This window comes from Tenacibaculum sp. M341 (assembly GCF_004337695.1).
Taxonomy (GTDB): Bacteria; Bacteroidota; Bacteroidia; order Flavobacteriales; family Flavobacteriaceae; genus Polaribacter.
Genome location: NZ_SJXJ01000009.1, coordinates 57,672 through 173,014 on the forward strand (window position 1 = coordinate 57,672; position 115,343 = coordinate 173,014).

104 protein-coding genes (1 of these 104 only partly in view) are annotated in these 115,343 nt (G+C 29.3%); 45 read left to right on the forward strand and 59 right to left on the reverse strand.

Annotated elements, in window-relative coordinates:
- Positions 1-29: 29 nt before the first annotated feature.
- Both EYW44_RS11655 and EYW44_RS11660 read right to left on the reverse strand, forming a co-directional pair.
- Entirely contained in the window at positions 30-452 is a 423-nt protein-coding gene (locus tag EYW44_RS11655) for a GNAT family N-acetyltransferase (protein WP_132723846.1), read from the reverse strand.
- Positions 449-1,216, reverse strand: a complete 768-nt coding sequence (locus EYW44_RS11660) for a CDP-alcohol phosphatidyltransferase family protein (protein ID WP_207893774.1) — start codon at positions 1,214-1,216, stop codon at positions 449-451. The genes EYW44_RS11655 and EYW44_RS11660 overlap by 4 nt, the downstream gene beginning before the upstream one ends.
- A gap of 68 nt (positions 1,217-1,284) precedes the next feature.
- Between EYW44_RS11660 and EYW44_RS11665 the strand changes: the two genes are divergently transcribed.
- From EYW44_RS11665 to EYW44_RS11675, 3 genes are all read left to right on the forward strand, one after another.
- Positions 1,285-2,262 carry a YheT family hydrolase gene (locus EYW44_RS11665; protein ID WP_132723847.1) on the forward strand — a complete coding sequence of 326 codons (978 nt, stop codon included), beginning with the start codon at positions 1,285-1,287 and terminating at the stop codon, positions 2,260-2,262.
- A gap of 73 nt (positions 2,263-2,335) precedes the next feature.
- Positions 2,336-3,400 carry a PorV/PorQ family protein gene (locus EYW44_RS11670; protein WP_243643647.1) on the forward strand — a complete coding sequence of 355 codons (1,065 nt, stop codon included), beginning with the start codon at positions 2,336-2,338 and terminating at the stop codon, positions 3,398-3,400.
- Positions 3,401-3,403: 3 nt separating this feature from the next.
- Positions 3,404-4,579, forward strand: a complete 1,176-nt coding sequence (locus EYW44_RS11675) for a lipoprotein N-acyltransferase Lnb domain-containing protein (RefSeq protein ID WP_132723848.1) — start codon at positions 3,404-3,406, stop codon at positions 4,577-4,579.
- On the opposite strand, the gene EYW44_RS11680 is transcribed toward EYW44_RS11675, so the two are convergent.
- On the reverse strand, positions 4,574-5,815 hold the full coding sequence (locus EYW44_RS11680; protein ID WP_132723849.1) for an Hsp70 family protein: 1,242 nt from the start codon (positions 5,813-5,815) through the stop codon (positions 4,574-4,576). The two genes, EYW44_RS11675 and EYW44_RS11680, sit on opposite strands and share 6 nt — an antisense overlap.
- Before the next feature lie 111 nt (positions 5,816-5,926).
- Here EYW44_RS11680 and EYW44_RS11685 point away from each other — a divergent pair, with 111 nt between their 5' ends.
- Entirely contained in the window at positions 5,927-6,781 is an 855-nt protein-coding gene (locus tag EYW44_RS11685; RefSeq protein WP_132723850.1) for a T9SS type A sorting domain-containing protein, read from the forward strand.
- A gap of 91 nt (positions 6,782-6,872) precedes the next feature.
- On the opposite strand, the gene EYW44_RS11690 is transcribed toward EYW44_RS11685, so the two are convergent.
- From EYW44_RS11690 to EYW44_RS11715, 6 genes are all read right to left on the reverse strand, one after another.
- Positions 6,873-7,613 (reverse strand): GIN domain-containing protein, encoded by a 741-nt coding sequence (locus tag EYW44_RS11690; RefSeq protein WP_132723851.1) that lies wholly within the window; start codon positions 7,611-7,613, stop codon positions 6,873-6,875.
- Between the two features lie 190 nt (positions 7,614-7,803).
- On the reverse strand, positions 7,804-10,221 hold the full coding sequence (locus EYW44_RS11695; protein WP_132723852.1) for an ABC transporter permease: 2,418 nt from the start codon (positions 10,219-10,221) through the stop codon (positions 7,804-7,806).
- A gap of 1 nt (position 10,222) precedes the next feature.
- On the reverse strand, positions 10,223-12,637 hold the full coding sequence (locus EYW44_RS11700) for an ABC transporter permease (protein ID WP_132723853.1): 2,415 nt from the start codon (positions 12,635-12,637) through the stop codon (positions 10,223-10,225).
- 7 nt (positions 12,638-12,644) lie between these two features.
- Complete coding sequence (locus EYW44_RS11705) at positions 12,645-13,346, reverse strand: ABC transporter ATP-binding protein (RefSeq protein ID WP_132723854.1); 702 nt, start codon at positions 13,344-13,346, stop codon at positions 12,645-12,647.
- Positions 13,347-13,360: 14 nt separating this feature from the next.
- Complete coding sequence (locus EYW44_RS11710; protein WP_132723855.1) at positions 13,361-13,756, reverse strand: hypothetical protein; 396 nt, start codon at positions 13,754-13,756, stop codon at positions 13,361-13,363.
- A 2-nt stretch (positions 13,757-13,758) separates the two neighbouring features.
- A complete protein-coding gene (locus EYW44_RS11715) occupies positions 13,759-15,003 on the reverse strand; it encodes an efflux RND transporter periplasmic adaptor subunit (RefSeq protein WP_132723856.1) in 1,245 nt (414 codons plus the stop codon).
- A gap of 163 nt (positions 15,004-15,166) precedes the next feature.
- On the opposite strand from EYW44_RS11715, the gene EYW44_RS11720 reads away from it, so the two are divergent.
- From EYW44_RS11720 to EYW44_RS11730, 3 genes are all read left to right on the forward strand, one after another.
- On the forward strand, positions 15,167-16,537 hold the full coding sequence (locus EYW44_RS11720) for a sigma-54-dependent transcriptional regulator (protein ID WP_132723857.1): 1,371 nt from the start codon (positions 15,167-15,169) through the stop codon (positions 16,535-16,537).
- A gap of 1 nt (position 16,538) precedes the next feature.
- The gene (locus EYW44_RS11725) at positions 16,539-17,861 is read left to right on the forward strand and encodes a sensor histidine kinase (protein WP_132723858.1); all 1,323 of its coding nucleotides are present in this window, start codon (positions 16,539-16,541) and stop codon (positions 17,859-17,861) included.
- A gap of 808 nt (positions 17,862-18,669) precedes the next feature.
- Positions 18,670-19,065, forward strand: a complete 396-nt coding sequence (locus EYW44_RS11730; protein ID WP_132723859.1) for a helix-turn-helix domain-containing protein — start codon at positions 18,670-18,672, stop codon at positions 19,063-19,065.
- A 491-nt stretch (positions 19,066-19,556) separates the two neighbouring features.
- On the opposite strand, the gene EYW44_RS11735 is transcribed toward EYW44_RS11730, so the two are convergent.
- The 11 genes from EYW44_RS11735 to EYW44_RS11785 form a co-directional block, all read right to left on the reverse strand.
- Positions 19,557-21,200 (reverse strand): ArnT family glycosyltransferase, encoded by a 1,644-nt coding sequence (locus EYW44_RS11735; RefSeq protein ID WP_132723860.1) that lies wholly within the window; start codon positions 21,198-21,200, stop codon positions 19,557-19,559.
- Positions 21,201-21,311: 111 nt separating this feature from the next.
- A complete protein-coding gene (gene fabG, locus EYW44_RS11740) occupies positions 21,312-22,058 on the reverse strand; it encodes a 3-oxoacyl-[acyl-carrier-protein] reductase (RefSeq protein WP_132723861.1) in 747 nt (248 codons plus the stop codon).
- A 97-nt stretch (positions 22,059-22,155) separates the two neighbouring features.
- Positions 22,156-25,140 carry a M16 family metallopeptidase gene (locus tag EYW44_RS11745; RefSeq protein WP_132723862.1) on the reverse strand — a complete coding sequence of 995 codons (2,985 nt, stop codon included), beginning with the start codon at positions 25,138-25,140 and terminating at the stop codon, positions 22,156-22,158.
- A gap of 164 nt (positions 25,141-25,304) precedes the next feature.
- A complete protein-coding gene (sucD, locus tag EYW44_RS11750; protein ID WP_132723863.1) occupies positions 25,305-26,180 on the reverse strand; it encodes a succinate--CoA ligase subunit alpha in 876 nt (291 codons plus the stop codon).
- Between the two features lie 67 nt (positions 26,181-26,247).
- Complete coding sequence (locus tag EYW44_RS11755) at positions 26,248-27,168, reverse strand: UDP-3-O-(3-hydroxymyristoyl)glucosamine N-acyltransferase (RefSeq protein ID WP_132723864.1); 921 nt, start codon at positions 27,166-27,168, stop codon at positions 26,248-26,250.
- A gap of 9 nt (positions 27,169-27,177) precedes the next feature.
- Entirely contained in the window at positions 27,178-27,762 is a 585-nt protein-coding gene (locus tag EYW44_RS11760; protein ID WP_132723865.1) for a hypothetical protein, read from the reverse strand.
- Positions 27,763-27,766: 4 nt separating this feature from the next.
- Positions 27,767-28,333 carry an elongation factor P gene (gene efp, locus EYW44_RS11765; protein ID WP_132723866.1) on the reverse strand — a complete coding sequence of 189 codons (567 nt, stop codon included), beginning with the start codon at positions 28,331-28,333 and terminating at the stop codon, positions 27,767-27,769.
- A gap of 10 nt (positions 28,334-28,343) precedes the next feature.
- Positions 28,344-29,129, reverse strand: a complete 786-nt coding sequence (gene lpxA, locus EYW44_RS11770) for an acyl-ACP--UDP-N-acetylglucosamine O-acyltransferase (protein ID WP_132723867.1) — start codon at positions 29,127-29,129, stop codon at positions 28,344-28,346.
- A gap of 13 nt (positions 29,130-29,142) precedes the next feature.
- On the reverse strand, positions 29,143-30,534 hold the full coding sequence (locus tag EYW44_RS11775; protein WP_132723868.1) for a bifunctional UDP-3-O-[3-hydroxymyristoyl] N-acetylglucosamine deacetylase/3-hydroxyacyl-ACP dehydratase: 1,392 nt from the start codon (positions 30,532-30,534) through the stop codon (positions 29,143-29,145).
- Positions 30,527-31,567: a UDP-3-O-(3-hydroxymyristoyl)glucosamine N-acyltransferase gene (gene lpxD / locus EYW44_RS11780; protein WP_132723869.1), complete on the reverse strand. Its 1,041-nt coding sequence runs from the start codon at positions 31,565-31,567 to the stop codon at positions 30,527-30,529. The genes EYW44_RS11775 and lpxD overlap by 8 nt, the downstream gene beginning before the upstream one ends.
- Positions 31,568-31,612: 45 nt before the next feature.
- Positions 31,613-32,863: an HD domain-containing protein gene (locus EYW44_RS11785; RefSeq protein WP_132723870.1), complete on the reverse strand. Its 1,251-nt coding sequence runs from the start codon at positions 32,861-32,863 to the stop codon at positions 31,613-31,615.
- A gap of 137 nt (positions 32,864-33,000) precedes the next feature.
- On the opposite strand from EYW44_RS11785, the gene EYW44_RS11790 reads away from it, so the two are divergent.
- The 3 genes from EYW44_RS11790 to EYW44_RS11800 are packed head-to-tail and all read left to right on the forward strand — an operon-like array spanning position 33,001 to position 36,166.
- Positions 33,001-34,539 carry a bifunctional response regulator/alkaline phosphatase family protein gene (locus EYW44_RS11790; RefSeq protein WP_132723871.1) on the forward strand — a complete coding sequence of 513 codons (1,539 nt, stop codon included), beginning with the start codon at positions 33,001-33,003 and terminating at the stop codon, positions 34,537-34,539.
- A 17-nt stretch (positions 34,540-34,556) separates the two neighbouring features.
- Positions 34,557-34,970 (forward strand): tRNA (adenosine(37)-N6)-threonylcarbamoyltransferase complex ATPase subunit type 1 TsaE, encoded by a 414-nt coding sequence (tsaE, locus tag EYW44_RS11795; RefSeq protein WP_132723872.1) that lies wholly within the window; start codon positions 34,557-34,559, stop codon positions 34,968-34,970.
- Positions 34,970-36,166, forward strand: coding sequence for an alanine dehydrogenase (locus tag EYW44_RS11800; protein WP_132723873.1), 1,197 nt, complete (start codon positions 34,970-34,972; stop codon positions 36,164-36,166). The genes tsaE and EYW44_RS11800 overlap by 1 nt, the downstream gene beginning before the upstream one ends.
- Here EYW44_RS11800 and EYW44_RS11805 read toward each other — a convergent pair.
- Together EYW44_RS11805 and EYW44_RS11810 are read right to left on the reverse strand one after the other, a co-directional pair.
- Positions 36,156-37,664: a HAMP domain-containing sensor histidine kinase gene (locus EYW44_RS11805; RefSeq protein WP_132723874.1), complete on the reverse strand. Its 1,509-nt coding sequence runs from the start codon at positions 37,662-37,664 to the stop codon at positions 36,156-36,158. The two genes, EYW44_RS11800 and EYW44_RS11805, sit on opposite strands and share 11 nt — an antisense overlap.
- The gene (locus EYW44_RS11810) at positions 37,636-38,364 is read right to left on the reverse strand and encodes a response regulator transcription factor (RefSeq protein WP_132723875.1); all 729 of its coding nucleotides are present in this window, start codon (positions 38,362-38,364) and stop codon (positions 37,636-37,638) included. The genes EYW44_RS11805 and EYW44_RS11810 overlap by 29 nt, the downstream gene beginning before the upstream one ends.
- A 162-nt stretch (positions 38,365-38,526) precedes the next feature.
- On the opposite strand from EYW44_RS11810, the gene EYW44_RS11815 reads away from it, so the two are divergent.
- Genes EYW44_RS11815 through EYW44_RS11830 form a run of 4 tightly spaced genes read left to right on the forward strand, consistent with a single transcriptional unit; the run spans position 38,527 to position 42,992 of the window.
- A complete protein-coding gene (locus EYW44_RS11815; protein WP_132723876.1) occupies positions 38,527-40,170 on the forward strand; it encodes an AMP-binding protein in 1,644 nt (547 codons plus the stop codon).
- 5 nt (positions 40,171-40,175) lie between these two features.
- The gene (locus tag EYW44_RS11820; protein WP_207893775.1) at positions 40,176-41,489 is read left to right on the forward strand and encodes a hypothetical protein; all 1,314 of its coding nucleotides are present in this window, start codon (positions 40,176-40,178) and stop codon (positions 41,487-41,489) included.
- A gap of 19 nt (positions 41,490-41,508) precedes the next feature.
- Positions 41,509-42,267: an enoyl-CoA hydratase-related protein gene (locus tag EYW44_RS11825; protein WP_132723878.1), complete on the forward strand. Its 759-nt coding sequence runs from the start codon at positions 41,509-41,511 to the stop codon at positions 42,265-42,267.
- An 11-nt stretch (positions 42,268-42,278) separates the two neighbouring features.
- Positions 42,279-42,992 (forward strand): DUF6733 family protein, encoded by a 714-nt coding sequence (locus EYW44_RS11830; protein ID WP_132723879.1) that lies wholly within the window; start codon positions 42,279-42,281, stop codon positions 42,990-42,992.
- A gap of 130 nt (positions 42,993-43,122) precedes the next feature.
- Here the strand turns inward: EYW44_RS11830 and EYW44_RS11835 are convergent, their stop codons facing one another.
- Entirely contained in the window at positions 43,123-44,424 is a 1,302-nt protein-coding gene (locus tag EYW44_RS11835; protein WP_132723880.1) for an MFS transporter, read from the reverse strand.
- 85 nt (positions 44,425-44,509) lie between these two features.
- Positions 44,510-45,343 carry a M48 family metallopeptidase gene (locus tag EYW44_RS11840; protein ID WP_132723881.1) on the reverse strand — a complete coding sequence of 278 codons (834 nt, stop codon included), beginning with the start codon at positions 45,341-45,343 and terminating at the stop codon, positions 44,510-44,512.
- Between the two features lie 123 nt (positions 45,344-45,466).
- On the opposite strand from EYW44_RS11840, the gene EYW44_RS11845 reads away from it, so the two are divergent.
- The gene (locus EYW44_RS11845; protein ID WP_132723882.1) at positions 45,467-46,342 is read left to right on the forward strand and encodes an alpha/beta fold hydrolase; all 876 of its coding nucleotides are present in this window, start codon (positions 45,467-45,469) and stop codon (positions 46,340-46,342) included.
- The gene (gene msrB / locus EYW44_RS11850; RefSeq protein ID WP_132723883.1) at positions 46,339-46,818 is read left to right on the forward strand and encodes a peptide-methionine (R)-S-oxide reductase MsrB; all 480 of its coding nucleotides are present in this window, start codon (positions 46,339-46,341) and stop codon (positions 46,816-46,818) included. Before EYW44_RS11845 ends, msrB begins: the two co-directional genes overlap by 4 nt.
- 91 nt (positions 46,819-46,909) lie before the next feature.
- On the opposite strand, the gene secA is transcribed toward msrB, so the two are convergent.
- The 4 genes from secA to EYW44_RS11870 all read right to left on the reverse strand — a co-directional run bounded on the left by secA (position 46,910) and on the right by EYW44_RS11870 (position 51,747).
- Positions 46,910-50,254: a preprotein translocase subunit SecA gene (secA, locus tag EYW44_RS11855; protein ID WP_132723884.1), complete on the reverse strand. Its 3,345-nt coding sequence runs from the start codon at positions 50,252-50,254 to the stop codon at positions 46,910-46,912.
- Positions 50,255-50,371: 117 nt separating this feature from the next.
- Complete coding sequence (locus EYW44_RS11860) at positions 50,372-50,593, reverse strand: DUF2795 domain-containing protein (RefSeq protein WP_100924424.1); 222 nt, start codon at positions 50,591-50,593, stop codon at positions 50,372-50,374.
- Positions 50,594-50,692: 99 nt separating this feature from the next.
- A complete protein-coding gene (locus EYW44_RS11865; protein WP_132723885.1) occupies positions 50,693-51,265 on the reverse strand; it encodes a cob(I)yrinic acid a,c-diamide adenosyltransferase in 573 nt (190 codons plus the stop codon).
- A gap of 80 nt (positions 51,266-51,345) precedes the next feature.
- A complete protein-coding gene (locus EYW44_RS11870) occupies positions 51,346-51,747 on the reverse strand; it encodes an acyl-CoA thioesterase (protein ID WP_373681063.1) in 402 nt (133 codons plus the stop codon).
- Positions 51,748-51,929: 182 nt separating this feature from the next.
- Between EYW44_RS11870 and dnaA the strand changes: the two genes are divergently transcribed.
- From dnaA to EYW44_RS11885, 3 genes are read left to right on the forward strand one after another with little or no spacing between them, the layout of a single operon-like run.
- Positions 51,930-53,354, forward strand: a complete 1,425-nt coding sequence (gene dnaA / locus EYW44_RS11875) for a chromosomal replication initiator protein DnaA (protein WP_132723887.1) — start codon at positions 51,930-51,932, stop codon at positions 53,352-53,354.
- Positions 53,355-53,367: 13 nt separating this feature from the next.
- Positions 53,368-53,835 (forward strand): low molecular weight protein-tyrosine-phosphatase, encoded by a 468-nt coding sequence (locus EYW44_RS11880; RefSeq protein WP_243643650.1) that lies wholly within the window; start codon positions 53,368-53,370, stop codon positions 53,833-53,835.
- The gene (locus EYW44_RS11885; protein WP_132723888.1) at positions 53,825-54,529 is read left to right on the forward strand and encodes an SAM-dependent methyltransferase; all 705 of its coding nucleotides are present in this window, start codon (positions 53,825-53,827) and stop codon (positions 54,527-54,529) included. Before EYW44_RS11880 ends, EYW44_RS11885 begins: the two co-directional genes overlap by 11 nt.
- 71 nt (positions 54,530-54,600) lie before the next feature.
- On the opposite strand, the gene EYW44_RS11890 is transcribed toward EYW44_RS11885, so the two are convergent.
- From EYW44_RS11890 to EYW44_RS11905, 4 genes are read right to left on the reverse strand one after another with little or no spacing between them, the layout of a single operon-like run.
- On the reverse strand, positions 54,601-55,467 hold the full coding sequence (locus EYW44_RS11890) for a DMT family transporter (protein WP_132723889.1): 867 nt from the start codon (positions 55,465-55,467) through the stop codon (positions 54,601-54,603).
- A complete protein-coding gene (locus tag EYW44_RS11895; protein WP_132723890.1) occupies positions 55,467-56,075 on the reverse strand; it encodes an HAD family hydrolase in 609 nt (202 codons plus the stop codon). The genes EYW44_RS11890 and EYW44_RS11895 overlap by 1 nt, the downstream gene beginning before the upstream one ends.
- Positions 56,068-57,111 carry a bifunctional diaminohydroxyphosphoribosylaminopyrimidine deaminase/5-amino-6-(5-phosphoribosylamino)uracil reductase RibD gene (gene ribD, locus EYW44_RS11900; protein ID WP_367180319.1) on the reverse strand — a complete coding sequence of 348 codons (1,044 nt, stop codon included), beginning with the start codon at positions 57,109-57,111 and terminating at the stop codon, positions 56,068-56,070. Before ribD ends, EYW44_RS11895 begins: the two co-directional genes overlap by 8 nt.
- A 6-nt stretch (positions 57,112-57,117) precedes the next feature.
- Positions 57,118-57,582, reverse strand: a complete 465-nt coding sequence (locus EYW44_RS11905; RefSeq protein WP_132723891.1) for an LEA type 2 family protein — start codon at positions 57,580-57,582, stop codon at positions 57,118-57,120.
- 51 nt (positions 57,583-57,633) lie between these two features.
- Between EYW44_RS11905 and prmC the strand changes: the two genes are divergently transcribed.
- Both prmC and EYW44_RS11915 read left to right on the forward strand, forming a co-directional pair.
- Positions 57,634-58,482: a peptide chain release factor N(5)-glutamine methyltransferase gene (gene prmC, locus EYW44_RS11910; protein WP_132723892.1), complete on the forward strand. Its 849-nt coding sequence runs from the start codon at positions 57,634-57,636 to the stop codon at positions 58,480-58,482.
- A 12-nt stretch (positions 58,483-58,494) separates the two neighbouring features.
- Positions 58,495-59,439 carry a pentapeptide repeat-containing protein gene (locus tag EYW44_RS11915; protein WP_132723893.1) on the forward strand — a complete coding sequence of 315 codons (945 nt, stop codon included), beginning with the start codon at positions 58,495-58,497 and terminating at the stop codon, positions 59,437-59,439.
- Here EYW44_RS11915 and EYW44_RS11920 read toward each other — a convergent pair.
- The 8 genes from EYW44_RS11920 to EYW44_RS11955 form a co-directional block, all read right to left on the reverse strand.
- Positions 59,426-61,123 (reverse strand): hypothetical protein, encoded by a 1,698-nt coding sequence (locus tag EYW44_RS11920; RefSeq protein ID WP_132723894.1) that lies wholly within the window; start codon positions 61,121-61,123, stop codon positions 59,426-59,428. The genes EYW44_RS11915 and EYW44_RS11920 overlap by 14 nt on opposite strands.
- Before the next feature lie 312 nt (positions 61,124-61,435).
- Positions 61,436-62,392: an expansin EXLX1 family cellulose-binding protein gene (locus EYW44_RS11925; RefSeq protein WP_132723895.1), complete on the reverse strand. Its 957-nt coding sequence runs from the start codon at positions 62,390-62,392 to the stop codon at positions 61,436-61,438.
- A gap of 53 nt (positions 62,393-62,445) precedes the next feature.
- Positions 62,446-64,506, reverse strand: a complete 2,061-nt coding sequence (locus tag EYW44_RS11930) for a hypothetical protein (RefSeq protein WP_132723896.1) — start codon at positions 64,504-64,506, stop codon at positions 62,446-62,448.
- Between the two features lie 323 nt (positions 64,507-64,829).
- Positions 64,830-65,783, reverse strand: a complete 954-nt coding sequence (locus EYW44_RS11935) for an AAA family ATPase (RefSeq protein ID WP_132723897.1) — start codon at positions 65,781-65,783, stop codon at positions 64,830-64,832.
- On the reverse strand, positions 65,783-67,159 hold the full coding sequence (locus EYW44_RS11940) for a peptidylprolyl isomerase (RefSeq protein WP_243643651.1): 1,377 nt from the start codon (positions 67,157-67,159) through the stop codon (positions 65,783-65,785). The genes EYW44_RS11935 and EYW44_RS11940 overlap by 1 nt, the downstream gene beginning before the upstream one ends.
- Entirely contained in the window at positions 67,122-67,994 is an 873-nt protein-coding gene (locus tag EYW44_RS11945) for a hypothetical protein (RefSeq protein WP_132723898.1), read from the reverse strand. Before EYW44_RS11945 ends, EYW44_RS11940 begins: the two co-directional genes overlap by 38 nt.
- An 18-nt stretch (positions 67,995-68,012) precedes the next feature.
- Positions 68,013-69,614 (reverse strand): peptidylprolyl isomerase, encoded by a 1,602-nt coding sequence (locus EYW44_RS11950; protein WP_132723899.1) that lies wholly within the window; start codon positions 69,612-69,614, stop codon positions 68,013-68,015.
- Between the two features lie 24 nt (positions 69,615-69,638).
- The gene (locus tag EYW44_RS11955; RefSeq protein ID WP_132723900.1) at positions 69,639-69,920 is read right to left on the reverse strand and encodes a DUF493 family protein; all 282 of its coding nucleotides are present in this window, start codon (positions 69,918-69,920) and stop codon (positions 69,639-69,641) included.
- Between the two features lie 113 nt (positions 69,921-70,033).
- On the opposite strand from EYW44_RS11955, the gene EYW44_RS11960 reads away from it, so the two are divergent.
- The 5 genes from EYW44_RS11960 to EYW44_RS11980 all read left to right on the forward strand — a co-directional run bounded on the left by EYW44_RS11960 (position 70,034) and on the right by EYW44_RS11980 (position 74,731).
- A complete protein-coding gene (locus EYW44_RS11960) occupies positions 70,034-70,564 on the forward strand; it encodes an AAA family ATPase (protein WP_132723901.1) in 531 nt (176 codons plus the stop codon).
- Positions 70,565-70,570: 6 nt separating this feature from the next.
- Complete coding sequence (locus EYW44_RS11965; protein WP_132724004.1) at positions 70,571-72,451, forward strand: RecQ family ATP-dependent DNA helicase; 1,881 nt, start codon at positions 70,571-70,573, stop codon at positions 72,449-72,451.
- A complete protein-coding gene (fmt, locus tag EYW44_RS11970) occupies positions 72,452-73,396 on the forward strand; it encodes a methionyl-tRNA formyltransferase (RefSeq protein WP_207893776.1) in 945 nt (314 codons plus the stop codon). It abuts the gene before it with no gap.
- A 184-nt stretch (positions 73,397-73,580) separates the two neighbouring features.
- Entirely contained in the window at positions 73,581-73,853 is a 273-nt protein-coding gene (locus EYW44_RS11975; protein ID WP_132723902.1) for an HU family DNA-binding protein, read from the forward strand.
- A gap of 110 nt (positions 73,854-73,963) precedes the next feature.
- Positions 73,964-74,731 carry a pentapeptide repeat-containing protein gene (locus EYW44_RS11980; RefSeq protein WP_132723903.1) on the forward strand — a complete coding sequence of 256 codons (768 nt, stop codon included), beginning with the start codon at positions 73,964-73,966 and terminating at the stop codon, positions 74,729-74,731.
- Positions 74,732-74,811: 80 nt separating this feature from the next.
- Here EYW44_RS11980 and EYW44_RS11985 read toward each other — a convergent pair whose 3' ends face one another.
- Entirely contained in the window at positions 74,812-75,330 is a 519-nt protein-coding gene (locus EYW44_RS11985) for an NAD(P)H-dependent oxidoreductase (RefSeq protein ID WP_132723904.1), read from the reverse strand.
- A gap of 101 nt (positions 75,331-75,431) precedes the next feature.
- Here EYW44_RS11985 and EYW44_RS11990 point away from each other — a divergent pair, with 101 nt between their 5' ends.
- Positions 75,432-75,809, forward strand: a complete 378-nt coding sequence (locus EYW44_RS11990) for a winged helix-turn-helix transcriptional regulator (RefSeq protein ID WP_132723905.1) — start codon at positions 75,432-75,434, stop codon at positions 75,807-75,809.
- Positions 75,810-75,823: 14 nt separating this feature from the next.
- Here EYW44_RS11990 and EYW44_RS11995 read toward each other — a convergent pair whose 3' ends face one another.
- From EYW44_RS11995 to typA, 3 genes are all read right to left on the reverse strand, one after another.
- Complete coding sequence (locus EYW44_RS11995) at positions 75,824-76,990, reverse strand: THUMP domain-containing class I SAM-dependent RNA methyltransferase (protein ID WP_132723906.1); 1,167 nt, start codon at positions 76,988-76,990, stop codon at positions 75,824-75,826.
- Positions 76,991-77,230: 240 nt separating this feature from the next.
- Entirely contained in the window at positions 77,231-78,577 is a 1,347-nt protein-coding gene (locus tag EYW44_RS12000) for a fasciclin domain-containing protein (RefSeq protein ID WP_165872212.1), read from the reverse strand.
- Between the two features lie 276 nt (positions 78,578-78,853).
- Positions 78,854-80,623, reverse strand: a complete 1,770-nt coding sequence (typA, locus tag EYW44_RS12005) for a translational GTPase TypA (protein WP_132723908.1) — start codon at positions 80,621-80,623, stop codon at positions 78,854-78,856.
- Between the two features lie 305 nt (positions 80,624-80,928).
- Here typA and EYW44_RS12010 point away from each other — a divergent pair, with 305 nt between their 5' ends.
- Genes EYW44_RS12010 through EYW44_RS12025 form a run of 4 tightly spaced genes read left to right on the forward strand, consistent with a single transcriptional unit; the run spans position 80,929 to position 86,013 of the window.
- A complete protein-coding gene (locus EYW44_RS12010) occupies positions 80,929-81,609 on the forward strand; it encodes a TetR/AcrR family transcriptional regulator (RefSeq protein ID WP_132723909.1) in 681 nt (226 codons plus the stop codon).
- Positions 81,599-83,251, forward strand: a complete 1,653-nt coding sequence (locus tag EYW44_RS12015; RefSeq protein WP_132723910.1) for a peptidase domain-containing ABC transporter — start codon at positions 81,599-81,601, stop codon at positions 83,249-83,251. Before EYW44_RS12010 ends, EYW44_RS12015 begins: the two co-directional genes overlap by 11 nt.
- 3 nt (positions 83,252-83,254) lie before the next feature.
- Positions 83,255-84,616, forward strand: a complete 1,362-nt coding sequence (locus EYW44_RS12020; RefSeq protein ID WP_132723911.1) for an HlyD family secretion protein — start codon at positions 83,255-83,257, stop codon at positions 84,614-84,616.
- On the forward strand, positions 84,616-86,013 hold the full coding sequence (locus tag EYW44_RS12025; RefSeq protein ID WP_132723912.1) for a TolC family protein: 1,398 nt from the start codon (positions 84,616-84,618) through the stop codon (positions 86,011-86,013). Before EYW44_RS12020 ends, EYW44_RS12025 begins: the two co-directional genes overlap by 1 nt.
- Before the next feature lie 51 nt (positions 86,014-86,064).
- Here the strand turns inward: EYW44_RS12025 and EYW44_RS12030 are convergent, their stop codons facing one another.
- The 8 genes from EYW44_RS12030 to hemA form a co-directional block, all read right to left on the reverse strand.
- Positions 86,065-86,793, reverse strand: a complete 729-nt coding sequence (locus EYW44_RS12030) for an EI24 domain-containing protein (protein WP_132723913.1) — start codon at positions 86,791-86,793, stop codon at positions 86,065-86,067.
- 78 nt (positions 86,794-86,871) lie between these two features.
- The gene (locus EYW44_RS12035; RefSeq protein WP_132723914.1) at positions 86,872-87,471 is read right to left on the reverse strand and encodes a TlpA family protein disulfide reductase; all 600 of its coding nucleotides are present in this window, start codon (positions 87,469-87,471) and stop codon (positions 86,872-86,874) included.
- A gap of 27 nt (positions 87,472-87,498) precedes the next feature.
- Positions 87,499-88,527 carry a uroporphyrinogen decarboxylase gene (gene hemE, locus EYW44_RS12040; RefSeq protein WP_132723915.1) on the reverse strand — a complete coding sequence of 343 codons (1,029 nt, stop codon included), beginning with the start codon at positions 88,525-88,527 and terminating at the stop codon, positions 87,499-87,501.
- A 1-nt stretch (position 88,528) separates the two neighbouring features.
- Complete coding sequence (locus tag EYW44_RS12045; RefSeq protein WP_165872213.1) at positions 88,529-88,924, reverse strand: protease complex subunit PrcB family protein; 396 nt, start codon at positions 88,922-88,924, stop codon at positions 88,529-88,531.
- A gap of 81 nt (positions 88,925-89,005) precedes the next feature.
- Positions 89,006-90,295 (reverse strand): glutamate-1-semialdehyde 2,1-aminomutase, encoded by a 1,290-nt coding sequence (gene hemL, locus EYW44_RS12050; RefSeq protein ID WP_132723917.1) that lies wholly within the window; start codon positions 90,293-90,295, stop codon positions 89,006-89,008.
- A 74-nt stretch (positions 90,296-90,369) separates the two neighbouring features.
- Positions 90,370-91,350, reverse strand: a complete 981-nt coding sequence (gene hemB / locus EYW44_RS12055; RefSeq protein ID WP_132723918.1) for a porphobilinogen synthase — start codon at positions 91,348-91,350, stop codon at positions 90,370-90,372.
- Between the two features lie 82 nt (positions 91,351-91,432).
- Positions 91,433-93,022, reverse strand: coding sequence for a hydroxymethylbilane synthase (hemC, locus tag EYW44_RS12060; RefSeq protein ID WP_132723919.1), 1,590 nt, complete (start codon positions 93,020-93,022; stop codon positions 91,433-91,435).
- The gene (gene hemA / locus EYW44_RS12065; RefSeq protein WP_132723920.1) at positions 93,006-94,274 is read right to left on the reverse strand and encodes a glutamyl-tRNA reductase; all 1,269 of its coding nucleotides are present in this window, start codon (positions 94,272-94,274) and stop codon (positions 93,006-93,008) included. The genes hemC and hemA overlap by 17 nt, the downstream gene beginning before the upstream one ends.
- A gap of 207 nt (positions 94,275-94,481) precedes the next feature.
- On the opposite strand from hemA, the gene EYW44_RS12070 reads away from it, so the two are divergent.
- From EYW44_RS12070 to EYW44_RS22210, 8 genes are all read left to right on the forward strand, one after another.
- Positions 94,482-95,372 (forward strand): helix-turn-helix transcriptional regulator, encoded by an 891-nt coding sequence (locus EYW44_RS12070; RefSeq protein WP_132723921.1) that lies wholly within the window; start codon positions 94,482-94,484, stop codon positions 95,370-95,372.
- A 30-nt stretch (positions 95,373-95,402) separates the two neighbouring features.
- Complete coding sequence (locus tag EYW44_RS12075) at positions 95,403-96,251, forward strand: alpha/beta hydrolase family protein (protein ID WP_165872214.1); 849 nt, start codon at positions 95,403-95,405, stop codon at positions 96,249-96,251.
- Positions 96,252-96,761 carry a TrmH family RNA methyltransferase gene (locus tag EYW44_RS12080; protein ID WP_132723923.1) on the forward strand — a complete coding sequence of 170 codons (510 nt, stop codon included), beginning with the start codon at positions 96,252-96,254 and terminating at the stop codon, positions 96,759-96,761.
- A 100-nt stretch (positions 96,762-96,861) separates the two neighbouring features.
- Complete coding sequence (locus EYW44_RS12085; protein WP_132723924.1) at positions 96,862-97,479, forward strand: hypothetical protein; 618 nt, start codon at positions 96,862-96,864, stop codon at positions 97,477-97,479.
- Positions 97,476-98,495 (forward strand): ferrochelatase, encoded by a 1,020-nt coding sequence (gene hemH / locus EYW44_RS12090; protein WP_132723925.1) that lies wholly within the window; start codon positions 97,476-97,478, stop codon positions 98,493-98,495. Before EYW44_RS12085 ends, hemH begins: the two co-directional genes overlap by 4 nt.
- Positions 98,496-99,257, forward strand: a complete 762-nt coding sequence (locus EYW44_RS12095) for an adenosylcobinamide-GDP ribazoletransferase (protein WP_132723926.1) — start codon at positions 98,496-98,498, stop codon at positions 99,255-99,257.
- A complete protein-coding gene (gene cobC / locus EYW44_RS12100; RefSeq protein WP_132723927.1) occupies positions 99,242-99,766 on the forward strand; it encodes an alpha-ribazole phosphatase in 525 nt (174 codons plus the stop codon). Before EYW44_RS12095 ends, cobC begins: the two co-directional genes overlap by 16 nt.
- Positions 99,767-100,087: 321 nt before the next feature.
- Positions 100,088-100,249 (forward strand): hypothetical protein, encoded by a 162-nt coding sequence (locus EYW44_RS22210; RefSeq protein WP_165872215.1) that lies wholly within the window; start codon positions 100,088-100,090, stop codon positions 100,247-100,249.
- Positions 100,250-100,334: 85 nt separating this feature from the next.
- On the opposite strand, the gene EYW44_RS12105 is transcribed toward EYW44_RS22210, so the two are convergent.
- Positions 100,335-100,700, reverse strand: coding sequence for a cupin domain-containing protein (locus EYW44_RS12105; RefSeq protein WP_132723928.1), 366 nt, complete (start codon positions 100,698-100,700; stop codon positions 100,335-100,337).
- A gap of 172 nt (positions 100,701-100,872) precedes the next feature.
- Here EYW44_RS12105 and yidC point away from each other — a divergent pair, with 172 nt between their 5' ends.
- Both yidC and EYW44_RS12115 read left to right on the forward strand, forming a co-directional pair.
- On the forward strand, positions 100,873-102,753 hold the full coding sequence (gene yidC, locus EYW44_RS12110) for a membrane protein insertase YidC (RefSeq protein ID WP_132723929.1): 1,881 nt from the start codon (positions 100,873-100,875) through the stop codon (positions 102,751-102,753).
- 154 nt (positions 102,754-102,907) lie between these two features.
- Positions 102,908-105,352 carry a TonB-dependent receptor domain-containing protein gene (locus EYW44_RS12115; protein WP_132723930.1) on the forward strand — a complete coding sequence of 815 codons (2,445 nt, stop codon included), beginning with the start codon at positions 102,908-102,910 and terminating at the stop codon, positions 105,350-105,352.
- Positions 105,353-105,419: 67 nt separating this feature from the next.
- Here the strand turns inward: EYW44_RS12115 and EYW44_RS12120 are convergent, their stop codons facing one another.
- The 6 genes from EYW44_RS12120 to EYW44_RS12145 form a co-directional block, all read right to left on the reverse strand.
- Complete coding sequence (locus tag EYW44_RS12120) at positions 105,420-106,037, reverse strand: O-methyltransferase (RefSeq protein ID WP_132723931.1); 618 nt, start codon at positions 106,035-106,037, stop codon at positions 105,420-105,422.
- Positions 106,038-106,145: 108 nt separating this feature from the next.
- Positions 106,146-107,729 (reverse strand): GMC family oxidoreductase, encoded by a 1,584-nt coding sequence (locus tag EYW44_RS12125; RefSeq protein ID WP_132723932.1) that lies wholly within the window; start codon positions 107,727-107,729, stop codon positions 106,146-106,148.
- 74 nt (positions 107,730-107,803) lie between these two features.
- Entirely contained in the window at positions 107,804-109,261 is a 1,458-nt protein-coding gene (locus tag EYW44_RS22610; RefSeq protein ID WP_243643652.1) for a nuclear transport factor 2 family protein, read from the reverse strand.
- 16 nt (positions 109,262-109,277) lie between these two features.
- Positions 109,278-110,267 (reverse strand): hypothetical protein, encoded by a 990-nt coding sequence (locus tag EYW44_RS12135; protein ID WP_132723933.1) that lies wholly within the window; start codon positions 110,265-110,267, stop codon positions 109,278-109,280.
- A 138-nt stretch (positions 110,268-110,405) separates the two neighbouring features.
- A complete protein-coding gene (locus tag EYW44_RS12140) occupies positions 110,406-111,290 on the reverse strand; it encodes a helix-turn-helix domain-containing protein (RefSeq protein WP_132723934.1) in 885 nt (294 codons plus the stop codon).
- A 173-nt stretch (positions 111,291-111,463) separates the two neighbouring features.
- A complete protein-coding gene (locus tag EYW44_RS12145) occupies positions 111,464-111,814 on the reverse strand; it encodes a 4Fe-4S dicluster domain-containing protein (RefSeq protein WP_132723935.1) in 351 nt (116 codons plus the stop codon).
- Positions 111,815-111,886: 72 nt separating this feature from the next.
- Here EYW44_RS12145 and EYW44_RS12150 point away from each other — a divergent pair, with 72 nt between their 5' ends.
- The 4 genes from EYW44_RS12150 to EYW44_RS12165 all read left to right on the forward strand — a co-directional run.
- The gene (locus tag EYW44_RS12150; protein WP_132723936.1) at positions 111,887-112,948 is read left to right on the forward strand and encodes an acyl-CoA reductase; all 1,062 of its coding nucleotides are present in this window, start codon (positions 111,887-111,889) and stop codon (positions 112,946-112,948) included.
- A gap of 47 nt (positions 112,949-112,995) precedes the next feature.
- Entirely contained in the window at positions 112,996-114,060 is a 1,065-nt protein-coding gene (gene serC, locus EYW44_RS12155) for a 3-phosphoserine/phosphohydroxythreonine transaminase (protein WP_132723937.1), read from the forward strand.
- 66 nt (positions 114,061-114,126) lie between these two features.
- Positions 114,127-115,074 carry an NAD(P)-dependent oxidoreductase gene (locus EYW44_RS12160; RefSeq protein ID WP_132723938.1) on the forward strand — a complete coding sequence of 316 codons (948 nt, stop codon included), beginning with the start codon at positions 114,127-114,129 and terminating at the stop codon, positions 115,072-115,074.
- A 2-nt stretch (positions 115,075-115,076) separates the two neighbouring features.
- Positions 115,077-115,343, forward strand: the start of a protein-coding gene (locus EYW44_RS12165) for a DUF1015 domain-containing protein (RefSeq protein WP_132723939.1). Its footprint extends 975 nt past the window's final position; 267 of the gene's 1,242 nt are visible here — the first part of the coding sequence; its start codon is at positions 115,077-115,079; its stop codon lies off the right edge, out of view.

Sequence of the window (115,343 nt, forward strand, 5' to 3'; positions counted from 1 at the left end):
CAGTCGAAACCTTAATCTTTGTAATATCCCTACAATGATTTCTTTAAAAAAGTATAACTCTGATTACTTTTAGGATAGTTGTCTATTTTTCCATACACTTCGTAACCATTTTTTATGTAAAATTCTTCAGCTTGAAAAGAAAAAGTATCTAACATCGCTAAAATTGCGCCTAATTCTTTGGCTTTAATTTCAGCTTCTTTTAAAAGATCGCTTCCCACACCTTTACCTCTGTAGGCTTCATGCACCCAAAGTGTTGAAATTTTAAAACCTGCATAATAACCAATATCACCAAAAATTCCGCCGATAACTTCGTTATGATCATTTTTGGCTACCAAACGTATTTTTTCATGCACAAAAGATAAAATTCGATCTGTTTGACTGTCATTATATGTGTTAATACCGTCAATCACTACTTCTCCTTCTTCTCTACTCTCGCATTCAACTATTTTCATGCTTCTTTTTTCACATTTAAATTATTAATTACAGACAATACAACGTACAATGTTATAATTAATGGTAACGCAACAAATTGTAAAAGGATTAAAAGAACTAAAGAAGAAATTAAAAATAAATATTTGATAATGTTCTTTTTAAAAGCATATGTTTTAAATTTTAATGAAAACAATGGCAATTCAGAAATCATTAAAAATGATAAGATAATTGTAATTGCAATTAGCAAATATTTATTGTGAATAACATCTTGAATGATAGGATTCGTTGAATACTGAGCTATTAATGGTAAGGAAAGTACAAATAAGTTCATTGCTGGAGTTGGTAAACCTATAAAACTATCTGACTGTCTGTCGTCAATATTAAACTTTGCCAATCTATAACAAGCAAAAAGCGTTAATACAATTCCAAATAACTCATAAGAAATCCAGTTATCTAAACTAAAACCTAAATCTAAAGCAGCTTCCCAGGTAGAAACACCTAATTCATTATAAGTATTGCTATGAATCATAAACTGCATCATTACAATTCCTGGTACTACTCCACTAGTTACCATATCGGCCAAACTATCCAATTGTTTTCCTAATTCCCCTTGAACTTGTAACAATCTGGCAGCAAAACCGTCTAAGAAATCGAGCGCTATTCCTGCAACTACTAAAATAGCAGTAGCATAAAAATCGCCTTTTACTGCAAAAATAGTTGCTACAGTACCGCAAAAAAGGTTACCTAATGTTATTATATTTGGAATGTGCTTTTTTATGTTCATATATTTATTTTTTACGAAAATATGAATATTGATTGTTTTTTTATGATTAAGATTAAATAGTTTTTAAAATGCCAATACTCGAAACTCAATTAAATACCTCTTTTCCTTTTAAAAATGCTCATGTAAACACTATTTACAAGTATTTTTTAACCAAAGATGCACCTGAATACACCAGAAAAAGAATTGATACCTGGGATAATGACTTTATAGATTTAGATTTTTTAATGTCAGATTCTTACACGTTAGTTTTACTTATTCATGGCTTAGAAGGTAGTTCACAATCTAGCTACATGCTTTCTAATGCAAGTTATTTACATAATTTAGGATATGATGTAGCTTGTATGAATTTAAGAAGTTGTAGCGGTGAGGATAATAATCTTTTACAAACCTATCATAGTGGAAAAACAGATGATGTAGATTTTATTATCAACTATTTAACAGAGAATTATGATTATCAAAATATTGTCATTTGTGGATTTAGTTTAGGAGGAAATTTAACTTTAAAATATTTAGGAGAATACGCTGATGAAATTCCAAATACTGTAAAAGGTGGTATTGCTGTTTCTGTGCCTATTGATTTAACGTCTTCTCAAATAGAGCTGACAAAGCTTAAAAACATTATGTACAAACATGAGTTTTTGAGAACATTACGAGCAAAAGTGATGGTAAAGGCTAGTAAATTTCCTGAATACAATCCTGATAAAAAGCAATTGATGAAAGCAACTACATTTAGGCATTTTGAAGAAATTTACACAGCGCCTATTTTTGGATTTGAGAATCCAGAGGATTATTATGAAAAAGCTAGTAGTAAACCTTACTTAAACAAAATACAGCATAAAACATTGTTAATAAACGCTAAAGACGATACTTTTTTATCTGATGAATGTTATCCGTATGATATTGCTGAAAACTCTGAACACTTTTATTTAATGACTCCAGATTATGGTGGTCATGTAGGCTTTGTTTCTTCTTTTAAAAATGAAGATCGTTGGATAGAAAAACAAATTGTTAATTTTATTCAAAATCAGCTAAATATATTTTCTTAAAAGACAATAACTCTAAAAAACTACGGTTATTTCATAAGGAATCATGATATTTGTTGTCACTGAAACATAGAGTTTGAAAACGAAATTTATATACTTTTTTTTATTACTATCTGTAATTGCACACGGTCAGTTTAGAAACTATTCAAATGAATTTTTAAATATAGGTGTAGATGCTGCTGCTTTAGGTATGAGTAAAGCTGTTGTTGCTTCTTCTAATGATGTTAATTCCTCGTATTGGAATCCGGCTGGATTGGTAAATGTAGAAGATTATCAAGGTTCATTAATGCACGCTTCTTATTTTTCTGGTATTGCCACGTACAATTTTGCTGGTTTTGCAATGCCAATTGATAACGAAAGTGCTGTAGGATTATCTTTAATTCGTTTTGGAGTAGATGATATTTTAAATACAACTGAGCTTATTGATAGCCAAGGAAATATTGATTTTAACCGAATTAGTCTGTTCTCTGCTGCTGATTATGCTTTCAATGTTAGTTATGCTAAAAAAATGTTGCTAGATGGCTTCAGTATTGGTGGAAATGCAAAAATTATCAGACGTATTATTGGTGATTTTGCTACTTCTTGGGGATTTGGTTTTGATTTAGGTGTACAATTTGAGCGAAATGGCTGGAAATTTGGAGCTATGGCTAGAGATATTACTACTACTTTTAATACTTGGGCTATTAATGAAGATGAATTTGCTAAAATTAGCAATGCAATTCCAGGTCAAAATCAAGAATTACCAGAAACAACAGAAATTACAAAGCCAAAATTACAAGTTGGTGTAGCTAAAGAATTTAAAATTGGTAGAGATTTTAATTTATTAACTGAGTTAGACTTAAATATGCGTTTTGCTGAAACGAATGATATTATATCAACATCTTTTGTAAGTGTAGATCCTGCTTTTGGATTTCAGCTTGATTATGACAATATTGTGTATTTGAGACTTGGTGCTGGAAATTTTCAAAACGTTACAGAATTTGACAACAGTACATCGCTTTCTGTACAACCAAATTTTGGTTTAGGCTTTGTGTATAAAGGTATTCATGTTGATTACGCTTTAACAAATATTGGTAGTGTTGGAAACGCTTTGTTTTCTAATATTTTTTCAATTAAATTTGATTATAGTTTTTATAGATAAATCATGAAAACCAAACTACTTAGCCTCTTATTTTTAACCGTCTTTTTTTTAGGTTTTACGCAACATAAAACATTATCACCAAAAGCAGAAATTAGTATTGTTACTTCTGGTCCGGGTGAATTATTATATGAAAAATTTGGACATACAGCAATTAGAGTAAAAGATCCGTCAACAAATACTGACATACTGTATAATTATGGAATGTTTGATTTTGGCGCTCCTAATTTCTACTCTAATTTTACCAGAGGATACATGATGTATAAGTTAGTAAAGTATCCTTTTCATTACTCTTTAAGAAACTCTAATCAAGATGAGCGTTGGGTAAAACAGCAAGTCTTAAATTTAAATCAGGAAGAAAAGAATGCTTTTTATTCTTTTTTAGAAACCAATGCTTTACCTAAAAACGCTGGATACTTATACGATCCATTTTTTGATAATTGTGCGACAAGACCAAGAGATATTATTCAGGATATAATTAAAGAGAATTTAATTTCAGATAAGGATGTAATAATTGAAAAAACATTACGCTCTTTAATGAATGAAAAAATCAATACAAATACTTGGGGTAGTTTTGGAATAAACTTAGCTTTAGGAAGCCGTCTTGATGAAAAAATAACATTAAATGAAAGTACCTATTTACCAGCTTATCTTTTTGATTTAATTGCTACAGCTAAAATTAAAAGAGGTGAAAAAACTGTTCCACTAATCAAAAGAACGGATGAATTATTAAAATTTGAGACAAAAACAGCTAAACCCGATGAAATTAGTCCTTTTTTAGTCTTTTCTATCTTTTTAGTACTTACGTTATTAATTACTTTTAGAGATTTTAAGAAGAAAAAAAGAACTAAGTTTTTAGACTTTTTTATCTTTTTTTCATCAGGAATTGTAGGTGTTTTAATCATATTTTTATGGTTTTTCACAAACCATTCTACGGCACCTTATAATTATAATTTTTTGTGGGCTTTTGCTCCAAATTTTATTCTTTCATTTAGCTTATTTAAGAACCGATTGAAAAAATGGTTTACATTTTATATGGCTTTTTTATTGATACTTTTCTTATTAATGATTGTTATCTGGATAATTCAAATTCAAGTTTTCACATATCCTATGATTCCTTTGTTAGGAGCTGTGTTGGTTAGATACTTGTTTTTATATTCTTTTAATAAAAAAGCATTATAACCAATCTTTCTTTGCTTTATGTAATAATCCTAAAGCTACAGAATTCATTGAGTTTTTTTCAATAAAACTAGCTTTGTGAAACGTTTCTTTGAATAGTTGTTTAATCATAGGCATTTTACTAGTACCTCCAGTTAAAATAAGATAGTTTATATCTTCACTATTTACATTGGCTAACTGACAACATTCAAGAGCATTGTTTAAAATTTTACTAACTGTACTTTCAATAGCTTCTTCCAATTCGTTTTTAGAAACTAATAAATCTTTGTTAGCAATGTATTTACTATTAAATGCTAACGAATCAGTACCTGATAGAGCTATTTTACTATTTTCTATTTCACCTAACAGTCCGTGAGCGTCTTTATTTTGAATTAAAGATTGAAGTTGTTCTACTTTCTCTTTAAACTTGGCCTTCCCTACCATTTTTTTGACCAACATTTCAGTTTTGAATGTATATAAAGAAGTGGTTATTTTATTCCAATCTGCAGCATATCTATACGGAGTATCTGATAATGTTAAGCCTTTAAGTTTATCAACCGTTTTGTAACCTAACTCACTAAAAAAAACATTTAAGGCAAACTGACTATCAATATCTGTTCCTCCAAGAGATATTCCTGAAGTAGCTAAAATTTTGAAGTCTTTTTTAGTATCATCTACCCCTACAATAGTAAAATCGCAAGTTCCTCCACCTAAATCTGCTACAATTGCCAAAGAGTTTTTAGCTAGCTTATTTTGATGATAATAAGCAGCTGCAATAGGTTCTTCTAAAAATGAATAATTTTTATAACCAACATGCTTTAAAATAGATTCTAATTGAGAAATACCGGAAGCCCCACCTTTCTCATTTTCTGAAAGACGAACTGGTTTACCTACCACCACATAATCAGTCTCTTTTTGAGTGAATTCTTCTGTTTTGTTTTTTACAAACTTTAAATAATTCACAATAATATCATGAAAAAGAATATTAGCTCCAGGTCTTAAACTAGTTCCTAATTCAAAGAAAGGAGTTCCTAAAATTCTTTTAAAACTCTTCATATACCTTCCATAACCATTGTTGGTATAGGTACTCGTAGCAATACTTCCATATAAAGGTGTGTGTAAAGAATCAAAAGGAAAAAACACACTACTTGGTAACGATTTGCTATGCTCTTCTAAGGGAACCATAATGTTTTCCCCTTCATAAAATATTGTACTAATTGTATTGGAAGTTCCAAAATCTAATCCACAAACACTATCCATAAGCTAAAAATAAAAAAGGAGCGCAATTTACATCAATAAAACCTTTCTAATGAGAAAAAATATATCTATTTTGGATTTAATTATTAGTATCAACCAATAATCTATATTAACATGAAAAAGACTTTACTTTTTACAGTAACATTGTTGCTGTTTACAAAACTTTCTTACTCTCAAATTGAATTAAAAAGTACTATTGAATCAAGTATTTTTATTAATTTCTTTAAATTAGAAAATGGTGAAACCAAATATTATGGTTTTGATCCAGAAAATTTTATTCTTAATGTATATAATTTAGATCATTCTATTTATACTAATATTAATATTGACAAAGATGCCTTAAATCGATATAACGATGATGGAGGTTCTTTTATAGCAGCTGTTAGTCAAAAAATATTTGATGGTGATGATGGTATCGAATTTGTTCTATATTCAGAAACATATGAATCTGGTACATCAGAAATTAATGAAAAAACTTTTATTATTGATGATAACGGAAGTATCTTATTTGAGAAAGACGATCAATTTCCGCAAGTAAATAACAAAGACAACGAGACATTACAAACTCCAAACTGGATTCAAAAAACAGAATCTGGTTGGTTCATGATTTTGACTGAAAAAAATGATTCTAGCTTAACTACAGATGATTTATTTAAAAAATACATTTATGCTTTACCAGGAACATCAACCTTAAGTAATAAACAAGTTACTAAAACAGATATCAGCTTAAAAGCTTATCCAAACCCAAGTTTAAATTATATAAATTTAGATTATAAGTTACCATATGGAATTACTTCTGGAAAAATTTTAATTCACAACTTAAATGGTGTACAGGAAAGAGAATTAAAAATCGATAATCATGTATCATCATTAAAAATTTCAAATCAAGATTTGGCTTCTGGAATTTATACTTACACTGTAGTTGCAGGAAGTTATAAATCAAAGCCTTTAAAAATAATTATTAAATAAAAAACAATTAAATTAATCTTAGATACTAATAAAACAAAACAGCAGCTCATTTTAAATGGGCTGCTGTTTTTATTAAGCTTTTAATTCTAAACTAATCGATTCTTCTAATTGTAGATTCTCCGATAATAATTCCGTTTTTTACTTCAGCATCACCTTTGTATAATACAGTTGCTTCACCGTAAGATGTTACTTTTATTCTTTCTGAAGCGTTTAATTTAAAAGTTCCATCACCATAAGCGGTAATTTTACTTTCATTAGATTCAACATTATCAACCAATACTTTACTAGCACCGTAAGCTGTAATCTTTTGTTTTCTAACGTTTCCACTTTTAATATTTAATAAACCATCTCCATACATTGTTAAACGTAAATCATCAACGGTAACTTCATTGATCTCTACTTCCGATTTTCCATATACGCGTATTTTACATCTATTTCTATCAATAGGACTTTCTAGAGTTACTTTTTCTTCTCCTCTTAAAGAAAAAGTTTCTACATCTGTATACGTGATAATCACTTTAGCTACTTTATTCTTGTATAAAGGTATTTTTCTTTTACGATTGTTATATACTACTTTTTTATTCTTCGTATACGTTTTAGCTCCTTCTAAATATACTTGTAATGTATTGTTTTTTAACTCATATTTAAATTTCTCTTCAGGAACAGCAATATCTTCTATTTCTATACTTGCTTGCATTCCTTTTTTAAGTACAGCTTCAATATGTGGACTCACAATAATTTTATTAAAGTTGTTACTTAAATCTATTTTCTTCTGTGCATTTATACCTAATGTAAAACACAATAGGATTGCTACTATTAATTTTAATTTCATCTTTTAATTTTTAAGTCAGTTTTTAAATTGAACGAGAATAATTATTCACACTAAAGACTCATCAATTTTTAATTTGTGACGATTTCTACTAAAAATTAGTGAATCATTTGGTTGATTTTTTGAAAATTAGAAACTAAAAGATTATTTAATTCCTCCAGCTTCTAATTTCTAACTGCTAGTTTTCAATTCATTATTCAAACTTCAAATATTTTATTAAATCTACTTTGGTTGCATTGTAAGCTTTTAAACCAACAACTAAAAACACAAGGACCACTAATATTACAGGTGTTATTAAATATGGCCATGTAGGCATGCTTATTTTGTAAACAAAATTGTCTAACCAGTTTTGCATAAAAAAGTAAGCTATAGGTACTAAAAACAATGAAGCAAATACTATTATTTTTAAGAAACTCTTTATCAATTGATACATTATTTCTTTGACAGAAGCGCCTAATGTTTTACGAATGGCAACCTCTTTTAAACGTTGTTGAATAGTTAAGGTAGCTAAAGCAAATAAGCCTAATAAAGAGATAACTACCACTACAATTGATAAGATTAAAAACATTACTTGCTGTTTTTTATACTTATCGTAGGTTTTTGCAAACTTTTTATCTAAAAACTCGTAAGAAAACGGATATTTGGTATCTAAATTTTCTCTCCAAAACTCTTCTATAGTAGCTATAGATTCTTCAATATTTTGAGTTTTTAGTTTAAACTGAATTGCAGGCATCCAATTTTTAGCAAAAGAGAATGCATCCCAACTAACTAAAAACATTGGAGAAATTTCAGTATCAAAACCATCAAAATGGTAATCTTTAATCATACCTATAATTTCTAAATCTGCTTCTTCATCTTCTTGCCAACCTATTCTAATTTTTTTACCAATAGGATTATCATATACTCCCATACTTTTAGCTATGGTTTCATTAATAATGACACTGTTAATAGTATCTGAGACAAACTTTTCAGAAAAAGTTCTTCCTTTTAGTAATTTTAACCCTGCAAAATCTACATAATTTAAATCTACTATGTTAGAAGCGCTATTGAAGCTAATATCCTTTTCAGGAAAACGGAAATTTGTACCATTTACAAAACCATCACCAGGAACAAACATACTTGTAGTAATGTCTACAATATTTGGATTCCCTGATAATTCTTTCTTTATTAACTTATACTTATCATACTCATCATCAATATTATAAATTGAAACAGCTAATATTTGCTCTTGTGTAAAGCCTAAATCTTTCTGCATCATATACTCTATTTGTGAATTAATTACAAAAATGCTAATGATAAAAAAACCAGAGATTAAAAACTGAAGTCCTAACATTATATTTCTAGCTAAGTTTCCTCTTTTTGTTTTGGAAATATTACCTTTTAAAACTTCTACAGCTTTAAAATTGGCCAAATAAACCGCTGGAATACTACCTACAAAAAACGATATAACAATAGTTACTAAAAATAGTAATCCAATAGATGAGAAACTTAGTATTGTGATTTCTTTATTGATAAATTGATTAAAATAAGGTAAAATCAATTCAACTATAATTAAAGCTAGCATAAATGAGACTAAACCTTGTAAAACAATTTCAAAGACATACTGAAAAATCAATTGTTTTTTTGAAGATCCTAATGTTTTCTTCACTCCTACCTCTTTAGATCTTTGTGTAGCCGTAGCAATAGATAAATTAATGAAGTTTACACAAGAAATTACAATCAGTAATATTGATAAACCTAATAACACCATTAATAACTGGTAATTACCCGTTCCACTAGGGCCAGCTCTACCAGCTGTGTTATGTAAATACATGGTATCTAAATTATCTAATAAAACTTCATTAACACCATAACGATCTCTATAATTATTAAAATCTATTCCTTCATCTTTTGCTTGAGGTTTATAAAACTTTTCTACTAAAATATTATCCATTTTTGCTTTAACAGCAGTGATATCGGAATTCTCTTTTAGTTTACAGAACAATTCGTTATTATGATTTCCCCAATGAACTTCAAAAGGCTCACTAAACTGTATTAACAGCTCTGGTTCGTAATGAGAGTTTTTTTCTATTTGATAGACACAAGCAACAGTGTAATTTTTTGAATCTATTTCAACAATATTACCTGTAGCCGACATTCCTTTAAAAATTCTTTTAGCTAACCTTTCTGACAGCGCAATCTGCTGTCTGTTTTCTTCAAACTTAGCTGTAGAACCTTCAATTATTTTAAAAGGGAAAAATTTGAAAAATCCTGGATCTGTATATATTCCTTTTTTTGAAAACTCTGAATGATCTTCGAATTTTATAACTCGCTCACTGTATCTATGATTAATCATTACAGCATCTTCCACCTCTGGAATCTCATTTTTATAAGTAATATACTGTCCTGGATTGGCTACAAACCATATTCCATTTGTTTTATGTTTAATGTTTACCCTATAAACATTATCTTTATTAGGGTTCCATTGATTGTAACTTTTTTCTTCCTTTAAGTATAACAACACGATTAATAAACCGGCTAAACCTAAGGTAAGTCCTGAGATATTGATTAAAATGTTTAACCAATTTTTTTTCTGATTTCTGAAAAATATTTTAAACCACGTTTGTAACATATTATTCAAATTTTAAATATTTTATTAAATCTATTTTAGAAGCTTTATAAGCCTTGTAACCAACAACTAAGAATACTAATAATGTTAATGTAATTGGAGTTAACACATATGGTAATAATGGCATTTCAATTCTGTAAGCAAAATTGTTTAACCAATCTTGTATAAAGTAGTAAGCTAATGGTATTAAAATGACAGATGCAAACAATACTATTTTTACAAATGTTTTGATTAATAAATACATAATTTCTTTTACTGAGGCACCTAATGTTTTACGAATTGCTACTTCTTTTAAGCGTTGTTGAATTGTTAATGTAGCCAAGGCAAATAAGCCCAATAAAGAAATAATAATAACAACCGTTGTTAGTATTAGAAATAGAGTCTGTTGTTTTTGATACTTTTTATACGTTCTAGCAAATCTTTTATTAACAAAACTTGCACTAAAAGGATAGTCTTGTTCAATATTATTTTTCCAATACTTTTCTATATAATTTAAGGTTTCTTTTACGTTGTTTGGTTTTATTTTCAATTGAATTCTCCAAAAATTCAATTTCATCCAATCAAAACTATTCCAATGAGTATAAAATGTAGGCGGTATTTTATTGTCTAGTCCAAGAGTATGATGATCTTTTACCATACCTATAACGTGCATGTTTTTACCATCATTATCTTCTGAACCAAAACCCAAATTTATAATTTTCCCTATTGGATCATTATATAAGTTTAGAGATTTGGCCAAGGTTTCGTTTATTAAAATATTTTTAATAGTATCTGAAGCTATTTTTTCTTTTATTACTCTACCTTTTAAAATAGGTATTTCCATAACATCTAAATAATTAAAATCTATAGCATTAGAATTTGATTGTATAGAAATATCTTTATGATTAACATTTGTTGAATTAGCACTTCCTCCACCAATAATGAAAGAGTTACTAGTTACTGCTGTTATATTTGGATGTTTTATTAATTGTTCTTTAGCCAAAAGATATTTTTTGTATCTATCACCATAACTATTCATTGAAACCATTAGTACTTGATCTCCATTAAAGCCTAAATCTTTATTCATCATGTAATTAACTTGTTTGCCAATTATTACTGAACCTGTAATAAAGAAACCTGAAATTATAAATTGAAATCCTAACATTATGTTTCTAGCCAAAACACTTTGTTTACTTCTTGAAATATTACCTTTTAAAACATCTATAGCTCTAAACTTTGTTACATAAATAGCTGCTATACTTCCTATTAAAAGAGAGATACATAAAACTATTAACAAAAGTTTACATAATACATTAAAATTAAAAAGTGTTATCTTCTTATACATGAAACTATTAAATGAAGGCAGTATCAATTCAACTAAAACAAGTGAAAAGATGAATGATAAAATTCCTTGAAATAATACTTCAGATGAATACTGGAATAATAAAGTAGTTTTAGATAATCCTAGCGTTTTCTTTACTCCTACTTCTTTAGCTCTTTGTGTAGAAGAAGCTATAGAAAGATTGATAAAGTTTACTGATGAAATTATAATTAGCAATACTGATAGCGTAAGAAAGCTAAGTATTAATTTATAATTGCCTTTACCTTCAGGACCGCCATCGTCTGAAATAGTATGTAAACGTATGTTTTCTAATTGCTCTAAATGAACTTTGGTTCCGTGTTTTTCTTCAAATAGTTCAGGAGTAATTCCGTCTGCTTTTGCATTTGGTAATACTGAGTATTTATACCAAACATCGTCCGCTTTTTTGGTCACTGAAGCTACATCCGCATCATTAACTAGTTTAATAAATAAAGAACTAGAAAAATTACCCCAATCTGCCCTTGGAGGTCTTTCATATTGAAACACTATTTTTGGCATAAAAAAATGTTTTCCTTTAATTTTATAAACTGTGGTAACAAGAAAATCTCTGTTTAGAAAACTTATGGTTTTACCAACTCCCGATTTTTTGTTAAACAAGATTTTAGCTTGATTTTCAGATAATGCTATATGATTTCTAGCTTTTTTAAATTCATCAACGCTTCCTTCTATAATTTCAAAGTCAAAAAAGTTAAAAAAGTTAGATGAACCTTGTAACAAATGATCTGTAAATACTTTTTTTTCATTTATTTTAATTAAAGTGCTTTCATACCAGCTGTCAGACAAGTAACAATCTTTTACTTCAGGTATTTCTTCAATATAAATATTTCCTTCAGCCGTTGTACTAGTAGACCATACTTCTCCATGAGACATTTTGTGTACTACTCTAAAAACATCTTTTTTATTTGAATTATAAATATTATAATTCTGCTCATCATTTAAATAAAGTAAAACAATAAGTAAACCAGCAAAACCTAGTGTTAAGCCTAGTACATTTATTACTATGTTTAACCAGTTTTTCTTACTGTTTCTATAAAATATTTTTGCCCAAATTTTTAACATAACAATTTTATTCTACAAGTAAATCTACTTCGTGTTCTCTTACTTTTTCTGAAACAACTTCTCCATCTTTTAATGTAATTACTCTTGAAGAAAATTGGGCATCGTATGATGAGTGTGTAACCATTACAATTGTTGCTCCTGTAGCATGTAACTCTGTTAATAGTTCCATTACATCATTTCCGCTTTTACTATCTAAATTCCCAGTAGGTTCATCTGCTAAAATTAATTTTGGATTGGTAACTAAAGCTCTTGCGACTGCTACACGTTGCTGTTGCCCACCTGATAATTGTAACGGATAGTGTTTTGCTCTGTGTGCAATACCAATACGCTCTAAAATTTCAGTAACTCTTTTCTTTCTTTCAGATGCTTTTACTTTGTTATAGATTAATGGCAATTCTACATTTTCAAAAACAGTTAATTCATCTATTAAGTTGAAGTTTTGAAATACAAAACCAATATTTTCTTTTCGTAAGCTAGCTCTTTCTTTTTCATTGAATTTCCCCACTTCAGTTGTATCAAAAATATAACTTCCGTTATCTGGAGCATCTAACATTCCTATAATGTTTAATAATGTAGATTTTCCACAACCAGAGGCTCCCATAATAGATAGAAACTCTCCTTCTTTTACCTCTAAACTTAATTTATTTAATGCTGTAGTTTCTACTTCTTCTGTTCTATATACTTTTACTAAATCTGTTAATTTTATCATTTTGAATGTGTTTTTTATTTTTTAAATACGTAATTAAATTCTCCTGAGGCTTTGTTTCCTCTTGTTATTAATTTATATACGCCTGTTTCTTCTATTAATATGTTTAATGTGTCACTATCTTCACCTATATTTTTGGTTGATGAAGTCCACAAATTGTTACTGTTATCATCTTTTAAATGAAACTCAACAGTTCCTTCTTTTAAGTTAGTTTCAAAATTCAAATGTAATTTGTCACCTTTTGCTAGCTCAAAATTCTGATAAGTATCTCCTGAGAAGTCTTCAAAAGAAGATTTAAATGAATCTTTCCCTGTTTCTACTTCCCAATTCTTGACTGTAATATTATCGTAAGAGATACTTTTTGCGCAGGAAGATATTAAAATGGTTAAAAGTATTATGTTTATTATTTTCATTTTTATTGAATATTTATTTTTTCTACATCTATAAATTCATCGTAACTAGAGGTAATAATTTGATCGCCTTCTTTTAAGCCTTCTAAAACTTCATAATAAAAAGGGTTTTCTCTACCTATTTTTATGTTTCTCTTTTCTGCTTCCCCTTTAGAGTTTAATACAAAAGCCCAAGCTCCATTTGTACTCTGATAAAATTGTCCTTTTGTAATTAATAAAGCCTTACTGTTGTTTGATAAGAAAAGTTTACTTTTTAGAGTCATACCTCTTTTCACTTCTTTAATTAAAGAATCGTTTTTGAATTGTAATTCAACTGTAAATCTTCCTTTTATTACTTCTGGATGAATTTTTGACAACTTAATGTCTTCATTTTTTCCGTTAATACTTACATTACCTTTAATGCCTTCTTCTAATTTAGAAATGTAGTATTCATCTACTTTAGAAACTAGTTTGTAACCGTTTAACACATCTATTTTTCCTACAGATTGTCCTTGAGTATAACTTTCTCCTAAGTTTGAGTTAAATGAAGACAATAAACCTGTTACTGGTGCTTTTACTGTAAAGTTTTCTTTGTTTTTTCTTAATAAATCCAAGCTTTTTTCCATGTTAGCAATAGAAGCATTTATTCTTGATAATTGTACTTTTCTACTTTTTTGCTCTTCATCTACACTCTTTTTTATCACATTGTTTCTCTCTTTTTGAAAAGAAAACTCTTGAGATGTTTTAAGAAAATTATTTTTAGCAACTACACCTTTACTATATAAGGTAGTATCTAATTTGTATTGACGCTCTGCATTTTTAAAATCATTTTCAATTTGTAATAATTGTTGATCTAAGTTTAATTGTTGATTTTTAATACTAACTCTAATATTTCTTAAGTTGTTAATTTGTTCAATAATTGCAGTTTCTTGTGTTAAGTAGTTTAACTCGGCATTCGGATTGTACACTTTTAATAAAGGATCTCCTTCAGTAACCATTTGACCACTTTCAACATAAATTTCAGAAATAGATCCACCTTGAATAACATTAACTAATACAGAAGTTTTAGGCTCAACGGTACTACTTAATAAAACCATATCTTCGAAATCACCTTTGGTAACTTCTTTAATTACAATGTCTTTTTTGTTTAAATTTACCTGCTTTTTATGTGTTAGATTCATAAAAAGTATTCCAAATAATAAAAGGAAAGGGATGCTAAGTAATAACATTTTCTTTGTCTTTTTGTTTTTAGGTTTGATTTGCTTATCCATCTTAGTTTTATTTCATTTGCTTAATACTATTCCATTAATGTGCCATGAAAAAATAAAATTTAAAACACTAATTATCAGGAATTTATATTTGAAAGCATTTTTTATGATGTTCAAAAACGAACATATTTTTGTTCATATTCAAACAATTGAGTAACTATGTAGCATGAGAAAAAAAGAAGCTACTATTTTAATTGTTGATGATGATGATGATATTTTATTTTCGGCAAGAATTAGTTTGAAAAAATATTTTAATAAAATTATTACCACTAACAATCCTAAGAAAATAGGAAATCATTTAACTGAAACTACAGTAGATGTTGTATTACTAGATATGAATTATCGTATTGGTTTTGAAGATGGTAAAGAAGGATTGTATTGGTTAAAGCACATTAAAGAAGTTAGTCCTGAAACTACTGTTATTTTAATGACAGCTTTTGGTAGTGTTAATTTAGCGGTAGAAGCTATTAAACAAGGAGCTAGCGATTTTGTTTTAAAACCTTGGAAAACTGAAAAGTTGTATAGTGTTGTAAATGCAGGTGTAGAACTTGCTCGTTCTAAACGAAAAACAACTCAACTAGAAACTGTTCAAAAGCAGAAAAATGAAGATTTTCATAAACAAACTGAACATATAATTGGTAATTCACCAGCAATGCAATCTGCTGTAAAATTGGCTTATAAAGTAGCGCCAACAGATGCTAACATACTGATTTTAGGAGAAAACGGTACTGGTAAATATGTGTTTGCTAAAGAAATTCATTTACAATCTGATAGAAAAAACCATCCTTTTATTCATGTTGATTTAGGTTCTTTAAATGAAAATTTGTTTGAAAGTGAGTTATTTGGATATGTAAAAGGAGCTTTTACAGGAGCTCAAAAAGATACTATTGGTAGATTTGAATTGGCCAAAGGCGGTACTATTTTTTTAGATGAAATAGGAAATTTACCCTTACACTTACAATCGAAATTATTAACTGTTATTCAAAATAGAAAAGTAACTCGATTAGGTGAAGGTACTGAAAAACCTATAGATGTAAGAATAATTTGTGCTACTAATGCTCCTATTCATAAAATGGTAGATGAAGAAAAATTCAGACAAGATTTATTATTCAGAATTAATACAATAGAACTTAATTTACCTCCATTACGTGAACGCAAAGAAGATATCATATTATTGGCCGATCATTTTTTAAAAAAACTAACAAAAAAATATAGAAAAGAAATAGAAGGTTTTACTAAAGATGCTAAAGCAGCTATGAATAATTATCATTGGCCTGGTAATATTAGAGAGATTGAACATATTGTTGAGAGAGCGGTAATTATTTCTGATGTTGACAAAATAGATACTACAGATTTACATTTTTCAACAAAAAAAATAGAAGCAAGTTTAGATACGAACTTAAATATTGAAGAAACAGAAAAATTACTGATTCAGAAAGCTTTACAAAAACATCAAGGAAACATTTCAAGGGCTGCAAAGGATTTAGGTTTAACAAGAGCTGCTTTATATAGAAGATTAGAAAAACATAACATATAAAATGGGAAAACCTCAATTATTACAAATAGTAATACGCATTACGTGTATGATTATTAATGGTATTATAGTTTTTTATTTTTTTAAAGAAAATTATGTAGTTAGCGCTAGTGGTTTTTTCTTACTACTAATATTACAGTTGTTTTTATGTATTGATTATATCAAAAAATTGTTTGCTGATATTGAAAAATCAATGGATTGTCTTTTATATGAAGATTATTCAAATACTATTTCTAAAGAAAAAAGAAAAAACCCATTACACAATAAAACCGCTTTATTATTAGAAAAACATCGTAAACTCAGTTTACAAAAAACATCAGAACAAATTATATTTACCAATATAATTGAAAGTTTAAGCATTGGTTTACTAATTCTTAGAAAAGATTCTAATGAAAACATAGAAGTGTTTCAAATTAATAAAGCATTTGTTGAGTTTTTACAGATTCCAAAATTTCATGATTGGAATTTATTGAAAACAAAAATTGGTGCTTTAAAAAATTATATTGATAATTGGAATAAAGTGAAGCAAACAGTTTCACTTACTGTTAATAATGATAAAGAAACATTCTTTTTAAAAACCTCAGTTACAAAAACTAATGAATATAATTACATTATTTTATCATTAGAAACTATTCAACAATTAATTGATAAAAAAGAAAAAGAAGCCTGGTATAAGTTAATGAATGTAATGTCTCATGAAATTATCAATACCATTACTCCTATTAGTAGTTTAGCTGAAAATTTAGATTCATTACTTACAGATGATAGTATTGATGATGAAACAGTTGAAGAACTTTCTGAAGGATTGCAAATAATTAAAAGAAGATCATATCATTTAACTTCTTTTGTTGATACTTATAGAAAATTAGCAGAACTTCCTTTGCCTAATAAAAAAATAGTGAATTTAACTTCAATTGTAAAAAACACTATTTCTTTATTTGATAGAGAATTTAAAAGTAAAGGTATTTTAATATCATATAATACTACCGATAAATTTGCAATTAATGCTGATAAAGAACAAATAGAACAAGTTATTATCAATTTAATTTCAAATTGTATTTATGCTGTAGAGAATATTTCAAATCCAAAAATAAATATTTCAGTTGCTTCTGATAAAATAAGAACTTATTTAAAGGTAACAGATAATGGAATTGGAATTGCTGATGAAATTAAAGACAATATTTTTATTCCATATTTTACAACTCGAAAAAATGGTTCAGGAATTGGCTTAACCTTAACTAAAAGTATTGTAGAAGCTCATAATGGAATTATTCAGTTTGAATCTCAAAAAGGGGAAACTTGTTTTACAATTACTTTTAAAAATTAATGTTACAAATGTGAACAAATGTATTAAAAACGCATAACTACATTTGTAAATACTTTTATTTAACAAATGTAAATTGTTTATTAAAGCATATTTTCGCTACAACAAAGTCATTTAAGTGATAATTGTGATATTACATACTTACTTATGGCGTTTATATACGATAAATATCTTCGAAAAGTCTTATAAACCTATTATTTATTGATTTTCAGCTATTAATAGTCTTTTAAGTCAAGTTACAATTGTATACATCTTATAACTAGCAATAGTTGCTGCAACAAGTATCTTAGAGAACTAATTAAGTGTTACAATCTTCATTAAGTTAAATAAATAGCTTAAAATTTAGCTATTATCCTTCTAAAGAAGTAAATATAGTCCTATATAATGGCTAATCTTAGCTAAATACAATGAAATAAAGTGTTGTTTACAATTGTATTCGACTCTAATAGTATAAAATATCTACCTTTTATAGTCTATTAAGCATTTAAAGGATTAATTGACTGTACAAGTTATTTATGATCATATAATCCTATAATTTATAGTTATTATTTAAGTTTTACAGTTATAAACACCTTTTATTAGCTATGAATTTGCTCTAAAAAACGTTATAGATAAAATTGATACAAAACACATAACTACTTGTTTTACAGTTTTCTAAACAACTTCACTTTAATGATAAATAGAACAAAAAAGACTTCTATAAAGTGCTATTATGCTCCTAAAAACTGAAATAACTTTGTTACAATTGTAAAATTTATTATATTTACAATATTAAACATTACTACTGTTTACATTTGTAAATAACTGTATTATGATTGACCGTATTAAAACCATTATTGAATATTATAACCTATCATCTTCTACTTTTGCAGAGAAAATAGATGTTCCAAGATCTAGTATTTCACATTTATTATCTGGTAGAAATAAACCAAGTTTAGACTTTATCATGAAAGTTGATAAAGCATTTGACGATGTAAATTTAGATTGGCTCTTGTATGGTAAAGGATCATTTAATAAGAAATCAGAAGTTAATAATACTTCCCTTTTTAATACAATAGAAAATGAAATAATTGAAAAACAAGAAGTTATTAAAGAGACAGATATTATAGAAACAAAAGAAAAAATTATAAATATCAATAAATCAAAATCAATAGTTAAAGTTATACTACTATTTGATGATGGTAGTTTCAAAGCATTTAACCAGTAATTTATTTTTTAAGTTACTATTTAAATAATCCCTAATTATTAAAAAAGTCTGTATGTGTGCATGCAGACTTTTTAATTATAAGTATATCTGATATTATAAACATAAAAACATCATATTTTCTTATTAAACTACAATCACTGAGAATTAATTATACTGTATAATCGTACAGAAAATTTCAAATACACGATTCTCAGCGATTACGAAAATCTCAATATTTTATTATTTTCTTTAGCAAATATGAATTTTGTACTTTTTATATTCATTTTTGAAGCTTGTTCAGTGATTTGAAACTTTAATTTCAACTATAGAATACTATTTTTTCAATATTCCCTTAATTTGAAATCAAGAAAAAGGATATATTTTTTCTTTTTTTTCGAAGAATTTTTCAGCAAATTTTTAAAAATAAAATCAGAATTGAGTTAAAACAAAAAATGATGTAATCTAATATTAGACTACATCATCCAAAAACAAAATTTAGTGTTATAATTTGATCAGATCAATTTTACTAAAAACACTTTTCTCAATGTTTTATCTCTAGTGTTCTTATTTACAAAACTACCTTTTAATTTGGTTACTCTATAAAAATCAAAATCTTTTACAATACTAAAATCTATGTGATGCTTTTTTAAATAACTAATATCATTTTCATTGACATAAAATAGTTTTCCTGAAAAATTTAATAACTCATTTTTATCAACTCTAATAACAGGTTTTTCTAAATAAAATTCTGTTTCAAATTTATGAGCATTACTCAAAAAATGAATTGGTTCATTTTTAAAATTTACATTAGCATACTTTGCTGCATTCACACCTCCTTGATAATTAAACAATGTTGGATAAAAATGTGTTAGCATAAAAGCATATAAAAAGCTAAATGAAATTGCTGCATAATAAAATAACTTTTTAATAGTATCAAAATCTGATTTTATCACTAACCTTATCGATAGTAATACTAAAATTAAAACCACTAATATTAACCAGTTAAAATCTGGAACCATTATTAAACTAATAACAGGGACTACAATTATAGACAATGCAATTACAAACCATAATATAATTTTGTATGCTTTATGAAATTTTAAATATTCATTATTCAATCGAATTATAAAATCGGCCGTTATGATTGACATAAAAGGAAATACAATATTGGTATAATGTGCTAACTGAAATTTACTCAATGAAAAAATACCGACTGTAGCTAAAGTTGCAAAAAGTGTATAAAACTCTTCTTCTTTTTTTACTTTTTTTATGTTTCTCTTAATCTTTAAAAATGTTGCTAAGTAAAAAATTATTCCCCATGGCAAAAATGCCCAAAGAATTGTATGAATAAAAAAGAAAATATCTCCATTTCCCTTTATAGGACCTGTATTAAAAAATCGTCCAAATTGGCTATCCCACAAGAAAAATCGTATTCCAGAAACATTTGTTTTTCCAAAAACTGTTTTTTCTGGGTGTAAGTCAAACTGCTGATATAGAGAATATAACTCGGGAATAATAAAAATAAATATTAATACAATTGATAGAAGCCACATCGGATTTGCTATTTCTTTCCATTTTCTTTTTACAATGAAATGTCCTCCAATTCCTGCGACAATTGGTATCAATGCAAAAATTCCTTTAGTCATTACTGCTAAACCACAAAAAAAAGATCCTAAAATTATATACGATATTTTTTTTGATTGTATGTATTTAAAGAAGTAGTACAAACCAGCTACAATAAATCCTGTTAAAAAAGGTTCAGCTCGAACATCAAAATTTGAAATTACACTATGTAATGAAGTTGATAAAATTATAGAAGCTAAAATAGCTGTCTTTTTGTCATAAGCTTCTTTTGCAAATTTATAAGTAATCCAAACTCCAAAAAAGAAAATTAATACTCCTGGTAATTTGTATGAAAAATTTGAAACACCAAATATTTTAAACGAAATAGCTGTTAACCAAAAAGGTAAGTGAGGTTTGTCTAGCCAATCTTTTCCTAAAGAATACAAATTAATAAAATCATTATTTAAGTACATTTCTTTAGAAATGGAAGCATACAAAGCTGCATCTGGTGGCATTAATGTTAATGGTAAACCTATAATAGTAACAATTATTATTAAAATAATTACTGCTGAAAATGGAGTTATTTTTTTCATATATAATGGATCATTATGTTTTTTATACCAAAAAACTCATACACTTTAAGTATATGAGTTTATGAATGTTATAAGTAATATTGTATTATAAACACAATTATTATTTTATGATTAAGTTAGCATTCCGCCATCTACTGATAAAGTTTGGCCAGTAATGTAAGCACTCATATCTGAAGCTAAAAATACACAAGCATTAGCAATATCTTCAGGAGTTCCTCCTCTCTTTAATGGAATTTCATTTCTCCAACCTTCTACTACTTTCTCATCTAATTTAGCTGTCATTTCAGTTTCAATAAATCCTGGAGCAACTACGTTACTACGAATATTACGAGAACCTAACTCTAAAGCAACTGACTTTGAAAAACCTAAAATACCTGCTTTTGAAGCAGCGTAATTAGCTTGTCCAGCATTTCCTTTTAAACCAACTACAGAACTCATATTAATAATTGAACCTTTACGTTGTTTCATCATTGGACGAATAACCGCCTTAGTTAAATTAAAAACAGACTTTAAATTTACTTCAATTACTTTATCAAAATCGTCTTCAGAAATACGCATTAAAAGGTTGTCTTTAGTGATACCTGCGTTATTTACTAAAACATCTATAGTTTCAAACTCTTCTAAAACATTTTTTGCTAATTCTTGAGCAGCATCAAACTCAGCTGCATTTGATTGATATCCTTTAGCTTTAACTCCTAATGCTTTTAACTCTTCTTCAAGAGCATTTGCTGCATCAACAGAAGAGTTATATGTAAATGCTACATTAGCACCTTGTTTAGCAAACTCTATAGCTATTCCTCTACCAATACCTCTAGTAGCACCAGTAACAATAGCTGTTTTATTTTCTAAAAGTTTCATTTATTTAGTTGTTATTATATCGGCTTCAAATATAAAAATAAAATCCCGCTAAAGAAGCATCTTAACAGGATTTTGATTTATATATGTAAATTTTGAATTACATTTTTATTTTCTTTGACTTCTCGTAATTAAATAAATGATCAACATCTAACTCTTTAACTTTTCCTAGCTTAGATAATGATTCTAAATCGATATCTTTTTTATTAGCTAGTACCATAATATTATAGTCTTGCCCTTTAATATTAGTTTCAAAAAAGTTTTTTAGATCTTTCATTGTTAGATTCTTGATAGCATTATAAATTTCTTCTCTGTTATCATTATCTAACCCTCTTCTCTTTAAAGATTCATATGTCCAAAAAATACTTGTATCATTAATTCTTTGAGTTTCAATTTGCTTTAACGCAGCTTTTTTTGCTGCATCAAATTGCTTTTTTGCTTCAGGCATATCATTCATTAAATCCATCATGGCATTTACTGCATCAGGCAATTTGTTTGCTTGAGTACCTATATAGGCATAGGTAAAATCAGGATCATCTTTTTTAGCGGCATTACCATAAGCTGAAAATGCTGAATAAGCTAACGATTTTGACTCTCTTATTTCCTGAAATACTATAGAAGATAAACCACTACCAAAATATGAATTAAACACGTTAGAAACAGCCATTTTCTCAGGATTAAACTTCTCTCCTTTTGCTAAAAATAGCATCTCAGCCTGTACCATATCGTAATTCACGAAATATACATTATCACCTGTTTTAGCAAATTCATATGACTTTTTTTCCTTTGGATAATCTTTTAAATCTGCTATAATATTATGACTTTTTTCTAATGATGATTTCGCTTCATTTAAATCATTTCCATAGTATAAAACTCTATGTTTATAATTCTTTAAATCTTTAACGATGCTAACCAATTCTTCTGGATCAAAACCATTTAACTCATCAATTGTATAAATATCTCTTAAACGTGATTTTTCTCCGTACTGACCGTAACTCCACAAACCATTCCACATAATTTGTCCCTTACTAAGTTTATTATCACTACGTTGTTTAGCTATTTTATCTACATATTTATTGTACGTTTCTTGGTCTGCTTTTGCATTGTTCCATAAATCTTCTAGTAAAGCTAATCCTTTATCTAAATTTTCTTGTAAACCTGATAAATAAACATAAGATCGTTCTCCTCCTGCACTTACACCATAATCAATACCTATTTTATAGAACTCTTTTTTAAGTTCTTCAGGAGAATATTTATCTGTTCCTAAGTATTCTAAATAACCAACTGCAATTGGAAGTTTCTTATTATGATCTTTCCCCATATCAAAAACAATATCTAACTCAGCTAAGTCATTATCATTATTTTTAACATACTCAACTTCAAGTCCATTAGAAATTTTACTTTTCTGAATTACTTTTTTATAATCAATGAATTTTGGAGATATTTTTGGAGATTCAGTACTTGTTACATTAGCCACAAAATCAGAAACTTTCTCTCTATTTAATTTATTAGGAGTAATTTTAGGTTTTGGTACTTTCACTAAATCACCTACTTTTCCTTGTCTTTTGTTTACAACAACATAATTTTCCTTGTAAAAATTATTCGCGAATTTAACTAGATCATTCTTTTTTATCTTTCTTAATTCATCTAAGAATTTTACTTTATCTCCCCAATCTTGGAAGTGAATAAATGCAGAAACGTATTGATCTGCAACTGACCTAGCATTAGCATTTTGCTTTACTTCATTTAATTCAAAATTCTTAACAACTGCATCAATAATCCAATCTTCAAATTCTCCTTTTTTAACTTTTTCAATTTCACCAAGTACTAATTTTGTAGCTTCTTCTAAAGTCTGATTATTTTTTGGTGTAACATAAAATTGGTGAAAACCATAATCATTCATAAATTGAGTAGAACTACCTGCATTTTGAACTTTTTGTTTTTGATTTAAATTTAAATCAATTAAACCTGCGGTACTATTATTTAAAATATAGTCGATTATAGTAAGAAATTTTTCATCTTCAGAACCAATTCCTTGACTACGAAAAGCAATACTAGCTCTGGCTGTTTCAGGTCCTGTAACATTTCTTACAATAGGTTTATCAATTGCTACTTCTTTAGCTCTTTCCGGATACGTAACTTCCTTTGGTTTCATGTCTCCAAAAGCTTCACTTACTTTTTGAATTGTTTCTTCAAACTGTAAATCACCAACCAAAATTATAGCCATGTTGTTTGGTACATAATACTTATCAAAATATGCATGAATAGCTTCCATTGACGGATTTTTCAAATGCTCAGAAACACCAATGGTTGGTTGTTGACCATATGGATGATTTGGAAATAAAGCATCCATTAAAGCATATCTTGATCTTCTAAAATCATTATCCTGTGCTCTATTATATTCCTCATAAACAGCTTCTAACTCTGTATGGAATAACCTTAAAACTAACTCACCAAAACGCTCTCTTTCAATTTTTAACCATTTGCTTAATTCATTAGCAGGTATTTTATTAGTATAAACAGTTTCCTCATGCCATGTCCAAGCATTAGTCCCTTGAGCACCTAAACTGTTTATAGCATTATCATATTCATTAGCAATAGCTAATTTTGAAGCCTCATGAGAAACTTTATCAATCTCTTCATAAATTTTCAATTTCTTTTCAGGATCTTTTTCTGCTTTATGCTTTTCATATAAATCAGAAATTTTCTTTAATTCTACTTTTTCCTTTTCAAAATCTACTGATCCAATTTTACTTGTTCCTTTAAACAACATGTGTTCTAAATAATGAGCCAAACCAGTATTATCTGAAGGGTCATAAACTGAACCTGCTCTCACAGGAATATAAGTTTGAATTTTAGGTTCTTTAAAATTTTGAGCTAAATATACCTTAAGTCCATTTTCTAAAGTATACAATCTCAAGCCAGTAGGATCATTTGTGTAACTTACATAATCATATCCTTTGTTGTCTTTTTTCTTTTCTATTTTAACCTCTTTATTTTCAGAGGTATTGTTTTTTGTCTCTTTGCAGCTAATACTAAAAATAGTAAACAGTGAAACAATGATAATTTTGTTTAAACATCTCATTATATAGCATTTATAAATAGTTTGTAAAACAAAAATATCTTATTTTTTGACATATCAAAACATGCAAGTGTTATTTTGTGTTATTATATGTTAATGCAAAAAGCCAGACACTTGACAGTATCTGGCTTTTTTGAAAATATGCTTATTTAATTTTTAGCTATAAATTAAGCTAAAACTTTAGCTACCATTTCTCCGATTTTAGCAGGAGATTCTACAACGTGAACTCCGTTTTCAGCTAAAATTTTCATTTTTGCTTGTGCAGTATCGTCAGCACCACCAACAATAGCACCAGCGTGTCCCATTGTTCTACCAGCAGGAGCAGTTTGTCCAGCGATAAAACCAACAACAGGCTTACGGTTACCATCAGCTTTAATCCAACGTGCAGCTTCAGCTTCTAATTGACCACCGATTTCACCAATCATTACGATTGCTTCAGTTTCTTCGTCATTCATTAATAATTCAACAGCTTCTTTAGTAGTAGTTCCAATAATTGGATCTCCACCAATACCGATTGCTGTAGTGATACCATAACCTTGTTTTACAACTTGATCAGCAGCTTCATATGTTAATGTACCTGATTTAGAAACAATACCTACTTTTCCTTTTTTGAAGATAAAACCTGGCATAATACCAACTTTAGCTTCATCTGGAGTAATTACTCCTGGACAGTTAGGACCAACTAACGTACAATCTTCTTTTGAATCAATATATGATTTTACTTTTACCATATCAGCAGTAGGAATACCTTCTGTGATACAAATAATTACTTTAATTCCAGCTTCTGCAGATTCCATAATTGCATCAGCAGCAAATGCTGGTGGTACAAAAATAATTGAAGTATCAGCTCCTGCTTGCTTTACAGCCTCATCTACTGTATTAAATACTGGCTTTCCTAAGTGCTCTTGACCACCTTTACCTGGTGTTACACCTCCAACAATGTTAGTTCCATAATCAATCATTTGACCAGCATGGAAAGTTCCTTCACTTCCTGTAAAACCTTGTACAATAATTTTTGAATCTTTATTTACTAAAACGCTCATTGGTTTATTTTTTATTTAAGTCAAGCAAAAATAGTTTTTTAATTGAGTATTACCAATTAAATTATTGTTACTTTTTTTCGTTACTTGTTTGATTTTTTAAATATATAACTTCTCTCATCGTTTGTCTATACTTTTTCTGCGGAGTTCCAAAGTATACACCTTTTTTAAGTGATTTCATTACACCTGTTTGTGCCATTAACACTGTTCCTTTTTCAATGTGTAATCCACTTACAACACCTACTTGTCCCCAAATGGTTACTTCATCTTCTATTACCGTACAACCAGCAATACCAGTTTGAGCAGCTATTAAACACTTTTTACCTATTACAGTGTCATGCCCAACATGTACTTGATTATCAATTTTAGTACCTTCACCAATAGTAGTATCTCCAGTTACTCCTCTATCTATAGTACAAGAAGCTCCTAAGTCTACATTATTTTCAATCACAACTCTACCACCAGATACTAAAGGATCAAAACCTTCTGGTCTGTTTTTGTAGTAAAAAGCATTGCTACCTAACACTGTATTAGAATAGATAATCACATTATCGCCTATTATACAGTTGTTATTAATAGATACATTTGAATGTATAATACAGTTTTTACCAATCTGTACGTTTTCTCCAATGAAAACATTTGGTTGTATAACTGTATTTTCTCCTATAACTGCTGAAGAAGCGATACTTTCTTTAGAAGCTATAAAAGGATTAAAATGTTTTGTAATTTTATTGAAATCTCGAAAAGGATCATCTGATATCAATAAAGCTTTTCCTTCAGGACAATCAACTTCTTTATTAATTAATATGGTAGTCGCTTTAGATTCTAAAGCTTTATCATAATATTTAGGATGATCAACAAAAACAATTTCACCTTCTTGCACAACATGTATTTCATTAATACCTGTTATTGGAAAATTTTCTTCTCCTACAAATTCTACAGATAATAGCTCTGCTATTTGTTTTAAAGTTTGTGTCTTTTCGAACTTCACTTGCTGTTGTTAGTTTTTCTTTGATGATTTAAATGAATCATGACTTTTTATGAAAGAATCTTTAAACCTTTCAAATCGATTGGTCAATGTCCACGACATAATCATAAACAAATCACTTTCAGACTCTATTAAAGAAATTAAATAGCTTATTTGAATATTTTCTACTTCACCTTTAAACACGTACTGCTTAACAGGATAACCGTTAATTGTTTTAGTCTTTAATGGGGTAATTTCTAAATTTTCAATACTCTCTTTAAAACTTTCTATTTGGTAATAGTCATAATTCTCTAAAGGTGACTTTTCCTCTTTGTAAATTTCATATTCTTTAAACGAAGTCATTACTTCGTCTATTGGCTCATCTATAACAATTGTATAAGCTTCTTTAAAAACATTGGCATAAGCAAGAGAAGCGTCGTCATTTAAGCTTTTCATCTCCTTCATGTACCTTGGTACTCTTAAAGAATATAAAGAATCTACAGTTATAGTTTTAAAATCTTTAGCTGTTAGATTATCTTTTTTTTGACTTATACTTTCAATATTACATGATGTTAAAGCACCACATACAAGCATAAATACAATAGCAATTTTTTTCATCTTATTAAGCTTTTATACGCTCAGAATAAGCTCCTTTTTCTGTATCGATTTTAATTTTGTCTCCTTCATTAATAAATAAAGGTACATTTACTCTAGCACCAGTTTCAACTGTAGCAGGCTTAGTTGCATTAGTTGCAGTATTTCCTTTTACACCAGGCTCTGTATGAGTAACCTCTAAAATTACATGAGAAGGCATCTCTACAGATAAAGGTAAACTATCTTCAGTGTTAATTAAAATAGTTACTACTTCTCCTTCTTTCATAAATTCAGCACCATCTACTACTTTCTTTTGTAAAGTAATCTGATTGTAATCTTCAGTATTCATGAAGTGTAAATCTTCTCCTTCTGCATATAAATATTGAAATTTGTGAGTTTCTACACGAACGTCTTCAATCTTGTGTCCTGCTGAAAATGTGTTATCAATTACTTTTCCAGAAGTAACACTTTTTAATTTTGTTCTTACAAAAGCAGGACCTTTACCTGGTTTTACGTGTAAAAATTCAATAATTTTAAAAATATCGTGATTGTACTTAATACATAATCCTTTCTTAATATCTGAAGTTGTTGCCATGTTATTTTGATTAATTTGTTTTGTAATATCCTTTCATAATACCTCTGTGAGAATCTTTTATAAACTGAATAATTTCATCTCTTTCAGAAGTTGCTTGCATTTCTGCTTCAATAATTTCTATTGCTTGTGAATTATTGTAGTTTTTCTGAAATAAAATTCTATAAATATCTTGAATTTCTCTAATTTTTTCTGTCGTAAATCCTCTTCTACGCAATCCAATAGAATTGATTCCTACATAAGAAAGTGGTTCCCTTGCTGCTTTTACAAAAGGTGGAACATCTTTTCTTACTAAAGATCCTCCTGTTACAAAAGCATGATTTCCTACAGAAGCAAATTGATGTACAGCTACCATTCCAGCCAATACAACATTATCTCCAACTGTAACATGTCCCGCTAACGTAGAATTGTTAGAAAAAATACAATTATTACCTACGATACAGTCGTGTGCAATATGACAATATGCCATTACCAAACAATTATCACCAATAACTGTTTTCATTCTATCAGATGTACCACGGTTAATAGTTACACATTCTCTAATGGTTACATTGTCACCTATAATAACAGTAGTTTCCTCGTCATTAAACTTTAAATCCTGAGGAATTGCGGAAATTACTGCTCCAGGAAAAATTCTACAATTTTTTCCAATACGAGCACCTTCCATTATAGTTACATTAGAACCAATCCAGGTACCAGAACCTATCTCTACATTCGCATGAATCGTTGAAAACGGTTCAATTACTACATTTCTAGCAATTTTTGCTTGGGGGTGTACATACGCTAACGGTTGATTCATACCTCTATCCTATTTATTTTACTTTACTAATTTGTGCCATTAACTCTGCTTCTGCTACCAGTTTCCCATTTGCATAAGCATAAGCTTGCATGTGAGCAATTCCTCTTCTTATAGGAGTTATTAACTCACTTTTAAATATTAAAGTATCGCCTGGTAATACTTTTTGCTTGAATTTAACTTTATCAATTTTCATGAAATAAGTTAAATAGTTTTCTGGATCAGGAACCGATTTTAAAACCAATACACCACCAGCTTGAGCCATTGCTTCAACTTGTAATACACCTGGCATTACTGGTGCTCCAGGAAAATGTCCAACAAAGAAATCTTCATTCATTGTTACATTTTTCATTCCCACTACATGTTTATCTGATAACTCTAAAATTCTATCAACTAATAAAAATGGTGGTCTGTGCGGTAAAACATCCATAATTTCATGGATATCCATAATTGGAGGTTGATTTAAATCGTACGTTGGTACGTTATTTCTCTTCTCCTGCTTTATAATTTTAGCTAATTTTTTAGCAAAAGTTGTGTTTACTAAATGTCCTGGTTTGTTAGCTATAACTTTACCTCTAATTTTAGTACCAACCAATGCTAAATCACCTATAACATCTAATAATTTATGTCGGGCTGCTTCATTAGCCCAACGCAATTCTAAATTGTCTAAAATTCCGTTAGATTTAATCTTAATATCGTCTTTGTTAAACGCTTTTTTAAGTTTTTCAGTAGTAGTGTCAGATAATTCCTTATCTACATAAACAATAGCATTGTTTAAATCTCCTCCTTTAATTAAATCATGCTCTAATAACGTTTCAATCTCATGTAAGAAACTAAACGTTCTTGCTGATGATATTTCTTCTTTAAAGTCTGAAATAGTATCTAAAGTTGCATTTTGTGTTCCTAATACTTTCGTACCAAAATCAACCATAGTGGTTACTTGGTACTCATCTGAAGGCATTAAAATAATTTCACTTCCAGTATTTTCGTCTTTGTAAGTGATAATTTGTTTTACAACATACTCTTCTACTTCTGCATCTTGTTCAATTACCTTAGCTTCTTCTAAAGCTTCGATAAAATATTTAGATGAACCATCCATAATTGGAGGTTCAGATGCGTTTATCTCAATTAATAAATTATCTATTCCTAAACCTACAGCTGCTGCTAAAACATGTTCTGATGTATTTATTTGTACACCATTTTTTTCCATGTTAGTACCTCTTTGGGTATTGGTAACATAATCTGCTTTAGCTTCAATAACAGGAGCACCTTCTAAATCTACACGTTTAAAAGCAAATCCAAAATTCGTTGGTGCTGGTTTAAAAGTCATGACTACCTCGTTTCCTGTGTGCAATCCTACACCAGATAAGGTAATTTCATTTTCTATAGTTCTTTGTTTATTACTCATCTTTATTATTTTGAGCTTTAAAGTTTTTTTCTAGTTTATGTAAGGTTGATATTGTTTTAGGTAAGTTTTTAAAATGAACATACGATTTATTAAAATCGTTATATCCAAATGCTGGTGAGCCTTGTACAACGTCATTATCTTTAAGATTTCGTCCAATACCAGATTGAGCTTGTATTCTTACTTTATCTCCTATTGTTAAATGACCTACAATTCCTACTTGACCACCAATCATACAATACTTTCCTACTTTAGTAGAACCAGCAACACCTGTTTGAGAAGCAATTACAGTATGCTCTCCTATTTCAACATTGTGCGCTATTTGTATTTGATTGTCTAACTTAACTCCTTTTCTAATGATTGTTGATCCTAAAGTGGCTCTATCTATTGTTGAGTTCGATCCGATATCTACATTATCCTCAATTATCACATTTCCTATTTGAGGAACTGCTTTATATTCACCATTTTCATCTGGAGCAAAACCAAATCCATCAGATCCTATGATACAACCAGAATGAATTTTACAGTTTGATCCTATAACAGACTCAGAATAAATTTTTACTCCTGCAAAAATAGTAGTATTATCACCAATCACTACATTATCACCAATGTAAGAACTTGGATAAATTTTTACGTTATTTCCTATTTTTACATTGTTTCCTATGTAAGAAAATGCTCCAATATATTCATCTGTTCCAATAACTACAGAATCAGATATAAAAACAGGAGCTTCTCTTCCTACTTTATTGTTTTTTACTTGATTGTAGTATTCTAATAAAGTGCTGAAAGATTTATAAGCATCATCAACTTTTATTAATGTTGGTTTTATTTCCTTTTCTGGAGTAAAATCTTTATTAACTATAATAATTGATGCTTCTGTTGTATATATATATTGCTGATATTTAGGGTTTGCGAGGAACGATAATGATTCATTTTCGCCTTCTTCTATCTTAGATAATTTAGAAACAATCTCTTCTGGATTACCTTCTACTTCTCCGTTTAAAATATCGGCTATTTGTTTTGCTGTAAATTTCATTAGTTGCAAAAGTAATTATTTTTTGTGGAATGAATATTCAGATTCCTAATTCACCTCAAAATTCTTTGGATAACAGCAAAAGTATTTAACAACAGGCTTTGATAATGTTCTTAAATTCAAATGATCAGAAGCTTTAACAATGTCTTTTACTTTACCTTTTTTAGTTAAAATTTTAATAGGATATTTTTTACTATAGGTTTGATTAGAAACTTTATCAAAAATTATAAAATCATCTACATACTCTTGTTTAACTCCTAACTTTTGAACTAACTTATTTTTTAATTTGTCTTCAAACTTTTGAGTAAACTCTTTTTCACGCAGCTCTATTCTAAGTAATTTTCTATGAATTATCATTTTAGAAAGCCTTGACAACACATAATCTTCATGATTACACCAGCTTTTAATTGCAGATAACACATCATAGTCATCTAACATTGAAAACTTTTCCAAAGTTTCATCAGTAAACTTTTCTTTGTCAATACTATTAGATAAAAAATATTGTAATGTATCGTTACCTGGAATTTTTACTCCATCTTTTGCTAAAGATTTAGCTCTTTGTAAAATTCTTACCAATAAAGTTTCTGCTGATAATGAAGTTTTGTGCAAGTAAACCTGCCAGTACATTAATCTTCTAGCTATTAAAAAGTTTTCTACTGAATAAATTCCTTTTTCTTCAATAACTAATTCATTATCTCTAACATTCATCATTGCAATTAATCGATCTGATGAAATATTTCCTTCAACAACTCCTGTATAAAAGCTATCTCTTTTTAAATAATCTAATCGATCAATATCTAACTGACTTGATATTAATTGATGAAAAAATTTTCTGGAATAGTTTCCTTCAAATATTTCAATTGCTAAACTCAATGCTCCATCAAACTCTTCATTTAATTTCTTCATGAACAGTAATGATATTTCCTCATGTGCTATACCATCTACAATACTGTGTTCTAAGGCATGTGAAAAAGCTCCATGCCCCATGTCATGTAACAAAATGGCTATACAAAGTGCCGTTTCTTCTTCTTCAGAAATATCAATATGTTTAGAGCGCAAAGCTTGAACAGCTTTTTGCATTAAATGCATACAACCTATTGCATGGTGAAATCTAGTATGATTTGCTCCTGGATATACCAAATTGGTCATTCCCATTTGTGATATTCTTCGTAATCGTTGAAAATAGCGATGCTCGATAATATCAAAAATCAAAGAATTAGGAATAGATACCAGACCGTAAATAGGATCATTTAATATTTTTAGCTTATTCGTTTTTGTTTTGCCCAAAATAATGTACATTGATGTTTCAACAAATGTAAACTCATTTTTGTAACTATACCAAACGAAGTATAACTTAATTAACGTATTTTTAAGTTTTTTTAAACAACAAAAAAGAAATTAAACGTTAATCATCCTATAAAAACTATTTAACAACTATGGATATTCTCTGGGTAGATGATGAAATTGACTTATTAAAGCCACACATACTTTTTCTTGAACAAAAAAGCTATACAGTAAAAACATGTACCAATGGTGCTGATGCTGTTGAATTAGTTAATGACACTAATTTTGATATTGTTTTTTTAGATGAAAATATGCCCGGTATTACTGGTTTAGAAACACTTAACTTAATTAAACAACAAAAACCTAACCTGCCTGTTGTAATGATTACTAAGAGTGAAGAAGAACTAATTATGGAAGAAGCTATTGGATCAAAAATAGCTGATTACTTAATTAAACCTGTAAATCCTAATCAAATACTACTTAGTTTAAAGAAAAACTTAGATCATTCTCGTTTAGTATCTGAAAAGACTACTTTAAATTATCAACAAGAATTTCGTAAAATTTCTATGGATTTGGCCATGGTAAATTCTTATGAAGAATGGGTAGAATTATATAAAAGACTAGTTCACTGGGAACTTGAACTTGAAAATATTGATGATCCTGGAATGTTAGGAATTCTTGAGAGTCAAAAATCTGAAGCAAACACTCATTTCTTTAAATTCATAAAAAACAATTATCAAGATTGGTTAACAAGTAGTGAAAAACCTACGATGTCTCATACTTTATTTAAAGACTTTGTGGTACCAAACATTGATAAAGAAAATGGAACTTTATTAGTGGTTATTGATAATTTAAGATATGACCAATTTAGAACTCTTGAACCTTATATAAACACATATTTCAAAAAAGAAACGGAACATTCTTACTTTAGTATTTTACCTACAGCTACTCAATATGCTAGAAATGCTATTTTCTCTGGTTTAATGCCTTCTGAAATGGAAAAACAGCATCGTGATTATTGGAAAAATGATACGGATGAAGGTGGAAAAAATTTATTTGAAAATGAGTTTTTATCGGCACAGATAAAAAGACTAAGCTTAGATATTAAACATGAGTATTATAAGATTACTTCTTTAAAAAACGGTAAAGATTTGGCCGAAAACTACAATAGTACTAAACAAAACGACTTAACTGTTGTTGTTTACAATTTTGTAGACATGCTTTCTCATGCTAAAACAGAAATGGAAGTAATAAAAGAACTAGTTGGTGATGATAAAGCATATAGATCATTAACTGTTAGTTGGTTTAAAAATTCGCCTTTATTATCAATTATTCAAAAAGCTAAAGAATTAGGTCAAACATTAATTATAACTACTGATCACGGAACTATTAACTGTAGTAACCCAACAAAAGTGATTGGTGATAAAAATATTAGTGCCAACTTAAGGTACAAAACAGGTAGAAGTTTAAGTTATGAAGATAAAGACGTATATGCGGTAAAAAATCCGAAAGATATATTTTTACCTAGTGTAGCTATTAATAGTCCTTTTATTTTTGCTAAAGAAGATTTATTCTTTGCTTATCCTAATAATTTTAATCATTTTGTAAAGTATTACAGAAATACTTACCAGCATGGAGGTGTATCATTAGAAGAAATTATTATACCTTGCGCTATATATAAATCTAAGTAAGATTAAGTTTTTATTTAATGAATGTTGATTATTCTATAGATGAATTAAATGATATAGCTAAAAAAGTATTAGCTAAATCAAAACATAAAATTTTATTATTCAACGGAGAAATGGGAGTTGGTAAAACAACGCTTATCAAGGAGCTTTGTAAAGTTTTGGGAAGTACAGAAATAGCTAGTTCTCCTACTTTTTCTTTAGTTAATGAATATGAAACAAATAAAGGTGAAATAATTTATCATTTTGACTTTTATAGAATTGAAGATGAAGAAGAAGCATTAGATATTGGTGTTGAAGATTATTTTTACTCTAATAATTGGTGTTTAATTGAATGGTCAGAAAATATTAAAAATTTAGTACCTTTAAATGCTGTTAATATTCAAATAACAGCAATCAACAATAATCTAAGAAATATACAACTGACAGAAAATTAATGAGTTCAATATCTCCATTCACCAAAGAGCAACTAATCCCCCAACCAGAAACTCTTGAAATTCAAAAGCAAAAGGGACAATTATTTATTGGTTTACCAAAAGAAACACACTTTGAAGAAAAACGAATAAGTTTAACTCCTGATGCAGTTGCTGCATTAGTTGCACATGGGCACAGAGTTGTGGTGGAAACAACGGCTGGTGAAGGTGCTAATTACTCTGATAAAGAATATTCTGAAGCTGGAGCTAAGATTTCTTATGATGTAAAAGAAGTATTTTCTTGTAATCTTATCGTGAAGGTAGAACCGCCTTCTTTAGATCAGATTAAATTGATGAATCCGCAAGCTTATTTAGTTTCTGCTCTTCAACTAAAAACACAAAACAAAGAATATTTTAAAGCTTTAGCTAAAAAACGAATTACAGCTATTGCTTATGATTATATGAAAGATGAAGATGGTGTTTTCCCTATCTTAAAATCTTTAAGTGAAATAGCCGGTACTGCATCTATGCATATTGCTGCCGAATTAATGGCTACAGCAAACGGTGGAAATGGTCTTTTATTAGGAAACATAAGTGGAGTTCCTCCCACTGATGTTGTTATTATTGGTGCTGGTACTGTTGGTAAGTTTGCTGCAAAAGCTGCTATGGGACTTGGCGCTAGAATTAAAGTTTTTGATAACTCTATTACTAAACTACGTAGGCTACAAGAAGCCGTTCCTGGTCCAATTTATACATCAACTGTTCAACCGAAATCATTGTTAAAGGCTTTAATGAGATGCGATATTGCTATTGGGGCTATCAGAGGTAAAGATCGTTCTCCTATTATAGCTACAGAAGCAATGATAGAAAAAATGAAAGAAGGAGCAGTTATTGTAGATGTATGTATTGATAGAGGTGGTTGTTTTGAAACTTCTAAAGTAACTACACATAGCAAACCTACTTTTAGAGCTCACGATGTCATTCATTATTGCGTGCCTAATATACCTTCAAGATACTCTAGAACAGCCTCGGTGTCTATTAGTAACATTCTTTCTCCATATTTATTAAATATTGCTGAAGAAGGTGGTTTAGAAAATGCAGCTCGTTATGATAAAAACTTACGAAATGGCATGTACTTTTACAAAGGTGTACTTACTAATAGAACAGTAGCTGATTGGTTTGATTTACCATTTACAGACATAAACTTACTTATTTTTTAATAAAATCACTTGTAGGTAAATAAAACTCAAAAACAAATCCTTTCTCATTGCTTTCACAATAGATTTTTATATCAATATTGTGCAAGTCTGTTATTTTTTTAACTATAGCCAAACCAAGTCCTACTCCATTTTTATTGGAGGAAACACCTGTTTGAAAATATTTACTAAAAATAAATTTTTGTTCTTGTAAACTAATACCAGGACCTGTGTCTTTTATTTTAATGATTATTTTATCTTTTGCTTGATTTTTTTCAATGTAAAAAAATACTTTACCTTCTCTTGGAGTATATTTTATTGCATTTTCCAATAAATTTTGAATAACTCTTTCAATTAAATTTTTATCAGCAAAAACAAACTGTTCACAATTAGTATTGTAGAAAACATACATCTCAATTTTTTTATTTTCAGTAATTATTGAATACCGTTTTGTTATTTCTAGAATCAATTCGGTGATGCAGAACTCTGTTTTATTCAAATGCATCTGATTGGCATCTAAATTAGAGTAATCAAACAGTCTATTTACTAGATTAGATAATGATATAGCGCTATCTTCAATAATATTTAAAAACTCTTTTCGGTTTTTTTCAGTAATCTCTTGCTCTGCATCTTTTAAGGTCTCAGCGTAGCCTCTAATAATAGTCAACGGACTTCTTAAATCGTGAGAAACATTGGCTATGAGTTCTTTTTTAAACTTATTAATCGATTGAATTTCGTTGATATTCATTGAAATGGTATTTGCCATTTCATTAAAAGTTGTTGCCAAAATAGATAAGTTAGATTCTTTAGCATTAGGTATTCTACTATCTAAATCTCCTTCTTTAAATCTATTTACATAGTAAATAATCGTTAGTAAATTTTTAGAAATAACAATAATGAATATCCAACCTATTACTACAGATAATAGCATTGTTATAAATATAGTTACAAATGTTAGCTTAGAGAAATAACCTTTAAAAATTGATTTACATACATTTTCATAACTCTCACTTGCTAAAATCACATAAATATACCCACATTTGTCCTTTATTTTAAAAGGAGCTGCTGAAAAAATCTTTTGATCACCTGTTTTAGGATCATCTCCCTGAATAAAAATTTCATTATTAGCTATAAACTTTTTTACAGGAGCTAAATCAACCTTTTTCTTAGGTTCTGATTTATTTGAATGATCCAATACTAGTGAGTGCATTACTCCTCCTCTATCATTTAACAAATACACTTCAATAGCTCTATTTACAGCCATCATGTCATGCATAATATCATCAAAAAGAACCGTATTTATTTCTCCATCTTCTAAAAAAGGAGAACTCTTTTTAAACTTCTCTTCAATTAAATGAGCTGCTACATTAGCATTCAATCTCTGTGTGGTTTGACTGTAAAACTTTTCTAACAGAAAAAAAGTAACAAAAATGTATAAAACACTAATGGTTAAAATGATTATCAAAAATAAAGCACCAATTTTTATGATGAATTTATTGGATAAAAGATGGGATTTCTTCATTTAGGTACATACTTAATTCTTCATTAAATTTATAGCCTATTCCCCACTGTGTTAAAATAAATTTTGGATTTGCAACATCTGCTTCTATTTTAGTTCTGAGTCTGTTTATATGTGAATTTACGGTACGAGAATACCCTTTAAAATCGTACCCCCAAACAAACTGTAATAAATTTGTTCTGGAATATATTTTACCTGGATTAGAAGCAAGTAATATTAATAATTCAAATTCTTTAGGTGATAAATTAATACTACTTGAATGAGCTGTAACCAAACGCTTATCTACGTTAATAGACAAACCTTCATATTTTAAAACTTTATGTTGTTTCTTTTGTGGCTGAATAGTACTCCTTCGTATTACTGCCTTTACACGAGCTATCAATTCTCTAATACCAAAAGGTTTAGTTATGTAATCATCAGCTCCTAACTCTAAACTCAATACTTTATCTATTTCGTCAGATTTTCCTGTAAGCATTATTATGGGTGTTTGTTTTGTTGCCCTAATATTTTTGCATACTTCTATTCCATCAAGTTTAGGCATGGTAATATCTAAAATAATCAAAGCATAATTGTTTTTAAGAGCCAATTGTAAACCTGACTCTCCATCATATGCTTTATCAACTTCATATCCTATAGAGGCAATATTTAATTCTAATAATTTAGACAACTTTTCATCGTCATCTATTATTAATATTTTTTTCATCGGTGGTTAATTATTCGGAGTGAAACAAAGTTATAAAAAATTAAATGTTACATATAAATGACTCTTCTGTGACATTTCTGCAACATTTAAAAAAGTTCTTTACATCATAAAATTGAAACTGCAGTTATACCAATTTTAGTATTAAACCTTAAGAAATAAATCATGAAAAAATCAATTTTAAATGAAAATCCTGATTATATCGAGTTTGATAATCAAGATGTAGGCTCCTTAAAACATAAGGTAAACCTAAATTCAATTGCCAATTTATCTAAAGAAGATCAAGATTTGTTTATCGAATACGGAATTGCACAAGAGTTACAAACACCCCATAAAAATATTATTCATGCATTCGAGTATTGGGCTACAAAAACACCTAATAATGTTGCCGCTGTTTACAAAGGTAGTTCTATAACGTACAAACAACTTGATGATGAAGCTACTATTTTAGCACTTGTTTTAAAACAAAAAGGCATAGTTGCTGGAGATGCTGTAGGCTTGTATGTACAAAGATCTTTAGAGATGCTAGTTGGTATTTTAGCCACTTTAAAACTAAGAGCTATATATGTACCTCAAGACCCTAGAATTGTTCCTAAAACAATGCTTAAAGATATTTCTAATCTAAGTAATCTAAAACTAGTTTTATCTCAATCAAGACATGAAGATAAACTAACTTTTTTAAATGAAGATTCTTTAATTTTTATTGATGATGAACTTAAAAAAGATATTTACAAAAACCTATACGGAAACATTAAACTGATCAATCATGTAAATGATGATGAAAATAAAACTTGTTTTATTTTGTTTACCTCAGGCACTACTGGTACTCCTAATGGTGTAGAAGTTACACATAAGAATTTGTGTAATATTTTATACAATCCTCCGGGTAATTTAGGAATAACTAGTGGTGTTAAAGTAGCACAGATTTTAAATGTTTCCTTTGACATGGCTGCATGGGAAATTCTTGGATGTCTTGGAAATGGTGGTACACTACTTATCCGTGGAAAAGACATTGAAGAAACAGCAAAGCTTGCTGATGTTATTATTGCAACACCTTCTATACTCACAACTATCGATCCGAAAAAATGTAATAACATCAAAACCGTTGCAGTAGCTGGTGAACCTTGTCCTACTATTTTAGCAAATACATGGGCACAAAAAGGTTCTTTTTACAATTGCTGCGGCCCTACAGAAACTACTATTGTAAATACCATGAAAAAATGTGATACAAACAGTTTCGAGCTTTCTATTGGTAAACCTACTCCTAATAACACTGTATATGTATTAAATGAAGATCAAAAACCAGTGGCAATTGGTGAAGTTGGTATTATGTGGGCTGGCGGAGATTGTGTAACAAATGGTTATATAAACAATACTGAATTGAATAGTAAACGTTATGCTGATGATATTTTTTTAAAAAATAACAGTAAAATGTTTAATACTGGTGATTTAGGAAAATGGAACAAAAACGGAGAACTGATACACTATGGTCGTATAGACGATCAGGTAAAAATTAAAGGCTTTAGAGTTGAATTAGATGCTATTAGTAAGATTATTGAATGTTTTAAAGAAGTTAAAAGGGCTGTAACATTAAAACATAAAAATCATTTAGTCTCTTTTATTGGTTTAACTTCTGATGTAAATATTGAATCTCAAAAAGATGATTTCATTGAACAAATCAAAAAAGCAATTGAAGATCAGTTACCTTATTATTATGTTCCTAGCGATTTTAAATTTCTAAAAGAATTACCTAAAACTTCCAGAGGAAAAATAGATAAGCGTTTATTAAGAGTTTCATATACAAAATAACACTTATGGAAAATATTATTTTACCTCCTAAGAAAAGTTTGTTGTATAGATTAGGTAAACATCCTTTATTAATACCTTACAAGAGGTTGTTTATTCTTATTACCCTTATAAATACTTACATTTTATACAAAGGTATTTATTCTTGGAACTGGTTTCAACTTGATAATTTGGCTATTCTTGAAGTATCTAGAGTGATACTTTTCAATTTTACACTTGCTATTTTAATACGGCAACAATATGTAATTAATTTTTTATTTAAAGTTGCCACAAGCGTTCCTAAAAATTGGCCTTTGTTTATCCGAAGAATTTGTGCTAAAGTGTATCATTTTGGTGGACTACATAGTTCTAGTGCTTCTATGGGAACTATTTGGTACTTCATTTTTGTTTGGATGCTTTATTATACTTTTTATAATACTGAAGGATTTATTAATAGTGCAATTATTATAATAACAACCATTATTGTATGCTTATTAAGCATTATAATTATAATGGCATTACCAAAAATGAGAGCTAAATTTCATAATCATTTTGAATTTACACATAGAATTGGTGGATGGACAGTGTTAGCATTATTCTGGGTTCAGATGTTTCTTTTTTTGAATTTACAAGATCCTTCTATTCAAGTATGGGAAAATTTAGATTTCTGGATTTTGATAGCCATTACAGTGAGTGTTATTTTACCATGGTTACGTTTAAAGAAAGTAGATATTGAAATTGTAAGTCCGTCAAATCATGTAGCCTTAACTACTTTTGATTATGGTGTTACTCCTTTTGCAGGTTCTTCAACAGCTTTAAGTAGAAATCCTTTATTAGAATGGCATTCTTTTGCCAATGTACCTTCACCAGATAAAAGTGGGTTTAGATTAACTATTTCTAGAGCTGGAGATTGGACAGGCAGATTCATTACTGATAAACCTCAAAAAATATGGGTTAAAGGAATTCCTACAGCTGGAGTTGGTAATGTAGATAAACTTTTTAACAAAGTTATTTGGGTAGCTACCGGAAGTGGTATTGGTCCGTGTTTACCTCATTTACTCTTAAATGAAACTCCATCTGTCCTTATTTGGTCTACTAGATCTCCGGAAAAAACATATGGTGAAGATTTAGTAAATGAAATTAAAAAAGTACAACCTAACGCTATTATTTGGAATACTGATGAAAAAGGTAAGCCAGATTTAGTTAAACTCACTTACAAAGTTTGTAAAGAGTTTAATGCAGAAGCTATTATTTGTATCTCTAATCAAAGTTTAACTCAAAAAGTCGTACATAACATGGAATACCTTGGTATACCTGCGTATGGGGCTATTTGGGACTCATAAAAATCAATTTATTTTTATTATGAATGTACTATTTGAAAAAATAGATAGGATCGTTATTGCCAAATTAAACCGTCCTAAGGCATTAAATGCTTTAAATTCTGAATTAATGCACGAGTTGATTGCTGGATTACAAAAGTATGATTCATCTTCAGAAATAAGGTGTTTTGTTATCACTGGAAATGATAAAGCCTTCTGTGCTGGGGCAGACATTAAAGAAATGGCTGAGAAAGATTTTTCTCAGATGTTTCATGAAGATTACTTCAGTTATTGGGAAATCTTTTCAAGAATAAAAACTCCAATCATAGCTGCTGTAAATGGTTATGCTTTTGGTGGTGGCTGTGAACTAGCAATGATGTGTGATATTATTTATGCATCAGATACTGCTTCATTTGGTCAACCAGAAATAAAACTTGGTGTCATACCTGGTATTGGTGGTACACAACGTCTAACAAAATTAATTGGTAAATCTAAAGCTATGGAAATAGTTTTATCTGGCAGAACAATGACTGCTGAAGAAGCTGAAAAAACAGGGTTAATTTCTAAAATCTTACCAACAAACAACTTTTTAGATCATGTTTTATCAGAAGCCACATTAGTTTCAAATTATTCAAAAACAGCTTTAATAGCAGCCAAAGAAGCAGTCAATCAATCACTAGAAAGTAGTCTAAAAGATGGAATTGTATTCGAACGTAAAGTATTCCATTCGCTCTTTCATACCAAAAACCAACAAGAAGGTATGAACGCATTTTTAGAAAAAAGAATTCCAAAATTTAATTAAAGAAACAAATCATGAAAAAATCAATTTTATTATTAATTATAGTATCAATATCATTCATTTCTTACGCACAAGAAGAAAAAAACAAAGAATCTAAAACAACATTTGCAATGATGCCTATTCACAATAGTGGAGCTGGGTTTAACAATGTATTTTTAGGTACCTATGAACTTAAACCAAGAACGAACTTAACTTTTTACAGTGTTTTTTGGGTAAACCCTTCATTTGGAAATCAAGGTAAAGACTTGTTTTTAGAAACAGGTGTAGGTTTAGGATTTGCCTCTAAAAACGGAAAATTATATGTAAACCCTAGTATTGGATTTGGTCATGGTAAATTACTTTCTAATACAGCAGGAACAAAAATTGCTGAAAGTTTTATTCCAAGCGTACTTGCTTTTTACAACTCAGGAAAATTTGAATTTGAAACGTATCATGCTTATTACATGAGTATGAGAGGTGAAGGAAATTCTCAAGATTTAATGTTGAATTGGGTAATTCCTGGTTATAAAGTGAGCAAACATTTTTCTTTTGGAGCATTTTATGAACACTTAGGACAAGCAAGAGTTGATAATGGAGATACTAAAACATTGTATCAATTTTTAGGAGGATATGTAAAAGCTACCTTAAATAACGGTGTTTGGTTTCGTTTTGCAGCCGGACCAAATGTTTCTAATGATATGCTAAATGCTGATGAATTCTATAAGATTCAGGCTTTTATTCCATTATAAACCTATAATTGGGGGAATTCATTAGAGAAAATCAACTTTAATGAATTTAAATAGAGGTTGTCTATTTTTAGACAACCTCTTATTTTTTCTATATTTTATAATAGTATGTAATATTTGTATACTGTTACTATTAAGAAACATACTTTGTTTTCTTTATAGTAGATAACATTATAAAAGCTAATAAAAAGAAAATAGCTAAACACAACACACTCCACTGCATTGATTCTGTGATTGCAAACAGTAAACCATAAATTAAAGTCCCTAATACAATGGCTATTTTTTCAGTAACATCAAAAAAGCTAAAATAAGTGGCATGATCTTCTGTTTCAGGTAATAATTTAGAATAAGTAGAGCGTGCCAATGATTGAATTGCTCCTAAAACCAAACCTAAAACACCACCTAAAGCATAAAAATAAATTAAAATATTATCCAAATCTTTATGTAACATAAAAGCACCAAAGCAAATAATCATCCAAATAACAATGGTAATTCTTAACGCAGTTATGTTTCCATATTTTTCTGAAATTCTCGAAAAAATAAAAGCGCCACCAATTGCTAATAGTTGTATTACTAATATAGTCCCTATTAAATGGGTACTTTTTAGTTTTAATTCAGAAGTACCAAATAGCGTAGCAGTTAAAATAATAGTTTGTACTCCTACACTCAGCAGGAAAAATGTAATTAAAAACCTTTTTAAAGCAGGATGATGATCTATTACTTCTTGTAGTACTTTTTTCAATTCTTGAAAACCTTTCCATAAATAGCCTTCTTCTAACTGATCTTTTGGTATTTTTTTGTCTTTAGGCAATCTTCTAAAAGTTATTTGTGCAAAACCTAACCACCAAATTCCTACAATTACAAATGAAATACGAGAAGCCATTCCTTTTGTAATTCCAAAATTATCAGGAAATAAAATCAGTACTAAGCATATTAACAATAATAAAATAGAACCAATATATCCATTAATAAAACCTTTAGCACTTACCCTATCTTGATCTTCAGGGTGGGCTACTTCAGGTAAATAAGCATTATAAAAAACAATACTTCCCCAAAAACCTATGCTTGCTAAAATACTAGCTACAATTCCTATCCAAGTTGTTTCACACCCGGAAAAAAAATACAAACTCATTACAGATAAACTTCCTAATAAGCAAAAGAACTTCATAAAACTCTTTTTATTTCCCCTATAATCTGCAATTCCAGATAAAATAGGTGATATAAATGCCACTATTAAAAATGAAAAAGACAAAGCATAGGTATATAATGAATTTGGGTGTTCCCATTCAATCCCCATAAATTCAATAATTTTACTTTCTGTTATTGCGTCATAATACATAGGAAAAATAGCTGTACTAATTACTAATGAATATACCGAATTAGCCCAGTCATAAAATGCCCATGCATTGATTAATTTTTTATCTCCTATTTTCATTTTTAAATATACTTAATTAAAAAAACCGTTCTTTAAAAATAAAGAACGGTTTGCAATATACTTAAAAAGTAATGTATTTTTTTGCTTATTTTTTTAGCATTGCTGCAGCTTGTTGGTTATACTGATTTGCATATCGCTTAGCTATAGGCAAATACTTTCTTAGTTCAACAATACGAGATTGGTTTGAAGGGTGGGTACTTAAAAACTCAGGAGGAGCTTGTCTACCAGATTTTTTAGCATTTTCACTCATACGTACCCAAACATTAACTGCTTCTTCTCCTCTATATCCTGCCATAATCATAAATACTAAACCTAAATGATCAGCCTCTGTTTCGTGAGTTCTACTAAACTTTAACATTCCTAATTGAGAACCAACACCATAAGCCATGTTCCATAATTGAGCATTCTTATTGTTCATGGTACCTACTGCTAATGCAACACCTCCTAATTGTTGTATTTGAGATGAAGACATACGCTCTTGACCATGTTTTGCAAAAGCATGCGCAACTTCATGTCCCATTACAGCTGCAATACCATCTGTATTTGCACAAATAGGCATTATACCTGTGTAGAAAACTACTTTACCTCCTGGCATACACCAAGCATTAATAGTCTCATCATTGATTAAATTGAATTCCCATTTGTAAGAATTTGCTTCACTAGTCATTCCGTTAGCTCTCATGAATCGATCCACAGCTGCTGCAACATTCTTTCCTATCGTTTGTAATTCTCTTGCTTGTGATGTGTTTTTAACAATTTTGCTATTATTTTCTTTTAGAAAACCGCTGTACTGTTGAAAACTCATAGGTAAAACCTGTGCATCACTTACAAAATTGATACGCTTTCTTCCTGTGATTGGCACTGTGCTACATTGTACAAATAACAATGCAATACCAAACATTATGATAAATCTATTCATTAATACTGTTTTTATGTTTGCAAATACTAATAGATATGACTCAAATTTGGGGTATAAAGTCACTTTTTAATGGTAATTTAAATATACAAATTCTATCTTTACAATGAAAATTTTTAAACAACTATGATTCAAGCAAATCAAGAAAAGCTTTTACCTGCAAGTATTTCAATTCCTAATAAAATCCAAAATCTAGCTAAAACAATTCAATTTTTCTCTGGTAATTTAGTTACAAAATTTTCTGCTAAATTATTTTCTACTCCAGTTAAATTTCCAACTCCTGAACGTGAGAAAATGATGTGGAAAAGTGCTCAAAAAAGTAGACTAATGGTTCCAAGTATCAACAAAGAAATTGAGATACTTACTTATGGATTTTCAAAGAAAAAAGTATTATTAGTTCATGGTTGGTGTGGAAGAAGTACACAATTATTTATGGTTGCTGATAAGTTATTAGAAAATGGGTATATGATTATTTCTTTTGATGCTCCTTCTCATGGGAATTCAGAAGGAAAATCGGCCTTAATGCCTGATTTTATAGATGCTATTAAGGAAATTGATGAAAAGTTGGGACCTTTTGATGCTGCGGTTGGTCATTCTTTAGGAGGAATGAGTCTTTATAGTGCTATTGCCGAAGGTGTTAAGGTAAAATCTATGGTTAGTATAGGCTCTGGTGATAAAATTTCTGACATAATTAAAAATTTTATCAAAAACTTGAGTTTAAAACCTAAAGTGGCTACAAAATTAAAGAAGTTTTACGATCAAAAACATGAAATGGATATTGACAGTTATGCTAGTTCTGCAAAAGCAAAAGAAGTTGATATTCCTGCTTTAGTGGTTCACGATTCTTTAGACGGTGATGTTCCTGTAAGTTGTGCTTACAATATTCGTCAAAGTTTAAAACAAGGTTCTATTTTTATTACAAGTGGTTTAGGTCATACTAAAATATTACGTGATAAAAATACAACTGCAAGAATTGTAGATTTTATAAAACATAACGAATGAAAAATTTAATTACATGCTGTACTATTTTCTTTTTACTGATATCGTGTCAATCGATTGCTCAAAAAGATAAAAAAATATCAAAGTATAAAATTGAGAAGACAGAAGAAGAATGGAAAAAAGCATTAACTCCTATGCAATTTTATGTTTTAAGAAAAGCTGGTACTGAAAGACCTAATACAAGTGAGTTTAACACTTTTAAAGGAAAAGGGACTTATGCTTGTGTAGCTTGTGACACTCCTCTATATAATTCTGATAGAAAATATAACTCAGGTTCAGGATGGCCTTCTTTTGATAAGGCTATTGAAAAAAATATAGAAACTGATACCGATTACAAAATTGGATATGCTAGAACTGAACTTAAATGTAATACTTGTGGAGGTCATTTAGGACATCGTTTTAATGATGGACCAAGACAAACAACTGGTATGAGAGATTGTATTAATGGAGTGGCTTTAAAATTTGTACCTAAAAAATAATAAACGCTAATTTATATTTTTACATATAAAAAAACTCAGAAGATAAACTTCTGAGTTTTTTTTGTTTTATAGTGAATTCTGTAAAGAAATTTTATACTAATACCCAAGTACCTTTTTCTAATAAAGGAATAGCTTGTTTAAATTTTACTGTTTTTTCTTCACCAGACATTACATTCTTAATAGTAACTTTTTCGTTACGACCAATCTTTGGTTGTTCTCTAACAATAGTTTCAACTACTTGCTGCTCTTGAGTTTGTTGTTGACGAGCATTATTAAAAGCTTGTTGTGTAGAGTTTTGTACTTCGTCTTTTCTTAAATCTAACTTTTCTTTCTTCTCTTCTCTTGCTTCAGAAATTTGAGATTGATCTTCTGTTGGTAACTTTCCTTTAAATAAGAAAGAAAGTACCTCTTTATTTACTTTATCAATTGTTTCTTGGAATAATTTAAAAGCTTCAAACTTATAAATTAACAACGGATCTTTTTGCTCGTAAGTTGCATTTTGAACTGTTTGCTTCAACTCGTCCATTTTACGTAAATGATCTTTCCAATTTTCATCAATGATTGCTAAAGTGATATTCTTCTCAAAATCATTTACTAAAGATTGTCCTTCACTTTCATATGCTTCTTTTAAGTTTGTTACTACACGAATTGTTTTAGCTCCATCTGTAAAAGGTACAACTATACGCTCATAACGATCTCCTTCGTTTTCAAAAACACCTTTAATCACCGGATATGCAATAGCTGCATTTCTTTCAGCATCATTTTTATAGTGTTCAGAAACGATTTTATATAAATCATCTATTAACGATTGTTCGTCTTTACTCTTAAATTCTTCTTCAGAAAAAGGAGAAGTCATTGAAGAAAAACGAATTAATTCAAATTCGAAATTTTGAAAATCGTTATTAATTTTATTTTGTTTTACAACTACATCACAAGTATCATAAATCATATTTGCAATGTCTATTTGTAATCTTTTACCATCTAATGCATGACGACGACGCTTGTATACGAATTCACGTTGTGCATTCATAATATCATCGTACTCTAATAAACGCTTACGAATACCAAAGTTATTTTCTTCTACTTTCTTCTGAGCACGCTCAATAGTTCTTGTGATTAATTTATCTTGAATTACTTCACCTTCTTTTAACCCTAATCGGTCCATCATTTTAGCGATTCTTTCAGAACCAAATAAACGCATTAAGTTATCATCTAACGCTACGTAAAATTGAGAAGAACCAACATCTCCTTGACGACCAGCACGACCTCTTAACTGACGGTCAACACGACGAGAATCATGTCTTTCTGTACCAATAATAGCTAAACCACCTGCAGCTTTAACTTCATCAGAAAGTTTAATATCGGTACCACGACCAGCCATGTTTGTTGCAATAGTTACTTGTCCTGGTTTCCCAGCTTCTGCTACAACATCTGCTTCTTTCTTGTGTAATTTTGCATTTAATATATTGTGAGATATTTTACGCATTTTAAGCATTCTACCTAACAATTCAGAAATTTCTACAGAAGTTGTACCTACTAACACTGGTCTTCCTTCAGCAACTAATCTTGAAACTTCTTCAATTACTGCGTTATATTTTTCTCTTGTTGTTTTATACAACATATCTTCTCTATCATCACGAGCAATTGGCTTGTTTGTTGGAATTTCAACAACATCCAATTTATAAATTTCGAAGAATTCTCCTGCTTCTGTGATTGCTGTACCTGTCATACCAGATAACTTACGGTACATTCTGAAGTAATTTTGTAATGTTACTGTAGCAAAAGTTTGAGTAGCATCTTCAATTTTTACATTTTCTTTTGCTTCAATCGCTTGGTGTAATCCATCAGAGTAACGACGACCGTCCATAATACGACCTGTTTGCTCATCTACAATCATTACTTTATTATCAACAACTACATAAGCAACATCTTTTTCAAATAATGTATATGCTTTTAAAAGTTGGTTCATAGTGTGAATTCTTTCACTCTTCACACTAAATTCACGATATAATTCTTCTTTTTGCTCTGCCTTAACTTCTGGAGTATTACCACTACCATCTATTTCGGCAATTTTTATACTGATATCTGGTAATACAAAAAATGTATTATTTTGAGTTCTTTCTGATAAATGAGCAACACCTTTATCGGTTAAATTGATCTGATTGTTTTTTTCTTCAATAGTAAACCACAATTCAGCATCAACCTCTGGCATTAACTTATTATTATCTTGCATATAGAAGTTCTCAGTTTTTTGTAAAATCTGCTTCACTCCTTCTTGAGATAAAAACTTAATAAGTGCCTTATTTTTAGGTAAACCTCTATATACTCTTAATAATTGGAAACCACCTTCTTTGGTATCACCTTCTTTGATTAATTTTTTAGCTTCAGCTAAAACACCTACTAAATATTTACTTTGTAAACCTACAATGTCAGCTACTAAAGGTTTTAATTCATTAAATTCATGAATATCTCCTTTAGGAATTGGTCCTGATATAATAAGTGGTGTACGAGCATCATCAATTAAAACAGAATCAACTTCATCAATAATTGCATAGTTAGGTGCTCTTTGAACTAAATCTTCTTTTGATGAAGCCATATTATCACGTAAATAATCGAATCCAAATTCGTTATTTGTTCCGTAAGTAATATCTGCATTATATGCTTTTCTTCTTGATTCAGAATTTGGTTGATGATCATCGATACAAGCAGTAGATAAACCATGGAATTCAAAAACTGGAGCCATCCATGCACGGTCACGTTTTGCTAAATAATCATTTACTGTTACAACATGAACTCCTTTACCAGATAAAGCATTTAAATAAACAGGCAATGTAGAAACCAACGTTTTACCTTCCCCTGTCATCATCTCAGCAATTTTACCTTGGTGTAAAACAGATCCACCAATTAACTGAACGTCATAATGAACCATATCCCAAGTAACTTCTTTTCCTGAAGCATCCCAAGAGTTTGCCCAAAATGCTTTTTCTCCTTCTAAAGTGACATGCTCTTTAGTAGCAGATAATTCTCTATCAAAAGGAGTTGCTGACACCTCTATTTCTTCTTTATTTGCAAAACGTTTTGCTGTTTCTTTTACAACAGCAAACGCTTCAGGCATAATATCTTCTAACACTTTTTCAGAAGCAGCATAAGACTCATCTTTTAGCTTATCTATTTGAGCATATATTTCTTCCTGACGATCAATATCTGCTGTTTTAACTTCTTCTTCTAACTCACTAATTTGAGTTTCAAAAGTATTTGTAGCTTCTTTTATTTTAGACTTAAATTCTATTGTTTTTGCCCTAAGCTCATCGTGTGATAAACTAGCTAATTGTGGTTCAAAAGTCTTTACTTTTTCTACAATAGGCTGCAGTAACTTCAAGTCTTTCTGCTGTTTATCTCCTACAAATAATTTTATAATAGAGTTTAAAATGCTCATTATTTATATGTTTTTATCTAGTATTTTTTACTAGTATATAGTTAGTTTATGTAAATGCTTAAAAGTAAGCAAAAAAAAAGCCTCTGATTTTGAGACTTTTAATTTTATTTTTTTTATTTAATATTCATCTTCGTTCCAAAGATAATCCTCCTCTGTTGGATAATCTGGCCAAATTTCAATGATAGAATCATATATCTCTCCTTCATCTTCTATATCTTGTAAGTTTTCTACCACTTCTAGAGGAGCACCAGTACGAATTGCATAATCAATTAATTCGTCTTTAGTGGCAGGCCATGGTGCATCTGCTAAATAAGATGCTAATTCAAGTGTCCAATACATTTCTAAATCTGTTTTTAGTTTTCTGCAAAAATAAAATTTTAACTTAAAAAGTCAAGTTTTTTTGTTAAAATCTGTAATTAATAAAATAAAGAACTTTTCTTATAGCTTATTAGGTATCCATTTTACCTCATTTGCCTGCAAGTCTTTGGTCAACTTTCGTGCCAATACAAAAAGGTAGTCAGAAAGTCTGTTTAAATACATTAATATATTATTATCTATGTCTTCTTCATCATTTAACGCAGCACACAAGCGCTCTGCCCTTCTACATACACAACGTGTTATGTGACAAAATGACACTGTTTGATGACCTCCTGGCAAAATAAAGTGAGTCATTGGTGGTAACTCATCATTCATTTGATCCATTTGTGCTTCTAAATATTCAATATATTCAGAATTGATTTTCGGAATATTTAAACGTTCTTTTCCGTTTTTTAATATTTCCTTTTCTTTTGGAGTTGCTAACATTGCTCCTAGTGTAAATAATTCGTCTTGAATTTTTACTAGAGCTTCTTTGGTGTTGTTATCAATCTCTTGATCTCTGATAAGACCTATGTATGAGTTTAACTCATCTACTGTACCATAACATTCAATCCGTAAATGATGTTTGGGTACTCTAGAACCTCCATACAAAGCTGTGGTTCCTTTATCACCAGTTTTAGTGTAAATTTTCATGTATGCTTTTTGTGTTTTAGTTGTTGATTGTTTACATACGTTTTAGAGGAAACTAAATATAGTTTAAGAAAAATTAAATTTTATAATATTTCTGGAATTTTTTCTAAAATATATTCAGGACATCGCATTGGCTTTTTTGTATCCATATTAATGAATGCTAAAACAGTATTTCCAAGACATATTATTTCGTTATGTTGATTGATTATTTCATAATCAAATTCTATTTTGACACTAGGCTTTTTTTTAAGATAAGTTACAATTGTTAAGTCATCATCATACAATGCTGATTTCTTAAACTTGCTGTTTAAAGATATCACAGGAAGCATTATTCCAGTTTTTTCCATATTTTTGTATGTAATTCCTAGGGAACGGAGCCATTCTGTTCGACCAATTTCAAAATATTGCGCATAATTTCCGTGATACACTACCCCCATTTGGTCGGTTTCGGAGTATCGAACTTTTACTTTAGTATAAAATTTTATCAAGGCTGATTTTTTACGTTTAAAATTTAATCTTACGTAAAAAAAAAATAATAATCAACAGCATTTTGATTTTTTTTTACTGAAATTTATTCACACTTTTGTTGACCCGTAAGAGAGATATATAACTTTGTTTTTTTGCAAGAAAAAAATTGTAAAAAAGATTAATTTTCTGAATAGCTTAAATGAATAAAACTGCTGATTTTGTATGGTCGAATTGTTTATCTTTTATTAAAGATAATATTAAGTTGCAAGCTTATAAAACTTGGTTTGAACCTATCAAACCTATAAAGTTATCGGGTGAAGCTTTAACAATTCAAGTACCTAGTAAGTTTTTCTATGAATGGTTAGAAGAGCATTACATTAAATTACTAAGAGTTGCATTGGTTAGAGAGTTGGGAGAACACGCTAAATTAATTTACGATGTTCGCATGGAGAATACTTACAGTAGTAATAGTCCACAGACAGTTAAAATACCAAGTTCAAACAGAAACCCATTAAAACCACAAAAGGTATCAGTTCCTATTGAATCAAAAAGAGAGCTGAAGAATCCTTTTATTATTCCAGGTTTACAAAAGGTAAAAATTGAATCACAATTAAACCCTAATTACAACTTTGATAATTTTATTGAAGGAGACTCAAACAGATTAGCAAGATCTGCAAGTATTGCTGTTGCTAATAAACCAGGAGGTACTTCTTTCAATCCATTATTAATATATGGTGGAGTTGGTTTAGGTAAAACACACTTAGCGCATGCTATTGGTGTTGATATTAAAGATAAATACCCAGATAAGACTGTATTGTATATTTCATCTGAAAAATTCACACAACAGTTTATTGATTCTGTAAAATCAAATACTAGAAATGATTTTATTCATTTCTATCAAATGATTGATGTGTTAATTATTGATGATGTTCAATTTTTATCAGGTAAAGCAGGTACTCAAGACGTATTTTTCCATATATTCAACCATTTACACCAAAATGGTAAACAGGTTATTTTAACTTCTGATAAAGCTCCTGTTGATATGCAAGATATTGAACAACGTTTACTATCTAGATTTAAATGGGGATTGTCTGCAGAACTACAAAGTCCTGATTATGAAACTCGTATTTCTATTTTACAAAACAAACTTTTCAGAGATGGTGTAGAAATGCCAGAAGATATTGTTGAGTATATCGCTAAAAATGTAAAATCTAACGTAAGAGAATTAGAAGGTGTTGTAATTTCAATGATTGCACAAGCTTCTTTCAACAGAAAAGAGTTTACATTAGAGTTGGCTAGACAAATTGTAGATAAGTTTGTAAAGAATACTAAAAAGGAAGTTTCTATTGATTATATCCAAAAAGTAGTATCTAAGTATTTTGATATGGATGTTGCTACATTACAATCAAAAACAAGAAAGAGACATGTAGTACAAGCTCGTCAATTAGCTATGTATTTTGCTAAAAGAATGACTAAATCTTCTTTAGCTAGTATTGGTAGCCAAATTGGAAAGAGAGATCATGCTACTGTATTACACGCTTGTAAAACGGTTGATAATCTTACTGAAACTGACAAACAATTTAGAAAGTACGTAGAAGACTTAACTAAGAAATTAACATTTTAAATAAATAGATTTTATGAAAATACTCATGGTTTGCTTGGGGAATATATGCCGTTCGCCGCTTGCCGAAGGTATTTTAAAATCAAAAGTTGATTCTAATAAAATTATTGTGGAATCTGCTGGTACTTCCGGTCATCATTCTGGTGAAAAACCAGACAGGAGATCTATTGATATTGCTGATAAAAATGATATCGATATTAGTGCACAGCGTTCTCGTAAATTCGTAGCTTCTGATTTTAATTCTTATGATTTAATTTACGCTATGGATGAAAGTAATTACAATAATATAGTAGCACTTTCTAAAAATGAAGAGGATATTAAGAAAGTAAAAATGATTTTAAATGAATCTCACCCAAACAGTAACTTTAACGTTCCTGATCCATATTATGGTGGTGATGATGGTTTTAAAAATGTATTTGATATGTTAGATGAAGCATGTAATGTAATTGCTTCTAAAATTAATGATGACGACTATGCTAGGTAAACTTTACTTAATTCCTACTACATTAGGAGATACTGAACCTCTAGAGGTAATGCCAATTTCTGTAAAAAAAGTAATTGAAAAGTTAGATTATTTTATTGTTGAGAATGAAAAAACAGCAAGACGATACATCAAAAAAATTACACCTACCAAAGCGCAATCATCTTTAAATTTTATGATGATTGATAAATATTCTCACGAACTTGAAACTAGAAATTACTTAGATATTTGTAATGAAGGGGTTTCTGTTGGTATTTTATCAGAAGCTGGTGTTCCTGGCATTGCAGATCCTGGAGCAACTGTGGTTAAACAAGCACATGAAAAAGGTATTCAAGTTATACCCTTGGTAGGTCCATCTTCTATTTTGTTAGCAATGATGGCTTCAGGTATGAATGGACAAAACTTTTCTTTTAATGGATATTTACCCATTGATAAAGCAGATAGAAAAAAGAAAATAAAAGAATTAGAAAGACTTTCTAGAGATAAGGATCAAACGCAAATTTTCATTGAAACACCTTACAGAAATGAAAAAATGTTAGATCAATTAAAATCATCATTAAGTCCTAACACTTATTTATGTGTTGCTTGTGATATTTCTTTACCTACAGAGTATATTAAAACATTAACTATAAATGAGTGGAAATCTGAAAAACCAGATTTACACAAACGTCCTGCTATTTTTATTATTCAGGCATAAATTATATTTTAGATAAAATAAAAGGATTAAGTTTTTGACTTAATCCTTTTTTTATGAGGTAATTTTTCTAATTATAATGTTATTAATAGAATACTAATTACAGCAACTCCAATGCCTAACCAGTTTCTATTTTCTAATTTCTCTTTAAAGAATAGCAATCCAAAAATAGTTGTTAACAATACAATACTTACATTATTAATAGTAAATAATATAGAACTCTCAACACCTTCTGTTTTTAGTGCTCTGATTAAAAAATCAATTGAAAAGAAATTAGGAATACCTAAAACAATTCCTGCAACAATGTTTCTCCACGAGAATGAAATATTCTTAGTAAAAACTTGTACTAACATAAATACTATTCCTAGTATAAATGCAATTCCAAAAATTGATGATGAAAAAACAGAAACATGACTATCTTTAACATAATTAATTTCTGTAAACTTTAATAGCGTATCTATGGCTCCTGAGCCAAAAAATAAAATGACTGGATATAATAAATATGAAATTTTAAACTCTTTATTACCATCCGTTTTTTTAACTGAAGTTAAATATACAGCTACTAAAGCTAATAGAATACCTAATACTTTTACAATATTTATCGATTCATTGTATAAAACTATTCCAAATGTAATTGGAATAACCACAGACATTCTACCAGACACAGACGCTACTGACAATCCGTTTTTCTGTGATGTTAACGCCATTACGTTAAAAATTGTTATAAATAAAAATCCCAAAGCAATAGCTCCATAAAACCATGGCTGAGAAGGAATTTCTTGTATTGGTACTTTTACATCTGAATACAAATTACCAATACCAAAAGCTACTGCATAATTAAATATAATTGCTTGAAAAGTATCTACTTTAAATATTTCAAAATACTTAAAGATTACATATAAACTACTAGAAATAAGTATACTTAAAACTAAGTAAATCATTAATTAAAATTTTGTTGTTGAAATAATTGCGCTACGTCTTCTGTGGCTGGGTTAATATTCCACGTTTTAATACCTAATTTATTTGCTGAAATGGTATTCTCTTCAGTATCATCAATAAAATAAGTTTCTTCAGCTTTTAAACCATTTTCTTGCAATACAAATTCATAAATATTTGCATTAGGCTTTCTCAAGTTAATTTCATGAGATAAATAAAACTTTTCAAAACAATCTTTAAACTCATTATACAACTCTTCTCCCCAATGTTCTTGAATCCAACTGATGTGTAAATCGTTCGTATTACTTAATAAGAATAATCTATATTTATTAGAGGCTACAATTTCTTTTAAAAAATCTAATCTATGTAATGGAAAATCTAATAAAATGGCATTCCAAGCATCTATTAAATTTTGTTTGTCGATGCCAAACTCTTCATGAAAAAAATTAACAAAATCATCCGTTGACATCAAGCCCATTTCATAGTTATAATAAACCTGCATCATCTTTTCATTAATCTCTTTCACTCCTAGTTTTTCTAAAGCTTTATAAGTAGCCTGTTTGTCTAAATTGATGAATACATCACCATAATCGAAAACGATATTTTTAATCATTTATATAAGTTCTTAAAATGTCTGACTGAATTTTTTGTTCAAAAGTAGGTACTAAATTTAATATAGGAGCTTTTATTCCTTCTAAAAAAGAATTTTCACCAGTAAAAACTCTTGCTTCATCCCACAAATTAGCATTAATAAATGTTTGAAGAGTTTGAGTACCTCCTTCAATGATAATTGATTGAATTTTATTTTTTTGTAATACTTCACAAATTTGACTAGCTACATCTTTCGTAAAATCAATTGTTTCATAAAGTAAATTATCTTCATTTGGCTTATTCTCTCCTGTAATAACAATTGTTTTAACTTCTTTATTAAAAATATTTAAATGATGTTGAAGCTTTAATTTTTTATCAATAACAATTCTTACAGGATTATTACCATACCACGATCTTACATTTAAAAGTGGATTATCATCTATAGCTGTATTTGTTCCTACTAAAATTGCGTGTTCTTCACTTCTCCATTTATGAACTAATTGCTTGGAAAATTCATTAGAAATCCAAATTGGTCTATTCTCTAACTTTTCTTTTGGAGCTATAAAATTATCTTGCGTTTGTGCCCATTTTAAAATAATGTAAGGTCTTTTTTTATTTTGAACAGTAAAAAAACGTTTGTGCTGTTGTTTACACTCTTCTTCTAAAACACCAATAGTAACATTACAGCCATTACTTTCAAGAATATTAATTCCTTTACCAGCTACCAAACTATTTGTATCTACGGTACCTATTACTACATTAGGAATTCCGTTGTCAACAATCATATTGGCACAAGGTGGTGTTTTTCCAAAATGAGAACACGGCTCTAACGTAACATATATCGTTGCTTCTTTTAGTAAAGAAGTATCTTTTACTGATTTTACTGCATTTACTTCAGCATGCGGACCTCCATATTCACTTGTAAACCCCTCTCCTATTATTTTGTTGTTATGAACAATTACAGCTCCAACTGATGGGTTGGGTCTTGCTGTTCCAATGCCTCTTTCTGCAAGCTCAATACACCTACGCATGTATTTATTATGAATTGTAGATTCCAATTATTTTTAAAATTTAATTTTTAATTCTTGAGTAGTATCTACGCTATATGTGCTAGAAAAACCTAAAACTTTATACTTTATGTCTCCTTTAAATTGCACTTTAATATTATTATTTAATACAGAGTTTAAAAGCCCTCCTAAGATTCCACCTTTTTTATTATCGAAAACTTTTTTTGAAGGAATTACTACACTTAACGGAATGCTAAACTCATTTTGAGCCGGAACTTTGAATTCTTCAGAAGACACTTGAGCCACTTCTTCTCCATTAACAATCACTTTAATTTCATCTGTTGAAAGTTTTCCTCCTATATCATTTTCATTTTTAAAATAGGCACCAGCCTTCAAACGAATAGTGTCATTTTTAAACGATACAAATTTAATATCATCTACTTTAATAAAGGTTGGTTTTTTTCTAACTGAACATGCCGATAGTAAAAAAAATATACCCGCTAAATAAATTAAATTCTTCATTTGTTTTCTATAAATTTGATATTTCAAAAGTAGTATTTTTACAACGAAAACATGAATATAAAAGACTTCAGAATACATTTTAACAGTAAATTATCTGATCTATATCCTAAAACAGAAATTGATGCCTTCTTTTTTAGAGTTGTTGAACATGAATTAGGACTCTCTTTGATGGATGTGTTTACTAAGAATGAATTAGAAATTTCTGAAGAGAAACTACAGAATTTACATCTTATTTTAAGCAAATTACAGCAAGAAGAACCAATACAATACATATTAGGTGAAACTTCTTTTTATGGTTTTACTTTTAAAGTAAATTCTAATGTATTAATTCCAAGACCAGAAACTGAAGAATTAGTAGAATGGATTATTAATTCTGTCAACAATTCAAACAACAAGGTCTCTATATTAGATATTGGAACTGGATCAGGGTGTATTGCCATCTCTTTAGAGAAATCCATTCCTTCTTCAAATGTTTATGCTATAGATATCTCTGAAAAAGCTATAGAAATGGCAAAAAATAATGCTATTTTAAACAATGCTTTTGTTACTTTTATACAGAATGATATTTTAAACGAATACAAGCTAGAAAAGTCTTTTGATGTTATTGTTTCTAATCCTCCATATGTAAGAGAACTGGAAAAAAAAGAAATAAAAAACAATGTATTAAATAATGAGCCACATTTAGCGTTATTTGTAGAAGATAATAATCCTTTAATTTTTTACAGTAGGATTGCTGACGTAGCTAAAGACCAATTAAATGAAAATGGTTTGTTGTTTTTTGAGATCAATCAATACTTAGGAAAGGAAACTAAAGAAATGCTACTAGAAAAAGGATTTAAAAACATTGAATTAAAAAAAGATTTGTTTGGTAATGACCGTATGATTAAAGCAACTCTTTAAACAAAATTATTTATGGAAGATATTAATAACAGTGAGTTAGAAGCGTTACGTAAAGAAAATGAAGAATTAAAAAGTATTGTAGATAAAGCTACTTCTAAAAAGAAACGAAAGGAAGAACGAAAAAAGAATACACTTACCTGGACATGGAAATTATTTGTAGGAAATTCTTTGAATAAGAATTTTAATGATTGGTTTTCTGAATACCATTCTGAAAAGAAAGTATCACCAAATACATCTGCAAATTTATTAACTTCTTTAGTTAGAAGGTTTTTACGAGTACGTTTATTAAGTGTTATTTTATTACTTTTTTCTGTAGTACCTTCATTAATATCTATATATGTTTTAGTAAAACAAAATCATTTAATTGAAACGCAAAATGCTTTAGTAGAAGGATCTAGAAAAAGTTCTTATAGTTTCCAATTAGCTGGAATTTATGATGCTATTAGCAGAAATGGTAGTAATATTAATAGGAACATTAAATCAAGAATTATAGCTCTTTCACATAGTTTAACTCCTTATCATATTTTAGAAGATAATGGTGAATTATCTGAAAAATTATATAGTCCAGAAAGATCTCAACTTTTATTATTCTTAGTAAATGCTGGAATTCCAAGTAGTAAATTGGATGAAATATATGCTTCTGCAGATTTTTCGCATTGCTATTTTAAAAACACAAACTTATCTGGTAGGTATTTATCAGGAATCAATTTATCGCATTCTACTTTTGAAAATGCTGAGTTACATAAAGCAAACTTAAATGAAGCTAACTTAACTGATGCTAATTTTATAAAAGCTCAGTTTTCTAATGGACAAGCGGTGAATGCTATTTTTGTTGGATCGGATTTAACGAATGCAAGAATCGTTAAAACCAATCTAACAGGTGCTGATTTTAGTAATACAGATACTGATAACGCTAATTTTGATAGATCTACATTAAAAGATTCTAAAGGTTTGTAAGCTTACATTTTGTATTGTTTTCTAACTCTTTTAAAAACATAGATAAGGTAACATCTTTTGGTAAATCTAATTTTAGTTTAGTTCTGTATCGTGCTGTTTTAACAGTATTAATACTTACGTTTAATAAACTAGCGGATTGTTTTATAGTTAAACCTTGTTTTACAAGTAAACAGTGAATTATATTCGTTTTTGATAACGAAGGATAGGTTTCTTTTAAATACGTCATTAAACTATGTTCTTTAAACTTAATTTCACTTAGTTCATCTACTTGTTCTATAGAGTTTTTGATTATTGAATCTACAATAGATTGTGTTTCTTTCTGCTCTATTTTTTCTCTTATACTTTGTAATTCTTTTAAATTATTTTCTTGCTTTAATAAATGTATAGATAAATTCTCCTCGTTAGATTTAACTACCTTATTTAAAAAAGTAATTCTATTTTGAAGCTGAAGTCTAACTCGTGAAAACCTTACTTTGTATGCATACATCAAAAAAACTAAGAAACTGATAGAAAGAATTAGTACAACTATAAAATACTGTTGATCGTTCAACTTTTGTACATTTTGTTGATTGCTTTGTTTTATTTTGATATTCTCATTCTCTACTTTATAGTAATTAGCAAAAACTTTTTTCTCCATATTTCGTAAACTATCAGTTATTAAATCTCTTTTGCTGTAATAGTATAATGAAGAATCGCTTTGTGCTATTCCTTTATGATATTCTGCTAATTTCTTATAAAGCTCAGGCTGTTCTGTTAAAGGTGAGTCTGTTATTGCTTTTTTAGTTGCATATATGGCTTTATTATATTTCTGTTGCTTCCCATAGGCTAGCCCTAAAAACTCATAATAAGTAGCTTCACCATGTGGCCAATACTTTAACATCAAAGCTTGATTTATTTTTAGCGAATCAATAGTTTTTTGATAATCATTTTTTAGATAATAGTTATAAGCTTTATAAATTTTGGTATAAGCATAAAAAGCACTGTCATTATTTTTAATTGATAAATCAGAAATCTCATTTAATAATATATCACTCGATTTATGATCTCCTTTAAACTGATATGCTAATGCTAAAGTTGATTTTGTTCTTACACGACAGAAATAATCTTTACATTTTACTTCTTTTAATAGCTTATTCATTTCTTTTAAAGCCAAATCGTACTGCTCCATATAAATATAACAATTAGCAATACTTGAAATAATTTCATAGGTATCATCTACAGTATCAAAACTTTTTAATTCCAGTACTTTTGTATAGTAGTTCAACGCCAATTGAGGAAATTGAAAGTTATAGAGTAAACTAGAACTTAGTTTTTTATAAAATCTACAAGAGAGAGTATCATTCTTGTACTTTTTTTCTGAAGCCTCAAACTTCTTAGCATGGTATAATGTGCTATCTAAACTTTTATAATCCCATATAATTTCAGAATATGCTTTTACGATGCCTTTATGATATTTTTTTTCTTCAGATTGTTTAAGAAAATCTTTAAACAGTAAATAATCATCATAGCTGCCTATAGTTTTAGGCATTAAACTATCTACTACTTCTTCAAGCTTAAAATTATGCTGTGAATAAGTAATATTGGCTAAGAATAAAATAATTAAGAGAATACATTTTTTAAGTTCATATAAAGTTTTTACTTTTTTGAGGGGAATTGATAGCCCTTTTAATAATAAGGTACACATAATAAAGAAATAATAGGAGGTGGTTATACATTGTTTTATTTACTTTTTAATAATTTGAAGGGTAAAATTCAATGATACATTATGGTAAAATTGAACAAAGTAATATTTAAACGTAAAACCAATTTACACTAATATTCTTTTAGTTTATACTTATCTAATTATAAGAAGAGTAAATAAACGCTGCAAAAAACAATAAAAACTAGTACACAACAAGTTACAAATGTTAAAAATAAAAATACAATGTTAACACCAACAAAAATACAGCCTAATAGTAGGCTGTATATAAATAAAAACACAGATTAAATCTCAATTTTATTTCTTTATTAAGACTTGCGTTTTATCCCCATTTAAAAACTTTACATAATATTTACCTGAAGGAATAGCTTCTAAATCAATGTTTTTAGAATAACCTGACTTAATTTTAGTATTTCCTTTAAGTAATACCCATTTTACAGGCTTTTCTTTATTTAAGTGTACAATATTATTACTTGGGTTAGGAAAAATGGCTTTGCTTAATTGCTCATTATCTTCATTTGTAAAAGAGCTTCTAACAGTTACTCTTCCTCCAAACTGTTTTCCTGTGTAGAAAACTTTGTTTTCATCTCCTGAAATATTCACTTTATTTAATACAATAACTTGATTTTTTACAGAAGTTACTCTAAACTGTACAGGATTCACCTTTACACCAGCAGGCTCTAAGAAAAAATTATACGGTTGTCTAACCATCGTTTTCCACTTATTATTATTTGCTAAGTATTCTACTTTTTTAACACCACTTTTAGTATCATAAATCTGTACTCCTGTCCAATAAACTGTAGATCCACTCTTAAATCTAAGTTTCATTTTTTGTTTTTTATTAGGATTGTCTACAAATCTCCATTTAATAGCTTCGGCACCATTAATAGGATTCCCTATTTTAGCAAACGCTTCTTGAGTTAAATCTAAGTGTACAGGTAATCTCTTTCTTTGTCCATTAACATTTACTGTAACTTTCTTTTTAGGGCATTCAGGACAACGATCTACTACCTGAAGTACAACTTTACCTTTAGGTCCAATTACTTCAACATATGCACCACAAGCATTTGAATTCTTATAATCAACATCGTTAATTGCACAGTGCATTTTATCTCCTTTTTTCACTAGAATAGAACAATTTCCTCCTGCACCTCCATCTACTCCTCCATAAAAGGTTGCAGCTCCTCCTGTTCTATATTGTGCATAACTCGAATAACTCAGAAACGTAATTAATATTAGTAGTAAGTTTTTCATAATAAATAGTTATTAAATTAAGAGGAGATTTTAATAATCTCCCCTCTATATTTTTATTTTTTGATAAATCTTTTAAACAAACGTCCGTTTACATAAACAGTATATAATTGTCCTGATGTTAGAGAAGAAACATCTAAACTTACACTATTACTTTTTGATGAATTATTTAAAGTTAAAGAAGCTTCTTGTGATAAACCTTTCTTAACTACTATTAATCCATTAATATGTGTTCCCTCTAACGTAATAATATCAGCTGCTGGATTAGGAAATAAATTATCTTTAGAAATTTCTTTAGATGAATTTTCTACAATTATTGCTGATTTAGCTGCTAATGAACTTCTACTTGATGATCTAGTATAATTTACAGCTTGAATTGTTTTTCTTGCTTTAGCATAATATTTAGATACACTACCAATTCTTAATTTTGGATCAACATTTCTAGCACCAGTTTTACTTACTGGCATTAAGTTTTCTCTACTATTATTATAGTTTTTTACAAAATAAATGTTATTACCCGAACCTGATTTGTTAAATCTGGTAAAAGGTGATTTTGCTACTCCAACTAATGGACTGTTTCCACCGACACCATAAAAAATAGAATTTTTCAAAACAACTCTGTTTGCAGATGGAGCATTCCAACCCGCTATTTCAGATCCTATTTTAGTATCTAACTCTTTACCATTAGATCTATTATTATAAAAAATACAACCATCAATAGTACTATTACCTTTCACTGTTTGTAACCATAAAGCAGATTTATCAAAGTTTGAATATTTATCTTTATAAAACTTAGTATTAGCAAAAGTTACATTCTTAAAATCGAAATTATTAATCATTCTAACATTAGCTTGTCCTACTTCATTTCCATCAAACACAGTATTTGTCATTTTCATCTTTGCTGTTCCTGATCCTGCATGAAAAACCATAGTAGATAATACTCCTCCTCTATCTTGAAACCTATTAAAAGGCTCGCCTTTAAACTTATAGTAACCGTTATTTTTAAAAATACAGTTATCTATGTTTAATGTTAAAGCTGGTTTTGGTTTTCCTGCTACAGGCAGTCCAAAAACTTCCACTGTAGTTACTTTAGTGTTCGCCATGTTTCCTACAAAAGAAGTACCATGAATTTGTACCGTTTTAATTGTTCTATCAACTCTAAGCGCTCCACCACCTTCTTTTACATAAAATTTTCTAGTACCATATGCTCTTGAATCTTTATAACCTGTAGAAATATTACCTTCAAACAAGCTATTTACTATAGTTAAACTATTAATACTAGTACCTCCAATTGCTCCACCAGTAAAGCCTTCATTACCTCTAAAATAACAATTGAAAATTTCTCCATTACTAAAATTCTCTAAACGAATAGCACCGCCTCCGTAATTCTCTCCACCTCCATCACCAGGAGTATCCATTCCTTTAGAATAAACCACTTTATTATCTAAAAAACTACAATCATGGGCTCTAACAGAAGCTTTACCTTTAACCAATATGGCGCCACCACCACTACCTTCTCTATCTCTAAATTCAGTAGCAGAGACTAAGTTTTTACTAAATCTTGCATTTTTAAAAGTTGCACCTTGAATAATTAACCTAACATTATTCTCTAATTTGAAAACAGTGGTTCTATTCTGACCATCAAATGTAATTCCATCAGCAAAAATTACAACAGTTCTATCATGAAAATTTCCTCCACCTTTAAATTGTCGTGGTAACGTAATTAGAGAGTTAATTTTTATAACACCTTTGTTTTTAAATGTTATCGCTCCTCCATTCCCTAAACAATTACTACAATCTTTATTAGGAGCAGTTAATAAACGTTTGATAGCATTTTGAAGCGAAGCTTGATTACGATCTACAGCAATCCTATCAACATTTACTAAATCAGCTCCTGTAATCTTTCTAGGGATTACTGCTGGTTTACTCGGATTACTACCAAATGCAGTCCATAAACGATTTGCTGCATTAATTTCTTTAGCACCAAAGTCATCTATTGACTTTGTTCTATCTTTTTCATTAATCGATTTTTCTTTTTCATAATTACTAGCTCCTATACTAAGAGCACTAGTAAAAAGTAACATTAAAATAGCACTTTTAAAATTGACTTTTTTCATGATTAAATAATTTTGATTAATTAAGTTTTCAGTTTCAAAACTATATCATAGTAAAAGTCTAACATTACAGATTAAGTGTACATAAAGTAGTCATTTGTAGTGCAAAAAGTATACATCAGTATAAGTAAATAAAAACCAAACATTTAAATACTATAACATTTCTTTAATTCATGATAATGTATACCTAATGTACACTCATATTTTTATATATTAATCAGACAATAATAAACTAGACAAAATTTTTAGAGTGGCATACTTTATAAAAACAAAAAACCGAGTACATTTTGTACTCGGTTTTTTATAAAATTGTATGTTTAATTACTTTAAAACAAAGATGTAATTATTTCTTTTAGAGTAATACCTTCAGCTTCTGCTTTATAATTTTTCACTATTCTATGAGATAAAATAGGAATTGCTATCGCTTGAACATCTTCAATATCTGGTGAATATTTTCCATTTACAGCAGCATGCGCTTTTGCTGCTAAAATTAAGTTTTGTGAAGCCCTTGGTCCAGCTCCCCAATCAATATATTTTTTAACTAAATCAGCAGCATATTCTGAATTTGGCCTAGTTTTACTAACTAAAGATACAGCATACTCAATAACATTATCGTTAACAGGTATTTTACGTATTAATTTTTGAATTTCTACGATTTCCTCTGCACTGAATAATGAATTTACTTTATTTTCAATATTACTTGTAGTACTTTTTACAACTTGTACTTCTTCCTCAAAACTTGGGTAATCTAAATAAATAGAAAACATAAATCTATCTAACTGAGCTTCTGGTAAAGGATAAGTTCCTTCTTGTTCAATTGGGTTTTGAGTTGCTAATACAAAAAAAGGTAAATCAAGTTTATAATGATTTCCTGCAATTGTTACCGATCTTTCTTGCATTGCTTCTAATAAAGCTGCTTGAGTTTTTGGCGGAGTTCTGTTAATTTCATCAGCCAAAATAATGTTTGAAAAAATCGGACCTTTAATAAATTTAAATTTACGTGTCTCGTCTAAGATTTCACTACCTAGTATATCAGAAGGCATTAAATCGGGGGTGAATTGTATTCTATTAAACTTTAAACCTAAAGCATTAGAAATTGTATTTACTAACAAGGTTTTAGCCAATCCAGGAACTCCAACTAATAAGGAATGTCCACCACAAAAAATAGACAATAGAGTAAAATTAACGGCCTCTTGTTGACCGATAATTACTTTACCTATTTCTTGTTGTAATTGAGAATACTTTTTTACTAAGTTGTTAACTGCTGTAACGTCTGACATTATTGATTTTCTTTTTTCCAATTCGCTTTGAAAGAACATTTCTTATGGTCGTCTCCAAGCTTAATGTATGTTTCTTGTATTTTTTCTTTCGACCATTTTGCAACTGTTTCTTCTTTCTTTTTTGCTAAAGCTAATTGTTGAATTCTTACGTAATCTGACACTAAATCAGCAGTGTGAGTATTTGTTCTGTTTCTCATTATGATTAACTTGTACATTTTCTCTCCTCCTCTAGTTTCATCATAAAACACATCAGAGTATTCTCCTTTTTGTAATTCGTTAATTCTACCGTATAAAGCAGGATCCATTCTTGTTAAATCAAAAGCACTTTCTCCTGTGTATGGATTTACAATAATACCTCCGTTATTTTTTGTGTCTTTATCTTCTGAATGTTTTTTTACGGCTTCATTAAACGTAATTTTTCCGTCAATTAAGTCTTTCTTTAAATTTTCTAACTCTTCTTTTGTTTCTTTTAATTTTTCGTCAGTAATTTCTGGCTGAATTAAAACATGAGAAACCTCACGAGCTTGACCTTTAATTTTATTTAATAAGATAATATGATATCCAAAATCTGTTTTAAATGGTTCAGATATTTGTCCCTCATCTAAAGAAAAGGCAACTTCCTTAAACTCTTTAATGAAAGGCGTGTCTTTAGTAATTGGTCCTAAGAAACCACCATTTTGAGCTACAGAAGGATCATCCGAATTTATAATTGCTTTTAACTTAAAACTTGCTCCACCTTCAACTTCTTCCTTGATTTTATTTAGTTTTGCTACTACATTTTCGTTCTCTTCTTTAGTAGACTCTGCGTGCATTACTATTTGAGCTAATTCAACTTCTGCAGGAAACTCAGGTAATTCATTTTTTTCCTTTAATCCGTTAAAATACAAACGAACTTCTTCTGGAGTTACATCAACACTTTCTGTTATTTTTTGCTGCTCTCTTTCAATTAAAAGATTTTCTTTTTGAACTTTAAAAAGTTCTTTCTTTAAATCTTCCATATCATTGAAACCATACACTTCTAATATTTTATCTTTAGATCCGTACTCTCTTTCGAAAAATTGAATTGTTTGATTTACTTTTCCATCAACTTCAGCCTGACTAACAGTAACACTGTCAATGACTGCATGGTGAGCTAGTAATTTTTGTTGCATTAACTCCTCTAACATTTCACAATCAGAAATAGTAACCTTTCCTTCGCTACGTTCTTTTATTTCTAATTTGAATTTATCAATATCAGAGTCTAATACTATGTTTTTTCCTACTACTACTGCTACTCCATCAATTTTGTTTTCTTGGGCTATACCTGAAATAGATAATAATCCAAAAACTATAGACAAACTAATATTCTTTAAATTCATTGTTTTTAATTGCATCATTAATCAACGTTTTTTCGATCTCTTTTACTAATTCTATTTTACGTTTATGTAATATAAGTTGTTTAATATTGTTTTTGATATAACTTAAAGGAGCTACATCATTTCTTTTTAAAACATTATTCACAGCGACCAAATATACTCCTAAAGAATCTTCTTTTTGAATGAATTTTGATTTTTTTAACAATTTTTCTTTAGAATAATACCTGAATGGAGGAATTTTTAATAAAAACTTATCATATGTAACCCAAGTAGAATCTCTTAAACTGTAATCTTTAAAGTTTATGGTTAAATATTCTAAAGCTTCTAAATCTTCTTCTTCATCAGATTTAAATTTTTCAATAGCTTCTTTTTTATCTAAAAAATCTTTGCCAAAATAAATAAACTTCATTTGAAGTAACTCTTCATTCAATCTAAAATTATCTTTATTCTTGGTGTAGTAATCTTTAATTTCTTGTTCTGAAATTAGAGTATCCAATTGTTGATTTATTAGGTTCTCTTTATAACCATTAATGTATAAGCTTTCTTTGTAGTTTTTTACTAATAAATCTATTCTGTTGCTATTTACCAAAGAAATATTCTTTTCAGCTTTTAGCAGTAAAAGTTGCTTTTTTGCCCAAGAATTAATGAAGCTTTTAACCAAAATAATACTATCCTTTCTTGGTATTTTTTTTGGAACGACATCTTTTAAATCTGATAAATATAAATGAACATCACCTACAGAAGCTATAATAGGCTCATCTCTTACTACTGTATCTTTCTTTTTTAAAAAACTAATTTTATCACAAGAAACGAATAGTAAAACAAATACAGTTATGTAGGTGATGTTATATTTCACGAAAACTATTTGATTTGTTTAGTTAGCGTAGTCTTTTTTTAGTTTTTTAAGTACTTTTTTACGAACTTTAATTTTATTGGCAGCTCTTAAATCATCAATCCACTTATTCTCTATATGATTTTGATAATCGCTAACTACTTTTCCTTTGATGTCTGCTAATAAAGCGCCATCATACTTTGCTTTATTATTATTGAAATAAGATTCTAATGCTTCTTTATCGTTTTGAGATTTATCCCAAACCTTCATTTTCATTAAATCAAATAATAATAAACCGTCTTTATATTCTTGTAATGTGTTTTTATAATCTGGATACAACTCAGGTAAATGATCTTTGTAATAATTTAAAACTTTTTCATTTTTAAATTTTTCCCATAAAGCATCAATTCCTAAATAGTTTTTATTTTCTATAAATTTAACAAAAGAAGCTAATTTAACAGATGTTCCATCAATAGAAAGTACTTCTAACTCATTTTGCTTTTTAGTGTAACCACCTTGCTTTGTTTGCTTTACAATAGAACGATTTTTTTGATTTTCAGTAACATTATACTTCTTTTTTAAATCGTCTATTAATTTTTGAGTTGATAAGTTTTCTCTATTGGTAGTTCTTATTCTTCTTTGAAGCTCTTCTTTCATTTCTTCAAAAGGCTTTACAGGATGCTTTTTTATCAACTTAACCATATGCCATCCAAATCTAGTTTTAAAAGGCTCAGAATATTCTCCCTCTTTGTTTAATGAAAAAACAGCATTTTCAAAAGGCAATACCATTCTTCCCGATCCAAATTTAGGTAACCTACCTCCATTTGCACCAGATGCTCTATCTTCTGAATATTCTTTAGCAACATCTTCAAAACTTATTTTACCTGCTTTTAATTGAGCGTATAAAGAATCTATTTTTTGCTTTGCTTTAGTTTCATCTCCTCTTATTAAAACATGAGATGCTTCTACTTCTCCTCTAGACTTTCTTTTATCTGTAACTTTTAAAATATGATATCCAAATCTAGTTTTAAAAGGAGCTGATACTTTGCCTATTTCTGTTGTGTAAGCTGCTTCTTCAAACTGATATACCATTCTAAAAGCAGAAAAATAACCTAAATCTCCTCCATTAACTTTTGCTGAAGGATCATCAGAAAACTCTTTCGCTAATTTATCAAATGCTTCTCCTGCTTCTATTCTTTTTTTGATATCGTTTAACTTTTGCTTCATAGCAACCGTATCCGATTCTTTCTTTTTAAAAGCTATTAAAATATGACCTGCTCTAACTTCTTCGTTAGTTCTTTCATAAGCTTGCTTTAGTAATTGAGCTTTGAAATCTTTATCATATAAATAAGGAGCCATTAATTGATTCTTATATGAATTTAATTCAGTTAAATAAGTTTTGTTTGTATCTAACTTTAATTGATAAGCTTCAATTAATTTAAGTTTATAATTAATGAATAGCTCTAAATTTTTATCTATTTCTTTTTCTTCATCTTTAATTTGGTCTAAGTTTTTTTCATAGACTCTTTTAAATTCTGAAGCGTATACAGGTTCTTTGTTAATAGTTAACAGCACTTCATCTTCTTGAGCAAAGCCTACTAAGCTTAGTCCTAAAAAAATAATTAAAAATAATTTGCTTTTCATCGATTTACTTGTCTTTGATTTGATTTATAATGAGATTATACCTTCAATTTGTTCTGCGTTTTTATAGTATGAAATTACTTCATCTGCGCTTTTCACATTTAAATGTATAGAAACACTTGTGTATTTACCTGATCTCGATTTTCTAGTGTTAATTACCGCTCCACCTTCAGTAAACAAATCTTGAACTTGCTTTATTTGATCTTTAGTGGTTGGGACTATAAATTTATACAAATAAGTTGAAGGAAACTCAGTTGTTTCTTCTAATTTTTGTTTTAAGTTCGTATAAAACGCTTCTCTATCTTGCATACATTGCTTTTTAACGTAAATAAGTAGCTACTTATTCTCTCTAATTTTAAAAAATTGAACACAAAATTACGTTATTTATTATATATAACCATCGAATCTAGTATTTTTGCCCTATGCAAGAGAAAATTGTTTTTATAGGAGGTCCAGGTACAGGAAAAACATCTGTTTTAAAATTTTTAGAGCAAAAAGGGTTTCATTGTATGCCCGAAATTTCAAGAGAAGTTACCAGAGAAGCACAAAAGCAAGGGATAGAGCAATTATTTTTAACTGACCCTATATTGTTTAGTCGCAAACTTTTAGAAGGAAGAGAAAAACAATTTTTAGATGCTGAACAATCAAAAAAGAATATTGTTTTTTTTGATAGAGGAATTCCAAGTGTACATGCGTACATGAGATATTTTAAAACTGAATTTCCTAATGTTTTTTTAGAAAAAAGTAATTCTTATAAATACACAAAGGTTTTTCAATTTTTACCTTGGAAAGAAATTTACACATCTGATAACGAACGTTACGAAACTTTTGAACAAGCTGAAATTATTAGTACTTTTTTATATGATGCTTATTCTGAATTAGGATATGAAATAATTAATGTTCCTTTTCTAGATGTTGAAAAGCGTTGCGAGTTTATATTGAATTCCCTTTAAAATTTGATGAAGCCTGAAGATATTTTATTAAAATACTGGGGATACACATCTTTTAGGTCTAAGCAATTAGATATTATTAATAGTTTGCTATCAGGTAATGATACTGTAGCGTTGTTACCAACTGGTGGAGGAAAATCAATTTGTTTTCAAGTTCCTGCTTTAATAATGAAAGGGGTTTGTGTCGTAATTTCTCCTTTAGTTGCCTTAATCGAAGATCAAGTAAAACAATTAAACGACAGGAATATAAAAGCGCTACATATTCCTTCAGGAACACCTCAAAATGAAATTATTACTTTATTTGATAACGTCAAATATAGTTCGTGCAAATTTTTATACTTATCTCCAGAAAGGGTACAATCAAAATTTATTCAACAAAAATTAAAAGAATTAGATATTTCTTTTTTTGTAATAGATGAAGCACATTGTATTTCTGAATGGGGACATGATTTTCGCCCTTCCTACACACAATTAGATATTTTAAAAGAAATTAATCCCAAAAATATCATTGCGTTAACAGCCACAGCGACTAACAAAGTTTTACAAGATATTTGCAATAATTTAAATCTTGAAAAACCACAATTATTCAAAAAAACATTTTCAAGAGATAATTTAGCATACCAAGTATTTTATACTGATGATAAGCTTTATAAATTACGCTTAATCTTCAAGAAAAATCATGCTCCTGCTATTGTTTATGTGAATACAAGAGCCAAAACCAAAGAGATTTCTAATTATTTAAATGCCAATGGTTTTAAAAGCGGATTTTATCATGGTGGTTTATCTACTATTGAAAAGAAGCAAGCATATAATAATTGGATGGATGAAACGAATCCGGTTATGGTTGCTACCAATGCATTTGGAATGGGAATTGATAAATCAAATGTAAAAATTGTAGTACATTATAACATTCCTAATTCTATAGAAAATTACACACAAGAATCTGGTAGAGCTGGAAGAAATGGTCAAAAATCTTTTGCTGTTACCCTTACCAACAAAGGGGATATTCAGTTAGCAGATGATATGCACAAAAGAAATCAGCCTACACTTGAGGAAATAAAATTCATACATCAAAAATTATATCAACATTTTCAAATAGCTAAAGGAGAGTTTATTGAAAGCGGATTCTCTTTTGATTTACTCGAATTTTGTCATAAATATAATGTAAAAGCCAATAAAACCTACGATGTATTACAGCTTTTGAGTAATTATGGAATTATTGAATTAAACAATCAAAGTTTACAAAAATCTACCATACAGTTTATAGCTTCTCATTCAGAGATTATAAATTACAAGAGAAATCATAAAAGTCAAACACTCTTCATTGATACCTTATTGAGAATTTACGAAGGTGTATTTGAAAAATCAGCAAAAATAAATGAGTTTAATATTGCTAAAAAACTAAACATTACTTCTCAAAAAGTAATTTATTACTTAGAAAAACTTGATGAACTAGAGATTATAAAGTATGCAAAGTTTAGTAAAAATAGTGAGCTCTTTTTCCTACAGCCTAGAGAGGATGACATTACAATTCATCGAATTTCTAAGAGTATTAAAAGCTATTTAAAATATAAAAACGAAAAATTTTATAGTTTACTTCAGTTTTTAAAAAATGACACGGTTTGTAGGAGTGTTCAACTTTTAGAATATTTTGATCAAAAAGATGCAAAAAAATGTGGCATTTGCGATGTATGCCTTCAGAATAAATACAATAAAGTTAATATTGCTGACTATATCATTAAATTATTACAACAACACAAAGAACTTTCTTCGAGAGAAATATGTGAACAAATACCTTATGAAGAAAAGGACATTTTAATACATTTGCGTAAACTGCTATCTGAAGAAGAAATATTAATGACAAACTATAACACTTATTATCTAAAATAAATGAAAGACATTCGAATTGTTTTTATGGGAACTCCAGATTTTGCAGTAACCATTTTAAAAAAACTTGTTGAACAAAAATATAATGTAGTAGGTGTAATTACTGCACCAGATAAGCCTGCAGGAAGGGGACGAAAATTAAATGAATCTGCAGTAAAAAAATACGCAGTTTCACAAAACCTTCCCATATTACAACCTACTAACTTAAAGAATCCTTCTTTTTTAGAAGAATTAGAAGCTTTACAGGCAAACTTGCAAATAGTTGTTGCATTTAGAATGTTACCAACTGTCGTGTGGAAAATGCCTGAATACGGAACTTTTAACCTACACGCTTCTTTATTACCTGAATATAGAGGAGCTGCACCTATTAACTGGGCTATTATTAATGGAGAAACTAAAACAGGTGTTACTACTTTCTTTATTGATGAGAAAATAGATACCGGTGAAATTATTTTACAAAAAGAGATAGCTATTGAAGATGATGAGATTGTAGGTGAGTTGCATGATAAATTAATGTACTTAGGTGCAGATTTAGTTACTGAAACTGTCGATTTGATTGCGGCAGGAGATGTTACAACTCAAAAGCAACCTGAATTAGAAGAAAAATCGGCTCCTAAATTATTTCCTCATAACTGCAAAATTGATTGGACTAAATCTGTTAATGATATTTATAATCACATAAGAGGTTTAAATCCATATCCTGCTGCATGGACTACAATTATAAATGGAGATGAAGAAATAGCTGCAAAAGTATATAAGGTACGTAAAGAGATTACAACACATGAATATAAGACTGGAAGTATTATTACTTCTAAAAAAGATTTAAAAATAGCTACTATAGATGGTTTTCTTCATATAGACGAAATTAAACTTTCTGGAAAGAAAAAGTTAGATGCTACTAGTTTGTTAAACGGATTTAAGTTTGATGAAGAGGCTAAAGTTCTGTAGCCCTTTATTAGCGTGGTATAGGGGGATTTAACCCTATTTTTCTTCACGTTATTAACAAAAACTAGCAACTTATCAACAAATTGCTTGTTTTTTGGTAATGAAACTTGCTCAATACCGCATTAAATCTATATTTGTTAAGCATTCTATGCAAATAATTTATTAATTAATTTTAAAATCTATAATTATGAACAAGTCTGAGTTAATCGACGCAATGGCTGCTGACGCAGGAATTTCTAAAGCTGCTGCTAAAGCTGCATTAGATTCTTTAACTAGTAACGTAACTAATGCTCTTAAAAAAGGAGATAAAGTTGCTTTAGTAGGTTGGGGAACTTGGTCAGTATCTCAAAGAGCTGCGAGAAACGGAAGAAACCCTCAAACTGGTAAAGAAATTACTATTGCTGCTAAAAACGTAGTAAAGTTTAAGGCTGGTGCTGGTTTAAGCGAGTCTGTAAACTAAGACATCACCAAATCTCTATATAAAACACCCTAATTTAATAGGGTGTTTTTTTTTACTGTAACATTTAAAAAAAAGATCAGTCTTTATAATAAATCAGTAAAAACATTACCATGAAAAATATATTCACACTTTTAGCACTTGTAATTTTAACTGCCAATAACTACGCTCAAAAAACAATTGAAGCAGCTGAAATTTTAAAAGACATTAAAGCTGGTAAAAACATCAATATAAGTAATGCAACTATTAAAGGTGTATTAGATATGACTTATATGGATGATGTATTGCCTACTCTTCCTAAGAGAAAACGATGGTGGAATAAAGGAGGTTCAAATACAGTTGAAAAGAAAATTGATAGTAAAATATCGTTTGTAAATTGTTCTTTTGAAAGTGATGTACTAGCTTACATTCCTGATGAAGATAGCGGATATACCTTTGTTTCTAACTTTAACAGCGATGTTATTTTCAAGAATTGTACGTTTGAAGAAAAAGCAATGTTTAAATATTCAGAATTTAAAAGCGATGCAGATTTTAGAGGTTGTAAATTCTTAGAAGACAATACTTTTAAATATGCTGTATTTAATCAAAATATTTCTTTTGAAAATACTAAGTTTGCTGAACCAGCTACGTTTAAATATGCTGTATTTAAAACGTTTGTGAGTTTTTCTAATTCAATTTTTGAAGAATCTGCTACTTTTAAATACACTGAATTTAAAAACGGAGTTTCTTTAAACAATGTAAAATTTAAGGAAGATTTAAACATTAAATACACTAAAGTAAATGGTGATTTTGATATTCAAAACATGACTGTTAGTTATGATATAGATTCAAAATATACCGAGATTAACGGTAAAAGTTTTAATAAATATTATCAAAAATAAACTTGGTAAACGAAATACAAAAAGAGGTTTAGTTGTAAAAGCTAAACCTCTTTTTGTATTAATAAATATTACTATTCAACTTATCCTTTAAACTTAGCAATATATTTTTCTGCATCTGAACTTAAACCTGATGGACTTGGTTCAAACATTGCACCATGAAAAACATGAAAATTAGTAATTTCGGCACCACAAAACTTAAATGTTAAGGTAAAATCATTCAATAATTCTTTTATTGAAATTCCTTTAGGCGCTGTATAATTTTCCTCTCCTCCACCAGTTGATATTGCAAATCCTATTTTTTTTCCTTGTATTTTATCTCCTTCAGGACCAAAAGACCATCCGTAAGTAAAAACTTGATCTATATATTTTTTTAATGCAAACGGTGTACTAAACCAATGCAATGGAAACTGAAAGATGATTTCATCATAACTTTCTATTAATGCTTGTTCACTTTTAACATCGTAATTTAAATCTGGATATTTAGTATATAAAGAATGAACATCAAAGGTATCTGAATGTTTTTCAAGTTCGTTTATCCAATTTTTATTTACCACAGATGCTGACAAATCTTGGTGCGTTACAATTACTAATTTCTTCATGATTAAATATTATTTTCATCAAATTTATTAAATTTGCTATACAAAGTATAGTCAATTACTAATAATAAGCACTATACTTTTGTATAGTAAACTTTAATTATATGGAATTAATTCGCAATTATCCCGAGGTAAAAAAATGCTCAAAAAGCTATGTTTTAGCTATTAATGACACACTAAATGTATTAAGTGGCAAATGGAAAATGCCCATCATTGGTTCACTTTTATATGGGAATAAAAGATTTAAAGATATTCAAAACTCTATTGATAAAATAACCCCTAGAATGTTATCAAAAGAGCTAAAAGATTTAGAAATAAATGGAGTTATTCAAAGAAAAGTTCATAATAACAGACCTGTTTTAATTGAATATGAACTTACTGAATCGGGAAAAAATATAACATTTGTATTAGATTCAATGGTAAAATGGGGTTTAAATCATCGAAAGATTGTATTAGATATCGACTTAAAATGTACGGAATAAAAAAAGGTAAGCTATTACAACTTACCTTCTTTCTTTATTTTTTTACTTCCTTCATAAAGTTCGTATTTCACAAATCTACAATCTAAATCTCCATTCTTTAAAGGAATTCTCTTAGATGTTTTTAAACCTACAAACTTTAAAGCATTCATATCAGAAGTAATAACCCAAGCAGTAGAATTAGGGTAACCATGTTTTAAGGTATCCCCTATTTTTCTGTAGAATTCTTCTGTATTGATATTTAAACGCTCTCCGTACGGTGGATTGAATAGTATAGTTGTTTTACCAAATACTTCTTTTTTAGAATTAAAGAAATTTACATGATGTACTCCTATAAACTCCTCTAAATTTGCATTGATAATATTTTGTTTGGCTTTATTTACTGCTGAAGGAGCTTTATCAAATCCCATTATTTTAAAATGAGAATTTCGTATTTTCTTTAATAAAGACTCTTCTATAGTATCATATAAATTTTCATCAAAATCTTTCCAATTTTCAAAAGCAAAATGTTTTCTATTAATATTTGCCGGAATGTTACATGCAACCATCGCAGCTTCTATCAGTAAAGTACCTGATCCACACATAGGATCTATAAAGTTTTCTTCACCTTTATAACCCGATAACAATACCAAACCTGCTGCTAAAACTTCATTGATAGGAGCAATATTCGTTGCACTTCTATACCCTCTTTTATGTAAAGAATCTCCCGAACTATCTAAAGAAATAGTAAGCCATTCTTTATGAATATGAACATGGACTTTAATATCTGGCTTTTTGATATCTACATTCGGACGCTTTTTAAATTTATGCACAAAATAATCAGCAATCGCATCTTTAGATTTTAAAGAGATATAATGAGAATTAGAAGTGAAGTTTTTAGAATACACAACAGCATCAATAGCAAAAGTACCATCAACATCAATAATACGTTCCCATTTTATACGCTGAATAGCCTCATATAAATCTTCTTCATCAAAAACCTTACTTCTTTTGATTGGTTTTAAAATTCTTATTGCTGTTCTTAGTGCAATATTTGCCTTATACATAAAACCTTTATCTCCTTTGAAGTATACACTTCTAATGGCTTCTTTTACTTCCATAGCACCTAGTTTCCTAAGCTCATCAGCCAAAACACCTTCTAAACCTGCTATGGTAGTAGCTACCATTTTAAAATCTTTATCCATGCTGCAAAAATACACTTTATACTAATAGCCACCTATATCATTATTCAGTTAAATACATTGCTTATTATAAAGACATCTAAAAATTAAAAAAGACATGACTTTTTTAGTCATGTCCTTTTATTTAATAAATAAAACGAAGGGTTTTATTATCGTATTTCTGAGTAACAAAAAATACTATTTTAAAAATAAGAAAAGGATGATGAGCCCTTTCAAACATCATCCCAATCTTACTTAGTATAATTAAGGTAACAACACCTTGTCTACAGCATGAATAACGCCGTTAGATCCTTGTACATCTGTTATAACAATATTAACTGTTTGCATGCTTGATGTTTGGATTTGAGCTCCAGAAGTTAAGTCAATCGTAATTGTTCCTCCTAAAGTTGTTACATCTCCGTTTGCTAATTGATCTGCTTGAACATTAGCTGAACCAACTACGTGATATTTTAAAACTGCATCTAAAGTTCCAATTGGAATGTCAGCAATTGTATTCCAGCTTGGATCAGAATCTAATAAAGCTTGAAAAGCATCGTTTGTTGGTGCAAAAATTGTATAAGGTCCATCTCCTGTTAATAAAGCAACAAAATCAGTAGTATGTCTTGAATCTGTTAAAGCAGCCACTAAAGATGAAAAAGCTGAATTGTTTGAAGCAATAGTTACAACATTTGGTGGTAACATTACTTTATCAATAGTATGTACAACACCATTACTTCCTAAAATATTTACATCAATAGGAGCAGAATCACCGTTGAACTGAACTCCACCTGTAACTTCAACTTGTAAAGATAAAGGCTCATCATTAGGTCCTTTTGCTAAAGTATTTACATATGTATCTGTTAAATCAGTAGATAATACTTTTTGATCTAATACGTGAAATAATAAAACCTGTGTTAAAGTTTCAACAGGAATATCATCTAAACTATTCCAGTCTGAATTTGAATCTAATAAAGCTTGAAAAGCATCATTTGTTGGTGCAAATACTGTGAATGGACCATCAGCTTGTAAAGCAGAAACTAAATCTGCCTTTTTTAAAGCAGCTACTAAAGTGCTTAAATTATCAGTACCAATAGCTAAATCAGTAATATCTTTAGGTAAATCGTCCATTAATAATACTTCATCAATAACATGTACCACTCCATTAGAAGCTTTTACATCAGCTGTAGTTACAGTTGCTGTTACATAAGAAGTAGATTCTATTTTAACTCCATTGGTTAAATCTACTGTTAATTTTCCTCCTCCTAAAGTAGTTATTTCTTGATTATCGCTTAAATCTGTAGATAAAGCTTGAGAAGTTACTACATGGTACTTTAAAACAGCCTCTAATGTAGCAACAGGAATATCATCTAAACTATTCCAAGCAGCTTTAGAATCTAATAATTTCTGGAAAGCAGTATTAGACGGAGCGAACACTGTAAAAGGTCCATCAGCTTGTAAAGCAGTTACTAAATCAGCTTTCTGTAAAGCTGACACTAATGTAGATAAATCAGCATTTTTAGAAGCTAATGTAGGTATATCATCTACTTTTACAATTGTATCTTCATCGTCGTCACAAGATGTTAGTAAAGCACAACTAACAAACAAAGTCATGATAAATGTTTTTGTTATTTTTTTGAATAGCATGTTGATGGTTTTTAGATTAATATCTTAATTTTAATAGTCTCTTTGATTCACTTTAAATTGTTTATTTTTTTAAAGCAAAAATTAAACAAAATTATTTTTTAGCTAAAAAAACGCTTTGTTAAGCGATACTCAAATATATCAATTTTGTTTAAATAAAAAACGGTTTTGTTTAACAAAAATTATTCAAGACACTAAAAAGCCCCTAAAAAGGGGCTTTTTTAACATATTATTAAGAAAAATTGTTTATCTAAAGTTAATTTTTCTTATTCTTAAACTTTCTGGAGTTACTTCTAAATACTCATCATCTTTAATGTATTCCATACACTCTTCTAATGACATATCAATCTTAGGAGCAATCTTAACACCATCATCAGAACCAGAAGCTCTTACGTTTGTTAATTTTTTACCTTTAATTAAGTTAACTGCCATATCTTCTTGCTTCGCGTTTTCACCAACAACCTGCCCTTTATAAATTTCTTGGTTAGGATCTATAAAAAACTTACCTCTATCTTGTAAACGATCAATTGCATACGCAGTAGCTTTTCCATTTTCAGAAGAAATGATAGCACCATTTACAACATCAGAGAACTGACCTTTATATTCATCATATCCTCTTAATCTGTGGTTAATGATAGCCTCACCTTGAGTTGCAGTTAATAATTTATTACGTAATCCAATTAAACCACGAGAAGGAATATCAAACTCTAAATGTTGTAAATCTCCTTTTGGCTCCATTACTAATAAATCACCCTTACGCATCGTTACCAAGTTGATTGCTTTAGAAGCTAACTCTTCTGGAACATCAATAACTAATGTTTCATAAGGCTCACATTTCTTACCATCAACTTCTTTTAAAATTACTTGAGGTCTACCTACTTGTAATTCATATCCTTCACGACGCATTGTTTCAATTAAAACAGATAAGTGAAGAATTCCTCTACCAAATACATTAAACTTATCCTCTGTATCTGTATCTTCAATTCTTAATGCTAAGTTCTTTTCTGTTTCTTTATATAATCTATCTCTTAAGTGACGAGAAGTTACATATTTACCTTCCTTACCATAGAAAGGAGAGTTGTTAATTGTAAATAACATACTCATTGTAGGCTTGTCTACTTCAATTCTTGGTAAAGCTTCTGGTGCTTCTAAATCTGCAATAGTATCACCAATCTCAAAATCATCAATACCTGTTACCGCACAAATATCACCACTTCTTACCTTATCCGTCTCAGCTTTACCCATTCCTTCAAAAACGTGTAATTCTTTAATACGAACTTTTTTAGTAGTACCATCAGCTTTACATAACATGTACTCTTTATTCTTTTCTAAATCACCTCTGTAAACTCTACCAATAGCAATTCTTCCTTTAAAAGAAGAATAATCTAATGAAGTAATTTGCATTTGAGGACTACCTTCTCTATATGGTGCTTCTGGAATAGTTTCCAATACAGCATCTAATAACGGAATGATATTTTCTGTTTCTTGTTGCCAATCAGTACTCATCCAACCATTTTTTGCAGATCCATAAATGGTTGTAAAATCTAATTGCTCTTCTGTAGCCTCTAAAGCAAACATTAGATCAAATACCTTTTCGTGAACTAAATCAGGAGTACAGTTTTCTTTATCTACTTTATTAACAACTACTATAGGTGTTAATCCTAATTCTAAAGCTTTCCCTAAAACAAAACGTGTTTGAGGCATAGGACCTTCAAAAGCATCAACCAATAATAAAACACCATCAGCCATTTTTAGTACACGCTCTACCTCTCCACCAAAATCGGCGTGACCAGGGGTATCAATTACGTTTACTTTAACACCTTTATAATTTATTGATACGTTTTTAGATAAGATGGTAATACCTCTTTCTCTTTCTAAGTCATTATTATCTAGTAATAAATCGGTACGCTCTTTTCTTTCGTCTAAAATTTTAGCCTGATCTATAATTTTATCTACCAACGTAGTTTTTCCATGATCTACGTGTGCGATAATCGCGATGTTTCTTATTGATTGCATTTTGCTACATTAAATTTGCCGCAAAAGTAGTATTTCGTATTGAATTGCCCTAATAATGAAACACATATTTCAGCACAAAATATTAGTTATTTTTTGCATCCTTTATAATTGCTAAAGTTTTCTTCTGAAATCTTTTCTCATTATAATTCATAAAAACGACTTAAAACAAAAACACACAACCCGCTACTTAACAGTTAATTAAACACAAAAAAGAGTTTTGTTAATATTTTAAAACAAAAGATTAAACATTTTTTAACATCTTTTTAATAGTAATACTATTAAATTTGCGAAAATTACAATTAAAAATGGATAAACTACTTTCAAATGTTAAAATAGAGGTTCCTGAAGGATTGTTTATAAAGAATCCTGAATCTTCTGAATTAGGGAAAAAAATAGTCGAACATAGCATTATACTTATCGATGAAATAGGCTTTGAAAACTTTAATTTTAAAAAGCTTGGAAAACTTATATCCTCCAACGAAAGCTCTATTTATCGTTATTTTGAAAGTAAACACAAACTATTAATTTACTTAAGTTCTTGGTATTGGAGATGGTTAGAATACCAACTTGTTATTGAAACTTTTAGTATTAGAAACTTAGAAGAAAAATTAGTAAAAGCCATTGAAGTAGTTACTAGAAAAACAAAAGAGGATAAAAACTTTTCTCATATTAATGAAGTGCTACTTAATCAAATTATTATAAATGAAAACTCTAAATCGTACTTAACCAAAAGTGTCGATTCTGAAAATAAAGAAGGATATTTTTCGCCTTACAAACGTGTGGTAAGACGATTAGCTGAAATAATTACTGAATACAATTCTAATTACGAATATCCTTTGAGTTTAGCTAGTTCAATTACCGAAGGTGCTTTACATCAACAGTACATGAAACAGCATTTTACTTCTATCACAAATTGTAATGAAGAAGTAACTCCAACCAAATTTTACACACACCTAATATTAAACGCGCTTTCAAATGAAAAATGAAACATTATCCCCTTGGAAAAGATTTTTAGGTTTACTTAAATTAGAACGAAAAGACATATTTCAAATATCATATTTTGCTATTTTCGAAGGTATTGTGTCTCTTTCTTTACCTTTAGGAATTCAAGCAATTATCAACTTAATTCAAGGTGCACAAGTTTCTGTATCCTGGATTGTTTTAGTTGTTTTAGTAACACTTGGAGTTGTTTTTACAGGAGTTTTAAAATTAATGCAATTACGTATTATTGAAACCATACAGCAAAGAATTTTTACAAGAGCTTCTTTTGAACTTAGTTATCGATTCCCAAAAATAAAAATGAGGGAACTACGAAAGTATTATTTACCAGAATTGGCCAACAGATTTTTTGATACATTAACAATTCAAAAAGGATTATCAAAAGTTTTAATTGATGTACCTTCTGCTTTCTTGCAGATCATATTTGCATTAATTTTACTTTCTTTTTATCATCCATTCTTCATTCTATTTGGTGTATTATTGGTGTTTTTAATCTATGCTGTATTTAAACTTACTGCTTCAAGAGGTTTAGAAACTAGTTTAGATGAGTCTAAAAACAAATATAAAGTAGCACATTGGTTACAAGAAATAGCTAGATCAGTGATTAGTTTTAAACTATCTGGTAAAACAAGTTTGGCACTAGATAAAAATGATTTACTTGTTGAAAAATACCTAAACTCAAGAGAAAGTCACTTTAAAATATTAGTTATACAATTTATTCAAATGATTAGTTTTAAAGTATTAGTTACTGCCGGATTACTTTTAATTGGTGGATTCTTAGTACTGGATCAAAAAATGAATATTGGTCAGTTTGTAGCCGCTGAAATCATTGTACTACTAGTGATTAACTCTGTTGAAAAGCTGATTTTAGGTCTTGAATCTTTTTACGATGTTTTAACATCTATTGAAAAATTAGGTCAGGTGGTTGATAAATGTATTGAAAGTCAATCTGGAGAAATTATTGAAGGTGATTTAGAGATTGAATTAAATGAAGTTACTTATGAAGTTAGTAACAGAAACTTCCCTATTCTTGAAAACATTTCTTTTGATATTCATAAAAACGATCGAATTTTAGTTCAAGGTGAAAGTGGCTCTGGTAAATCAAGTTTATTACAACTAATATCTGGGGTTATTGAACCAACTTCCGGACATATTTATACCAATAGCATATCATTAGGAAGCTTACAAATTAATGATTACCGTTCAAAATTAGGGTTGTCCTTATCTGAAGAATCTCCTTTTGAAGGAACTATAAGAGAAAATGTAACTTTTGGTAATACTGAAATTAAGGATGAAGAAATTTACAATATTTTTAAAATCGTTGGATTATCTGATTTCTTGAAACAACAAGCAAACGGTTTAAACACAATTATTAAACCTGAAGGAAAACAAATAGCCTATACACTTTCTAAAAAGATAATTTTAGCTCGTGCTATTCTAAAAAAACCACAACTTTTAATCTTAGAAGATCCTTTAGATCAATTCAAAAATGAAGAGACACAAAAAATAATCGACTTTATATCTGCACCAGAAAGACCATGGAGTTTGATTGTAGTAAGTAGTAATGATTTATGGAAAAATAAGTGTAATAAACGTCTACTATTAGAAAAAGGACAATTAAAAAAGTAAACTATGTTAAACATTTCGAATAATTCTATTTCAAAAAACATTGATTTAACAAAGTATAAATCGGGTAAAGAAATATTTACTAAAGAATATCATAAAAAATTTAGACGATTCTTATTGGTGTTTATCATCATTTTATTCATCATCATGTTTTTACCTTGGACACAAAATATCTCAGGTAAAGGAAGTGTTACTACGCTCAAACCCAATCATAGACCACAAACAATTCAATCTCAAATACCAGGTAGAATTGAAGAATGGTTTGTACAAGAAGGTGATTTTGTAAAAAAAGGAGATACGATTTTAAGAATTTCTGAAATTAAAAGCGAATACTTTGACGACCAATTAACCAAAAGAACTCAAAATCAACTTGATGTTAAAAATCAATCAGTAAATGCTTATAAAAACAAAATCAACGCACTTAAAAATCAATACAGCGCTTTACAGCGTGAACGTTCTTTAAAGCTAAAACAAGCAGATAACAAGCTTTTACAATCTAAACTTAAGGTTAAAAGTGATAGTATTGATTTAGAAGCAATGAAAACCAATACTGATATTGCTAAAATACAATATGAACGAGCTGTAACTTTACAAAAAGAAGGTTTAAAAGCAGTTAAAGACGTTGAAGAGAAAAAAGTAAAGTTTCAAGAAATGAGTGCAAAATTAATTTCTGTAAACAACAAACTTTTAGCTTCTCAAAACAATGTAATTAATGCACAGTTAAACATAGCTACTTTAAAGGCTACTTATGATGACAAGCTTGCTAAAACACAAAGTAATTTGTTTACAGCTGAATCCGCTGCTTTAGATACTGAAGCACAAGTATCAAAGTTAGAAATTAATGTAGCTAATTATACGCGAAGAAATAATTTACTATTTATCACTGCTCCACAAGATGGATTCATTAACAGAGCTATAAAAGCTGGTATTGGTGAAACTTTTAAAGAAGGAGAACAACTGGTAGGTATTATGCCTGCGGATTATGAGTTAGCGGTTGAAATGTTTGTACGTCCTATTGATTTACCTTTAATTCATAAAGGAGAAGACGTACGTGTTCAATTTGACGGATGGCCTGCAATTGTTTTTAGTGGATGGCCTAACGTTTCTTATGGTACCTATGGAGCTAAAGTAGTTGCTATAGAAAACTTTATTAGTAATAATGGAATGTATCGTGTTTTATTAGCACCTGATATAGATACAGTACCTTGGCCTACTGGTATTAGAGTTGGTTCTGGAGCTAGAACTATTGCTTTACTTGATAATGTTCCTATTTGGTTTGAATTATGGAGACAGATTAATAGCTTCCCTCCTAACTTTTATCAACCAAATGAAACAACACAAAATAAAACGACTAAAAAGAAAAAATAATGAAGAAGGTATTATTACTAAGTGTATTTCTATCCTTTTTTATATTAAATTCTCAAGAAAGTATAGATAATACGCTAACTCTTTCTGAGTATTTAGCATATGTCAAAAAGTTTCATCCTATTGTAAAACAAGCTCAGCTAAAAACTACAGAAGGAGAGATTAAGTTATTAAAAGCAAGAGGTGCTTTTGATCCAAAACTTGAAGTTGATTATGATAAAAAAGAGTTTAAAAAGACAGAATACTTTAACAAACTAAATGCTACGTTTAAAATACCTACTTGGTATGGCGTTGAATTTAAAGGAAATTATCAAAAGAATTCTGGTACATATTTAAATCCTGAGTTAACCGTTCCTGATGATGGTTTATACAGTGCTGGTGTGTCTGTTTCATTAGCTAAAGGTTTATGGATTAATAAAAGAATGGCTGCCTTAAAACAAGCTAAATTATACACTAAGCAGTTGCAAGCTAGTCAGCAATTATTAATTAATGATATTATGTTTGATGCCATTTACATTTATTTAGATTGGCTGAAAAACTATCAAATTAAACGAACCTACGAAAGGTATTTAGTTAATGCTCAAGAACGATTAGATAACGTAAAAAAGAGCTTTTTTGCGGGAGATAAACCTGCTGTGGATACATTGGAGGCTAATATTAATTTAAAAAGTAGAAAATTAGATTTAGAAAAATCTAGAATAAAGTATGTAAAATCTAGATTAGAATTAGCAAACTATCTTTGGTTAGAAGGTAATATTCCTCTGGAATTACAAGAAAGTGTTCTTCCAGATACTGAAACAATTATAAAAATTGAAGAACTATTAGATGTAAAGGATATGAATATTGATAGAGCTATGGTAGAAAATCATCCTAAAATTCAATCTTTACAGTTTAAAAAGCAAGCTTTATTAGTTAATAAGCGTCTTAAAGTAAATAATTTGTTACCTCAAATTGATGCAGAATACAATTTTTTATCAGCTAAAACTAAAGATTTAATTGATTTTAATACCAATGATTACAAAATGGGTATCAATGTTAAAATACCTATTTTTTTAAGGAAAGAACGTTCAGAATTAAGACTGGCTAAATTAAAATTAAGAGATATTGATTTTTCTATCTCATCTAATAAAGTGAATTTAGAAAATAAAATTAAAGCTACAGTTAATGAGGTTGAATCTTACAAAAGGCAAAATAAAATGCTGAATGATTTAGTGTTTGACTATCAAACCTTAGTCAAGGCAGAAGAAAGAAAATTTACTTTAGGTGAAGGTTCGTTATTTAGAATAAATTACAGAGAAGTAAAACTGATTGAAACTAAAATAAAAACTTCAGATTCAGAATTTAAAACCATGAAGTCCATTGCTAATTACTTTAGACTTTCGCAAGGTTTTGTAAACTGATCAAAAAATAAAAGGTTACTGTATTTTTCAGTAACCTTTTTTATTCTCAATTTATTTAATCTTTTTTATTGTTTCAGTAGTTGCAGCTGTAACTGATAAAGGAAGTACAATTATTACTCCAACTATAGGAATAAGTAGCAAAAGCATAAAAACAATACCATTTCCTATCGCTATTCCCCTATTCTGCTGTACAAACTTCACACTGTCTTTATACTTATAATGACGCTCTAGCGTATAATCTATATTACCAAAACCGGCATAATAAGCTTGCATAAGAAATAAAATAACAGATGAAAAAATACCTATAAGAGGAACAAATCCTAAAAGAATAATAGGAATAGTAAAGAATAATTCTCTAGAAAAGTTTCTTGTACTAATTTTAATTCCTCTTGATAATTGCTCAGAAAAAGTTGTTTGTCTATGTGTATGCTTGCTTCCTAAAAAATGTTTTTCTATTTTTTCAGAAACAGGACTCATAAACGGTGCTGCTAAAGCCATTACAATATGTTTGTATAAAATAAAACCTATAGCTAAAATTAGAATAGCACTAATAAAAACACTAACAGTTTGAAATGTTTCTTTTCCAAAATCCCATTTCCAAATACTAGCAATACTATTTCCTATATTATCAGAAAAAGAATAAGCTGCCCCACCAATGATTAGACCAACTACCAAACTAATCAACATTGGTATGGTAAAATATTTCCATAATTTAAGTTGTGATATTATTGATAAGGCTTTGAAATAGGCTTTAATTCCAGCAATTATATTTGGTATCATATTTTTTCTTTTTTTGTAAATAAAAAAACTTCTTTCAAAATTATGAAAGAAGTTTTTTATTTAAAATATTTTTTTCAATTATTCTACAACTTGACTGATAAAAGTTTCTAATTCTTTAGTATTTGAATCATTTACTTGATCCCAAGTCATTGTTTTAGATGGTGTAGCAGCTCCTCTTTTAACATCTACAAACTTTTTAGTTTTGTCAATTAAGTAAGCTGTTGGATAATCTAATTTGTGAACAAAACCACTAATATCAAGATTACCTTTTTCTACTTTATCCTTATCTGATGCAGGTACTAATACGATTCTTTTGTCTAACTTTTCTTGGAATCTAGCAAGTTTATCTTTCTTGTCCCAAAAAATCATTACAAAATCAACTTTATCATGGTACTTTTCTACCATTTTATTTAAAGCTGGTACTTGACCAAAACAAGGTGCAGACCATGTAGCTGCAGCTATTAAAACAATTGGTTTCTTTATTTCTTTAGTACTTATAACTTCATCATTTACATTCGTAAAATCATAGTTTAATAAATAACTATTCTTAATACACTTATCAATTAACTCTTCTGAAGTTTTACTAGTACAACTATTTACCGCCTGATTATAGTATACTCTTTGAGCGAATACGCTTGATGTTAATACTACCAACAATAATGTTATTACTCTTTTCATGGGAATTATTATTTCGTTACTTTTTATTTATTCTGATTTATATTCCTTAACAGCATCTATAAATGCTTTTGCATTTTCAACTGGGATATTCGGTAGAATACCGTGCCCTAAGTTAACAATATATTTGTCCTTTCCAAAATTGTTGATCATTTCTGTGACCATTTTTTTAATTTCAGATGGTGGAGATAATAATCTAGAAGGGTCAAAATTCCCTTGTAAAGTCATATTTCCTCCTGTTAAATATCTTGCATTTCTTGCAGAACAAGTCCAGTCGATACCTAAAGCAGATGCACCCGATTTTGACATTTCATTTAATGCAAACCAACAACCTTTACCAAAGGCTATAACTGGGGCATCGTCTTTTAACGCTTCAATTATTTCATTAATGTATTGCCATGAAAACTCTTGATAATCTGTTGGGGATAGCATGCCTCCCCACGAATCAAATATTTGAACGGCATTTACACCTGCAACCACTTTAGCTTTTAAATATGCAATGGTGGTCTCTGTTATCTTCTTAAGCAATTGGTGTGCCAAAACTGGTTGTGTAAAACAAAATTCTTTTGCTTTATCGAAATTTTTAGAGCCTTGACCTTGCACCATATAACATAAAATTGTCCATGGAGACCCCGCAAAACCTATTAAAGGTATTTCGTTATTTAATTTCTCTTTAGTAGCCTTAATTGCATCCATAACATACCCTAATTCTTCATGAACATCAGGTATAATTACATTATCTAAGCTTTTTTTATCTCTAATTGGGTTTGGTAAGTACGGTCCAAAATTGGGTTTCATTTCCACTTCAACATTCATTGCTTGTGGAATTACCAATATATCTGAAAATAATATGGCAGCATCCATTCCAAACCTTCTAATTGGTTGTACTGTAATTTCTGAAGCTAATTCAGGAGTTCTACAACGCGTGAAAAAGTCATACTTTTCACGAATTTCCATAAACTCTGGTAAATACCTACCAGCTTGGCGCATCATCCAAACAGGAGGTCTATCAACAGTTTCTCCTTTTAAAGCTCTTAAAAATAAATCGTTTTTTATCATATTATTTCTCAACAAAAACTATGGTTTTGTCTGTTTTATTTATTGTAACTATATGTATTGGCTGTGTAATTGCCATTCCAACCATGTCTGTAGGTTTAGGTCCATTTTGTTTAATTACAATTTCTAAAGCATTACTCTTTTGTAAAACTTCATTAATCTTAATCGTAAAACCTGTACTATTCCTTACACTATCAATGGCAACAATTACACTTTTTTTTGAAAAATCTATATTTGTTTGAAATGCTTCTGAAATTTTATTTACAGCATCTAACTTTAAAAGAAAACTTTTCCATTCTTCAACCGACTGAATAACAATATTTTCTTTCGTGAAACCTTCTTCTCCTGCACCAGTTAATACACCTTCATACAAGTTTACGATTGTTTGTTGTGTTTCCATATTATTATTAACCACCTTTTGTGAACACGAAAAATAAAAAAAGAGTGATAAAGTTATACTTAAAAATTTCATAATTTGTTTTTACATTTCTGAGACTGCTTTTAGCGCATTATCGATAGCCTTTTTAGCTTTATTTATATCTTTTTTACTTAAAGCACTCGATAAAAACCATGCTTCAAACTGAGATGGAGGTAAAAATATTCCGTTTTTAATCATTTCCCAGAAAAATACAGCAAACTTTTTAGTATCTGAAGTTTGTGCTTCTTCAAAATTAGTAACTTTTTTATTAGTAAAGAAAGGATTTAACATTGAACCAAATCTATTAACCGTAACATCTACTCCATATTTTTTTGCTGATGCTAAAATACTTTCTTCTAACTCTGCTCCTATTTTTTCAAACCCTTCATAAGGATTTTGTTTTTTTAATGTAGATAAAGTAGCAATACCACCAACCATAGCAATAGGGTTACCACTTAAAGTACCTGCTTGATACATTCCTCCTAATGGAGCTACATTTTCCATAATTTCATTTCTAGCTCCATAAGCTCCTACAGGAAAACCACCTCCAATTACTTTACCTAAACAAGTAATATCAGCTTCTACTCCTAACACTTCTTGAGCTCCACCAAACATAGAGCGAAAACCAGTCATTACTTCATCAGCAATTAACACTGCTCCATTTTTATGCGCTAACTCTTTTAAATCTTTTAAGAAATTATTTTGAGGTATTACAACTCCCATATTCCCTCCTACAGGCTCAATTATTACACCTGCAATATCATCGTGCTTTTCAAAATGAGCTTTTACGCTTTCTAAATCATTATAATTTGCAATAAGAGTATTCTTTACAGCTCCTTCTGGTACTCCTTTACTTCCAGGTAAACTTAAGGTTGCTAAACCAGAACCTGCAGCTACTAATAAAGAATCTTGATGCCCATGATAACATCCTGAAAATTTAATAATCTTATCTTTTCCTGTGTAAGCTCTTGCTAAACGAATTCCACTTAAAACAGCTTCAGTTCCTGAATTTACAAAACGAACTTTGTCCATTCCTGGAAAAGCATCACAAACTATTTTAGCTAACTTAATTTCATTGGCTGTAGAAGCTCCAAAAGAATATCCGTTTTTTAATGCTTTGGTGATAGACTTTTGCACTTTTTTATGACGATGACCTAAAATCATTGGTCCATAAGACAATACAAAATCGACGTATGAATTACCATCAACATCAATAATCTTGCTTCCTTTAGCCTTATCTATAAATAATGGATTTCCTCCAACTGAAGCAAAAGCTCTAACTGGTGAGTTTACGGCTCCTACTAAATTAACTAATCCTTTTTTGTAAAGTTTTTGTGATTTTTTAAACTTCATAAGTATGTTTTTCTATCATTAAAAATCAATTGAAACAATCTAAGAATATTCAATTGCTTTTCATTTTAATAATGTTAATTTTTCAATAATAACTTTGCTGCTTCTTTAGCAAAATAGGTTAAAATAATATCTGCTCCTGCCCTTTTAATACTCAATAAACTCTCCATCATTACTTTTTCACCATCTAACCATCCTTTTTCAGAAGCTGCTTTTAACATGGCATATTCTCCACTAACATTATAAGCTGTAATTGGCACATCATAATTATCTTTTAATAATTTGATGATATCTAAATAAGCCAAAGCTGGTTTAACCATAATCATATCAGCTCCTTCTTGAATATCAAGATCTGCTTCAATTAAAGCTTCACTAGTATTTGCAGGATTCATCTGATATGTTTTTTTGTCTCCAAATTTTGGAGCAGAATCTAATGCATCTCTAAAAGGTCCGTAAAAAGCACTGGCATATTTTGCAGTATAAGACATAATTGATACCTGAGTATACCCAGCTTCATCTAATACATTTCTAATATATCCTACACGACCGTCCATCATATCAGACGGACCTAAAATATCTGCTCCAGCCTCAGCTTGAGCTAATGCCATTTTACCTAAAACCTCTAACGTTTCATCGTTTAAAATTTCTCCATTCTCAACAATACCATCATGACCATCACTTGAATAAGGATCCATGGCAATATCTGTCATTAAAGCTATTTCTGGAAACTGAGATTTAATTGTAGCTAATGCTTGATTGTATAAACTGTCTTTATTATGACCTTCTGTTGCGTATTTATCTTTTTTATCGTCTCCTAATGAAGGAAATACACAATATCCTTTAATACCTAAATCAACGCATTCTTGGATTTCTTCTAACAATAAATCAAGAGAATACCTGAAAATACCAGGCATTGAAACTATTTCTTCTTTTTTTTGTGATCCTTCAATCAGAAATAAAGGATATATAAAATCGTTTACAGACAAAGTTGTTTCCTCTATCATGGCTCTAATAGCTGCCGATCTTCGGTTTCTCCTAGGTCTTCTTATATTTAACATAAGTATACTTAAAAAGTTGTGTAATTTTAAAGTAGAAATCACACAACTTTTATAAAACTTCTACTTTAAAAATAGTTTAATATTATTCTTCTATAAAGTGATTTTTAACTAAGTCTAATACACTTTCTACTGTTGGCATTTTAGCTATTTTGACTTCTTTAAAATGTTTTTTAGCCTCATTTGCCGTTGTTTCTCCAATACAAAAAGCTACTTTATCTTCTGTAACATTCTGTTGCATGTAACTTTCTACTGTTGAAGGACTGTAAAACAAAACTCCGTTTACAGATTCATCTATTTTATTTGGACTAAGCATTGTTTTGTATGCTTCAACCTCATTTACTTTAATGTTTTGTACTCCTAACTTTTTAGGTAAAGTTTCTAAACGTACATCACTACAGAAATAAGTAACTTCTTTGTTTTGCAATTCATCAACTAAATAATCAGCTAATTTTTCGGCATTTTTTGCTGAAAACGCAACAGGTCCTATTTTCTGTTCTATTAATTTTTTAGTTCTTCTACCAACACAATAAATATTTTTAAAGTTTAATTCGTCCTTGGTAAAATTATTTAAAATAGACTCTACACCGTTTTTACTAGTAATAATTACATTTTCTATTTCATCCTTTACTATTCTCGGAGAAATACGGTTGAATCTAATTTTTATGAAGTCGCTGTCTTCTACTTTAAAAGAAGTTGGAACAGTTTTTTTCTGATTTTCAGATAATTTTTTAGTAGAATAGATTGAAAACTTCTTTTGCAAGCCTTCATCTTCCATCATTAAAATCTTTCCTCCTCTATCAATAATATAAGTAGCACAATCTTTAGCTACATATTTGTGTCGTCCTACAGGAACTTTTTTACTAACTTCTATCTTCTTTTTTCCATCTCTACTTAGTAAAACTCCTTTAAAGACTAACTCCTTGTCTACTTCATTAATATATGCTAATGCACCAATTGGAGCTGTACACCCACCTTCTAAACGATTTAAAAACTCTCTTTCAATAGTTGTACAAGTTTGGGTATCAACATCATTTAATTGATTGGCAGCATCTATAGCAAAATCATCGTCTTCTAATGCAGTAATCATAATTGCACCTTGAGCTGGAGCAGGAATCATCCAAGAAAGATTGATAGCTCCTTTAGGTCTTTTTCCAATTCTTTCTAAACCTGCAGCAGCAAAAATAGCACCATTCCATTCGTTTGTATCTAACTTTTCTAGTCTTGTGTTTACATTTCCACGTAAATCTACAACTTCATGAGTAGGATATCTATTTAACCATTGAGCCTTTCTACGTAAACTACCCGTAGCAATAACTCCTTCAGGTTGCGCCATGAATTCTTCCGAATCCTTTAACACTAAAATGTCATTGTAATTTGCTCTTTTTAAAACAGCAGCTTGTACAATTCCTTTTGGTAGTACTGTAGGTACATCTTTCATAGAATGCACAGCAATATCAATTTCTTTATTTAACATTGCTACATCTAAATTCTTTGTAAAGATTCCAGTAATACCTAATTCGTATAAAGGTTTATCAAGAATGATGTCTCCTGTAGATTTTATAGGAACTATAACAGTTTTATATTCTAGCTCTTCTAATTGTTTTTGAACTTTTTTAGCTTGCCATAATGCTAATTCGCTTTCGCGTGTTCCTATTCTAATGATTTTTTGCATCTATAGTTTCTAAATTTGTGCCAAACACTTTAGCCATTACCTGTATACTTTGGTTTACAGAAGTTTCTTCTTGCTTTAAGTGTTTTACAAACTGGGTAGTTATTTTTTGAATAAATCTTGATGTAATAGCTTCAGCCTGATCTACATCAAAGTTATCTATTTTCTTTTTATGAAAGTTTATTTCGTTTTGTTGAATAGTTTCCAACGACTTTTTTAAAGCATTGATTGCTGGAGTAAAACGACGATGATTCAACCATTCTTTAAACTCTTCTTTATGTTCCTCGATAATACCTTCTGCTACAGGAACCTCTTTTTTACGAATTGTTAAAGTTTCATCAGTTACCTTTGATAATTCATCAACATTTACCAAAGTAACATTACTTAAAGCTTTCACTTCTTCAGAAACATTCGCAGGAACAGATAAGTCTAAAATTAATAATTCTTTATCTGTTTGTATATGCTCTAACGTAATTACAGGCATAGAAGCACCTGTAGAAACTACTAAAATATCGGTATCAGATATCTCTTTTGTTAGATTGTTATAACTAGCCTTACTAATAAAAGGGTGTTCTTTTACAAATTCTTCAACCTTTTCTTCAGTTCTATTGATTAATGTTACAGATTTATTTTGAGTGTATTCGGCTAAGTTTTTACACGTATGTTTTCCCATTTTACCTAATCCGAATACTAAAATGTTTTTCGAATTGTAATCTGGAAGGTTTTTAATTAAATATTGAACTGCTGCATAAGAAACAGAAGTAGTACCAGAACTTAATTTTGTTTCGTTCTTTACTCTCTTACTTGCTTGCATTACATTATTTAGTAATCTTTCTAAATAAGCATTAGTAGTGCCTATTTCTTTAGCTAACTTAAATGCTTGGCGTAATTGACCAACAATTTCATAATCACCTAAAATCTGACTATCTAAACCAGTTCCCATTCTAAACAAATGGTGAATAGCTTCTTGATTTTTGTGTACATACGATACTTTAGCAAACTCTTCTACAGAGCCCATTGAGTATTTACACAACATGCTTATTAACTGGAAAGGATGATCAGCAAAACCTATTATTTCAGTTCTGTTACAGGTAGACAATACAAAAACACCATCGAAATCGTTTTGCTTAACTTCTTCTAAAAGTGCTATTTGATTCTCTTTTGATAATGAAAACTTACCTCTTGTGTGTGCGTCAGCTTTAACGTAACTGATTCCTATATTATAAAAATTCTTAGCTTTAATATCTGTCAACATTAAATAGTAATCAAAAAATCGACACAAAAATAGAAACTTACTTCATATAAAAATATCGCTAGAAGAACTTTTAATGTCGTTTTTTGTTTTTTGAGATTTTTTATTCCTAAAAACCCTGATTTTATGTACTTTTGTAGTAAAACAAGCTTTTACAAACCCTTTTATATAGAATAATTCTAAATAAAAAGATTGTAATTTTAAAAACATATATCGTTGAAAAATATCGCTGAAGGTTCATTTAAAGAAACAAACTTAGAAAATGGTTTTTGGTTACTTGAATTCAGTAACGAAGAAACAGAAGCACAACGTTTTGAACGTGACATAGATAACTCTTTTATTCAAATGCATTTTTGTTTACGAGGAAATGCTAAATTTCATTTTAATAATGGAAGTTATACATTTGATGTACTAGATAAACGCTCTATATTATTATACAATCCTCAGCAAAAACTTCCTCTAAATTTAGAAATACGACCAAAAACTACTTTAATCTCATTATTAATATCGATTGAAAAATTTCATTCATTATTTTCTAAAGAAGCTAATTATATACCGTTTTTGAGCGAGGAAAACATCAATAGAAAGTATTATGATGATAGCGATATTAGATCAACTGTATTAGTAGTATTGCAACAAATTATAAATGCCAATATCAATAGTTCAATTAGAAACCTATACATAAAAGGTAAAATTTACGAATTATTAAGTTTACATTTTCAAAAAGACGAAGCTAGTAATGGGGAATATTGTCCTTTTTTAGTAGATGAAAGAGATGTTATTAAAATTAGGAAAGCTAAAGATATTGTAATTGCTAGAATGTCAGAGCCACCTTCTCTTCAAGAATTAGCTAATGAAATTGGTTTAAATCTAAAAAAATTAAAAGAAGGATTTAAACAAGTATATGGTAATACTGTTTATAGTTTCTTATTCGATTACAAAATGGATTTTGCCCGTAAACTACTTGAAAAAAATCAATTAAACGTAAATGAAATTGGATTACAAGTTGGTTATAGTACTTCTAGTCATTTTATTGCTGCATTTAAAAAGAAATATGGCACCACTCCCAAACAATATGTTATTGGTTTTAATAAAAAATAAAGTATTAAGTCAAACTAACAATTTAGTATATTGAAAAACATTGAAATACATTCTATTAAAACCGACTTGCCTTATAGTATTATTAGCAAAAAATATAATTCGGCACAAAATGATAGTATAGTGTTTATTTGTTCTGCTACCGGTGTTTTACAAGGATATTACTCTAAATTTGCTTCATTTTTAAGTGAACACGGTTTTACTGTTTATACTTTTGATTATGGTGGTATTGGACTTTCTAAGAAACAAAGCTTGAAAAATTTCGATACAACTCTTACAAACTGGGCAACAAACGATATAGAAAATGTAATTAAATATATTAAGTCTTTACATCCAAATAAAAAAATCAACTGCTTATGTCATAGTATTGGTGGACAATTAATTGGATTAGTACCTTCAAACAAAATAATACACAATTTAGTTTTAGTTACTTCTCAAAATATTAATCATCGATTTTGGAAAGGATTTTCAAAGATCCAAACTTTTCTAAATTACCATTTATTAATTCCTACAGTTACTTACCTATATGGCTACCTACCTAGTAAGCGTATAATGAAAATGGAAAATTTACCAAAGTCAATGGCTTTTGAATTTGCTAAATGGGGTCGAAGTAAAAATCATGTATTCAGTTTAAAAGGAAAAAAAAGTCTTTTTCATCATCAAATTACAGGAAATATAACGTCATATAGTACAGAAAACGATAATTTTGCACCTAAGGAAGCTGTGGATTGGATGGCTAAGAAATATGAAAACGGAAACAATGTTAGAAAGCACTTAATCGCTAAAAATTACAATGTAAAAAGCATTGGACACTTTGGCTTTTTTAAGTCTAAATTTAAAGATTCAATCTGGCTAGAATTTTTATCAGATTTACAACAATAAATGAAACAATTAAACCACGAAGAAATAGCAAATAATCAGCAAAAGTTTCCAATTACAATTGTTTGTGATGCTATTCGTACTCCTGAAAATATTGGAATGTGTTTTCGTATAGCCGAAAGCTTTGGAGTTTCTAAAATATACTTACACGAGAGTTCGCCTACTATTGAAAATAGAATTGTTAAGAGAACTGCACGTAATACGTTTGCACAAATTGAGTCAGAAAAATATGAAGATTTTTCTGAATTAATCACAAGTTTAAAAAATGATGGTAACAGTGTTATTGGTATTGAAATTACTGATAAGAGTATAGATATTCAGAATTTTGATTTCAAAAATCATGAAAAAATCGTTTTACTTTTGGGAAGCGAACGTCATGGGATTAAAAATATAGATTTACTAGACGCAACTGTTTCTATACCAATGTATGGTAGGAATTCCAGCATGAATGTAGTGCACAGTTTAGCCATTACTTTATATGAAGTAACGAATCAGTTAGAAGTTAGAAGTTAGAAGTTAGAAGTTAGAAGTTAGAAGTTAGAAGTTAGAAGTTAGAAGTTAGAAGTTAGAAGTTAGAAGTTAGAAGTTAGAAGAAAAATAGATTATTTAAATAATGAAAAGACTTTTATACATTATCATTTTATTATTTATTCCTTTAACAATGCAATCGCAAGATTCTATTAAAGGTAAACTATTTACTTCTCATATTTTTAAAAAGCAATTTCCTTTAATACTGGTATATGTAGATGGGTTTATTCATAGAAAAGTAATTGATGATGATGGCTTTTTTGAACTAAAAATTGAAAAAGAACAAGATGAATATCTTATCTATTTTGAAATAAACGACAGTATTGTTAAAACATACAATTATAAGCATGAATGGACTAAAAGAAAAAGATCAAAATCCATAGCCTTTGAAAAAGAATGTGAAATTATTTCAAAAAGTGCTACAAAAGATATTGAAAATGACACACAAAAATTATATGTATTTCAAGTAGAAAAATTATCTAAAAAAGATTTAGAAATTCAAATGAAATACAATTTCACCTATGTTTTAGTTAGCAAAGATGAGATTCATAATTTTGATTGCTATAAAAGATATAACGATAGAATTTTTAAATGTCTTGTATTAAGTAAAGACGTTTCAAAAGATATTTTAAATAAAAACACAATAGGAATAGATGAGGCTTCAATAAACGGACCTTGTCTTAATATAAAAACTAAAAAATGAAAGGAGTTTTATTAGTAAACTTAGGATCTCCAGACAGTACAGATCCAAAGGATGTTAAAAAATATTTAGGCGAGTTTTTAATGGATGAACGTGTAATTGATGTTCCTTATTGGTTTCGTTCATTTTTAGTAAAAGGAATTATTTTAAATACACGTCCGAAAAAGTCTGCAGCCGCATATAAAAAAATATGGTGGAAAGAAGGTTCACCATTAATTGTTTTATCTGAAAGACTTCAAGATAAAGTACAAGCTAAAACAGAACTACCTGTAGCATTAGCCATGAGGTATGGATCAATGTCTATAAAACAAGGATTACAAGAGTTGTATGACAAAGGTGTAAAAGATGTATTGTTAATTCCATTGTATCCTCAATTTGCAATGGCAACAACAGAAACTATTGTTGTTTTAGCTGAAGAGTTAAGAAAAGAGTTTTTTGCTGACATGAAGATTACTGATGTTCCTGCTTTTTATAATAAACCAGAATACATCAAAGCGTTATCTAACAGTATAAAAGATTATTTAGCTGATAAAGAGTATGATCATATCTTATTCTCTTATCATGGTGTACCAGAACGTCATATCCGTAAATCAGATGTTACTAAATCACATTGTAAAATAGATGGGAGTTGTTGTAACAAGCCTTCTAAAGCTCATGAGTTTTGCTATAGACATCAATGTTTAGAAACTACTAAAAATGTAATCAAAGAGTTAGATTTAGATGAAAACATGGTTTCTACCTCTTTTCAATCTCGTTTAGGTGTTGATCCATGGTTGCAACCATATACTGACAGAACTATTGTAAAGAAAGCTGAAAAGGAAGGCGTTAAAAAATTAGCTATTGTAACTCCTGCTTTTGTTTCTGATTGTTTAGAAACTTTAGAAGAGATTGCAATGGAAGGTAAAGAAGAGTTTTTAGAAGCTGGTGGTGAAGAGTTCCACACGGTTCCTTGTATAAATGATAATGAAGAGTGGGTGAATGTATTGGCTAAATGGATTAATGAGTTTTCTAATAACTAAATGAAGCAACAATTTCATTACTTTTTAACTGCTGTATTGTTTTTCACAAGAATACCTTACCCGAAATGGGTGAATCATTCTTCTGAAGCACTACTTAAGAGTAATCGTTTTCTTCCATTAATTGGTATTATCGTAGGAAGTATTGCTGCTTCTATTTTTTATACAGCTTCTTTTATTTTTCCTAAGGAAATAGCAGTTATTTTAAGTATGATATCATCTATATGGATTACAGGAGCTTTACATGAAGATGGTTTTGCAGATGTTTGCGATGGATTTGGAGGCGGATGGACTAAAGACAAAATTCTATCTATCATGAAAGATTCTGTCTTAGGAGCTTTTGGTGTTATCGGATTAATTATAATATTAGGTTTGAAGTTTTACTGTCTTAATTTTTTTGATAGTAAAACCTTACCCTTAATTATTATATCTGCACATGCCATTAGCAGATACAATACAACATTACTTCTTTTTTCTCATAGTTATGTGAGAGGTGAAGCTACTTCAAAAGTTAAAATCAACAACAATAAACTAAGTTTAACATCATTAATAATAGCTTTTGTAATTGGTATTACTCCCCTATTCTTTTTTAAGTCGCCAATTATTCTGTTATCTTTAATTCCATTATTTATTACTTACTTATATCTTAGTAATTATTATAAGAAATGGATTGGTGGTTATACAGGTGATTGTGCTGGAGCATTACAACAAGTTTCTGAAATTGTTTTTTACTTATCTCTAATAGGAATATGGAAATTGTTTTAATAAGACATACCACTCCAAACATAAAAAAAGGAATCTGCTATGGTCAATCGGATATTGATGTAGCAGATTCTTTTATAGATGAAGCTGAAAAGATTCTAAAAAAAACTACTGATTTAGAATATGACATCCTCTATTCAAGTCCTTTAAAAAGATGTAAAAAATTAGCACAAAAAATTAATTCTTCAATAATTACTGACGATCGTTTAAAGGAATTAAATTTCGGTGATTGGGAATTGAAAAGTTGGAACGACATTTATAAAGAAGATTTAAATAATTGGATGGATAATTTTGTTGAAATACCAACCAAAAACGGAGAATCTTATATTGATTTACATAAAAGAAGTACTGACTTTATAAATGAAATTAGTAAACTACCTTACAAACGTGTTATTGTAGTAACACATGCAGGAGTAATTAGAAGTTTTTGGTCTTACATCCATAACATTCCATTAAAAAATTCCTTTGAACTAAAAGTCAACTATGGTGAAATACTTACTGTAACCATATAAAATTCATCAAACCGCAGCTACTTAAAGGAAAATCTCTACTGCTTTAATAAACGATTTGATTTACATACCAACGAATATGAAATATATTGATACAGGTATGAAATCACTATTTCCTGTTTCGTAAATATATTACACATTTGTGTAAAGGAGTTAAGCTTCCTTTTAAAATTAATCAACCAAGTAAATACTAAATTAGTTTATAAGAAGGGAGATTTTGAAGGAAATACAATTTAGTAATTGAGTTACCAATATAAATCTGTAAACTAATTTAATCATAAGGCGGACCTCCGTCCGTCTTATGATACTTAAAACAAGATTAAAATGAAAAAATCTATTCTTAACCTCGGAAAAGCTTTAAGTAAAAAACAACAAGAATCTATTAAAGGCGGAATTGGACTGTGTAGTGATATCAGTGTTTGCCCAAATATAAACGACAGGTATTGTATCGTAATTGGTATAGGAAACTGTTTAGTTCTTGGATAATATTATAAAAATAGGGTAAATACCATACCTACATTACATGTAAAAAACTCATTATTTTTACTCGGTATTTACCCTTTACCTGTTTTTACTCCTCTCTCTTCACTAAATCAATAGAAAATGCTGGTAAGCATATAGCTATGTATTCACACTCATTTTCAAAAGGATTTGAATATTGCACTCTTACACCTTTCTCAATTTTTATTGATTGTCCTGCTTCAAGAATAATTGTTTCACCATCAACAATAAATTGCTTTTTACCTTTTATAATATATGTGTACTCTTCAAATTCTGGAGTTTGAAAAGGTTCACTCCAACCAGAAGGAGCAACCATATGTGCAATACTAATATTTGAATTTTTATCAGTTGCGTTACCAAAATGTTCTTCAATTAATTTTCCATCAGTAGTAGGAACCACAAAAGGATTCTTTTGAATTAAATATTTTTTTTTCATGATTTTAAATCTATATCAACAAATTTATAAAATGGAATACCATTTGTGCTATAAGATTTGTATAAATTAATTATAACTAAACAACTAAAAAGAGATGTAGTTTTGCTACATTTGTCGCGCTTTTCTCAGACAAATTTTGAGAAAATGACAAGTTGACACTTAAAATATATCAATGGAAGAAAAAAAATTTGATTTCAACTCTTTTATAGGAATGCTTTTATTAGGTGGTATTCTACTATGGTGGATGAACACTGGTAATAAAGATGTTGAACAAGAACAATCTAACGAAACAAAAACCGAACAAGTTAGTACTAATCAAACAGAACAAGCAATTACAACTGATGTTGCTGTTAATGATTCACTAAAGCAAATTCAACTTAAAAGCCAACTTGGTGCTTTCTCATATGGTGCCATGAATGGTAAAGAAGGAGAAACAACTATAGAAAATGAGTTAATCAAATTAACTATTAGCAATAAAGGTGGAGAAATTACGAATGTATTAGTAAAAAACTACCAAACTTATGATTCTTTACCATTACATATTGTTAAAGACAAAAATGCATCTTTCAATATTAATTTTGGTACTACTGATAATAGAATTTTAAATACTAAAGATTTATTATTTATTCCTTCTAAAACTAAAAATGGAGAGAATACAGTATTATCTATGAAATTAAAGGTTTCTGAAAGCCAATATTTAGAATACCGTTATGAAATTAAGCCAAATGATTACAAAATTGATTTTGCTGTTCGTTCTCAAGGTTTAGGAACTGTTATTAATAGCAGTCAAAAAATCAGTTTAAATTGGGATTTAAAAGCACTTCGTAAAGAGAAAAGTATGCGTACAGAAAATATGTACACATATTACTACTACAAAGAAGATGGTGATGTTGAATATTTACAAATGAAAGATGATGATATTGTAAATAATGTTGAATGGGTGGCATACAAACAACACTTCTTTTCAGCTGCTCTATTAACAGACACTCCTTTTAACGATGCTAAACTGAAGTCTGTAGACTATGCTGGTGAAGAAGTTGATAGCGTGTTTACTAAAACATTCTCTATTAACACTCCTTTAGCTTTAAAAAATGGAGAGTTAAATTATAACATGCAATGGTTTTACGGACCAACAGAATACAACTTATTAAAGACCTATGAAGGAACAGACTTAGTTGAAATAAGTGATTTAGGTTGGGGAATTTTTGGTTTCTTAAACCGAAATGTTTTTTACCCTGTTTTTAATGTATTAAAAGGATTTATTGGAAACTATGGTTTAATTATTATTTTAATGACAATTGTTGTTAGAATTATTTTATCACCTGTTTTATATAAATCATATTTATCAAGTGCTAAAATGAAGGTTATTCGTCCAGAAATGGAGGAAATCAATAAAAAGTACCCAGGTTCTGAAAACGCGATGAAGCGTCAACAAGAAATTATGGCGGTTCAAAGAAAAGCTGGTGTAAGTATGATGTCTGGTTGTATACCTGCATTACTTCAAATGCCTGTGTTCTTCGCTTTATTTAAGTTTTTCCCTACCAATATTGATCTTCGTCAAAAAGCATTTTTATGGGCTAACGATTTATCGTCTTATGATGTAATATTTAAGCTTCCTTTTAATATTCCTTATTATGGAAATCACATTAGTTTATTTCCAATTTTGGCTTCGTTAGCTATCTTTTTCTATATGAAAATGAATCAAAGTCAACAAGCAAACATGCAAGCTCCACCACAAGAAGGTATGCCTGATATGAGTAAAATGATGAAGTATATGATTTACTTCTCTCCTATTATGATGTTATTCTTCTTTAACAATTATGCAAGTGGATTAAGTTTATATTACTTTATATCTAACTTATTAACTATTGCTATAATGCTTGTAATTAAAAACTTTGTAATTGACGAAGCTAAAATTCATGCACAAATTGAAGAAAACAAAAAGAAGCCTGTTAAGAAAAGTAAATTTAGAGAGCGTTTAGATGCTGCAATGAAACAAGCTCAAGAACAACAAGAAGCTCAAAAAAGAGCTGCAAATAAAAAAAAGAAATAGAAATTCTATCGTTAATTAGATTTACATCTTTTATATAATTTTAAAACCGTTTTGTTAAACAAAACGGTTTTTTTCTTTAACATATCTTTAACTATAAGTGATTAAACCAATTGTGAACTTAGTTGTCTAATTTGAATTATATCAAATCATACTAATGAAAAAAATTACACTTATATTTTTTCTTTTAAGCATTTCTCTTTTTGCTCAAACAAAAAAAATACCACGAATAACAGTAACGGGTAAAATTATAGAAGCCAGTACCAAACAACCTTTAGAGTATGCTACTTTAATTTTAACCAACAAAAAAAACAATAAAATAACTGGTGGAGTTACCAATTTGAAAGGTAACTTTAATATTGAGGTTCCTAAGGGGGATTATCTTATGAAGGTTGAATTTATAGGATTCAAAACAAAACAACTTCCAGAGAGAAAACTTATCAAAAGCACAAATTTAGGAACTATTACTCTTTCTGAAGATGCTGAAACTTTAGATGAAGTTGAAATTATCGCTGAAAAATCGACTGTTGAAATTAGATTAGACAAGAAAATTTTTAATGTTGGAAAAGACATGACCATCAAAGGAGGAAATGCATCTGATGTATTAGATAATGTTCCCTCTGTAAATGTTGATGCCGAAGGTGCTGTAAGTTTAAGAGGAAATGAAAATGTTCGTATTTTAATAGATGGTAAACCTTCTGCTCTTGTAGGTTTAAGCGGAACAGATGCTTTGAGAAATTTACCTGCTGATGCTATTGAAAAAGTAGAAGTGATTACCTCTCCGTCTGCAAGATACGATGCTGAAGGAACTGCTGGTATTTTAAACATTATTCTTAGAAAAGGTAAAATAACAGGTTTTAACGGATCTATAAATACTTCTGTAGGGAATCCTGATTTGGCTCAGATTGGAGGAAACTTAAATTACAGAACTAAAAAACTAAACATCTTTACTAATTTAGGATACAGATATCGTAAGGGTCCTGGTAACTCATTAACCAACTTTACATACATCAACGAAACCACTAGAGCTATTGATAGCACAAGAATAGAAGACAGAGATTTTGATAGAAAGAGTAACAACTTTAATTCTTCATTAGGTTTAGAGTATTACTTAACCAAAAATAGTTCTATTACAGGTACAGTTTTCTACAGAAAATCTAAAGGAGATGATGTAGCTACAAACAATATTGATGTGTTTGAATTTGAAGATCCTAATCTTGTTTTATTAGACCAAGTTAGAATTGAAAATGAAGAAGAAGACGGAACTGATATTCAATATGCTTTAAATTACACTAATAATTTTGATGGTAAAGGTCAACGTTTAAATATCGATTTACAATACAGTGAAAGTGACGAAACTGAAAACGCTCCTATTACAGTCAACGGAGCTTTATCTGAACAAAACTCTCAAATTACTAATTCTATTGATCGACTTTTACAACTAGATTACGTGTTACCTATTGGCGAAAATAGTCAGTTTGAAGCTGGACATAAATCTACATTACAAAATTTAGATTCTGATTTTAGAGTAAGATTTACAGACCCTTCGATTACTTTTGATCCTTCTAATGAAATTAACTTCAAACAAAATGTTTATGCTTTTTACGCTCAGTTTGGTAGTAAAATCAACAAGTTTTCGTATTTGCTTGGTTTAAGAACAGAAATAACAGATATTGATTTAACAGTGTTTACAACAGATCAATCATCAGAAATAGATTTTACAGAACTTTTTCCAACTATTAACTTAGGGTATGAATTGAGTGAAAATGATAACATAACACTGGGATACAGTAGAAGACTAGAAAGACCTCGTTTTTGGTTTTTAAATCCTTTTGAAAGCAGAAGTTCTAACACAAGTATTTTTAGAGGAAACCCAAGTTTAACTCCAACATTTACTAGTTCTTTTGATTTAGGTTATAATACAAGAATTAAAAAAATAAATCTTGGTGCTTCTTTATACTACCAACACTCTACAGATTTAATAAGACGTGTTTCTATCATAGAAAATAGAAGTGGAACAAATGTATTTATTAGTCAGCCTGTAAATTTAAACGACGAACAACGTTATGGATTTGAATTTACAAGTAACTATAATGTTTCTAAAAAAGTTAGATTATCTGGATCATTTAACTTTTTTAAATTTAAAACAGATGCGTTTACATACACATATACCGCAAATGACGGAGAAAGTATTACTACACCTTTAGATGAAGTAAATCAAAGTACTTGGTTTGCTCGATTCAATTCACGAATTACATTACCTGCAAAAATTCAATGGCAAACACGTTTATCTTATCGTGGACCACAATCTAATGCACAAAGTGACAGAGAAGGAATTTTTGTTACAAACTTAGGTTTTAGTAAAGACTTGTTTAAAGAAAAAGCCACATTAGTTTTAAATGTAAGTGATTTATTTAATTCTCGTAAAAGAGAAAGTACTACTTATTTTGGTGGTAGAGAAGCTCCTGAAACAATTTCTAATGGAATATTTCAATGGAGAGAACGTCAAATTACATTAAACTTTACGTACAGATTCAATCAAAAAAAGAAACGAGAACGATCTAGACGTGAATATGATGGTGATGGTGGTGGAGAATTTTAAAAATTTAACGGGTGTGTTGTTTTATATAACACACCTTTTTTTTATAAATCTTACTAATCGTTATTTATTATTTTAAAGTAACTAAATAAACTTTACCTCCGTACTTAGGAGTTAACTCATATTTTAATTTTGAATCTATCGCTTTTAAAAACCTTTGTGTTTCTCTCATATTTGCATTATCAACATACACAATTGTTTTTTTATGAAAATTAGGTTCTAATAATTCGAAAACAGCTAGATATAAATCTTTCCAACCATCTAAAAATAACAAATCAATTGGCTGATTGTAATTTCTTAATGTATCAATAGCATTACCTATTCTCACTTCTATTAAATCATGTACTCCAGCTCTTTTAAAATTTTCTATCGCTGTTAACGCCTTAGATTCAATCAACTCAGTTGTTACAATTGTACCATTAGTTTCTAATACTCCTTTTGCCAAAAACAAGGTAGATATACCAAATGAGGTTCCAAATTCAACAATATTTTTTAATTGATTTTCTTTAATTAAATTTTCTAATCCATCACCTTCATCTTTAGATATTGAAAGATATATATTTTTAAAATCTGATGGTTGCATAGGTCTAAAAACCGCTTTAGTTGCTTGACCTATCATTTTCAAATAATCATTTTTTGAGTCTTCAAATAACTCATTTATGGTTTCATCTATTTTTGTGTATTCCATTTAAACTTTAATTAAATTATATATGTTTTGTATTAATTATAATTGTGTGAAGGGGATAAAAACAAAAGGAATATTAACCTCATAATATTCCTTTTGTAATTGAAAAAATTAATTTTCGTTTCTTATAAAATCAACAACTCTTTCAGCTACTAAAACTGTAGGAGCCATTGTGTGACCTGATATTAAATTAGGAATCACAGAAGCATCTGCTACCCTTAAATTTTCAATACCTCTCACCTGCAATTTTTCATTTACGACAGCCATTGGGTCTTCTTTTCTTCCCATTTTAGCTGTACCTACTGGATGGTAAATAGATTGAGCTCTATTTTTAATATAATCTTTTATTTCATCATCAGAAGCCTCTAAACTTAATGACACAGTATCTAAATCTGTAAACGGCGTTAATGAAGATGTTGTCGGAAACTTCATGGCTATTCTCATTCCATTGATGTAAGTTTTTACATCTTGTTCATCCCCTAGATAATTAGGGTTTACAAGAATAGTATCTTTAGGATCTGCAGAAGCCAATCTAATATTCCCTTTACTTTTAGGTTGAACTAATCCTACATCTATGTAATAACCTGCATTTTTAGGAGGTTCTTGCCCCCATTCTACCGGTGCATTAATATTAAACATCAATTCCATATCTGCCACTGGTACTTCAGGTGAAGACTTAAAGAAAGCTGCACTTGTATTTTGAACTACAGCCAATGGACCATATCCTGTTCTTCTCCACTCTTCTAATTGATTTGGATCATTTGGATTTGCTCTTAATGAAACACCAACTCCATCAGGAGAAACTACTCCAAAATCAGTTCTTAAATGATCTGCAAGATTCTCTCCCACTCCAGGTAAATCTTTTACAACTTCAATACCTAAACTTTTTAAATAATCTGCTGGTCCAATACCTGAATGCATTAATATTTTAGGAGTAGCATACGCTCCTGTACAGATAACAACTTCTTTAGCAGCTCTTATTGTTTTTGTCTCACCTTCTTGAAAATATTCAACACCTACTGCAATTCCATTTTCTATAATTACTTTTAATACGAAAGCTTCAGTTTGAATATTTAAATTTGAACGCAACCTTGCACTATCTAAATAATTAGTTATTGTGTTATGTCTACGACCATTTTTAAAAATACTCTGCCAAACATCAAAACCTTCATTATTTACAGCGTTTAAATCATCTGTAGCTCCTAAACCCACTTCTACACAAGCTTGTTTAAAAACTTGTGTCATAAAAGTACCTTCGGGAGTTGTTTCTAGCTTCATCGGTCCACCAACACCTCTAAACTCGTTGGCTCCTCTATCACTATCTTCTATTTTAAGATACCACTTTAAAATAGTTTGCCAATCCCAACCATCTAAATTCCAACTATCGTAATTTGCGGCTGTTCCTCTTGACCAAGAACCTATATTAATAGCTGCAGAGCCTCCCATAACTTTACCTCTAGGCTGCATTACTTGTCTTCCATTCAACCCTGGTTGGGGTGTAGAATTATATCCCCAATTGGTATCTGGTGTCCACATAGTACCTGCTCCATTAGCAAAAGCAATACCTTCTTTTGTATTTTCACCACCTGCTTCAAGAAGTAAAACAGTTATAGTTGGATCTTCTGATAACCTTGATGCTACTACAGGTCCAGCTGTTCCACCACCTATTATAATGTAATCAAACTCTGTATTCATTTTTTTAATCTATTTGTTTAAAGAGGCAAATACCATTGAATTGATATCTACCTCTAATCTTAAACTAAATCAAACTAGAACTTCCCGTTTGAATTCTTCCATGCTGATTTTGCTGGAATAGTAGTAATCACATCCCAATGCTCAACAATTTTACCTTCTTCTAATCTAAATAAGTCATAAAAAGCTGTATGATCCCCTTTACCAAACTTTCCTTCACTCATAGTTAATACAAAGTTTCCTTGACCTAATACTTTATGAAGTTTTGTATACTCCATTACCAATCCGTTTTCAGCAAAATATTTCATTGCCTCTCCAAAACCTTTTAAACCATCTGCTACAGCAGGATTGTGTTGGATATATTTTTCTGGATTGATATAAGTTGTTAGCTTATCCATTTCATGACCTAACAAAACTTTTTCAATAAAATCTTTTACTGTTTTTTTGTTCGCTTCAGTTTTATCTAAATCTGTTAAAGAAGTAGCTCCATCAAATTGAGTTCTACCGCTAGGATTTGGTTTCTGAACTTCTAAAAGATTATCCCAATGCTCAACAATTTTTCCATTTTCAAACTTGAAAACATCAAATCCTGCTTTTGGTCCAAAGAAATCATATTTAGTATGAGTAAATACATAGTCTCCATCTTCAAAAGCACGAATTACTTCTGCTTTAAAACCTTGTGGAGGCGCATGCTGCATAACTTCACCAAACCCTTTTAAACCATCAGCTACATCTAAATTATGTTGGATGTATTTTTCTGGATTGATATAAGAAATAGGTTCTTTATCTCCTGTATTAAAACTGTTTAACAATGCTACAACCTTCTCTTTGTTTTGTAATTGATTCTTGTTACCTGTTAAAGCAGTTAAAGATTCACATCTTGACATCCAAATAGTTGATTGGTTCATCATTCCCATAAACTCTTTAGAAATTGGGTTGTTCATAAAAGGTTGTAATGCAGCATCTGAATTTTCTTTGTTATCCCAATAAATTACAACAACCTGATCTCCTTTATCGTCTACCCCTGTAATTCGTTGTAAAAATCCTTTTCTTTTAGCAGTAACATCCGTCTCTACTTTCTTATTAATTTTATCAAAAGCTTTAATATCTGCACCGTCTTTAGTTTTAAAAGACATCACTTCTACAAAATCGCTATTATTAGCCTTAAATTCATCTTCTATTGTATAACGTGCCATTTTCATACTTGTAGGATCTATCATACCTGCATAATCAGCAACAGAAGTATCTGCCATAAATTTTTTCATAGAAGCATCTGCATCTTGAGCTGTATTCCAATATACTAACACAACATATTCTCCTTGATCATTTACGCTGCTTTGACGTTTAATAAAACCAGGCTGCTTGCTTGTAAAATTACTTTCTACTTCAGCATCTAGCTTATTAAAATCTAAATGGTTTGCCGTAGTTTTTAAATTAAAACTAGTTACTTCTAGTACATATTTCTTTTTTTCTGCTTCTGTACAGTTTGCAAATAATACTGTAATCATTGCTATCATTAATATTTTAAGTTTCATAATTCGTATTTAGTTTTTATAATTTTATTATCTCTATATTGAATGGCATCTCTTGAGTAACTCCGAAGAACACTCCTAATTGAGACTCAGCAACAAAAACATATTCATTACCGTTATCTGACAAATACCATACTCCAGAAGGATTAAATAATCCACTCTTAACCACAGATCCCTCACCTGTAGTAGCATCACTTAAAACTACTTTGTATACTACACCTCCATCATTAGAACCTAAACTAGCATCGTTTGTAGCATAGTATATTGTGTTGTTACCATCCCAAGAAATACCATCAATATCAATTTCTGCAATACCAGAAACCGTTACTTCTTGAACTGTTCCAGCATCACCATTGCTAGTGATAGGGATATACCATAACTTTCCACCTTGAGCTACATAAAAAGCATCTTTTCCGTTATAGATCATACCTCCAAGACCTCCTTTTGTAGGATCCCAAGCAGAAGCATCAGGTGTTAACCAATTAGTAACAGCATTAGTTACAGGATCAACTTTAAAAATTCTAGGTGTAGAAAAATCTCCAGCATAATATTTTCCATTTACTATTTGTACAGACTGCGCTGTAGTACCTAATGGATACTCCCATTCACCACTTTTAGCACCAGTGCTAATATTATACTCTATTAGTTTACTTCCCTCTCCCTGAAAAGTGGTGAAGTTTAAATTGTTAATATTACTTAAAAGCACATTTCCATCACTCGTAAAACCCCAAGCTTGTGGATAACCAGTTTCTGCTGGTGCAAACTCTTCTTCTGTAGCTTGTTCTTTAGTTAAATCAAAAGACTTTACTGAACCATCACCGAATCCACTAGCAAAAAGTTTTCCATCTACTATAATAATATCCTCCGGAAAAAAAGTATTATCTGCTATACTCAAATTACTTGGTATAACTAGTGGTGTTTTGGTATCAACTACCTTTTCATCACTACAAGACCAAGTAGCTGCTAATAATAGAGCAATAGCTATGGAACTGAATTTAAAATTTCTCATTTTTAAAAAGTTTTTGAATGTTTTTTATAATGGTACAAACCTACCCATTAAGTAAGTTTAAAGGATTATCAAACCGAAACGAGAAATGGTAAAAGTGTAACCTAAATTAAATTAAGCTATGTAAAAAGTATGAGAAGATTAAAATTCTTTTCTAAACTGAAGTGGAGTTTTAGTTGTGTTCTTTTTAAAAAACTTTATCATGTTGGCAGGCTCTTCAAAACCTGTTTTATAGCTGATCTCTTTTATTGATAATGAAGAAGATGATAGATAACGTTTGATTTCTATAATCACAAAATCATCTATAAATGTTTTGGCTGTTTTACCTGTTAATTCTTTAACTACATCATTTAAAAACTTATAAGACACCAGTAACTCAGAGGCATAAAACCTTGAACTTCTAGTTTTTACATAATCAACACTTAATAGTTTCCTAAAATTATTAAAAATCTCTAGCCAATGTTGTTTTACATCGCTAACTGACTGTTTTTCTTTAACTCTTTCAGCTTTTATTAAAATAATATGAAGATAAGCTCTTAACATTTCTGACTTTGCAAAACTGTTGGGTAACGTATATTCTTGATGTAATTTTTTAACAGTACTAACAAAATCTTTTTTATCTTTTTCTCCTTTAGGTAAAAAAATAACGGGAGTCTCTAAATGATAATTGTATAACCTATTTAGATTTATGTTTTTAGAAATGAAGTAGTTTTTTTCTAAAAAATCGCCATTAATTACAATACAAAATCCTTTTGCTTTTTTACTATTTTTAGTAAAATGATGTACTTGATTTTTTGCTATGAATAAAACATTTCCTTCTTTTAAATTGTAATACTCAAAATCTACATAGTGTGAGTAGGAATTTTTTGTAATTACTAAAATGAAATAAAACTGAATTTTATGAGCTGTAAATGGATTATGAGACTTTATCTTTTCCAGTTTTTCATACGTTTCAGTAAAAGTCATTACTTCAATGCTTAATTCTACTTGAGATTTGTATGAAATTTTTGGAAAACTCTTAACCATAATGGTAAAAGTATGAATTATATTTATTCAAACTAAGACTCTTAAAGGTAAAAATGTTCTTTAAATAACTAAAATAGCCATCATACACATAGGTAGATGGCTGTTTTAAAATAGTTTGTTTTCTTAGTGTTAAAAAAGAAACATTAGAGTTAAATGTAATTAACTATAAAATCTTAGTCATTATGCATAAACTTTTGTTTCGCTAACAACTCTTCATCTGTTTCAACATTATTATCATCAGGTACACAACAGTCTACCGGACAAACAGCAGCGCATTGAGGCTCCTCATGAAAACCTTTACACTCTGTACATTTATCTGCAACTATATAGTAAATTTCGTCAGAAATTGGTTCCTGATCTTCGTCTGCATTTGCTTTATTTCCGTTAGGTAAAATTATATTTCCTGTTAAATCTGTACCTTCTGAATATTTCCACTCTTCTGCTCCTTCATATATAGCTGTGTTTGGGCACTCTGGTTCACAAGCACCACAATTTATGCATTCATCTGTTATTATAATTGCCATAAAATATCACTTTCAGTTTTTGTAACTTTGCAAATACAAAAATAAAGCCAATTTAATTTAGAATCAATTTAAATGGATATAATCGAGAAACGAATTCAATCATTTGTAAAATTAGGACAATTTTTAAGTCAGTTTAATAGAAATGAAATTTCTAAAAAAGAGAATATTGAATTCAATGATTTATTTTTTGATGGATTTAAACATCAATTAAAGCTAGCTGAAGAAAACAATAGTTGGTTTACTAAAGAAAACTTGCTTTTTTCATGTGAAAGTTGGGCAAACGCACTTTCTTATGATAATATTTCTAAATGGATTGTAAACGAAAGTTTACCAAGCTCTTCTAACAAAAAAGTAGCCATTATTATGGCTGGGAATATTCCTCTTGTAGGTTTTCATGATTTTATTGCTGTATTAATATCGGGACATTCTGTATTGGTAAAACAATCAAGCAACGATACGCATTTAACACCATTTTTAGCTAAATATTTAGAATATGTAAATGAAGATTTTAAAGGTAAAATTGAATTTACAAAAGAAAAACTAACTGATTTTGATGCTGTAATAGCCACAGGAAGTAATAATACAGCAAGATATTTCGAATATTATTTTAAAGATAAACCTAATATTATTCGTAAAAACAGAAATTCTGTAGCCATTATTACTGGTAAAGAAACGGAAGAAGATTATGAAAATTTAAGTGAAGATGTATTTCGCTACTTTGGATTAGGTTGTCGTTCAGTTTCTAAATTATTTGTTCCTAAAGATTATAATTTCGATTCTTTTTTCAAAGGAATGTTTAACAAACAAGAAATTATTAATAATGCTAAATACGCTAATAATTACGATTACAACAAAGCTGTGTATTTAATGAGCGAATTTGATATTTTAGAGAATGGTTTTTTAATGATTAAAGAAGATGAAAGCTACTCATCTCCTATTGCTTCAGTATTTTATGAATATTACGAAAATGAAGATGATCTTAAAATTAAACTTTATGAAGAAAGGGATAATATTCAATGTGTAGTTGCAAAAAACTTCATTGAAAACGAAATTTCTTTTGGTCAAACTCAGCATCCTAACTTGTGGGATTATGCTGACGGAGTAAATACACTAGATTTTTTATCAAAAATTTAATTCTCAACTCTTAAAATTGCATCTTTGTACTATCAATCTAATCTATAATGAAACAACATAATTTTAGCGCTGGACCTTGTATTTTACCTGAAGAAGTATTGAAAAAAGCTTCAGAAGCAGTAATTAATTTTAATAATGACGATTTATCTTTAATTGAAATTTCGCATCGAAGTAAACCTTTTGTTGATGTTATTGAAAAAGCAAGAAAATCCGCATTAGAATTATTAAACTTAGACAACAAAGGATACACTTCATTGTTTTTACACGGAGGTGCTAGTACTCAGTTTTTAATGATTGCTTATAATTTTTTAAATAAAAAAGCAGGATATTTAAATACTGGTACTTGGAGTACTAAAGCTATTAAAGAAGGTAAATTGTTTGGAGATTTGATTGAAGTTGCTTCTTCTGAAGATCAAAATTTTAATTATATACCCAAAAACTATACAGTACCAACCGATATTGATTTTTTACATTGTACAAGTAATAATACAATTTATGGTACACAAATGAAAGAATTTCCTACAGTTGAAGTTCCTTTAATTTGTGATATGAGTTCTGATATTTTCTCTAGACAATTAGACTTTTCTAAATTCGACTTAATTTATGCTGGGGCTCAAAAAAATATGGGACCTGCTGGTGCTACTTTAGTTGTAATTAAAAATGATTTATTAAACAATATTACAAGAGAAGTTCCTTCAATGCTTAGTTATAAAGTACATGTTGGTAAAGATAGTATGTTCAACACTCCTTCAGTGTTTTCTATCTATGTATCAATGTTAACTTTAGATTGGTTAAAAGATTTAGGAGGAATTCCTTTTATTGAGGAAGTAAACAATAAAAAAGCGTCATTACTTTACAACGAAATTGATAGAAATGAGCTTTTTAAAGGAAATGTTGTTAATGAAGATAGAAGTGTTATGAATGCAACTTTTACTTTAAATGATGAAAAGTTAAAAGAAAAGTTTGATGCTATGTGGAAAGAAGCTAGAATAAATGGTTTAAACGGACATCGCTCTGTTGGTGGTTATAGAGCTAGTATGTATAATGCATTACCTTTGTTTAGTGTACAGGCATTAGTAGATGTAATGCAAGAGTTAGAAAGAACAGCTTAAAAACAATGATCGTGAATTACAGTAATCAATAAAACTTACTGTAAAACAACAATACAAATACAATACATGAAAATATTAATAAACCTTGGAGTTAGTGAAAATGCAGTTACAATTTTGGAAGAAGCTAACTTTGAAGTAATAACTACTAAAGTAGCTGAACAACAATTAGAAAACTTTATTAACGAAGAAACTATTGATGCTATTTTAATTCCTAATTCAATTGAAATACAACAAGAATTCATAGATGCATGTCCTAGTTTAAAACTAATAGGAACTTCTGGAGTTAATTTAGATAATATTGATGTTCAATATGCTAAAGACCAAGGAGTACATGTAATTAATGCTTCTGAATCTTCAGCCAATGCAATAGCAGAACTTGTTTTTGGTCATTTATTAGGAATGGTACGTAATTTACATTTATCTAATAGAGAAATGCCTTTAGAAGGTGATTCTAACTTTACTGGTTTGAAAAAAATGTATTGGGGAACTGAATTGCGCGGAAAAACCTTAGGTATTATTGGTATGGAACAAACAGCCATAGCTACTGCAAGAATCGCTTTAGGTTTAGGAATGAAAGTTGTTATGTATCATTTTGAAGCTAAAGAAGTAAACGTTGAACTTGAGTTTTTTGACGGACAAACAACTAGCTTCAACTTTAGTTCAGTTTCTATGGAAGAATTGCTAAAAGATGCTGACTTTATATCTGTAAACATGCCTTCTGCCGATGATCATATTTTAACTGCTGCACATTTTGAAAAGATGAATGATGGCATTGGAATAGTTAATTGTACTAATGGTAGATTAATAGATGAAGTAGCTTTGGTAAAAGCTATTAATGATGGAAAAATAAAGTATGCTGCTTTAGATGTTTTTGAAAGTGAACCAAGACCAGAGATTCAATTATTAATGAATCCTAACTTATCTCTTTCTCCTAACATTGCATCACTAACAGAAGAAACTGTAAATAAAGTTGGTTTAGAATTAGCTAATCAAGCTGTAGCGTTACTTTCATAATTATGGCAATTGTAAAACCATTTAAGGCAATACGTCCAACTAGAGATAAAGTAGCATTAGTAGCATCTAAATCGTATGAACTATATGACAAAGATTTTTTGAATGCTAATTTAGCTTTTAATCCGTATACCTTTTTACATGTAGTTAATCCTGGTTATAAATATCAAAAACAAGATATAACTGGTGAGCAACGTTTTAAACTTGTACACAATAGATATTTAGAATTCAAAGAAGACAATATTTTTGTTCAAGATGAACAGCCTTCTTTT

What these genes read in the sequence shown, in the direction of transcription:
- EYW44_RS11655 (WP_132723846.1), bottom strand. Translation starts at nt 452, where the DNA reads ATGAAAATAGTTGAATGCGAGAGTAGAGAAGAAGGAGAAGTAGTGATT.
- EYW44_RS11660 (WP_207893774.1), bottom strand. Translation starts at nt 1,216, where the DNA reads ATGAACATAAAAAAGCACATTCCAAATATAATAACATTAGGTAACCTT.
- EYW44_RS11665 (WP_132723847.1), top strand. Translation starts at nt 1,285, where the DNA reads ATGCCAATACTCGAAACTCAATTAAATACCTCTTTTCCTTTTAAAAAT.
- EYW44_RS11675 (WP_132723848.1), top strand. Translation starts at nt 3,404, where the DNA reads ATGAAAACCAAACTACTTAGCCTCTTATTTTTAACCGTCTTTTTTTTA.
- EYW44_RS11680 (WP_132723849.1), bottom strand. Translation starts at nt 5,815, where the DNA reads ATGGATAGTGTTTGTGGATTAGATTTTGGAACTTCCAATACAATTAGT.
- EYW44_RS11685 (WP_132723850.1), top strand. Translation starts at nt 5,927, where the DNA reads ATGAAAAAGACTTTACTTTTTACAGTAACATTGTTGCTGTTTACAAAA.
- EYW44_RS11690 (WP_132723851.1), bottom strand. Translation starts at nt 7,613, where the DNA reads ATGAAATTAAAATTAATAGTAGCAATCCTATTGTGTTTTACATTAGGT.
- EYW44_RS11695 (WP_132723852.1), bottom strand. Translation starts at nt 10,221, where the DNA reads ATGTTACAAACGTGGTTTAAAATATTTTTCAGAAATCAGAAAAAAAAT.
- EYW44_RS11700 (WP_132723853.1), bottom strand. Translation starts at nt 12,637, where the DNA reads ATGTTAAAAATTTGGGCAAAAATATTTTATAGAAACAGTAAGAAAAAC.
- EYW44_RS11705 (WP_132723854.1), bottom strand. Translation starts at nt 13,346, where the DNA reads ATGATAAAATTAACAGATTTAGTAAAAGTATATAGAACAGAAGAAGTA.
- EYW44_RS11710 (WP_132723855.1), bottom strand. Translation starts at nt 13,756, where the DNA reads ATGAAAATAATAAACATAATACTTTTAACCATTTTAATATCTTCCTGC.
- EYW44_RS11715 (WP_132723856.1), bottom strand. Translation starts at nt 15,003, where the DNA reads ATGGATAAGCAAATCAAACCTAAAAACAAAAAGACAAAGAAAATGTTA.
- EYW44_RS11720 (WP_132723857.1), top strand. Translation starts at nt 15,167, where the DNA reads ATGAGAAAAAAAGAAGCTACTATTTTAATTGTTGATGATGATGATGAT.
- EYW44_RS11725 (WP_132723858.1), top strand. Translation starts at nt 16,539, where the DNA reads ATGGGAAAACCTCAATTATTACAAATAGTAATACGCATTACGTGTATG.
- EYW44_RS11730 (WP_132723859.1), top strand. Translation starts at nt 18,670, where the DNA reads ATGATTGACCGTATTAAAACCATTATTGAATATTATAACCTATCATCT.
- EYW44_RS11735 (WP_132723860.1), bottom strand. Translation starts at nt 21,200, where the DNA reads ATGAAAAAAATAACTCCATTTTCAGCAGTAATTATTTTAATAATAATT.
- fabG (WP_132723861.1), bottom strand. Translation starts at nt 22,058, where the DNA reads ATGAAACTTTTAGAAAATAAAACAGCTATTGTTACTGGTGCTACTAGA.
- EYW44_RS11745 (WP_132723862.1), bottom strand. Translation starts at nt 25,140, where the DNA reads ATGAGATGTTTAAACAAAATTATCATTGTTTCACTGTTTACTATTTTT.
- sucD (WP_132723863.1), bottom strand. Translation starts at nt 26,180, where the DNA reads ATGAGCGTTTTAGTAAATAAAGATTCAAAAATTATTGTACAAGGTTTT.
- EYW44_RS11760 (WP_132723865.1), bottom strand. Translation starts at nt 27,762, where the DNA reads ATGAAAAAAATTGCTATTGTATTTATGCTTGTATGTGGTGCTTTAACA.
- efp (WP_132723866.1), bottom strand. Translation starts at nt 28,333, where the DNA reads ATGGCAACAACTTCAGATATTAAGAAAGGATTATGTATTAAGTACAAT.
- lpxA (WP_132723867.1), bottom strand. Translation starts at nt 29,129, where the DNA reads ATGAATCAACCGTTAGCGTATGTACACCCCCAAGCAAAAATTGCTAGA.
- EYW44_RS11775 (WP_132723868.1), bottom strand. Translation starts at nt 30,534, where the DNA reads ATGAGTAATAAACAAAGAACTATAGAAAATGAAATTACCTTATCTGGT.
- lpxD (WP_132723869.1), bottom strand. Translation starts at nt 31,567, where the DNA reads ATGAAATTTACAGCAAAACAAATAGCCGATATTTTAAACGGAGAAGTA.
- EYW44_RS11785 (WP_132723870.1), bottom strand. Translation starts at nt 32,863, where the DNA reads ATGTACATTATTTTGGGCAAAACAAAAACGAATAAGCTAAAAATATTA.
- EYW44_RS11790 (WP_132723871.1), top strand. Translation starts at nt 33,001, where the DNA reads ATGGATATTCTCTGGGTAGATGATGAAATTGACTTATTAAAGCCACAC.
- tsaE (WP_132723872.1), top strand. Translation starts at nt 34,557, where the DNA reads ATGAATGTTGATTATTCTATAGATGAATTAAATGATATAGCTAAAAAA.
- EYW44_RS11800 (WP_132723873.1), top strand. Translation starts at nt 34,970, where the DNA reads ATGAGTTCAATATCTCCATTCACCAAAGAGCAACTAATCCCCCAACCA.
- EYW44_RS11805 (WP_132723874.1), bottom strand. Translation starts at nt 37,664, where the DNA reads ATGAAGAAATCCCATCTTTTATCCAATAAATTCATCATAAAAATTGGT.
- EYW44_RS11810 (WP_132723875.1), bottom strand. Translation starts at nt 38,364, where the DNA reads ATGAAAAAAATATTAATAATAGATGACGATGAAAAGTTGTCTAAATTA.
- EYW44_RS11815 (WP_132723876.1), top strand. Translation starts at nt 38,527, where the DNA reads ATGAAAAAATCAATTTTAAATGAAAATCCTGATTATATCGAGTTTGAT.
- EYW44_RS11820 (WP_207893775.1), top strand. Translation starts at nt 40,176, where the DNA reads ATGGAAAATATTATTTTACCTCCTAAGAAAAGTTTGTTGTATAGATTA.
- EYW44_RS11825 (WP_132723878.1), top strand. Translation starts at nt 41,509, where the DNA reads ATGAATGTACTATTTGAAAAAATAGATAGGATCGTTATTGCCAAATTA.
- EYW44_RS11830 (WP_132723879.1), top strand. Translation starts at nt 42,279, where the DNA reads ATGAAAAAATCAATTTTATTATTAATTATAGTATCAATATCATTCATT.
- EYW44_RS11835 (WP_132723880.1), bottom strand. Translation starts at nt 44,424, where the DNA reads ATGAAAATAGGAGATAAAAAATTAATCAATGCATGGGCATTTTATGAC.
- EYW44_RS11840 (WP_132723881.1), bottom strand. Translation starts at nt 45,343, where the DNA reads ATGAATAGATTTATCATAATGTTTGGTATTGCATTGTTATTTGTACAA.
- EYW44_RS11845 (WP_132723882.1), top strand. Translation starts at nt 45,467, where the DNA reads ATGATTCAAGCAAATCAAGAAAAGCTTTTACCTGCAAGTATTTCAATT.
- msrB (WP_132723883.1), top strand. Translation starts at nt 46,339, where the DNA reads ATGAAAAATTTAATTACATGCTGTACTATTTTCTTTTTACTGATATCG.
- secA (WP_132723884.1), bottom strand. Translation starts at nt 50,254, where the DNA reads ATGAGCATTTTAAACTCTATTATAAAATTATTTGTAGGAGATAAACAG.
- EYW44_RS11860 (WP_100924424.1), bottom strand. Translation starts at nt 50,593, where the DNA reads ATGTATTGGACACTTGAATTAGCATCTTATTTAGCAGATGCACCATGG.
- EYW44_RS11865 (WP_132723885.1), bottom strand. Translation starts at nt 51,265, where the DNA reads ATGAAAATTTACACTAAAACTGGTGATAAAGGAACCACAGCTTTGTAT.
- dnaA (WP_132723887.1), top strand. Translation starts at nt 51,930, where the DNA reads ATGAATAAAACTGCTGATTTTGTATGGTCGAATTGTTTATCTTTTATT.
- EYW44_RS11880 (WP_243643650.1), top strand. Translation starts at nt 53,368, where the DNA reads ATGAAAATACTCATGGTTTGCTTGGGGAATATATGCCGTTCGCCGCTT.
- EYW44_RS11885 (WP_132723888.1), top strand. Translation starts at nt 53,825, where the DNA reads ATGCTAGGTAAACTTTACTTAATTCCTACTACATTAGGAGATACTGAA.
- EYW44_RS11890 (WP_132723889.1), bottom strand. Translation starts at nt 55,467, where the DNA reads ATGATTTACTTAGTTTTAAGTATACTTATTTCTAGTAGTTTATATGTA.
- EYW44_RS11895 (WP_132723890.1), bottom strand. Translation starts at nt 56,075, where the DNA reads ATGATTAAAAATATCGTTTTCGATTATGGTGATGTATTCATCAATTTA.
- EYW44_RS11905 (WP_132723891.1), bottom strand. Translation starts at nt 57,582, where the DNA reads ATGAAGAATTTAATTTATTTAGCGGGTATATTTTTTTTACTATCGGCA.
- prmC (WP_132723892.1), top strand. Translation starts at nt 57,634, where the DNA reads ATGAATATAAAAGACTTCAGAATACATTTTAACAGTAAATTATCTGAT.
- EYW44_RS11915 (WP_132723893.1), top strand. Translation starts at nt 58,495, where the DNA reads ATGGAAGATATTAATAACAGTGAGTTAGAAGCGTTACGTAAAGAAAAT.
- EYW44_RS11920 (WP_132723894.1), bottom strand. Translation starts at nt 61,123, where the DNA reads ATGTGTACCTTATTATTAAAAGGGCTATCAATTCCCCTCAAAAAAGTA.
- EYW44_RS11925 (WP_132723895.1), bottom strand. Translation starts at nt 62,392, where the DNA reads ATGAAAAACTTACTACTAATATTAATTACGTTTCTGAGTTATTCGAGT.
- EYW44_RS11930 (WP_132723896.1), bottom strand. Translation starts at nt 64,506, where the DNA reads ATGAAAAAAGTCAATTTTAAAAGTGCTATTTTAATGTTACTTTTTACT.
- EYW44_RS11935 (WP_132723897.1), bottom strand. Translation starts at nt 65,783, where the DNA reads ATGTCAGACGTTACAGCAGTTAACAACTTAGTAAAAAAGTATTCTCAA.
- EYW44_RS11940 (WP_243643651.1), bottom strand. Translation starts at nt 67,159, where the DNA reads ATGATGCAATTAAAAACAATGAATTTAAAGAATATTAGTTTGTCTATA.
- EYW44_RS11950 (WP_132723899.1), bottom strand. Translation starts at nt 69,614, where the DNA reads ATGAAAAGCAAATTATTTTTAATTATTTTTTTAGGACTAAGCTTAGTA.
- EYW44_RS11955 (WP_132723900.1), bottom strand. Translation starts at nt 69,920, where the DNA reads ATGCAAGATAGAGAAGCGTTTTATACGAACTTAAAACAAAAATTAGAA.
- EYW44_RS11960 (WP_132723901.1), top strand. Translation starts at nt 70,034, where the DNA reads ATGCAAGAGAAAATTGTTTTTATAGGAGGTCCAGGTACAGGAAAAACA.
- EYW44_RS11965 (WP_132724004.1), top strand. Translation starts at nt 70,571, where the DNA reads ATGAAGCCTGAAGATATTTTATTAAAATACTGGGGATACACATCTTTT.
- fmt (WP_207893776.1), top strand. Translation starts at nt 72,452, where the DNA reads ATGAAAGACATTCGAATTGTTTTTATGGGAACTCCAGATTTTGCAGTA.
- EYW44_RS11975 (WP_132723902.1), top strand. Translation starts at nt 73,581, where the DNA reads ATGAACAAGTCTGAGTTAATCGACGCAATGGCTGCTGACGCAGGAATT.
- EYW44_RS11980 (WP_132723903.1), top strand. Translation starts at nt 73,964, where the DNA reads ATGAAAAATATATTCACACTTTTAGCACTTGTAATTTTAACTGCCAAT.
- EYW44_RS11985 (WP_132723904.1), bottom strand. Translation starts at nt 75,330, where the DNA reads ATGAAGAAATTAGTAATTGTAACGCACCAAGATTTGTCAGCATCTGTG.
- EYW44_RS11990 (WP_132723905.1), top strand. Translation starts at nt 75,432, where the DNA reads ATGGAATTAATTCGCAATTATCCCGAGGTAAAAAAATGCTCAAAAAGC.
- EYW44_RS11995 (WP_132723906.1), bottom strand. Translation starts at nt 76,990, where the DNA reads ATGGATAAAGATTTTAAAATGGTAGCTACTACCATAGCAGGTTTAGAA.
- EYW44_RS12000 (WP_165872212.1), bottom strand. Translation starts at nt 78,577, where the DNA reads ATGACTTTGTTTGTTAGTTGTGCTTTACTAACATCTTGTGACGACGAT.
- typA (WP_132723908.1), bottom strand. Translation starts at nt 80,623, where the DNA reads ATGCAATCAATAAGAAACATCGCGATTATCGCACACGTAGATCATGGA.
- EYW44_RS12010 (WP_132723909.1), top strand. Translation starts at nt 80,929, where the DNA reads ATGGATAAACTACTTTCAAATGTTAAAATAGAGGTTCCTGAAGGATTG.
- EYW44_RS12015 (WP_132723910.1), top strand. Translation starts at nt 81,599, where the DNA reads ATGAAAAATGAAACATTATCCCCTTGGAAAAGATTTTTAGGTTTACTT.
- EYW44_RS12020 (WP_132723911.1), top strand. Translation starts at nt 83,255, where the DNA reads ATGTTAAACATTTCGAATAATTCTATTTCAAAAAACATTGATTTAACA.
- EYW44_RS12025 (WP_132723912.1), top strand. Translation starts at nt 84,616, where the DNA reads ATGAAGAAGGTATTATTACTAAGTGTATTTCTATCCTTTTTTATATTA.
- EYW44_RS12030 (WP_132723913.1), bottom strand. Translation starts at nt 86,793, where the DNA reads ATGATACCAAATATAATTGCTGGAATTAAAGCCTATTTCAAAGCCTTA.
- EYW44_RS12035 (WP_132723914.1), bottom strand. Translation starts at nt 87,471, where the DNA reads ATGAAAAGAGTAATAACATTATTGTTGGTAGTATTAACATCAAGCGTA.
- hemE (WP_132723915.1), bottom strand. Translation starts at nt 88,527, where the DNA reads ATGATAAAAAACGATTTATTTTTAAGAGCTTTAAAAGGAGAAACTGTT.
- EYW44_RS12045 (WP_165872213.1), bottom strand. Translation starts at nt 88,924, where the DNA reads ATGGAAACACAACAAACAATCGTAAACTTGTATGAAGGTGTATTAACT.
- hemL (WP_132723917.1), bottom strand. Translation starts at nt 90,295, where the DNA reads ATGAAGTTTAAAAAATCACAAAAACTTTACAAAAAAGGATTAGTTAAT.
- hemB (WP_132723918.1), bottom strand. Translation starts at nt 91,350, where the DNA reads ATGTTAAATATAAGAAGACCTAGGAGAAACCGAAGATCGGCAGCTATT.
- hemC (WP_132723919.1), bottom strand. Translation starts at nt 93,022, where the DNA reads ATGCAAAAAATCATTAGAATAGGAACACGCGAAAGCGAATTAGCATTA.
- hemA (WP_132723920.1), bottom strand. Translation starts at nt 94,274, where the DNA reads ATGTTGACAGATATTAAAGCTAAGAATTTTTATAATATAGGAATCAGT.
- EYW44_RS12080 (WP_132723923.1), top strand. Translation starts at nt 96,252, where the DNA reads ATGAAACAATTAAACCACGAAGAAATAGCAAATAATCAGCAAAAGTTT.
- EYW44_RS12085 (WP_132723924.1), top strand. Translation starts at nt 96,862, where the DNA reads ATGAAAAGACTTTTATACATTATCATTTTATTATTTATTCCTTTAACA.
- hemH (WP_132723925.1), top strand. Translation starts at nt 97,476, where the DNA reads ATGAAAGGAGTTTTATTAGTAAACTTAGGATCTCCAGACAGTACAGAT.
- EYW44_RS12095 (WP_132723926.1), top strand. Translation starts at nt 98,496, where the DNA reads ATGAAGCAACAATTTCATTACTTTTTAACTGCTGTATTGTTTTTCACA.
- cobC (WP_132723927.1), top strand. Translation starts at nt 99,242, where the DNA reads ATGGAAATTGTTTTAATAAGACATACCACTCCAAACATAAAAAAAGGA.
- EYW44_RS22210 (WP_165872215.1), top strand. Translation starts at nt 100,088, where the DNA reads ATGAAAAAATCTATTCTTAACCTCGGAAAAGCTTTAAGTAAAAAACAA.
- EYW44_RS12105 (WP_132723928.1), bottom strand. Translation starts at nt 100,700, where the DNA reads ATGAAAAAAAAATATTTAATTCAAAAGAATCCTTTTGTGGTTCCTACT.
- yidC (WP_132723929.1), top strand. Translation starts at nt 100,873, where the DNA reads ATGGAAGAAAAAAAATTTGATTTCAACTCTTTTATAGGAATGCTTTTA.
- EYW44_RS12115 (WP_132723930.1), top strand. Translation starts at nt 102,908, where the DNA reads ATGAAAAAAATTACACTTATATTTTTTCTTTTAAGCATTTCTCTTTTT.
- EYW44_RS12120 (WP_132723931.1), bottom strand. Translation starts at nt 106,037, where the DNA reads ATGGAATACACAAAAATAGATGAAACCATAAATGAGTTATTTGAAGAC.
- EYW44_RS12125 (WP_132723932.1), bottom strand. Translation starts at nt 107,729, where the DNA reads ATGAATACAGAGTTTGATTACATTATAATAGGTGGTGGAACAGCTGGA.
- EYW44_RS22610 (WP_243643652.1), bottom strand. Translation starts at nt 109,261, where the DNA reads ATGAAACTTAAAATATTAATGATAGCAATGATTACAGTATTATTTGCA.
- EYW44_RS12135 (WP_132723933.1), bottom strand. Translation starts at nt 110,267, where the DNA reads ATGAGAAATTTTAAATTCAGTTCCATAGCTATTGCTCTATTATTAGCA.
- EYW44_RS12140 (WP_132723934.1), bottom strand. Translation starts at nt 111,290, where the DNA reads ATGGTTAAGAGTTTTCCAAAAATTTCATACAAATCTCAAGTAGAATTA.
- EYW44_RS12145 (WP_132723935.1), bottom strand. Translation starts at nt 111,814, where the DNA reads ATGGCAATTATAATAACAGATGAATGCATAAATTGTGGTGCTTGTGAA.
- EYW44_RS12150 (WP_132723936.1), top strand. Translation starts at nt 111,887, where the DNA reads ATGGATATAATCGAGAAACGAATTCAATCATTTGTAAAATTAGGACAA.
- serC (WP_132723937.1), top strand. Translation starts at nt 112,996, where the DNA reads ATGAAACAACATAATTTTAGCGCTGGACCTTGTATTTTACCTGAAGAA.
- EYW44_RS12160 (WP_132723938.1), top strand. Translation starts at nt 114,127, where the DNA reads ATGAAAATATTAATAAACCTTGGAGTTAGTGAAAATGCAGTTACAATT.